This is a genomic window from Streptacidiphilus sp. EB103A, assembly GCF_041261405.1.
Taxonomy (GTDB): Bacteria; Actinomycetota; Actinomycetes; order Streptomycetales; family Streptomycetaceae; genus Streptacidiphilus.
The window spans coordinates 1-115,343 of the sequence record NZ_JBGCAQ010000022.1 but is presented as its reverse complement, the minus strand read 5'-3'; the positions used below and the strand labels follow the sequence as shown (position 1 = coordinate 115,343).

The window sequence follows — 115,343 nt, the reverse complement described above, 5'->3', positions numbered from 1 at the left end:
CTTCCAGACGATCTTCCCGGGCTGGTATTCCGGCCGCGCGCTCCACATCCACACCAAGGTGCACGTCAGCGGCAGGCACACCGCCACCGGCTACACCGGCGGGCATGTCTGCCACACGGGTCAGCTGTTCTTCGCCGAGACGACGGCCGACAAGGTGCAGGGGCTCCCGCAGTACGTCAAGAACAAGGCCACCCGTACCCTCCTTGACCAGGACCACATCTACCAGGCGGCGGGCAGCGGGACCCGGGCGGGTCTACTGGACCTGCGCCAGGTGGACGACAACGACGTCAGCAAGGGCATCGTGGCCAGCCTGTCCCTCGGCGTGGACCAGTCCAGGACCCACACCGGCGAGTGACTCCGATGTGGTCCCTGAAAGCGCACCAGATAATGTCACGCGTCACGGACCAGCGGGCGTCAGTCTCGTAGGGCAGGCCAGCCGCGACCTGCCGGGCGGGAGACCGACACCGATCGGGCCCTGCACCCGGCGCCGCCCAGCGAACGGGTCCGTGGGCGCCCAGGCGGGCCAACCGCTCCGAGGCGGCGCGCTGACACCGCTCACCCACGGACACGAACGAGTCGTGGCGCGCCCCGGCCATCACACACAGCACGGCGGCCAGCAGCGTGGACAGCTGGTTTCGATGGCCCCGGCGACGGCGCAGATCGGAACCGTCGCCAACTGGGCCAGCAGGCAAGCCTTTCACCAGTCAAGGAGAGCACGGAGGCGGTACTCGCGTCCCATCGGGGCAGCGGCGCAGAGACGGAGACAAGCATGGGAGAAGAGCGGATGCGGCCGGCCACGATGCATCCGTCCTGGTCTCCGGAAGACCGTGCCGGCGTGCCGCATGCTTACTTTTCCGGGCCGCGTCAAGGTGGGTCCAGTGAATTCTGTCCGGCAGCTCGTTTTCCGGAAGGGAACCGACTCGGCGGTGGCCCTCATGTATTCTTGATGCTTTCTTCAGTGGGCGTTGAAGCATCCGGAGGCGCTCGGCGGCAGCATTTCATAGCAGCGGCTGCGCGTCCGTGCGGCCCGGACACGCACGTGGAGATAGCCGTGAAGAAGAAAGCACATTTTCGCCGCCTGGTCGTCGGTGCCCTTTTCGTCGCTTCGATCGCGACAACGACAAGCGTTGTGGCCACCGGCTCGGCCGAAGCGAGCAGTTGCCCGGCGGTCGGATGCGAATGGGTTCTCTCCGGTGACGCCGCAGCCCCGAAAGACAGGCTTTACATCGACAACTACGGTGACAGCATCGGTGGCCAGATCACCTGGACGTGGCAGGGGCTGATCACGGGGCAGTACAAGGTCGAGGCCACCGATTACCGCAAGTCGACCCACGAGGGCGTGCCGTCCGAATACGTGGGCGGCGAGATTTACCAGGTCGTCCGGGGGCGCGAGCTGGCCCAGTCACAGGCCAACGCATACACCGGAATCTTCCAGACCCTCGCGTACGCGCATGAGATCGAGCGTGTCAACATCCTGGGCAACGGCTACGTCAACCTGGCCGAGTACCGCGAGACCGACGGTCATGTGATCCCGGAACAGTTGGTCATGCAGGTCATCGGTGCCAACGGCCTGACATACCACCAGCAGGTCGACCGCTATGTGCGCGACAGCATCCTGCAGAGTGCGATCAACGACTTCGTCACTGCGACCAACAACCTGAACCTGCAGCGCACCCAGATGCAGAACGCGCTGATGAACGCAGGACTGGGCTGGGTCCCGGGAGTCATCGCCGCGATCCTGGCGAGCTACAACCACAACTGGGACTCGGGTACGGTCGCGGCCATCGTCGGGGTATTCGCCACCTTCACACTGAGGAACTTCTTCACGGCACGCAGCCAGTGGGCCACGATGATGAACGCCTACAACACCCAGATCACCGCCTACCGCCGAGTCGCCGCGGCGGCAGGTCTCGCCAACCCTGCGATCCCGATCCACACCTTCGGCAACGCGCAGTTCACCCGGGCCACCTATCACTCCGCCTACTCGATTCCGGAAGTCTGACTCAGCCTGATCGCCCGGAGGCTTCGGACGAGCATAGGCGGTGAACCTCCGGGGATGCCGCTGACCGTGCCGATGACCACCAGCAGCCAGATGGGGCTGGAGAAGTCGAGCAGCAGGGCGGCGCAGCCGACGAGTTGGACGAGGCTGCCGTACACGAGCTTGCCGCGGGCCTCCGGGCGGCGTCCGGTGAGTGCCGTGACCAGGATCGCCGCCGCCGACACGGGCAGCAGGACGAGTCCCGCCACGAGAGGGTCAGAGAGCGGCCCTCCTCCAGCCACTGCATGAAGCCCCGTACACGAACGCGTAGGGGGTGGTGTAGGCCAGGACCTGCCGACCGTAGGTGGTCCACCGCATCGTCTACTGCCTCGCTGTTGCGGGGCTGGTGCTACGGGAGAGCCGCAAGGCGGAGATGAGGAAGAAGACGCCGCCGCCAGAACAGCAGAAGGCCTCCATGGGGGCGTGACCCGACCAGGACAAGAGCATCAGGAACGCAATGATTGACCCTGGTTGGCTCGCTGGTGGTTTCGGCGGGTGCTCCGTGGACCGTCCAGGCGACGGGAGCCGGGAGTCTGTCTCCCGGTCCCCGTCGCTCCGTCCGGATCACTGGATCGTCCAGGTCTGGTTCGGCTGGTTGAGCGCCATCCACTGGTCGATGCTGGCGCCCGCGGTGGTCGAGCCTCCGCCGACCTCCAGAACCTGCCCGCTCTCGAAGTTGCGGATGACCCATCCGCCGCTGACCGGTTCGAAGTACCAGAGCTGGTTGTTGCCGCCGTTCCAGGTCCACTGCTCCAGCGTCGTGCCCCTGGAGTGGGACCCGTTGCCGATGTCCATGGCCTTGCCGCTGTTCCGGTTGACGATCTTGTAGAGGTTGCCGCTGACCTGCACGATGTTCCACTGCTGGTTGGTGCCGCTGTCGCTCGGCCACTGAACGACGCTCGCGCCGTCTGTGGTTTTGGCCCCGTACACATCGGCCAGCATTCCGCTGCCCACGTTGGCGATCGTGTAGTACGTCGACGGGTTGACGTTCGGGGTGGCGGTCGAGCCCACCAGGGCGCCGTCCGCCTGCTGGACGTTGAAGTCCTCGATGAAGAAGTAGGCGCTGTCGGTCTTGGCGACGCGCACGTAGCGGAACTGCTGGCGTACGTCGATGTTGCCGGTGAGTGTCGATCCGTACGGCAGGGTCGCGGAGCCCTGGCGTCCCACCACGGTGTAGGTGGCGAAGGTCGGGTCGTTCGAGGCCCGGATCTCGAAGTTGCTGCGCGTCTCGGGCTGGTCGAGCTCCTGGCGGGTGGTCAGCGAGAACTGGCCCAGCTCATATGCCTGGCCCAGGTCGACCTGCCACCATGCCGAGGTGTCGGCGCCGGTGGGCGACCAGCCGGTCGTGGTGTTGTTGTCGTTGGCCTTGTCCGGGGTGAAGCCCGCGGCGTAGCTGGAGGAGGCGGAAGCCGGCTTGTTCCAGGCGAGGTCGGTCTTCGCCAGGAGCCCCTGGTACGCGGGCTCCAGGCCGGAGGCCTCCATGATGGAGGTTCCGGTGGTGGCGTTGCCGGACAGGGTGACGTTGGAGCCGTTGTGGTTCTGGACGATGAAGCTGTCGGTGTGCGACAGGACGTTGTTCGAGGCGGTCATGTTGTTCGACCCCTCGTCCAGGTAGATCCCGGCCTGCGCCGAGGTGCATGCCGCGGAGCTGCGCACCACGTCGTGGATGTAGTTGTTGTTGATCACGGTGCCGGGGTCGTTCGACAGGTGGTAGATGGCGGCGCTGTCGCACAGCCGGTTCATCACGTTGCCGATCCGGTTGTAGCTGATCGAGTTGTTGCCCTCCGCGTTGGCCGCGGACTGCCAGCCCCAGCCGAGCGTGATGCCCGCCCACGGGGAGTCGGAGATGTCGTTGTGGTTGATCGTGGTGCTGTTCACGAAGCCGGCGTTGATGCCGGCCGTGCCCAGGTAGTCCTCACCCGTGTGGGAGATGAGGTTGTCGGTGACGGTGACGTTCTTGACGACCTCGCGGGCGTCCTCACCGGCCGGTGACGTCGGCGGATTGTAGACGGTGTGGTACTCCACGGTGGGGTCGGAGAACTTGCCCAGCATGATGCCGTTGCCGGCGATGTCGCGGACGATGTTGCCGGTCGCGGTGCTGTTGTGCACGCCGTGGTCCAGGTCGAGCGCGGTGGCGCCCATCTGGGTGAAGGTGTTGCCGGTGAAGGAGATGCTGTCGGTGTCGGAGACGTGGACTCCGGCCGGGGGACGGGCGACGTACTGGTGGTTGCTGGTGTCTGCGGAGAGGTTGTAGTTGCCGCCTTGGCCGTTCAGCTCACCGTTGTTGCTGGCCTCCATCCAGGTGGTCTGGGCGAAGGTGATCCCGGAGAACCGCAGGTTGTGGGCCGGGCTGTCGAGGCTGGTGCCGTTGATGTCGAAGAGCGTCTGGAGTGCCGGGGCCTGGGCGGCCGCCGTCGACATGTCCTCCCCAGCGCGGGGCTTGTAGTAGACCGTCTGCGCGGCTGTGTCGACGTAGAACTCGCCCGGCTCGTTGAGGAACTCGTGGGCGTTCTCGAAGTGGAAGGGCGAGCCGTTGGACAGCAGCGGGTAGGGGCGCGGGAACAGGATTCCCGCCTCGTGGTCCTGGATCGAGACGGTGGCCATGCCGTTGCTGGTGGTGAACGACTTCAGGCGCAGGTAGTTCTCCGTCCACTGCAGTTCCAGATCCATCTCGACCTGACTGAAGTTGCCCCAGTTCGAGATCTGCGAGCTGAGCACGTTGAGCGTCTGGTTGGTCTTGTCGCTGCCCTGGAGCTGGAAGTCGGAGCCGATGTCGGGGTAGCGGGCGAGGGTCGCGCGGACGCCGTTGACGTACAGCTGCCGGAAGTTGAGGGCGCCGACGGGCGCCTTGTACTCACCGTTGCCGACCGCGGACCAGCCGCTGATGGTCCTGGCGCCAGTCAACACCGGCGTCTCGCCGTTGTACGCCTGGTAGACCACCGTGTGACCGTTCGTGCCCGAGTCGCCGGTCCCGAAGGTGACCGGGCTGGTGAGCGGGTAGCTGCCTCCCCTCAGGTTCACGACGATGTCGTCGGACATGTTCGTGGCGATGGTGCGGACAGCGGTCTGGGCGGCCTGGATGGTCCTGAAGGCTGCCGTCGTGCTGGTACCGGAGTTGCTGTCGCTGCCGTTGACGGGGTCGACGTAGAAGTTCGCCGCAGCGGCGTAGGCGGGCTGGGCCGGCAGCGCCGTCGTGGCCGCGGCGCCGGCGCCGAGGACGAGCACGGCGGCTGCCGCCGATCTCATCAGCCCGTAAAACCGGGCTGGCACACTGGATCTGGAGGACACGTTCTACCTTCCTGACACAAGTGGGTGGACTTGCTGTTTCTCATTCGGGCCCATGGCACCGGGCCCCGGTCCCGCCCGGTCCGGTGGCACCCGGCCGGGCGGAGTCCTGTCGTGTCTTCTCGCGGCCACTCCCCCTGCGGCCGCCTTCAACGGCCCAGCCAGCCCCCGTCGACCGGGATGAGCGCGCCGTGGACGTAGTCGGAGGCCGGCGAGGCGAGGAACACCGCGGCACCGGCGAAGTCCTCGGGCACAGCCCAGCGGCCGGCCGGGATGCGGTCCAGGATGGCGGCGCTTCGGGCCGGCTCCTCGCGCAGGGCCGCGGTGTTGTCGGTGGCGACGTAGCCGGGCACGATGGCGTTGACGTTGACCCCGCGTCCGGCCCATTCGTTGGCCAGCGCGCGGGTCAGGCCGGCGATGCCGGACTTCGCGGCGGCGTATCCGGGCACGGTGATCCCGCCCTGGAAGCTGAGCAGCGACGCAATGAAAATGATCTTCCCGCTGCCGTGTTCCAGCATCCGGCGGCCGACCTCGCGGGTGAGCACGAACTGGCTGCTCAGGTCGACGGCCAGGACGTGGTCCCAGTCGGCGTCGCAGTGATGGGCGGCCGGGGCGCGGGCGATCGTGCCGGCGTTGTTGACCAGGATGTCCACCGGGCGGTCCAGACGGCCGAGTTCGGCGGCCAGCGCGGTGACGGCGTCGCGGTCGGCGAAATCGGTCTTGAGGGCGCGGCAGTCGCGGCCTAGCTTGGTGACCCGTGCCTCGACCTCGCTGCCGGTCGGCTCCAGATTCGCGCTGACCGCGATGATGTCGGCGCCCGCCGCGGCCAAGGCTTCGGCGATGCCCAGGCCGATGCCACGGCGGCCGCCGGTGACCACGGCCAACTTGCCGGTCAGGTCGAAAGCCTGCGGATAGGTGGAGCTCATCGGGTGCTCGCCTCCTCGGCGCTGCGGCAGTCGATCAGGACCTTCATGACGCCGCCGCCCGATTCGAGTGCGGCGAATGCCTCGGCTGCCCGCTCCAGAGGGCTGATGCGCGAGATCAGTGCCCCGGCGGGGATGTCCCCGTCGGCGATCAGGCGCACGGCGGTCTCGAAGTCGTCGTGGTCGTAGAGCCGGGCGCCGATCAGGGTGAGCTCGCGCCAGAAGAAGCGGTGCAGGTTGATCTCGCGCGGTGCGGGGTGGATGGCGACCAGGACCAGGCGTCCGCGTACGGCCAGCGCGTCCACGGCGGTGGCCACCCCGGCGGCGGCCCCGGACACCTCGAAGGCCACCGACGCACCGGCCCCACCGGTCCACGCCTCGACCTCCGCGGTGACGTCCTGGCCGCGCGGGTCGAGGGTGGCCAGGCCGAGCTTCTCGGCGACCTGCCGCCGGAAGGGGTCGAGTTCGACCAGGCGCACCTCGGCCCCCGCGTGCCGGGCGACCAGCGCGATGAGCACCCCGACCGGGCCGCCGCCGACCACGACGACCTTCTCGCCCGGCTGTACGGCGCCACGCCGCACGTCGTGGACGGCAACGGCGGTCGGTTCGACCAGAGCCGCGTGATCCAGAGGGACGTGGCGCGGGAGCCGGACGAGGGTGTCGGCCGGAACGGTCCAACTGCTCTGCATGGAGCCGGTGGAGTCGATGCCGATGAAGTCGAGGCGGTGGCAGATGTGCAGGTGGCCGGCCCGGCAGGCCGGACAGTCCCCGCACCGGGCCAGGGGCATGACAGTCACCGGTTCACCGGTCTCCCAGCCTTCAACGCCCGGGGCGATTTCCGCGATCCGGCCCGACATCTCGTGTCCGATGACGCCGGGCGGGTTGACCCTGCCGTCCATCGCGCCGTGGAAGATGTGCAGGTCGGTGCCGCAGATCCCGGTGTAGGCCACGTCGATGCGGACCTGTCCGACCGCCGGAGGGACCGGAGCGGACGCCTGGACCCGCAGGGATCCAGCGCCGGCGTAGGTGACCTGACACGTCGTTGCTCGCGTGGTCATGACTGCCTCGTCTCGTTCAGGTGCCAGATCTCGGACAGCCCCGACCACTGCCGCTCGGAGTCGGACCAGGGCTCCTGGCAGGGGTCGGTCAGCTTCCACCAGTCCTGGGTTTGCGGATCGGCGTCCAGTCGGGCCATGTCCGCCTCGAAATCCTCGCCGTGGTACTCGAAGTAGCCGAACAGCGTGTCCGCGCGCAGGAAGATGCTGTAGTTGCGGATGTTGGAGGCCAGCAGGGCGGTCTCGACGGCGGGCCAGACGGCAGAGTGCAGCCTGAGGTATTCCTCCCGCTTCTCGGGCCGTAGGCGGATGGCCTGGGCCAGGCGTTTCATGCGATGTCCTTTCCGGCGGGGTCGGGGGCCAGCTGGTACACGCGGGCGGCGTTGCCGCGCAGCACCGCGTCCACTGCTTGCGTCGGCTGTCCGGTCAGGGCGTCGAGCACCAGATCGAGCCAGGCCCGGTAGCCGGTGGCCTGGGTCATCACCGGCCAGTCGCTACCGAACAGACAGCGGTCCGGGCCGAAGATCTCCAGCGCTTCCTGTAGGTAGCGGCGCAGCAGCTGCGTGGGGGCGTGCCCCGGGGCGGCCTCGGTGGCAAGGCCGGAGAGTTTGCAGACCAGGTTGGGGCGACGGGCGAGGCGCTGCAGTGCCCGCCGCCACGCTGCATCCCCGGCGCCGGCCACTGCCGGCTTGCCCAGGTGGTCCAGGACGATGGCGGTCTGCGGGCAGGCCGCGGCCAGCTCGTCGAGTGCGACGAGTTGGCCGGCCCGGACGCAGGCGTCGAAGGGCAGCCCGGCGTCGCCCAGGAGGCGCACTGCGGTGCGGAACTCCTGGTCGGCGGTGAAGCCGACCGGTTCGTCCTGGATGTTGCGGCGCACCCCGACGACGAAGGGGTCCTCGCCGTGACGCCTGATCAGGTCCGTTGCCGTGGAGCCGGTCTCCAGTGGTACGTGGGCGACGGCGCCGCGGATCCACGGGCGGGTGCGAGCCGCGTCGCGGATCCAGTCGATCTCCGCAGCCGCCTGCTGCGGGACCCGCCCGGCCTCGACGACAATGACCTCGGCGGAAGAAGGGAGCTGGGTCTCCAGGTCCTGCGGGGTGAAGGAGCGGTTGAGCACCGTGCCGGGCAGCCATGGGTAGTCGAGCCGCTTGGGATCCCACAAGTGGACGTGGGAATCGAGCACCGGTGGTTCCGGGGCGGGGAGGTCAGCGGTCATGCGTGGCCTGCCAGTTGGTGGTTCTTGAACCGTCCGTTCGTCCAGCCCTGGTCGCGTACCGGGGCGGGTCGGCGCGCGTCGGTGGGGTTGGCGCTGCCGACGGCAGTGGTGGCCCGACCGCCAGTGGTGACGGTGAACCGCAGAGGCGGTCGGGCGATGTCGCTGCCCCGGGTGCCCGCCGGGCAGCTGTCGCGGTCGATGCCGTGCAGGGCCTGGCCCAGGACGGTCTCCGCGGTAGTCGCCCCGTGGTAGCGGGAAGCGTCCAGGACGTTGAGGCCCGGGTCCAGCGCCGCGTGCACGGCGTCGATGCCGACCTGGGCGCAGGCCCGGTACGCCGAGCCCGGCACGAAGGCGCCGAAGCCCGGTTCGCAGGCCCGGAGCCCGGTGCGGCCCAGCGGTTGGTACCTCATTCGGTGCCCCCGGCGCACGCCGGGTCGAAGGGGGTGCGGTAGGAGGGGGTGCGGGTGCGCAGGTCCAGGTTCAGTTCCAGGCGGATGCGGGTGGAGGGCGGCAGTTCGACAGTGAGCCAGGGCCCGTCGACGCTCGCGGCCGCCTGGGTCACGGCGGGCTGCCCGTGGCCGTAGTCGTACATGTCGCCGACCCAGGAGGAGTCCTGGCAGGCGGTGTAGCGCACGCTGCGGATGGTGTGCTCGGCGCAGGCCCCGGCCTGCACGATCACGGTCCGTGCGGTCTGCGGGTCCAGGTTGACCAGCTCGACAGCGGTCGCTTCCGGCTCGATGCAGGTGACCAGCGCGGCCACCTGCGGGGGCAGGCCCGCACGGCCGGCGCGGGCGTCGTAGTAGCGCACCCGGGCCTGCTGTAGCCCACCGTTGTAGAGGACCTGTGGGGCGCCCCAGGTGAGTTGGACCAGGGCCTCGGTGACCACGGGGTTGGACTGCTGCCAGACGTGGATGTCGGCCTCGGGTACGTCCAGGTCGCGGTACCGGTCCATCCGCGCCAGCCGGTGGCGTATCTGGGCCTGGGCGGCGGCCAGGATGCGCTCGGGGTAGTCGGGGTTGTCCCCGGCCAGGAACGCCAGCCAGGGCTCCTCGTGCCCGGCTTCCTCCTTTGTGCGGAAGGCGCGCACGGTGCGCCAGTCGTAGCCGCTGGCGTCGCGCAGCCGCTCCAGGCGCGCGCGGTCCGCGTCCTGCATGCTGTGGTGCCACAGTGCGGTGGGCACGGCGGCGAGCAGCGGGTTGTAGTCGTGCCAGCCGCGGTCGCTGTGGCGCATCGGCACATGCAGGGTGGGGGTGTCGACGTCCTCGGCGAGCATCGCGGTCCAGCGGGAGCGCTGGCTGGTGTCCGACTCGGCGCTGGTCATGGTCTTGCCGTTGGCGATGACGGTGTCCAGGGCGGGGCGGACCAGGTCCAGGAAGCTCTCGTCGCCGGTCGCGGCTGCGGCGGCCAGCGCCGCGACGAGCGCTGCGGGGCCGATGGTGTGCCAGCCGTGGGGCCAGGACCAGCCGTAGTGCGCCCCGTACCAGCGGCCGTCCAGCTGGCTGCCGACCTGCCCGTCGGCGCCGACGTTGTCCGGGATGACCCCGCCGTTGTCGGTCGCGCGCTCGCGCCAGGCGCCGACGTACTCGGTGATCCATTCGCGGTAGCGCTCCTCGCCGGACAGGATCCAGGCGTTGAGGACCAGGCCGGCCGCGGCGAGGTTGACGGCGGTGTCTCCGGTGCCGATGCGCCGGCGCATCTCCTCGCCGAGCCGCGGGTCGTGCGCCAGGTCCGGGGCGGGTGTGCCCGGCGGCAGGAGCCAGTCCAGCGGGTATCCGTACGCCTCGGCCTCCTTGGGCAGCCAGGGGTAGGCGTCGCCGTCGAACAGCCCTTCGCGCTGCGGGTCGCTGCCGTTGTGCGGGCGACGGATGATGCGGTGCTCGGGGTCGTAGTTGCCGTGTACGGGGTCGGTGTACAGGTCTGCGAAGCGCAGGGCCCGCTGCGACCAGCGCTCGGGGGCCGCCATCGACAGGAAGTAGAGCAGCAGCAGGCTCTCGCCCTGATGGAACCAGTCGTAGCCGCGCTCGTACTCGCCCTGCAGCATGCCCAGTTCGGTCAGCTGCCGGGTGACGCCCTCCCAGTGGTGCTCGGCCGCATCCAGGAGGTCGTCGGCTCCGCCGAGCAGGTAGAGCTGGGGCCAGTTGAAGAAGACCTCGTAGAAGTCGTCGACGCCGTCGCGGGTGGTCAGCTCGCAGCGGTAGTTGAGTCGGCCGTCCTCGCCGGTGTAGTCGTGGGCGAATCGGCGCCAGGAGTGGTCGAGAAGGTCGAACAACTGCCGTTGCGCGATGGCCCAGCCCGGCGATTCCAGCAGCGGGACCGAGGCTGTGACACCCGGTGGCGACGGTGCGGTCCGGGCTGCGGCAGCGCGGTCGGCCGGGGCTCGGCCGGAGGGGCTCGGGGGCATGCGGGGGTCTCCTTGGTGCAGAGGGCATCGGCACGGCGACGCGCCGTAGGGGCTGCGCGCGGATCGGACGTGCGGTTGTTCGGTTCTCTGTGTCTGTGGTCAGTCCTTGGTGGCCCCGGCGAGCATCCCGGCGATCAGGAAGCGCTGGGAGAACACGAAGACGGCCAAGACCGGGATGATCGCCAGCAGGGTGGCGAGCGCCAGTTCGGGGCGCTGGACGGCCACTGCGCCGACGGTCGGGTTGAATGAGGGGACGCTGTCGAGCAGGGTGCCCAGGCCCACCTGCACCGGCATCTGGTTCGTCTCGGGGAGCATCACGTAGGGCAGGAAGTAGTTGGTCCAGTTGGCCACGAAGCTGAAGAAGCCGACCAGGGCCACGACCGGGGTCGCGAGCGGCAGGGCGATGTGGCGGAAGACCCCGAACTCGCTGCAGCCGTCGATCCGGGCTGCGGCCAGCAGGTCCTTGGGCAGGGTGGTGCTGAAGTAGATGTAGGTGAGGTAGACGCCGAACGGGTAGAACGAGTACGGCAGGATGATCGACCACATCGAGCCGATCAGGTGGACGGCGTTGACCTCCAGGAAGAGCGGCACCACCAGGGTGGCGTTGGGCATCAGCATCACCACGAGCGTGGCGACCAACAGGGTGTGCCGCCCGCGGAACTCGGTCATCGCCAGGGCGTATCCGGCCGGTACCGCGACGCACAGGGTGATGACCAGGGCGATGCCCGAGTAGAGGGCGGAGTTGCGCAGCCACAGCATGATCGCGTCGTTCTGGAAGCCTGTCAGCGCGTCCCAGTTGGCGCGCAGCGCGTGCCAGGAGCCGAAGGCGAGCGGGTTGCCGTGCACGAGCTGGTCGTCCGTCTTGGTCGCGGCCAGGATCAGCCAGATCACCGGCAGCACGAAGAAGACCACGAACAGGGTGAGCAGGGCACCGGTGAGCAGTCTGGGCACCGGGCGACGGGGGGCGTTGCGCAGGCGCCTGAGGGACCGGGGGGGCGTGCCCGGCCCGGCGGTGGTGGCCGGTTCACCGAACACGGTGGCGGACCGGGTGACGGGCTGCGGCCTGATGTCATTCGGCATCGAAGAATCCCGACCGTGCGACGAAGAGGGCGGCGACCAGCAGTCCGACGATCAGCAGTTCGACGGACACTGCGGCGGCCCCGTTGACGTTGTTCATCTGGAAAGCGAGGTCGTAGGACAGCTGGTTCAGTGAGTAGTCCCGGCCGGCCACCCCGACGCTGGCCTGGGAGAGCAGTTGCGGTTCGACGAACAGCTGGGCTCCTCCGGCGAAAGCGAGGATCACCATGTAGACGATCCACTTGCGCAGCAGGGGGATCTGGATGTGTCGGGCCGTCTGCCACGGTCCCGCGCCGTCGATTCGGGCGGCCTCCAGTACGTCCGGGGAGATGTTGTTCAGTGCCCCGTACATCACCACGATCCAGCCCCCCGCGCCGGTCCAGAACGCAATGAGGGTGAACAGGACCGGCAGATGACCCGGTGCGATGACGTTGCCGAAGGTGGGGAAACCCAGTGCCCGCAGCAGGGAACTGACGGGGCTGACCGTGGGGTCGAGCATGAACAGCCACACCATCACGCTCGCCGCGCCCGCCAGCGCGCCGGGGATGTAGAAGACGAAGCGCAGGGCCCGGCTCATGCCGTGCGAGGCGAGCCGGTGCAGCATCAGGGCCAGCGCGACCACCAGCACGACCAGGGAGACGAGCCAGAACACCAGGTAGAGCGCCACATGCCCAACGGCAGGCAGGAACCGGAAGTCCGCGGCCGCGGCGGTGAAGTTCCCCAGTCCGGTGAAGGCACCGTCGGCGTTGGTGAAGGCGAAGTAGATCGCGTAGACAGTGGGCACGATCCCGAAGGCGGCCAGCAGGACCACGTACCCGGCGATGAAGGCGTAGCCGACCGGGCCCCGCCGGGGCGCACGCGAGGTGCGCGACCCGGCGGTGGCGGAGGGAGCGTCGATCGATGTCACTGGGAGACCTTGTAGCCGTCGGACTGGGCGTAGTTGGTGATGGCGGTCTGCCAGGCCGGCAGCATCGAGACGATGGACTTGCCGGATGTCAGGCCCGGCTTGACGGTCGCCGCCCAGATCGCCTCCTGGCTGAACTGGCCCGCACCCCAGCCGGACCACACCTGCGTGGCCGCCGCCTGCAGTGGGCCGGAGATGTCATCGGCGTAGTAGCCGCTGGCTTTCTGAGCGGCCAGCCAGGTGGCGGCAGCGGTCGACGAGGCCGGATAGCCGGGCGCGACCTTGCCCTGGTAGTCGTCCGAGGTGGTGACCCAGGTCATGAACGCGGCTGCCGCCTTGAGATGCGCGGAGTGCGCGGACATCAGCCAGGTTCCGCCGCCCACGTTGCCGGTCGCGGGCTGGCTGTCGCCGCTCCACTGCGGTATCGGGGCCGCGGCGATCTCCTTGGCCGGGGTCTTGAAGGTGCCCTGGAACAGCGCTCCGCCATACCAGGCCGGGCCGGGCATCATCAGGACCTTGTCGGCCTTGTTCTTGTCGAAGTCGGTGCTGAACACCCCGCTGACCGACATCGAGCCCTTCTTGACCAGGTCGTCCATCAGGGCGGCCATCTTGGTGCAGTTCGCGCTACCGGTGTTCACGGTGACGGCCCTGGGACCGGTGATCTGGTTCGCGCCGCACTTGCCGGCCCACAGGTAGATCTCGGGGGTGTAGGAGTCCCCTGCATCGCCGACCAGGTAGCCGGGGTGCTGGGCGGCGACCTTCTCGCCGAGCGCCTGGTACTGCTCCCAGGTGGTGGGGACCTGGTACCCCCACGTGTCCATCAGCGGCTTGTTGTACCAGAGCACCGCCTGGGACAGGTCGTTGCGCAGGCAGTAGAGCGTGCCGTTCACCGTGCACGGGTTGTTCGCGCCGGCGGCGAAGCCGGCGAGGGCGGACGTGGGTACCAGGCCCTGGTTCAGCGGCGCGGTGAACCCGGCCTGAACGGCCCAAGTGGCCTCGTTGTTCTGCGAGCTGAAGACCACGTCGGGCCAGCCGCTGCCGGTGCGGTTGAACAGCTGGACCTTGGTCTGCAGGTAGTTCGACCCGTTGGCGTCCCCGTCATAGGTGACGATGTTCATCTTCGCCGTGGGGTTTTCCTTCTGGTACAGCTGCGCGGCGGCCAGTCGGGTCGAGTCCACCCACACCGTCAGAGCGCCGTCGGTCTGCGCGGCCTGCTTGAAGCCGCTCTTGGCGCTCGTCGCGCCACCGGTGGTGGTGGCGCTCGCGCAGGCCGAGGCGAGCGCCAGGGTCAGCACGGCACACGAGGCCAGCAGGGCGCTGCGACCCCGGCTGGGGCGGGGACTGCCAGCGGGAGTGGCGCCGGTCGTTCCAGTCATGGACTGCTCCAACTTCTTGCGGCACCCACCGATGAGTGGGCAACAGGGAAGGTCATGCTGCTGATGTGTCGTATCCATTTGGGGCCGCATCCGCGCGGCAAGTCATCCGCCTACCCGGCGTGATGGTCACCTTGCCCAGGTCAAGTCGGAGGAGGCGATCCAGTGGTGGTGAGCACCTCGGCGGCAATTAACCTCCCATCAGCAGCGGCGGTCAAGAGAATGAGCACGCCTATTTTGGGGATCCATGGCCACGATGGCCGGGCTGCTGGGGTTTTTATACTGAAATGACCACCTCTCTGCGTCGGATGCGCCGAGCATGCCAAAAATGTGTCCTACTCATCCCTCTCCGGAAGGGGGTAGGCTCGGGCCAATGTCCAGGTGACAACCGATGTTCAGTCAGGCGCATGGAGGAAGAGCGATGGAGAGCGCATCCGCGCTGACAGGGGACAGAGAATCGGAGCCGAGCGCGGCCGGGGGGCCGAAGGAGTCCGCGAGCACGTCGGCGGTCGGCGCCTATCGGCCCGGTTACGAACGTGTCGCCGGGCAGGTGCTGCAACTCATCGCCGAGTCGCAACTCCAGCCAGGCGACCGGATGCCCACCGAGAACGCCCTGGCCGAACGGCTCGGCACGAGTCGGACCGTGGTTCGCGAAGCCGTCAAGATCCTGTCCGCGCTGGGACGGGTCCGCGCCCACAAGGGCCGCGGTCTGTATGTGGCCGACGACGAAGGAATGCTCGGTCTCAGCCGCTGGGGCGGATTCTTCCTGCCCACCGACCTCGACCACATCTACATGCTCTTCGAATTCCGTCGACTCCAGGAGATGGAGGCCAGCCGGCTGGCCGCCGGACGAGCCACCCCTGCGGAACTGCGCGCCATCGAGGAGGCCGCAGAGACATGCAACCAGGGACATCTCACCGACCAGGCCCCCCTGTTCGACCAGGGCGACGACGACTTCCACATCAGCGTGGCCACGGCCTCGCACAACGGCTTCCTGGTCGCCGCCGTGCGCGAGGCCCGCCGTCTGCAGCGCCAGTCCAGCACCATCGGACTCCGCGGCGTGATCGGCGACCACGCCGCCGGGGCCATCACCGAGCACGCCGCGATCTTCCGGGCCATCCGAGACGGAAATCCGGAGGCCGCGGCCCAGGCTGCCGCGACACACCTCGACAACACCCTTGAGCAGTACCAGCGCGACATCAAGCGTCGTCTCTTCGGCTGAACCGGACGGCATTCATGGGCCGGAGTCGCCTTGGCCAGAAGCTTCCGGGCTTGCCGTTGCTGCAGTCAGCCGAGCGGGACCGCATCGCCAAGCAGGCGGCCGGCCTGGCCCGGACCCGGGAGCGTCTCGACGCTGGAGGCCGACCGATCTCGAGGCCGCCGATGCCCACCCGCTCCGCGCGGCAGCCGCCGCCCTGCGCTCGATGGCCGTCCCGCGCCCGGCCCGATGTCGAAGGGCGAGGTCAGTGCCTGCTCATGCTCGATTCGCGCACGACCAGTTCCGGTGGCACCACCACCTGGCGGTGGGTGTGCTCGCCGGGACCGGAGCCGGCCTCCTCCAGGATGAGCCGGGCGGCCAGTGCGCCCATGGCGGCGGCGGGTTGGCGGACCGAGGTGAGCGGCACCGCCGCCGCGGCGGCGAAGGAGATGTCGTCGTAGCCGACGATCGCGAGGTCCTGCGGCACGCGGAGGCCGGCGGCGTACGCGGCCTGCAGGACGCCCAGCGCGAGCAGGTCGTTCGCGCAGAAGACCGCGGTGGGACGGCGGGACAGGCCCAGCAGCCTGGCCCCCGCATCCCGGCCGCAGGCCACGTCCATACGCTCGGTCGGCAGGCAGACCAGGTTCTCCGGCGGCAGGCCGGCCTCGGCCAGCGCGGCCAGGGCTCCGGCGTGCCGGTCGCTGACCTGGGAGAGCCGAGGTTCGCTGAAGACGTAGGCGATCTCGCGGTGCCCGGTGGCGATCAGGTGCCGCACCGCCAGGGTTCCGCCGAGCAGGTAGTCCCCGGTCACGGAGCATTCGCGGCCGTCGTCGCCCTGCGGATCCACCAGTACGAAGGGAACCCGGCGGCGGCGCAGGGCCTCGAGGTTGCGTCCGGAGCTGTCGGACGGAGTGAGCAGCACCGCCCGCACCCGCTGCTCGGCGAACATGGCCAGGTACTGCGCCTCCACCTCGTCGTCGCACCGGCTGTTGCACACCATCACTCCGAACCCGGCCCCGAAGCCCTCCTGTTCGGCGCCGTACGCGACGTCCACGAAGTAGGGGTTGGTCATGTCCAGAACGAGTACCGCCATCATCCGGCTGCTGCCCGCGCTCAGGTGTCGGGCCGACTCACTGCGAACGTAGCCGAGTTGGTCGATGACGGCCTGTACATGCACGCGGGTCTTGGATGCGACCAGATCCGGGCGGTTGATGACATTGGAGACAGTAGCCTTCGACACCCCGGCCTGTTCCGCCACGTCGTTGATACTCACCGCGTCCATGGGTCCGTCCTATCACGCATTTTCGGAGTCTTCCGTCGGTATGTCGTCCGGTCCTGCGTCACGTGGCTGCAGGCAGATCCAAGGTCACCGCTGCGGGGAGGACCGCGCTGGAGCCGCCCACTGCCAGTTCGTACCGGCCGGGCAGCACGACCAGCCGTTCCTGCGCCGACGCGTAGTGGGCCAGGTTCGCGGCAGCCAGCTCGAAGGTGACGGCCCGGGTCTCGCCAGGGGCGAGCGTGACCCGGGAGAAGCCCTGGAGCTTGCGGAGCGGAGTGGGCGGTGCTTCGGGGTCGGCGTAGTGCGAGTAGAGCTGGACCACCTCCTGTCCCGGGCATCGGCCGGTGTTGGTCACGGTGGCGCGTACGGTGACGGATTCAACCGCTGCGTGCTCGCCTGCCCGGTTCGGCCTGGCTGTGAGATCCCCGTAGGCGAAGGTGGTGTAGGACAGCCCGTGACCGAAGGGGAAGAGGTGGTCACGCCGCGAGTACTGGTAGGTCCACTGCGAGCCGATGATGTCGTAGTCCTGGGGGGCGGGCAGCTGAGCGGTGGCGGCGTACCAGGTCTGGGGCAGCCTCCCGGCCGGGTTGTGGACGCCGGTGAGGCTCCGAGCCATGGCGGTGCCGAGCTCCTGGCCGCCGTGCGCGGTCCATAGGATGGCCGGGACGTGTTCGACCGCCCAGTCGATCGCATAGGGGTAACTGGCGACCAGAACGAGAACCAGGCCGGGGTGGGCGGCGGCGACCGCGCGCAGCAGTTCCTCCTGTCGCGCGGGCAGGGCGAGGCTGTCGCGATCGATGGTCTCGCGGCCGTTGATGTGCGGGTCGTTGCCCAGCACGACGATCACGTGATCCGCACCGTCCGCCGCAGCGACCGCCTCGTCGACTCCTGAGATCCGCACCTCCAGGCGGAAGCGGGTGGCCTGATCCGGGCTCTCGGCGTCGGCCAGCAGCCGACCGGTGCCCGGTTCCACCTGGAGGTAGCGGCGGCTGGTCTCGGCGTTGGAACGCACGATTATCCGCGAACCGGTTTCGTCGGCGGCCGGAGCCGGCTCGAACTCCCACAGTTCCTTGACGAACCAGCCGTCCACGCTTCCGGCCACCGCGGCGGCTTCGGTCTCCTCGGGGCCGGTCAGGCTCAGGTAGTTGCCGCTGACCACGTCCTGAAGGGTGTGCACCGGCACCGGGCATTGCACGCTGGTTCCCCAGTCCTGGTGCCGGTAGGGGCCGAACGCGTGGGTCCGGCCGCCGGTCTCAGCATGGAGCACGATCGTGTCGGCGCCGTCCACGGCGATGACCGGGCCGAGTTGCGGTGCCGCGCCGGCCAGGCCGTCGGCGATGCTGACCGCGTAGGGCAGGGCCCCGCTGTACCAGTCGGTCAGCACCCGGCTGCCCAGGTGCCCGATCACCGCGACGCCTCCCGGGCCGCCCGGTCCCGGAGCGAGCGGCAGCACGCCGTCGTTCTTGAGCAGCACGATCGACGCCTGTGCCGCCGCAAGCGCGAGTTCGCGGTGGGCCGCGCACACGACGGCGTCGGCGTCGATCATCCGGTAGGGGTCCGTGTCCGGGGCGAACTCGCCGGTGCGGGCGCGCAGCAGCAGCAGCCTGCGCACGGCGGTGTCGATGTCGGACTCGCTGACGAGGTCTTGGGCGAGGGCCTCGGTGAAGCGCTCGACGGTCGGGGCGGGATCCTCGTCGTTCTCGGTGTAGCTGTCCACCCCGGCCTTGAGCGCGGCTGCGTGGGCCTCCGCATGCGCGGGGTAGAACGCCTCGCGTTCCACCAGGTTCGAGGGGCCCCCTTGGTCCGAGCAGAGCGCGAGGTCCGGATCCCAGGAGTGCAGGCACTCGGCGAGCAGCGGGTGCACATGGTTCGGAACGCCGTTGACCAGGTTGTAGGCGGGCATCACTCCGGCGACGACGCCGGCCTCGATCGGGCCGCGGAAGGCCGGGAGTTCGTACTCGTGCAGCGTGCGTTCGGGGACGGTGATGTCGGCGGTGGCGCGGTCGGTCTCCAGGTTGTGCGCCAGGAAGTGCTTGAGCACCGGGGTGGTGCGCCATACCTGCGGGTCGTCGCCGCGCAGCCCCCGGCAGTAGGCCTCGGCCAACTGGGCGGTGGCGTAGGGGTCCTCGCTGTAGCCCTCCTCGTTGCGGCCCCAGCGCGGATCGCGCAGCGGGTTGACCACCGGGCCCCAGGCGTTGAGCGAGACGATCGGGGCCCTGCCCTGCGGTTCATTGGCGACGAGGGCTCCGGCCGGATCCTGGTGGAAGGCGCGCACTTCGGTGGAGACCGCCTCGCCGACCCGGCGCAGCAGGTCGCGGTCCCACGTGGCGCCCAGGCCGACCGCCTGCGGAAAGACCGTGGCGCGTCCAGCCCGGCAGACTCCGTGCAGCACCTCGCAACCGGTGACGAACGCGGCCAGCCCCAGGCGTGGCACAGCCGGCTGGTGCTGGTGCAGGAACGCGATCTTCTCGGCCGTGGTCAGCTGGGAGAGCAGCAGGTCGGCCTGCGCAGCGGGGGGAGGAGGCATGGAAGCGAGGGCTTTCTTCGGTGGCGGTGACGGTGAGGCATGCACAGACAATCGCCAAATTTGAATCGGTTAAACCCTTCCATGCGCCATCGTCGCCGTCAAGCCATTCGGCTCGTGGTTTGCCCAAACCCGACGGTTTGATGGCAAGTCTCGAGACCTGCGTGGTCGGGATGTTCCTGCTGGCGCCCTCTCGATTGAAGCGGTTAAGTATCAGACTCACGGCTGACGAATCGTCTTTCCGTAGGCCCTGCCGCCGAGCACCGGCCGGACCCGCTCGGCGGAGTCGTTTCGGTGCTCGAAAGCGGTTACCGCAGGACCGGGTTGGCCGGCGGCGCGGAGGCCGGTGCCGTGACGGCAGCCGGGTCCCCCGCGCACAGCCCGGTCGACCCGGTCGCCGTCCGCTACTTCGTCTGGGCGAACCGGCAGTTCGGCGCGATGCGCGTCTGGCTGCCGTCCTCCTGAGCCGCCGCCGGGCCGCCGCTCACTGTCGCGCGACGTCCGTCGCCCGGCTGCACCGGTCGAGCACCTCGGCCTCGAAGACGAGGGCCTCGCCAGGAGGCAGCGGCCGAACGCCGAGGCCGAGGCGGGCGAGTACCCGGCCCTGCGCGGTGACGGGGCTGTTCGACAGCTCGCGGCCGGACCCGGTGTACCGGGCGAGTTCCGGGGTCACCGAGATCCGGTAGACCGTGTCCGGGTCGAGGCCGGGAAGCGGCAGTCGCCGCGGCTTCCACGCGGTGGCGGGTTCGAGCTGGACGTACGTGAACACGGCGCGGCTGTGGTCCGCGGCCACGATCCCGTGCAGCAGCGCGGACTCGTCCGGCAGATCGGGGCGCACGCTGCGCCCCGTATGGATCAGGGGCCGCAGGCGCTTGTACGCGGCGACCCAGTCGGTGAGTTCCGCGAGTTCGTCCGGCGTGCACGCGCCAAGGTCCCATTCGATGCCGGCGTGCCCGAACAAGGAGGTCGCGCAGCGCAGCGAGAGGGACTGGGCGCGGCCGGTGGCGTGGGTGAAGCCCTGGCCGACATGGGTGCCGAGCAGTTCGGGCGGCAGCAGCAGGCCGGTCCAGCGCTGGATGCGCTGGCGGTCGACGGCGTCCAGGTTGTCGGAGGCCCACACCCGGTCGGTGCGCTGCACCATGCCCAGATCGGTACGGGCGCCACCGCCCGAGCAGGATTCGATCTCCAGGTGCGGATGCCGGTCCCGCACGGTGTCGATCAGCCGGTAGACGGCGAGGGTCTGCGCGTGGACGCCGGCCGCGCCCTGGTGCACCGCCGCCATCAGCGGCCTGTTGTGGTCCCATTTCACGTACCCGATCGGATACTCGGTGAGAATCGCGTCGATCCGCCCCAGGACGTAGGCGAAGGCATCGGGGTTCGCGAGGTCCAGGATGTGCTGGTTGCGGGCCTCGGACGGCAGCCGGCCGGGGGCGGCCAGCACCCAGTCCGGGTGCTGCCGGTACAGGTCGGAATCGGGGTTGACCATCTCCGGCTCGAACCAGAGCCCGAAGTCCAGGCCGAGGCCGTGCACGTGCTTGATGAGCGGATGCAGTCCGTCGGGGTAGACGGTCTCGTCGACGAACCAGTCGCCGAGACCGGCCCGGTCGTCGCGGCGGTGGCAAAACCAGCCGTCGTCCAGGACGAAGCGCTCGGCGCCGACCGCCGCCGCGAGGCCTACGAGATCCATCAGCCGGTCGAGATCGTGATCGAAGTAGGTCGCCTCCCAGTTGTTGATGTGGACCCGGCGTGGCGTCTTAGGATGCTGCGGGCGTGCCCGCAGGAGGGCGTGGAAGCGGTCGCCGATCCCGTCGAGTCCGTCCGGGGAGTAGGCGAAGTGGACCCAGGGAGTGCGGTAGCGGGAACCAGCGGAGAGGCGTACCTCACCGGGCAGCAGCCGCTCGGCCCCGCAGAGGACGGCGGTCCGCTCGGCGAAGCGCTCGGCGTAGAGCTCGGTGTCCCCGCTCCAGGCCACGTGTGCCGCCCAGACCTCGCCGTGCCGGAACCCGAAGCCCGGAGTGCCCGCGACGAGCAGGGTCGGCGCGTCGTGGCCCGGCTTGCCCTGCCAGGTCTCCCGCAGGTGGGCGCCGTCGACGAGCCTGCTGCGCTGCGGAGTGCGCTCCCGGCCCCAGCGGCCGGTGAAGTCGAGCAGTTCCTCGGCGGCGTCGGGCAACGGCAGCATGGCGCGCAGCGCCGCGAGGCTCCAGACGTCCTCGCCGGTGTTGGTGAGGGTGGAGCGCAGCTGGATCAAGCCCTGCGGGGTCAGTCGGAGTTCGACCACGATGTCCAGGCCCGCCTCCTGGTCGGCCGCGTGCACGGTGAGGTGGAAGCCTCCGTCCGGTTCCGTGCGGTGCGCGACCGGCTCGGTGAGGAGGAGCCGGGGGTGCGGCCACTGGCCGGAGCGATCGCCCTGGAGCCCTGGTCGGCCCACCCAGTCGACGGACTGCAGCGGGATCAGCGGGACGGCCGGGGACTGCGGGCTCCAGCCGAGCACCGCGTTCGAGGCGTCGACAGGCCCGGCCGGCAGGCCGAGTTCGCCGCCCCAGTACAGCACCCGGGGGAGCACGGTGCCGCCGACATCGATCACCAGGCTGACGCCGCCTGCGGAGAATGCGAGGAGCGCCGGATCGGCTGCGGTCAGCACGTGTAGTCCAGCCAGTCGAAGTGGACGGTGCCCTCGGCGGCGTACAGGCCGAGGACGCGGCCGGTGAAGCCGCCGGCGACCTCGGTGGACACGTACCGTCCGTCGAGCGTGGCGAGCGGGTGGAAGGCGCCGTCCGGCTGTTCGAAGCCGAGGGTGACCGGATTGAGTGGGATGACCCAGGGTTCGGGCGCGTGCTCCGGCGGCAGCATCCTGATGCCGAGGGCCACGGGTCCCTCGCCGACCTCTGCGACCGCGACCACGGTGCGCAGCGGGCCGATCCGGGCATGGACCCGGACTTCGCGCCCGTCGGCCTCGATCTCGTAGTGGTGGTCCTCGTCGAGGCGCACGGCCAGCCCGCCGCGCCCCTCCGCCGGATCGATCAGCGTCCGCACCGTGCAGGTGTGGTGCTGTTGACGGCGGCCGAGGAAGGTGACGTCCGGGGCGTCGAGGGAGCCGCCACGCGCGCGCAGGGTCAGCCAGCCGGGTCGCGTGCCGGTGTCGCAGGTCTCCACGTCGCGGGACCTCAGCGAGATCCAGCGAGGATGCAGCGGGCCGGGGTCGAAGTCCTCGCGGACCGGTTCTTCGGCGGCCGGCTTCAGCGGCCAGCCGGGCGCGTCCATGGCCAGGGCCAGCTCGCCGACGACCGGCCAGCCGTCCACCCAGGCGACCGGTGCCAGGAAGGTCTCCCGGCCGAGCACGTGCCAGCTCGGGCAGGCGCCCTGCGGCCGCGCCCCCAGCAGGACCATCCACCAGGAGCCGTCGGGGCCCTCTACCAGGTCGCCGTGCCCGGTGTTCTGGACCGGGCTGCCGACTCCGCGGTGGGTGAGGATCGGATTGGCCGGGCACGGCTCGAAGGGGCCGTCGGGTCGCGGACCACGCGCGATCGAGACCGAGTGCCCGCGCTCGGTGCCGCCCTCGGCGATCATCAGGTACCAGTAATCGCCTATGTGGTACAGGTGCGGGGCCTCGGGTGCCGTGGCGCCCGGCGTGCCGGACCAGGTCCTGCTGAGCTCGCTGAGCAGCTTTCCGGTGGCCAGGTCCACCCGCAGTTGGCTGACGCCTGCGATGGTGATCCAGCAGTCACCGCTCTCGTCCCAGGCCAGGTCGGGGTCGATGCCCGGCACCTCCGGCAGCGCGAGCGGCTCGGACCAAGGGCCGGCCGCGTCGGCTGCGGTGACCAGCAGGTTCCCGCCGTCGCTGACATTCGTGACGATCAGGTGGAAAGTGCCGTCGTGGTGTCGGAGCGTCGGGGCGTAGATCCCGCCGTAGGCACCCTTCTCAGGCGGCAGACGCAGCTGGCTCGGCCGGTCGAGCACGTTGCCGATCTGGGTCCAGTGCACCAGGTCGCGGCTGTGGAAGATCGGCACACCCGGGAAGTACTCGAAGCTGGAACAGGCCAGGTAGTAGTCGGAACCGACCCGACACACGCTCGGATCCGGGTGGAACCCGGGGATGACGGGGTTCCACCACGCGGGGTGGAGGGGGGAGTCGGTTTCGGATGGAGATCCAGACACGTGGGACCGTCGCAGCACTAGAAGGGAAATTGAACCGGTTCTACCCTGGCAGCGCCCCCTGGGGCCGTCAAGGTTGCGTGCATCCTGGAGATTTACAATGCACCCACCCTTGCCACGTACTTCACGCCGCTGTAACTTCCATTCGGCACTGAACCGCTTCAAGTGGCTGGATGCGCACAAAGCCAGGGACAAGGTGGCGAAATCCGAGGACGTCGTTCCTCGCTCGCCGCCGCAACGGCGATCGCCTCGAAGAAGACATCCGCGTCACCGTCCGGGTTTCGAAGAAGATCCTTAATTGGTGAAAGGTGTGACCATCATGGCTCCGCATTCCTCACCCTCCGGCCCCAGCCGCCGGACCCTCCTCCGCAACACCGCGTTCGGCGTCAGCGCCGCCGCGCTCGGCACGCCGCTGCTGTCCGCGTGCGGCGGAGGCGCCTCAGGCAGCGGCAAAGGCGGCACAAGCAGCAAGAAGGGCCTGGCCGCGGCACTGCCCGACTACGTACCCAGCACGGTAGGCACGGCCGACATCCCCTCCGTCGTATTCCCGAACGGCTCGGTCACGGAACCGGGCTACCTCGCCTATCCCTCCGAGCCCGTCACCACGGTGAAGAAGACTCCGGGGACGGGGGGTCGCTACTCGTCGAGCACACCGATATGGGGCACCATCCCGGCCGCCGACAACCAGTACTACCAGGCCATGTCCAAGGCGCTGGGCACCACGATCACCATGCAGCCCGGCAATGGAAACACCTACGCCACCGCCCTGGCCACGCTCTCCGCCGCCGACAAACTCCCGGACTGGGTACAGATCCCCAACTGGATGAACGGCCAGGTCCAGACCGGTGAGCTGGTGGGCAAGCACTTGGCCGACCTGACGCCCTACCTCTCGGGCGACAACGTCAAGGAGTACCCCAACCTGGCAGCCATCCCCAGCAGCGGCTGGATGTCCGGTGCCTGGGAGGACAAGGTCTACGGCATCCCGTGCTTCACCACCGGCACAGGCTTCGGCCAGCTCCTCTTCTACCGGCAGGACGTGTTCCAGGACCACGGCATCGCCGCCGCCGACGTCAAGTCCGCGGCCGATCTGATGAGCGTCGGCAAGGAACTCACCGACGCCAAGGCGGGGCGCTGGGCGTTCGACGACATCTGGACGTACTTCAACTGCGCGTTCGGAGTGCCGCAGAAGTACCGGGTGGACGGCGGCAAACTGGTCCACAAGTACCAGACACCGGAGATCCTCGAGGCCCTCGCCTGGCACTACAAGCTGGCGAAGTCCGGTCTCATGAACCCGGACGCGCTGGCCGGCGACGTCAATGACGGCAAGACCCGGTTCTACGCCGGCAAGACCCTCATCGCGGGCGACGGCATGGGCGCCTGGGGCGTCGGAGACGCGCAGTCGGGTCAGGCCGCGAACAAGAAGTACCAGCGCGGCCTGCTCCCGGTCTTCGCCGCGGACGGCAACTCCAAGCCGTACATCTACATCGGCTCGGGAACCCAGTTCGTGAGCTACCTCAACGCGCGCCTTAAGCCGAGCCAGATACGCGAGTTGCTCGCCGTGGCCAACTACCTCGCTGCGCCGTGGGGCTCGGCCGAGTACACGATGTCCATCTACGGTGTCAAAGGCGTGGACTACAACCTGGTCAACGGGGTTCCCACCGCGACTGCCGCCGGGCAGTCAACCGTCCAGCAGGCCACCTACCCCTTCCTGGCGGCGTGCCCGAACACCGTGAACAACCCGGGCTACCCCGAGATGACCAAAGCGATCTGCGCCTGGCTCAAGGCCACCGCGCCGTATGCGACCAAGCCGGTCTTCTGGAACCTGAACTTCACGGTCCCCAGCCGATACAGCGCCGCCGAATCGGCGCAGGCCGTCGAGGACACCATCACGTCCGTCATTCACGGCCTCAAGCCCGTCTCGGCGTTCCAGGACGCGGTCAGCACCTGGCAGCGCAACGGCGGTGACCAGCTGGTGGGCTGGTACCAGGACGACGTCCTCGCCAAGTACGGCACCGGCCAGTAGGGCGGCGCGCGGATCGGCACGCCGTGACCAGGCCGCCGGCGCGACGGAGACCGCGTCCCGGACGGATCCAGCCGACCTCAGGAGAGAGAGTGCCCACTAAAGTCGCCGAAGACAGCGCGCACAGCCCGCGTCACGAGCCACGGCGGAAATCCGCCGGACGCAAGGCGAGCCCGGCGGACGCCGGGCGGAAGCTCACCGTGCGGATACGGATACGCCGCGACAAGTCCCTGATCTTCATGACCCTGCCGGTCGTCGTCCTGCTGCTGGTCTTCAACTACGTCCCGATCCTCGGGAACATCGTCGCCTTCAAGTACTACGACCCACTCGTCGGAGTGATCAACAGCGAGTGGATCGGACTGGACAACTTCCGCCAGTTGTTCGGCGATCCTCTCTTCTGGCAGGCCCTGACGAACACCCTGGAGCTCAGCGTCGTCCAGCTGATGCTGTTCTTCCCGGTGCCGATCCTGCTCGCGCTGCTGCTCAACTCGGTGCTGAGCACCCGGATCCGCTCAGTCATCCAGTCGGTCACCCTCCTGCCCCACTTCTTCTCCTGGGTCCTGACGATCACCCTGTTCCAACAGATGCTGGGAGGAGCCGGACTCCTCAACCAGTTCCTGCGCAACCACGACATGACGCCGTGGAACATCATGACCAACCCGCACACCTTCCAACTGCTGGTGACCTCCCAGGTCGTGTGGAAGGACTCGGGCTGGGGCATCATCGTCTTCCTCGCCGCGCTCGCGGGGATCGACCAGAACCTCTACGAGGCGGCGGCCGTGGACGGCGCGAACCGCTGGCGCCGCATGTGGCACATCACGCTGCCGGGAATCCGCGCCGTCACCGTGCTGATGCTGGTACTTCGCCTCGGCAACATCCTCAGCATCGGATTCGAGCAACTACTCATCCAGCGGGCCGCGGTCGGGCACGATGCCGCCGACGTGCTCGACACCTTCTCCTTCTACTACGGCATCGCCACCAACAACTACGGCTACGGCGTGGCCGCCGGCATCTTCAAGAGCGTCATCTCGCTGCTACTGCTGTGGGGCGCCAACAAGCTCGCACACGCCCTGGGCGAGGACGGACTGTACCGCCGATGACCACGTCGATCGCAGCCACGACGGCTGCCCGCCGCCGCAACCCCAACCGCCCGGTGTGGGAGGAACCGCCTTCCGCCGCCGGCCAGGCCGGAAAGGGAGCCGTCCTCGTCGTCATCCTGCTCGTCATCCTGGTGCCGCTGTGGTCCGTGGTGATCACCAGTCTGTCCAGCCCGTCGGCGATCAACACAGCCGGGGGCATGGTCCTGATACCGAACGGCCTGAGCCTGAACGCCTACGACACCATCCTGCGGGGCGGCCCTGTCGCCCAGGCGCTCCTGGTGAGCCTCGCCATCACTGTCGTAGGCACCCTGTTCTCGATGGTGATCTCGGTGTTGTGCGCCTACGGGCTGTCCCGCACGGGCTCGCTGGGTCACCGCACGATCCTGATGCTGCTGATCGTCTCCATGTTCGTGAGCGCCGGGCTGATCCCCAGCTACCTGATGGTCGTGGGACTGGGCGGATACGACCAGTACTGGGCGCTGATCGTGCCGAGCGCGGTCAACGTGTTCAACATCATCGTGCTGCGCGCCTTCTACGCAGGCACGGCCACGGAACTGATCGACGCCGCCAGGATGGACGGCGCAAGCGAATGGCGCATCCTGTGGTCGGTGGTGCTGCCCACCTCACGCGCAGTCACCGCGGTGGTCACGCTGTTCTACGCCGTCGGCTACTGGAACTCCTTCTTCAACGTGATGCTCTACATGCCGCTCGACAGCGGGAAGTGGCCCCTCCAGTACGTGCTGTACCAGTACGTCAGTCTCGGCTTCAACATGCCCGGGCAGACCAACTCCGGTTTCGGCCACGGCCAGTCGCAGACGGCGCCGCTGTCGCTCCAGATGGCGGTGGTCGTACTGACGCTGCTCCCCGTCGTCGCCGCGTTCCCCTTCCTGCAGAAGCACCTGGCCAAAGGCATGCTCACCGGCGCGATCAAAGGCTGACGCATCATGGTTCACCGCATCACCGAACGTCTCGGCGGTCTCGCCTTCGGCGGCGACTACAACCCGGAGCAGTGGAGCGAGCAGGTCTGGAAGGAGGACGACCTGCTGATGCGCGAAGCGCAGGTCAACCTGGTCACGGTCGGCGTGTTCTCATGGGCGCTGCTCGAACCCGAGGAGGGCCGGTACGAATTCGGCTGGCTGGACACCCACCTGGACCGGCTGCATGCGGCCGGCGTCGCCGTGGACCTGGCCACACCCACCGCCTCCCCGCCGCCCTGGTTCACCCTGGCCCACCCCGAAGCCCTGACGGTCACCGCGGACGGCACCCGGCTCACCCATGGCAGCCGTGACACCTACTGCCTGGCGGCACCGGCCTACCGGCGCGCCGCCACCGCCATCGCCGACGCTCTGGCCGAGCGCTACGGGGACCATCCCGCGGTATGCATGTGGCACGTACACAACGAGTACGCGACGGTGTGCCACTGCGACCAGGCGGCGGCGGCATTCCGTGTCTGGCTGCACCGCAGGTACGGCACCCTGGACGCCCTCAACGACGCCTGGGGAACCGCGTTCTGGAGCCAGCGCTACAACACCTGGGAGCAGATCCTGCCGCCGCGCGCGACGCAGTGGCACCACAACCCGGGCCACACCCTGGACTGGCGCCGCTTCTTCTCCGACGAGACGCTGACCGCCTACCGCGAGCAGCGCGAGGCGATTCGCGCACACAGCGACCGGCCGGTGACCACCAACCTGATGCTACCCGGGTACCAGGTTCTCGACCTGTGGAAGTTCGGCCGCGAGGTCGACTTCGTCGGCATCGACCACTATCCGGTCGCGCCGGGGGTCGAGGCCGGCGCCGACACCGCCTTCGGCGCGGACCGGGCCCGCTCGTTCGGAGCGGGCAAGCCCTGGCTGCTGATCGAGCAGGGCACCAGCACCGTCCACACACCCGACGGCACGCTCGGCAAGGAGCCCGGCGACATCCTGCGGCACACCCTGGGGCACATCGCTCGCGGTTCGGAGGGCGCGCTGTTCTTCCAGTGGCGCCAGTCCAGGACGGGGGCCGAGCTGTGGCACTCGGCGATCGTCCCGCACGCCGGACCGGACACCCGCATCTTCCGCGAGGCACGCGCCACCGGTGCCGCCGTGGCACGGCTGGGCGAAGTCGCCGGCTCCATCGTGCGGGCCCGCGCGGCGGTGCTGCACGATGCGGACGTCTGGTGGGCACTGGACACCCGCGGGCTACCGCCCACCGGACCCAGCCATCACGACAGCCTCCGACGGGCCCACCGTGCACTGTGGGACGCCGGCGTCACCACGGACTTCGCACACCCGGGAGACGACCTGGTCCGCTACCCGCTCGTGGTCGCCCCCAGTCTCTACCTGCTGTCCGACGCGTCGGCCTCCGCACTGCGCCGGTACGTCGAGCAAGGCGGCACCCTCCTCGTCGAGCACTTCGCCGGAGCGGTGGACGAGCACCACCAGGCCAGGCTCGGGGGCTACCCGGCCGCCCCGCTCCGCGCGGCCCTCGGCATCCGCGTGGAGGAGTACCGGCCGCTGGCAGCCTCACAGGCACTCATGCTCTCCGACGGAACGAGGGGCATGGACTGGAGCGAGTCGCTGCGTCTGGAAGGCGCCACCTCGATCACCTCCTACGCCTCCGGCATGCTCGCGGGCCGACCGGCGGTGACACGCCATCAGTTCGGACGGGGCAGCGCCTGGTACCTGTCCACCCGGCTGGAGGACGACCACTACGCAGCATTGCTCGGCCGAGTACGCGCAGCCGCGGGGGTCGGTCCCGAGATCGCCGGTCTTCCGCCGAACGTCGAGGCCGTACGCCGCCACGCCCAGGACGGCCGCAGCTGGCTGTTCCTCCTCAACCACGGTGACACCGCAAGGCACCTCCCCGTCACCGGCCATGACCTGCTCACCGACGAGCCGGTCAGCCCGCGCGGGCTGACACTCCCCGCCCATGGCGCGGCGGTCCTGCGCCACGACTGACACCGCCCGCAGCGGGCCCCGACCCCCGTCAGCCATACCCAGAGCCGATGGCCCACTGTTCTCGTGATCAGTGCGGGCCCACACCGGAAAGGCAGGACCCCGCCATGCCCCCCACCCCGCACTTCTCCCGCCGAGCGCTGCTGGCAGCCGGCGCATCCGCAGCAGCGTTCCCCTTGCTCGGTCCCACCGCATCCGCCCGCGCCGCATCCGCCCGCACCGCCACGAGCGCGAGATGCGCGCCGTACACCTTCCGCAACGCGGAGATCGTCGGCGGCGGCTTCGTCCCCGGCATCATCTTCAACCAGAGCGAACCCGGGCTGGTGTACGCCCGCACCGACATCGGCGGCGCCTACCGCTTCGACACTGCGGCCAAGCGATGGATTCCCCTCACCGACTGGATCGGCTGGGACGAGTACGGACACACCGGCATCATCAGCATCGCCACCGACGAGGTCGATCCCGACCGGGTCTACCTGGCGGCGGGCACCTACACGAATCCCGATTGGGACCCGAACCCGGCGGCGATCCTGCGCTCGTCCGACCGGGGCCGCAGCTGGCAGACCACTCGCCTGCCGTTCCGGCTCGGCGGCAACATGCCCGGCCGCGGCATCGGCGAGCGGCTGGCCGTCGACCCCAGCGGCAACAGAATCCTCTACCTCGGAGTGCGCGGCGGCTACGGGCTGTGGCGGAGCACCGACTACGGCAAAACCCTCGCGCAGGTGACCAACTTCCCCAACGTCGGCAACTTCACTCCCGACCCAACCGACACCAGCGGGTACAGCAACGACAACCTCGGCGTGCTGCAGGTCCTCTTCGACAAGCGAACCGGCAAGGCCGGCAGGGCCACCCGAACCCTGTACGTTACCGTCGCCGACACCGACAACATCCTGTACCGGTCCACCGACGCGGGAGCGACCTGGGCGCGCGTGCCCGGACAGCCCACCGGCTACATCCCGCACAAGGCGGTCTTCGACCACGTCGGCGGCTACCTCTATCTGGCGACCAGCAACACCGCCGGCCCGTACGACGGCTCCAAGGGCGACGTATGGAAACTGGACACCGCCAACGACACCTGGACCTGCATCAGCCCGGTCCCGTCCACCAGCGACAACGACACCTTCGGCTACAGCGGCCTCACCATCGACCGGCAGAACCCGAACACCCTGATGGTGTCCACCCAGGTCGACTGGTACCCCGACTGCATCCTCTTCCGATCCACCGACGGCGGCGCGAGCTGGACCCGGGCGTGGGACTGGGGCACCTACCCCGACCGGACCCTCCGCTACGACATGGACATCTCCACCGCCCCCTGGCTGGCCTGGAACGCCTCACCGTCGCTCCCCGAGATGGCCCCCAAGCTGGGCTGGATGATGGAGTCCGTCGAGATCGACCCTTCCGACTCCGGCCACTTTCTCTACGGAACCGGCGCGACGATCTACGGAGCGGACAACCTGACCGACTGGGACAGCGGCGCCACGGTGCATCTGACCGTGCGGGCCCAGGGCCTGGAGGAGACCTCGGTCGGCTGTGTGATCAGCCCGCCGACCGGCGCGGCGCACCTCTTCTCAGGCGTCGGCGACGTCGGCGGTTTCCGGCACACGGATCTCCACAAGGCACCGAAGATGTACGACACCCCGACCTTCGGTGCCACACCGGCCCTGGACTACGCGCAGCTGGCGCCACACGTCATCGTGCGCGTCGGCAGTCCCACCAGCGGCTGGACCCAGCACTTCGCCATCTCCACGGACAGCGGCGACACCTGGACACCGTCGGGCAGTGAGCCGTCCGGCGTCACGGGGCCCGGAGTCGACGACCAGGCCGTCGCCGTCAGCGCGGACGGCAAGCGGATCGTCTGGTCTCCAGCCGGCGCACCGGTCAGCTGGTCCAGCGACAGCGGTGCCACCTGGACGGCATCGACCGGGCTGGCGAACGGAGTTCCGGTGCGCTCGGACAGGGTGAACCCGGCGAAGTTCTACGCCTACGACGCCGGCGTCTTCTACGTCAGCACGGACGGCGGCAACAGGTTCACGGCGACGGCGGCGACCGGCCTGCCCACCTCGGGCAATGTCCGGTTCAAGCCGGCGCCTGGGCACGAGGGCGACATCTGGCTCGCCGGCGGCACCAGCAAATCCACCACCCCCACGCCGTACGGGCTGTGGCGGTCGACCGACTCCGGGGCATCGTTCACCAGGTCCGACGCGGTGGACGAGGGCGACGTGGTCGGCTTCGGCAAGGCCGCGCCGGGCGCCTCCTATCCCGCTGTCTACACCAGCTCCAAGATCAACGGCGTGCGCGGCATCTTCAGGTCCGACGACGCCGGCCGGAGCTGGATTCGCATCAACGACGACCGGCACCAGTACGCCTGGACCGGTAACACCATGACTGGAGACCCGCGGGTCTACGGCCGCGTCTACTTCGGGACCAACGGACGCGGAGTCATCTACGGCGACACCAAGTGACGCCGTCCAGGTCGTCATGGCAGCGAACTGCCATGACGGCCATCTCCTCCATCGATTCATTTCTCTGTGCCACCTCACTGCAGGAGGATTGATGAAGTTCCGCATCGGCTGGGCCGCCTTGCTCGCGGCGCTGGCCCTCGTCTTCACCGTGCCGAACTCGGCTATGGCCGCCTCGGCCACGTACTACTTCAAGTACTACAACACCGGAGGCAGCGCTTCGACCTGGTACACCAACGACAACTCGTGGGGTGTGAACTCCTCGACCGGCACCGGCTTCGTCGCCATGTTCGACGGCGAGGACTGGGGCAACACCTCCCCGGTGACCACGCTCCCGAAGAAGCTCAGCGCCATCAGCTCCAGCAACACGACCTGGTTCTCCCAGACGTCGTCCCCGGCCTCGGGCTCGTACTACGACGCCACGTACGACATCTTCATCGACCCGACCGCCGGGCCCACCAACCGCAACTCCCGCAACGAGCTGATGATCTGGCTCAACTGGTCGAACACCCAGCCGCTGGCCAGCTCCTACGACGCCAACGGCAACGCGGTCCCGACCGCGACCAATGTCAGCCTCGGCGGCCGCACCTGGAACATCTACGAGTACAACTGGCCGGACGGCGTCAGCCACACCATCAGCTACCTGGACACCAGCAAGTCGGGCTGGTGGTCCGGCAGCCTCACCCCGTTCTTCAACTGGGGAATCAACGGCGGCTATTTCACCAGCGCGCAGTACCTCAACAGCATCATGGCCGGCTGGGAGTTCGGGCCGGGCAGCTACACCGCCACGTCCTGGGGCGTCGCGGGCTTCTGACCTCGCGAGAACCCAAGGCGGCCATCCCATCCGAAAGACAGCCACTCATCCAGGGGGCCGGGGCGACACCGTCCCGGCCCCCTGCATTCGGCACAGGGACCCTCCCCCGGCGGGCGGCCCGCCGGGGGGATGTTCGCCGACTGCGGGTCTACTGGGCCGTGATGGCGAAGCCGTTGAACTGCGCGTGGTCGAGCGAGGCGAAGGCATTGAGCATGATCTGGCCACTGGCGTTCGCGGTGGCCGTGAACGTCTCGTCGACAGCGGCGTTCTCGCCGCCGGCCGCGGCGACTATGTCGAAGTTCGTCAGCGCGGGCACGTTGTTGATGTCCACGGTGAAGACTCGCTTGCCAGTCGCGTTGTAGTAGTTGTCCGCGAAGTTCAGCCGCACTGTGTACGAGGCACCCGACTTGAATCCGGACACCAGGTAGGCGACCGTCGTGCCGTAGCGGTTGCTCTGGTAGACGGCCTGCGGCGCCGGACTGGTGACCCCGGTGGTGGTGACCGTGCTGGTCGTGGAAGCTGCTGCGGTGGTGTTGCTGGACATGTACGACATGTCCGCCTGGTACGAGCCGGTCGCGCTGCCGCCGGCGTTCACGGAGAGGCTCTGCGGGACGATCTCTATCCCGTCGACCTTTGCGTTGTCCGTCACCGAGGTGAAGGTCACGACTATCGCCTTGTCGGCGTTGGGCACAGCGGTGAACTGCTGGACGACAGCCTTGTACTCGGCGCCCGTGGTGGCGTAGATGTCGAAGTTCGTGAGCACCTGTGTGCCGTTGATGCTCACGTTGAAGCTGCGCTTTCCTGCGGCGTTGAAGTAGTTCTCGGAGAAGTGCAGCCGGACCGTGTAGTTCATTCCCGCGACCAGATTGGGAACGGTGTAGGTGGAGTTGCCGTAGCGCTCGTGCTGGTAGACCGACTGCGGCGCGGGGTTGGTGACAGCGCTGGTGTCGACGGCATGCGATGTCGAGTTGGTGCCTCCGCCGGAAGCGTAGTCGGTGTCGGCCACGTACGCGCCCGAGGCGCCTCCGCCCGCGCTGATCGCCGTGTAGGTCGAGGTCGAGAGCCTCGTGACGCAGCCGATGAGGCTGCACCCCGGTGACCAGTCGGTCCCGCCGTACTCGTAGGCCCCCAGGTCGGGCGCGGAGCCCACGTAGCCGTCGGTGATCCCGGGGATGACCTGACCCTTGTCGATGGCCGCTGACGCGGTCGAGAGCGGGTGGAAGTCACCGTTGACCGGGTCGGTGAAGAGCGTGCCGGGCTGTGTGGTGACCGCAAGGTTGTCGGTCATGGTCGCGTGCGAGGCGGAGGTGTCCGCGGCGATCGAGCTGTAGCCGAGGATGTTGTTCTCGATCACCGTGCCGGTGGAGCTGCTGGACAGCCCCCCGATGCTGTGCCACGGCACCGGCCCGATTGTGTTGTTGTAGATGAGGTTGTTGCGTGATGTCTGGTCGCCACCGCTGCCGTTGATGGTGATGCCGGTGCCGACGTTCCAGACCACGTTGTGGTGGACGGTGTATCCGTTGGCCGAGTTGTCGACGTAGACACCGGCGGCGTAGTTGGAGCTGATCACCGTCGTGGCGTCGTGGACCCAGTTGTGGTCGATGCTGGTCCCGTTGCCGTTGTTGCTGGCGTTGACCGTGTAGATTCCGCCCAGATCCGCGGTCTGCAGACCGAAGTCGAAGACGTTGTTGTACGAGATCTGCGAGGTGCTGTCCGCTGCCGTCACCAGTGACGAGTCGATCCCGTCCCGACCGGTGTTGTAGATCGTGTTGTGCGAGATTGTGAAGCTGTCGACGTCGCTGGTGTTGTACGCCAGCCATTTGACGGCCGCGTTGTAGGTACCGCTGGTGTCCGTGTCGTGGATCAGGTTGTTCGTCACCGTCATGTTGGCGCCTCTGATCAGGACTCCGTTGCCCGCGGTGTAGGCGATCGTGCTGTTCTCCAACGTCTCGTACGATCCCTGCAGCAGGATGCCGGTGTACGACGCGTGCGTGCAGTAGATGCCGCACCCGCCGCTGGTCTCGTTCGGGTCGTTGGTCGAGGTGTAGAACTGGTTGAGGTACTGCGCGGTGATGCCATCGAGTGTGTTGTGGCTGCTCGTGCTCGACGTCAGGACGGTCGACGAGAGCAGGTTCAGGCCCGTGACATTGACGTACGACCGACCGCTGAGGTCGAAACCGTTCTTGCGCTGCCGGGCTTCGACGGTGTAGTTCGACGGGCTGTCGCCCTTGGGCGTCCAGACGTAGAGCTTGGAGTTGGCCCAGTCGTACCACCACTGTCCGGCGCTGGTCAGCGCGGCCAGGCCGTTGTTGCCGCCGGTGAGGTAGTAGTGGGCACCGGAGCCCGCGGTGTCGCCGCTGTTGCTCCGGCTGAAGGTGATCGTCGGCTCGGTGGTGTCGGCGTAGGAGGTGACCACACCCGACTGGTCCGACCATGCCTTGGCGTTGTACCAGTGGACGATCGCGCCGGTCCAGTTGATGTTCGGCATCTTCGCGTCGCCGATAACGCCCGTCGACGAGGTGGCGTCGGCGACCGACGTCGCAGGATGCGACGGATCGGCGCCGGCGACCGCCGGCCAGTGCACCTCCGGCAGCATCGTGCCGTTGACGAAGACCTGGTTCGCTTCCAGGCCGGTTGCGCTGACTGCGGCTTCGTTGCTCACCGGGAGGTGCGCACTGGCGACGTAGACGTTGGTCGAATACTGCGTCCAACCGGAAACGGCGTCGGCGCCGTCGACGGTGACCGCGGCTCCGTTGTAGGGGGCAAAGGTGATGGGCGCGGAACTGGTGCCCGAGTTGGCCGGGGTGATCGTCTCGTGGTAGGCACCGGCCATGACCAGGCAGCTGTCGCCGGCTACCGCGATATCGGCGCACTTCTGAATTGTCCGCAACGGCGTGCTGGTTGACGTTCCGCTGTTGCTGTCGCTGCCGCTGGTGGAAACGTAGTACGTCGTACCGGCCGCCGCGGCGAGCGGGAGGCCGGCGATTTGTACGACGCCGTTGGCAGCTGTCAGCGTGATGACCGCCAGGACGATGCGCAGTACCAGGCGTCTCATAGGGGTGGCGAGAGGCACGATTCCTCCATTGGAATGCTGGATCTCGTGGGTGGGTCAGCCCTTCTCCGCGCCGGCCAGGCGGGCGGAGGTCAGGTAGCGCTGGGCGAAGACGAACATGAGCAGGATCGGGATGACGGTGAGCAGTCCGGCCAGCGCGACATCGGGCAGAGTGAGCGTCACCTGCGAGAAGTTGGGATTGCCCGAGACCACATCGGCCAGCGGCAGGACGCCCAGCCCCACCGGGAGGGGGTAGGAACTGGTGTCGTTGAGCATGAGATAAGGCAGCATGTAGTTGGTCCACGCGCCGACGAAGCCGAAGAAGCCGATGAGCGCGGCGAGCGGTTTGGCCAGCGGCAGGGCGATCGAGAGGAAGATCCGCAGTTCGCTCGCCCCGTCCATGCGTGCCGCCTCCAGGAGTTGGTCGGGCAGCCCGCCGGAGAAGAACGTGTAGGCCAGGTACACGCCCCACGGGTAGAACGCCATCGGCAGGATCACCGACCAGACGGTGCCGGTCAGATGGACGGCGCTGAGCTCCACGTACAGCGGCAGGATCGTGGCCGCGGCCGGCACGATCATCGCGATCAGCGTGGTGAGCAGCAGGGCCTTGCGGCCCACGAAGGTGTACTTCGCCAGGCCGTAGCCGGCCGTGATGCACAGCAACAGGCTGAGCGCGACGCTGGAGACCGCGTAGACAAGGGAGTTCTCGATCCAGCGCACGATGACGCCGTCGTCGAAGCGGTACAGGTCGTTCCAGGCTCTGATGATGTTGCCGGGGTTGCCGATCCCGAACGGGGAGCCGTGCTTGATCTGGTCCCCGGTCCTGGTCGGGGCGAGCAGCAGCCACAGGACCGGGGTCGCGAAGGCCACGGCGGCCGCCAGCAGGAGCAGGTCCCTGGCCAGCGCGCTGACAGACAGTCCACGGCTGCCGGAGGATTTGTTCTCCATATCGTTCCCCGCTCTAGTCGGCCTGGTAGAACTTGGTGCGGTAGATCACGTAGAGCGCCGCGGCCAGGCCCATCGCCATCAGCAGCAGGGAGAGCACTGAGGCTCTGCCGAAGGAGAGTTCGTCGGTCGCGTAGGCGTAGGACAGCTGGTTCGGCGACCAGGTCTTGGGCATCGCGGCGTTGGACACCGTGTAGAGCAGCTGCGGTTCGACGAACAACTGGCTGCCGCCGGCGAAGGACGTGATGACGATGAAGGCCAGGTACTTGCGCACCATGGGCAGTTTGATGTGCAGTGCCTGCTGCCAGCCGTTGGCGCCGTCGATCCGCGCGGCCTCCAGCACCTCGTCGGGGATCGACTGCAGGGCGCCGTAGAGGATGACGATCCAACCGCCCGCACCGGCCTCGACGGCCATGGCGGTCAGCAGCAGCGGCAACCATCCACTGCCGATGATGTCGCTGTCGGCGTGCACCCCGATCGCCGTCAGCACACCCCGGAAGGGTCCGTAGGTGGGCGAGATCATGAAGATCCACATCAGCACGGACGCCGAGCCGGTGACCGCGCCGGGCAGGTAGTAGACGAAGCGCATGACCGCACCGAACCTGCCCCTGCGGGCATGGACCAGCAGCGCGAGGGAAACCACGGTCAGGAGCAGCAGCGGCAGGAACACGACGAGGTACACCACGATGTGCTCCATCGCGGGCGCCAGCCGGTAGTCGCTCACGACGTTGGTCCAGTTGTCCAAGCCCATGCTGTCGCCGCCGAACGGGCTGGTGACCACGAAGCTCTCGTAGACGCCGTAGACCAACGGGACGATGCCGAAGACCAGCAGAAAGGCCGCGTAGGGCAGCACGAACGCGGTTCCGGCCCGGCGGGCCGTACGCTTCCGCGAGCGGCGCGGCGCCCCGTTGGCAGAGGCAGCGGCCCGAGGTGCCGCTGGACGGTCGACCACGGTCATTGCTGCACCTGGTAGCCGGCATTGGAGGCGGCCTGGTCCAGGTCGCTCTGCCAGGTGGTGAGCGACGCGGTCAGGTCGGACTTGGCGTTCGCGGCCTTGATGAAGGTCTGCGCGTAGGAGTCGTCGAACTGCGCCTCGAACCTGATGTAGTTGAAGGTCGGCGAGATCAGCCCCGCCTCCTTGACCTCCGCGGGGCACGGGTCGGCAGAGTAGAAGGCGTCGGAGGCGCGGGCCGCGCACCAGACCTTGGCCGCGGGGGTGTAGGCCGGCAGGGTCGAGGAGGCGACGATCCCCTTCGCGTCCGTGCTCTGGGTGAGCCAGGAGACCATGTCGGCGGCGCCCTTCATGTTCTTGCTGTGCGAGGAGACCATCCACAGCCCGCCGCCCTCGGCACCGGCCACCTGCGTGCTCGAGCCGGGCCAGGTCGGCATGGTGTAGGCGGCCAGTTCCCCGTTGGGGATCTTGTACGTGCCCTTGAAGGCGTACTCACCGAACCAGGCGGCTGCCGGGTACATCAGGAGCTTGTCCTTGCTGCCGTAGTTCGCGACGAAGGACGTGTCCCAGGGGCTGGCGGTGGTCACCGATCCGTTCGCGACCAGCGGTTGGAGCAGCTTCGCGACGCGGGTGCAGTTCTCCGTCGACAGGTTGATCTTCACATGGGTGGGGTCGGTCACCTGTCGGTTCTCACAGCCGCTGGAGGCGAAGAAGACACCGTAGCCGTCGCGGTCGTTGACGCCGCCGATCAGGTAGCCCGGGTGCTCGGCGGCCAGGCGCCGGCCCAGCGCCTGGTAGGCCGCCCAGGTGGTGGGCACCGTGTACCCGAACTGCTTCATCAGCTTCGTATTCACCCACAGCACCGTCGGCGCAACGTCATTGGGCAGGCAGAAAACCTTGCCGCCATAGGTGCAGTTGGCCAGCGTTCCATCCGCGTACTGGGCACGCGTGGAAGCCGGGACGAGGTCCCCGAGCGGTTCAGCGAAGTTCAGCGGGGCGGCGGCGAGCGAGGCGACGTCGGAGGGCTGGCCGGTGAAGACCACGTCCGGCCAGCCGGACCCTGCCTTGTCGTCCAGCGCGATCTTCTGGGCGACCGTGCTGGTCGAGTCCTCAAGCACGATCTTCACTTTCACCGCGGGGTGCGTCGCGGCGTACTGCTCGACAGCCGGCTGGCGGGTGTCGTCCGTCAGTACGGTCAGCGTCGCCGTGCTGTCAGAGGTGTAGCTCGCGGCGCTGCTCGGGCCGCTGCTGCCGGCGCAGGCGCTGCTCACCAGCAGCAGGGAGGCTGCTGCAGCGGCTGCGGCAGCGGCACGCACAGCGGATCTGGCTGCGTGGTCGTGGGGCATCGTGAAGGAATCCTTTCGGGAGATACCGGCCGGAGGCATCGGCCTGATGACGGCACGGTGCGCGGGGAGACGTGTCGACTCCAGGTCGACCGGTGCCGCCGAGTGTTACCGCGACCACTTGTGGTGTCAATACCTCTCGCAGCAACACTCAGGCAATGGAACCGTCATCGGCCGATCATGCGGAACCGGTCAGGCCGGACAGCTTCGCACACCTGTGGAATCTGCGGGAACGGAGCAAAGAAACAGCTCACACGCCATGTTCCGGCCAGCATGAGCCTTGCCGCCATCGCCAGCGGGCCCCACGCCCACTGCGCCGTGACCGCCTCCATCCGCAAGCTCCATTGACGCGAGGAATGTTCTCGGTAACACTCTTCTTCAAGCAGTAGCAGTACCTGACAGACTCGAAGCCGCCAGCAGAGGAAGGACGCCCCGCGATGACGGACGCCGACACAGGCGCCCCCGAGGCCGGGGGGCGGGCCGGCGCGGTCATGATGGATGTGGCCCGGCTCGCCGGGGTCTCCAAGCAGACCGTCTCCCGTGTCTTCAACGACCAGCCGAAGGTCCGCGCGGAGACCCGGGAGCGGGTTCTGGCGGCGGCGCGGCAGCTCGGCTTCCGGCCCAACCCGACCGCGCGAGCCTTGGTGACCGGCCGCACCCGGACTCTCGGGGTGATCACCTCGGATGCCACCAGCTACGGTCCGGCAGCGACCCTGCAGGGCATCTGCGCGGCGGCACGAGACGCCGGTTACTTCGTCAGCGCGGCCCCCCTGCGAAGTCCGGACCGTCCTTCCGTGCTGGAGACCGTGGATCGTCTCGTGGGCCAGTCGGTCGACGGGATCATCGTGATCGCGTCGCAGAAGTCGGTCGCCCGCGCCCTGGCCGACGCTCCGCACAAGGTCCCGATGGTCACCCTGGACCACAGCTTCGAAGAGGGCACCCCCGTCGTCACAGTCGGCGAGGAACAAGCGGCGCACCAGGCCACGCGGCACCTGCTCCAGCTCGGCCACCGCACCGTCTGGCACATCGCCGGCCCGCCGGACTCCATCGCCGCCGAGGGGCGCATCCGCGGCTGGCAGGCCGCACTGCGCGACGCCGGCGCTCCCGTACCCGCTCCCCTGGTCGGAGACTGGACCGCCGGCTCGGGCTACGCGCTGGGGCTGGCGATCACCAGACATCCCGAGGTCACAGCCGTGCTCGCGGCAAACGACCAGATGGCCATGGGACTGCTCCGCGCGCTGAACGAGGCCGGCCGCCGGGTCCCCGCGCAAGTGAGCGTCATCGGATTCGACGACATCCCCGAAGCCGCGTACATGATTCCTCCGCTGACCACGGTCCGGCACAACTTCGCCGAAGTCGGACGAAGCTGCCTCGCCCTGATGATCGACCAGTTGGAGAACCCACCGCGCTCCTGGGTACGGTCCGTGATCGCCAGTGATCTCATCGTCCGCACGAGCAGCGGACCGCCACCCCACTGAACGCCGCTCAACCCCGTTCCCCCGCCGCCGATGGCTCCCGACATGCGGCCGGTCAATGCTGCCCCGGCGGGCCGATCCAGCGCTCCCGCACCGGCATCACTGCCGTCGTCCAAGAGACGTCGACCAAGAGACCAGGAAGCGATGAACACCACGCACAGCAGACTCACCACCCTCGGGCGCAGCCAGGTCCACGTCAGCAGGACCGGTCTTGGCACCGCCCCGCTCGCCGGCCTGTACCGGCCGGTCCCCGCCCCGGAGGCCACCGCCGTGGTGCACGACGCGCTCGCGGCGGGCATGACGTACCTGGACGCCGCTCCCCTCTACGGCCTCGGGTTGGCCGAACGACGTCTGGGCGATGCGCTGGCCTGCTACGAAGGCCTGCGCCCGGTCGTGTCCACCAAGGCGGGACGCCTGCTGCGCGAGGGCACGGCGGTGTTCGACTTCTCACGTGAGGGGATCCTGCGTTCCCTGGAGGAGAGCCTCGCCAGGCTGCGCTTGGACCGGGTGGACATCGTCTACCTGCACGACCCGGACGACCACCTGGACCAAGCGCTCGACGTAGCCTATCCAGTCCTGCACGAACTACGCGCCCAGGGTGTGGTGGGGGCGATCGGGGCGGGGATGAACCAGAGCGCCGCGCTCACCCGTTTCGTGCGCGATACGGACGTCGACGCAGTCCTGCTGGCAGGCCGCTACACCCTGCTGGACACTTCGGCGGCCCAGGACCTGCTGCCCATGGCGGCGGACCGCGGCGTGTCGGTGGTGGTCGGCGGCGTGTTCAACTCCGGCGTGCTGGCCGATCCCCGGGGCGCGGCCATGTTCGACTACGCCCCGGCCCCGGCCCACCTCCTCCGGCGCGCCCTGGAGTTGGAGCAGGTCTGCCTGCGCCACGGCGTACCCCTGTTGGCGGCTGCTGCCCAGTTCCCGCTCGGCCACCCGGCCACCGGATGCGTGCTGGTCGGCGCCACCGACACCCGTGAGCTGGCTCAGGACCTGGCCGCCTTCCAGCACCCGATTCCCGCAGATCTCTGGACCGAACTCCAGGAGACGGGACTGCTCCCTGACCACGTCCCCGTACCCGCCACTCGCCATTGCGCCTGAGCGACTCCGTACAACGATCTGGAGACCCCGATGCCCGTTGACCCCCCTCGCAGCGCCTCCGGCTGGGGTCGGATACCCCGGCTCACCTTCGGTGGTGACTACAACCCGGAGCAGTGGGATCCCCAGGTGTGGAAGGAGGACGTCCGCCTGATGCAGGAAGCCGGAGTCAATCTGGTCACCCTCGGGGTGTTCGCCTGGTCGTGGATAGAACCCGAGCAGGACCGCTTCGACTTCTCCGGAATGGACCAGGTCGTCGAACTCCTGCACAGCGGCGGGATCCGGATCGATCTGGCGACGCCGTCCGCCTCTCCCCCACCGTGGTTCTCGGAGAACTTCCCCGAAGCGCTGCCGATGGACCAGTACGGCCGCCGGCTGCGGCACGGTTCACGGCAGGCCTTCTGCGCCTCCTCGGGCGCGTACCGCGAACGCACTGCCATGGTCGTGGAGCAACTCGCCCAGCGCTATGCGCACCACCCGGCCGTTGTGATGTGGCACGTGGGCAACGAGTTCGGCGGCTACAACATCCACTGCTACTGCCCGAGCAGCGCTGCCGCCTTCCGCTCCTGGCTGATGCACCGCCACGGCAGCCTGGAGGACCTCAACCAGGCATGGGGGACGTCCTTCTGGAGCCAGCGCTACAGCGCTTGGAGCCAGGTGTATCCGCCGGGCAGTACGCCGGGGCGGGTGAATCCGGCCCAGCAGCTCGACTTCTACCGCTTCAGCTCCGACGCACAGCTGGAGTGCTACCGGGCGGAGCGCGATCTGATCAGCCGCTACGCCCCCCAGACGCCGGTCACCACCAACTTCATGGCCGGCACCTTCAAGTGGGTCGACTACTTCCGCTGGGCCCCCGAGGTGGACCTGGTCTCCAACGACCACTACCTGGTCGCCGCCGACCCCGACAACCACATCGGCCTGGCCCTGTCCGCCGACCTCTCCCGCGGCCTGGCGGCCGGACGCCCCTGGCTGCTGATGGAGCACTCCACCTCGGCCGTCCAGTGGCAGCCGCGCAACGTGGCCAAACGGCCGGGCGAGCTGCTGCGCAACAGCCTCGCGCACGTCGCGCGCGGTTCGGACGGCGCCTGCTTCTTCCAGTGGCGCCAGTCGGACTCGGGTGTGGAGAAGTGGCACTCGGCGATGCTGCCGCACGGGGGGACCGCGACCAGGAACTGGCGCGAGGTCAAGCAGCTCGGCGCGGTCCTCAACGCCGCCGCGGAGGTCGCGGGCAGCACCGTGGAACGCGAGGTGGCCCTGCTGTGGGACTACGAGTCTTTCTGGGCGCTGGAGATGGACGCCCGGCCCAGCGTCGACATGCGCTACGCCTCGGAGGTCTCGGCCTGGCACCGGGCGCTGTGGAAGCAGGGAGTGACCTGCGACATCGTCTCCGCGAACATGACGGCCGCAGACCTGTCCTCCTACCGCCTGGTACTCGTCCCCTCGCTCTACCTGATGCGGCAGTCCACCGCGGACGCGCTGACCGCCTACACACAGGCCGGGGGCCACGTCGTGGTGGGCCCCTTCTCCGGGGTGGTGGACGCCCAGGACAGGGTTCTTCCCGGCAGCTATCCCGGGATGCTTCGGGATCTGCTCGGGCTGCGGATCGACGAGTTCCTCCCGCTCGCCGAGAACGCCGCGGTAGCCCTGGACGATGGATCCGTGGGCCATTTCTGGACCGAGCGGGTCGAAGCGCGCGGCGCGACGGTGGAGGTGACCTTCACCAACGGCCCCGCTGCCGGCGGTCCTGCCGTGCTGCACCACCGCGTGGGCAGGGGCCTGGTCCGATATGCAGCGACCCGCTTCGAGGCCGCCGCTCTCGATGGCCTGCTCACCAGGGCGTTGGACGAGGCCGGGTGCGCGCCCTGCGTGCCCGGAGCGGGCGAAGGGGTGGAGGCGGTGCGCCGACTCAACGGGGAGCGCAGCTGGCTATTCGTACTCAACCACACCGACCGACCGGCGCGGATCGACTGCCATGGAGTCGATCTGCTCAGCGGCGGCGAGGCCGACGGCAGCTTCTCGCTCGCCCCCGGCGGGGCCGCCGTCATCCGCGAGCAATCCGCCGGCTGAAAACCGAACACCTCCGCCGAAACGAGAAACGGACGCAGCGATGACGCCCACGCCCTCACAGGAACCCCTCCACGACACGAAGCCGGAGACCGTCGTCCTCCGCACCAGACTGCGCGAAGGAATGGAGGAGGCATACGAGGATTTCCACCGAACCGTGCCTCCCGCCGTCGCCAAGGACCTCAGCGACCGCGGTGTGACCGAGTGGCGCATCTGGCGCAGCGGCCACGACCTCTTCCACCTGGTCGAGGTGGCCGACTACGCGGCCTTCGTCGCAGGCGACACCGACAACCCGGTCTCCATCGCATGGCAGGCGAGCGTCGCCCCCTACCTTGAGATGACGAACACGCCGCAGGATCCCGAAGGCAACACTCTGCGCCTGGTTTGGGATCTCTCTTCGAACACCGCGAGGTCAAGGGAAACGTAAGGTCACCGGAGACCGAAGTTCCCGCCTCTGAAGCGAGGCAGGCATCGGCTGCGGCACCGGCGTCTTCGCACTCCTGCTGGCTGATCACGGCTTCAAGGTCGTCGGTGTCGATCCCGCCCGAGTCTCCACCGAGGTGGCCCGGAGCAAGCCGGGCGCGATCGGTTTCGCTGAGTCTGCGGCGACGCAACGGCCCTACCGCCGCTGCAGGTGGACCTCGTCACCATGACTGCCGCATGACGGCAAACCGCGCCCAGGAGATCGTCGCTCCGCGCACGTGGCAGCGAACGCTGAAGGGAGCTTACGAAGCCCTGCGACCCGGCGGGCATCTGGTGTTCGAAACCCAAGATCCCGCCAAGTGCGCCTGGGAGACTCCATCCGATCCAACGACCTGCGAAGTACGGGACGAGCTAGCCCTGGAAGCGGTGTAGCAGAAGGTAACCGGAACGGTCGGCGGCAGTGGTGTAGCCGTGCGCGAGGGCCTGGTCGACGAGTTGGGCCTGGTGCCGGGTGGAGACGGGCCAGCCGCCGTCGTCCACCGTGTCGACCACGATCCACTGGGGATCGGTGGCGGCGGCTGCGACCCCGAAGATGCTGACCTGGTCGCGGTTGGTGAGCTGGGGGGCGAGCCGGTTGCCGGCGGCGACGGTGGCCCCGTCGGGGATCAGGTCCAGGACGCGGTGGGCCGCCGCGATGCGCGGGTCGGTGCGCCAGGTGTCGGCCCGGGCGAGCTGGACGAAGGGGTGCTGCGGCAACAGCGCTGCGGTGACCACTGCGCTGACGGCCAGTGCGTGTCGCCTGGCTCGCCGGTCCATGCGCTGCAGGGTGTCGACGAAGGCGGCGAAGACGATCGGCATCAGTACGGCGCTGTAGTGGAAGCCGGTTCCCCAGTAGAAGGAGTTGTTTGAGGTCAGGCGCCAGGCGAGCGTTGGTACGGCGGCCCACAGCAGGGGGGAGCGCAGGGCGAGGAAGGCGGTCGGTGCCAGGAGGGTCAGCAGCATGCCGGTCTTCACGCCCGGGGTGACCAGACCGACGGTGAGGAGGTGGAGCAGCCCGGATCCGCCGGGGGCCGCCGTGGGCAGGGTTCCGAAGTATCCGTAGGTGCCGGAGGGGTTGAATGCCGGGATGAGGACCAGCATCTCCAGTGCGCTGCCCAGCAGGCCCGCCGCTGCGAGCGCCGCCCCTAGGCGGCGGGCCCCGCGCCAGGCGATGATGCCCCCGATGGCGGTGGCGGTCAGCCCCAGGTCCTCCTTCACCGTCAGCAGCGGCAGTGCCCAGGCCGCCGCCGCGCGCATCCGGCCCTCGCCGAGCGCGGCCAGGGAGAATGCCAGCAGGGGGACGGCGAAGGCCACCTCGTGGAAGTCGAAGCCGAGGGTCTCGGCGATTCCCCAGGACGCGCCGTACCCGAAGGCCACCACCGTCGCCGCGCCCCGGCCCGTGGTGCGCTGGGCCCAGCGGGCGAGGGGGACCACGGCCACTGCCAGCAGAGCGGCCTGGGCGACCAGCAGCAGGACGGCCGAGGGCCACAGCAGGTAGAACGGTGCCAGCAGGGCGAGGACGGGGGAGAAGTGGTCGCCGAGCAGCGGGAATCCGGGCCCCTTCAGCGCGGAGACCGGCAGGTGGCCGTGGGCGTAGGAGCGCACTGCCTGCTCGAAGATCCCCAGGTCGTAGCCGCTGGTCAGCAGCAGCTGGTGGCGGCGTACGGACAGCGCCGCGTACGCGGCGAACAGGACCAGTGCCGCACACCAGATCCAGGTGGTCTCGCGGAAGCGCCCGCGCGGGCCAGGAGCGGTGGCGTGGGCGGCCGGCGGTGCTGGGGGTTCGATGGCGAGGAGGAGGGTCATCGGCGAGGGGCCTTCCGGTCGGGGTCGATGCCCGACAACGGTTGCTCTGACCTGCTGACTACTTGCTGACCCGACCTGATCGCGCGGTCAGGAACGGTGCGCGGCGCTGTGTCACCCTGGTCGCATGCGGATCCTGCTGGTGGAGGACGAGAGGGAGCTCGCGGAGACCCTGCAGCGGGGGCTGTCCGCCGAGGGCTACACCGTCGATCTCGCCCACGACGGCCGACAGGGGCTGTGGATGGCCCGCACCTGCGAGTACGCGCTGATCGTCCTGGACCTGATGCTGCCCGGCCTGAACGGCTACCGGGTCTGCGCTGAGCTGCGCCGCGAGGGGATCTCCACCCCGGTCCTGGTGCTCACCGCGAAGGACGGCGAGTACGACCAGGCCGAGGCCCTGGACACTGGGGCGGACGACTACCTCACCAAGCCGTTCTCCTACCTGGTGCTGGTGGCCCGGCTGCGGGCGCTGCTGCGCCGCGCGCCCGGGGCGGCGCTACCGGTGCTGGCAGTGGGCGACCTGACGGTGGACCTGGCCTCCCGCACCTGCCGCCGGGGCGGGGCCCGGGTGGAGCTGACGCCGCGTGAGTTCGCCGTACTGGAAGTGCTCGCTCGCCGCCCGGGCGAGGCGGTCTCCAAACACGAGCTGCTGCACCACGCCTGGCCCGACGAGGCGTGGGATCCCAACCTTGTGGAGGTGCGCGTCAGCTCACTGCGCAGGAAGATCGATGTCCCGTTCCGGCGCCGGTCCCTGCAGACCGTCCGCGGCACCGGGTACCGTCTGCTGGACGACCGTGAGCAGCGTCCCTAGCCCCCGCCCGGGTCGGCGGCCCAGGTGGTGGCCGCGCTCGGTGCGAGCCCGCTCGGCCCTGGCCGCTGCCCTGGCCACCGCGGTGATCCTCGCGGGCCTGGGCTGGTGGGCCCGGTACGAGCTCTACCACCAGCGGATCAACGCCATCCGCGCCCAGGCCCAGGACGAGATGAACACCCTCCAGGGTGTCCTCAGCGCAGGCTCCCTGCCCAGCGAATACGGCCCTCTGCCGTACGAGATCACCGCCTCGGGCAGCAACGCCACCTTCGGATCGAGCCAGGACCTGGAGCCGTTCGAAAACGGCAACCGCAGCCGCGCCCTGCCCGCGCCTGGCACGCTCTGGCAGGCGCGGGGCGTACGCACCGTACGGTTCGGACGGCCGCCGGGCAGCGGAGGCGACCGGCTCGCCGGAGGCACCTTCCCTGCCCTGACTTCCGACCTGCCCGCCTCGAGCATCAGCGGCAAAGGGGTGGCGGCGGTCGATCTCCCGCCCGGCGCGAACATGCGCATCTACGTGATCATGATCCCGTTCGACGCGCAGGCCACAGTCGCGGCGGCAGACCGGTTCCTGCTGCCCGCCGGGCTCGTCGGCGTCCTGCTGGTCGCCGCCGTGGCCTACGCCGCGACCCGCCGCGCGCTGCACCCGGTCGAGGCGATCCGTGTCCGTACCGCCTCGGTCACCGCCACCGACCCGCGCGAGCGCGTCGAGGTCCCGGACACCGGCGACGAGATCGCCGCCCTGGCCACCACCATCAACGCCACCCTGCAGCGCCTGGACGACGCCGCGGCACTGCAGCGCCGCTTCGTCGCGGACGCCGCCCACGAACTGCGCAGCCCCCTCGCCACCCTCCTCACCAGCCTGGAGGTCGCCCTCGTCTACCCCGACCGCACCGACTGGAAGGCCACTGTCGCCACCGCCGCCCGGCAGACCCACCGCCTGCAGGCCCTCACCGAGGATCTGCTCCTCCTCGCCCGCATCGACGCCGGACCACCACCGCACACCACCACCGTCACCGATCTCGCCGCACTCGCCGGCGAACTCGCCCACGAATACCGGACGGCGCCGCCCGCCCTGCGGCAGTGTGCCGCCGGCGCCCTGACCATCGACTGCGACGCCCCACCCCCCGCCCCGGTGCGCGCGGAGCGCGGCGAACTCGAACGGATACTGCGCAACCTGCTGGACAATGCCGTCCGGCACGCCGCACACCGCATCGAACTCACCATCCGTACCGAGGGCGCCGACGTTGTGGCCGAAGTCCGCGACGACGGACCCGGCATCCCGGCCGCCGATATCGAGCGGGTCTTCGACCGCTTCACACGCCTGGACGACGCCCGCGCCCGCGACTACGGTGGCGCCGGCCTCGGACTGGCCATCGCCCGCGACCTCGCCCACCGCAGACAGGGCACCCTGACCCTCACCCCGCCCACCGGCCCGACCACCACCGGCGCCCGCTTCGTCCTCCTACTCCCGCACGCGGAAGGCCCGCAGACCCCGGCTACGCCCTGCCCCGTGTCCTGACCTTGCCGTAGCGTCCTGTCTCTGCCTCGAAATCACCGATAATCCGTGCGGGAAATGTGCACGCATTGAAAGGGGGACGAAGAATTTACCGACACCAGCCCGGAATCTCCGCCCAAGCCATTCCGGATCCGGAACCACCGTATTTGACGGTCCCTGACTCGCCAGGCCGGGTAATGCGAATCCCGGCCCAGAAGCGGTGGTCGGATCGATGGCGAAGATGCCCATTCTGAAGGTGTCGGCCGTAGCAAGCAGATCCGACGCGAAACGGCGCCCCTGCCGGGATCCAGCGGGGCGCCGCTGATTTCATACTCCGTCACCAGCGCAGGCAGGCACGCTGAATTGGGAGGCTATCTCGGTCTTGTGCCAGGTGCCGGCGGAGTCCTGGTGGATGTGGAAGGGGCGGGCGTAGGCGGTGCGGGCGGTGACGTAATCGGAGACGCACTGGGTGAAGCGGCCGGGGACGTAGGAGATCAGGGCGTGCGGGCGGTTGGCGGAGTCGATTGCCTGGCTCTCCTGGTTCATCAGCGCGTGGTCGGCGATGAGGGGGTCCACGACGAGGCCGGGCGTCGCGGTGGAGACCAGCGTGGAGCCGCCGGTGACGCCCACCTCGGCGCCTGCGGCGTTGTGCCAGGTGCGCCCGGCATCGCTGCTGGACATGTAGACGGTGTCGTGATTGGTGAGGCCGTCGGCGGTGCACATGACGGCTCCGGCGTTCTCGCGCCAGGTGCCGAAGACGTGCAGCCTGCCGTCGGTGCCGAAGTCCAGGCCGTGGACGTAGAGGCTGCGGGCGAAGCTGGAGCCGTGGGTGTCTGTGTAGGTGCCGGTGTTGCTGCTCCAGATGCCCAGGTCGGTCCAGGAAGTGCCGTTGTACTCGGCAAGCTTGGCCTGCCCGTTCCCGGAGACTCCGGTGCGGTAGCTCAGCTGCAGCCGCCCGGCGGGGCTGACGATGAACTGGGAGTATGTGAAGGTTGAGGTGAGCGGCACGCCGTCGAGGCTGGTCTGCACCGCGCCCAACTGCGTGGCCGTCCAGGCGTGCGACCCGGGGCTGCTCATCAGCCCGGCGACCGACTTGACGTAGAAGTAGCCGCTGCTGTGGGCGTCCATGGCCACGTGCAGTCGGCCGTCGGCGGGTGAGACGCCCATCGAGATGACGTTGTGCGAGTCGTCCTTGGTGAGCTGATGCGGCAGTTTGACGGTCTGCCACTGCGTGCCGCTCACCGGCCTGCGTGCGACGGTGGCGCTGCGGTCTGCGGCACACCAGACGGCGTACTGTTAACCGCCGAGCGTCAGCAGCCCGTTCTTCTGGAACGAGTTGTTGTTCACCAGGCCGTTGTAGGAGACGAAGAACAGCGCAGTGGTGTCGAGGGTGCTGCCGCCGAGCAGCTTAGAGCGTCCGCCAGTAGGCCCCGAGCAGGGTGCAGGTGCGGTGCAGGCACGGTTCACCTGACCATGGAGTTCTCTACGCTTCATGATCACCGGGGGATCCGTGCCTGCCGTCCCATCATGCATTCTCGACCCGATCCGCGACCAGTTCCTCGCGCTGCTCCCCGCGCGTGAGGACTCGCATCCGTGGGGCTGCCACAACCCGCGCATCAGCGACGCTGTGGTCTTCGATCGATTGGTGCAGGTCCTGGTCTTCGGCTGTGGATACGAGCGGGCGGCCGACAGCTCCTGTTCCGCCACGACCCTGCGTCGACGCCGGGACGAATGGATCGCGGCCGGAGTGATGGAGACCCTGAGGCTGACCGTGCTGGCGGCCTACGACCAGATGATCGGCCTCGAACTCGACCAGCTGTCCGCCGACGGCTGCATCACCAAGGCGCCCTCCGGTGGCGAGTGCGCCGGCAAAAGCCCAGTCGATCGGGCCAAACTCGGCCTGAAACGCTCCCAGTTGACGGACGGCCACGGGATACCGCTGGTTACCGATCCGGCCCCGGCCAACACTCGTGACCACACACTGCTGCCCGCCACACTCGACCGCTTCGCCGAACTCGCAGCAGCCCTCGGACCGCTGCCGCAGAATCCGAGCCTGAGCCTGGACGCCGGCTACGACTACAGCATGGTCCACCAGGACCTGACGGCCAGGGGGATCACCGGTCAGATCGCAGAACGCGGCACGAAGACCCCGATCCAGACCGGCGGACGCTGGGTCGTAGAACGGACAAACTCCTGGATGAACAACTTCGGCAAGCTCCCCCGCTGCACCGAGCGACGGAGGGCTCCCGTCGAATTCTTCATCGCTCTGGCCAGCACCATCATCACCGTCCGCTGCCTGATCCGACGTGCCTGGACGCTCTACCGCTGGGACACCCGCCCTCGCAGCCCACGAATCCGGTGATCTACTGGCGGACCCTCTTAACCAACGGGGAGACGGTCGCGGCGCCGACGGCGGCGCAGAGCAGGTCCCTGCGGTGCGGCTTGGGGGTCACGGAACGGGGCTCCTTCAACAGACGGGTTTCTTGGCCTGCGGCAGTTGGGTTGACGACCGGTCACCCTCCTGCGGGGAGGTGGAGCCAGAGGTTGACGGTCGTCGTCGGCAGGACTTCGTAGGAGACGCGCGCACTGGTGATCGCGCCCGTGCAGGACGAACTCTGGTAGCCGACGACGTCGAGGATGTCGTAGTTGTAGACCGCGATGTGGGTGTTGAGCCAGATCGCCGCACCACTCGTCGTGAAGTGACGGGTGGCCGGGTGGCTGAAGTCCTGGACCGTGACGCAGTGCGTGCCTGCCAACGGGAGGACCTTCAGGTTGTAGTGCCCGGAGGTGTTCGCGGCGGCAGCCGGGCCGGCGGCTGCGGTGAGAAGGGCCAGGGCCGGAGCGGCAACCGACGCACAACGTCGGATCCAGCGGGAGGGACGGGACACGGGGACTCCTCGTTCGCGGGCCGCGGAGGGACCGCGACTCAGGTGGTGGGCAGTTCGGTGGCCAGGCGCTGGGCGAGGGCAACGGTCTGTGCGGTGCGGTCCGGGCCCTGGGCGGTGGAACTGAGCGTCAGCACCCAGGATTTGGCTCCGGTGTGCCAGACCACGAAGACGACCGCCTGTGTGCCGTCCTGGGTCAGATCCCGCTCGCTGAACGCCGCGTCGCCGAGCGCGCCCACGGGACGGACCGTCACGCTGGTCATCTGGGCCGTGGACGGATTGGTGGACGCCTGCCGGGCCACGGCGGCCTCGGTGGCGTAGGGGCGGGAGGTCGGCATCAGGCTGAGTAGGAGGTTATGCCTGGCGTTGCCGTAGAGGCAGATGTTGGGCGCCTGGCCCTTGACCGGTGCGGTGACGGCTTGGTTGGTCATGTCCGCCGCGATGGTGCGGGCCGCAGTGGGCGTCAGAACCTGACAGAGTGCCGAGGTCGGGGCGACATCCTGCTTCAGCGACGGCGACGGTGCGGGTGGCAAGGCTACCGGAGAGCCGGTGGACGTGGCGGACGGCACCCCCCTGGCAGCCGGGGTGCCGCCAGACGCGAACGCGACGGCGCCGCCGGTTGCGAGGGTGAGGGTTGCCGCTGCAGCGGCGACGGCCGGGCGTATACGCAGGGACATGTCTCTTCTCCGCGGTACGGGATGGCGGCCCGCCCCGTTCGAGGAGGGGACGGGCCGCCGATCTTGGTGCTGAGTCAGGAGTGGACGTAGTACGTGGCGTAGTTGTTCACCGCGACGTACTGGTGCCAGCTGCCCCACGCGTAGGAGGGACGCCAGTCGGCGACGGTGCCGACGTCCAGGCTCGGCAGGATGCAGTTCTGGTAGTGGTTGACCCAGGCCCCCTCGAAGTAGCCGTCGCGCCAGCGCCGGTCAACGACCTGGATCGGCTGCGCGTATTGCCCGGGGAGCATGGTGATCGACCAGGTGAAGGACGTGGTGATCTCCGACGTGTACTGGTATTCCGGCGTGAGGCTGGGCAGGCCTTCCTCCGAACCGGGCGTGACGCTGAGGCCGATGCTGATGGAGTAGCCGGTGGACTTGGCCGATCCCCAGGCGTAGGTGCAGGACGGGACGCTCGTCGGGCACTTGTACGTGGGTCCGCGCCAGATCCAGTCCTGGTAGGTGCTGGTGGCCTGCGACTTGTTGACGGAGTAGGTGTAGCTCCCCTTGATGAGGCTGTCGTGGACGTTGTAGTAAAGGCGGTCGAGGCATCCCAGGGTCTGGGCCGTGGCCGGGGTGGCGGCGAAAGTAGCCGCCGCCATGGCGCCGGCGAATGCCGCCGTGAGGACAGAGCCCCTCAATCGGCGGGTGCGACGGGATGCTTCAGTCGCGGTGTCTGCGTTCTTTCGACGTCTGAACGGGTGCAACACGGATTCACTCTCCGGTGCCGGGACGGGGGTTTTGGATGTGCTGAGTCGGCCGACACAGGGTCCGCCGGGTGCCACGAATGGTTTCGACGGAATTTCTTCCCAGTCGGGGATCTTCGTGGCCGACACAGGGAACTATCGGGGCTTGGGCGGCAAGCCGGCAAGAGTCTCCAGGTATCGCTCGATGAATTCTGCATGAACTGCCGCGGAGTCGTACGGGAAAATAGGAATAGCACAGCGCGGGCAACCGACTGGTTCGGTGGGAACTTGGAGAAATGCCGAAAGCGCCGTGCGGCGCCCAGAATTCGTGAAATGCACGACGTCTTTCCGGTACTTCTCGGATCCGGGGAAAGCGCTCGGCGGCGGAGAGCCGAACAGGAACAGCTCAGGATCCTGCCATCGACTCGCATGCGGAATCAACGCCTTCTGGGACATTCTGACAAATCTCTGACGGAACTCGCGCGGCACTGCAATCGCCGACCACTGCAGCGGTGGCGATCACTCTGGGACCGGAGTGACGCTGCTTTGTTCCCCGGAGTTCACCGTGGAGTTCAGGGGCGGCGGGGAGTGATGGCCGCCGTCGCGCGAAGCGCGCGGTCGCGCGGCGGACTGGTGATCGGCGTCCGCCCGGACCGGGGCCGCGCCACCGCCTCGCCGGACCTGTCGGCCGTGGTGCTGACCGGGATGGGCGAGGCGCGCAACGCGGTCATCGTGGCGAGCGCGGACGCGGTGATCTCGGTGGGGGGCTCCTGGGGAACGCTCAGCGAGATCGCGCTGGCCGAATGGCGCGGCGGAATCCCGATCGTCTACCTGGACGGCTAGCGCCTGACCGACCATTAGGTAACGGGGGCAACACACATGCGGGTGCAGCCGCCGCCCGGCTGGATCGAGGTGTCGGTCCGCGCGCGGCACGGTCACGGCCCAGGGAGGACGACCGGGTACGGGAGGGCGGGGTCAACGGCCGACTCCGCGAACTGCTCGGGATCGCCACCGTCCACGAGTGGTGGCCGTTGAACTAGGCCGGCACCGTCCGATGCGCGGCCGCGCCTGGCAGTCCGCTGCTCTCCTTCGACGGCAGCCTCTGGTCAGAGGAACTCGAGACGTCCACCGCCGAGGTCCTGGCCACCTACCAAGGCGGCGAACTGGACGGCGGCCCGGCCGTCACCCGCAACGGCCGCGCCTGGTACGTCCCCACTCCCGGTCGCCGTCGGCCTGCCCGTCGAGGTCGAGGCGGTGCGTCGCGGCGACCTGCTCTTCCTACTCAACCACGGGTCGAGGAGACGGCCGTCCCACTCGAGGAACCGCATCTCGATCTGCTCACCGGGACCACGGACGCGGAGAAGCTGACGCTGGGTCGCTATGGCGCCGCAGTGCTCCGCCCGAGCCTGAGTTGAGAATACGTCAACCCGACAGAGTCCTCTTCGGAGCCGCGTACTCCCCAGGTTCAACCAGCCGTTGCAACAGCGCCCTAGACAAGCCACGACAGGGCGCCTATCGAGTCCTCACAAAGGCGCCGTCGGCGCACTGCCACCGAGCGGGGCAGGCCGGGATACCGGACCGCCTGCTTGCGACCGGTGCTCTTCCGAACGTGCTGGACCCCTATCCTGATCCACCTCTACCAGCGAGGTTACCGGGGTTGCAGCCAACGGAGGTCATCAGAAGGACGCGATCCGATGACCCAGCCGGGCCAGCTCGCCCTGCATCCTGCGATGCGCCCACCGCGGGTTCTCCTTCGCCATGCACAGTACGAACTTCTTGAGTGCGGCCGCGGCGTGCGGTCTCCCGGTACGCCGGCGCGGTGCCAGGCCAGCAGCAGGTCGCAACGGTGGAAAAAGATCCGCGGGGCAACCTTTCGGCGCGCAGAAGCCACTAAGAGGCGGAGCGGGTGGCCATGCGCGGCCTGCTCACCTTCCCGCATCACGCCGCCAGGGCGTCCACTGGCATCGCCTCAGGTGTCGGCCAGGCGTCGTGCCGCCGGTTGCCGACGCAAGCAAGGAGAACTGAACGATGAACGACAGCGGGACACGCGGTTCCCGGGGCCACCGGAAGAGCGGCGCACGCGGGCGGGGCCGTGCCCGGCACCGCAGGCGCTGGACGGCGACCGGACTGGCGCTGGGCGTGCCGGCCGTGCTGGCACCGTATCTGCTGCTGGCCCAGCCCAACTCCGAGGCCGCGACGGTGGACAGCACTGCCTACTACCGCCTGGTGTCCGTGAACAGCGGCAAGGCGCTGGACGTGGACGGCTTCTCGACGGCGGACGGCGCCAAGGTCGAGCAGTGGACCGACCAGGGGACCGTCAACCAGCAGTGGCAGCTGAAGTCCACCGGCAGCGGCTACTACGAATTGCTGAACCGCAACAGCGGCAAGGCGCTGGACGTTGCCGGCGGCTCGACCGCGAACGGCGCCTCCGTGCTGCAGCGGGCCGAGACGGGAGCCGCCAACCAGCAGTGGAAGATGACCGATGTGAGCTCCGGCGTGGTCGCGTTCACCTCGCGGGTGAGCGGAAAGGTTCTGGACGTCGAGGGCCACTCCACCGCTGATGGTGCGCCGGTCATCCAGTACACCGACCACAAGGGCAGCAACCAGGAGTGGAAGCTGGTGGAGGTGCCGGGCACCGGGACGGCGTCCACGAGTCCCTCGGCTTCGGCCAGCGCCTCTCCAGGCTCGTACGCCTGGCACAATGCCGAGATCAACGGTGGCGGGTTCGTGGACGGGTTGGTCTTCAACCCGAGCCGTAAGGATCTGCTGTACGCGCGTACCGATATGGGCGGCGCCTACCGCTGGGACGCGGCGGGCAAGACCTGGATACCGCTCACCGACTGGGTGAGCAGCAAGGACGCGAACCTGCTGGGCATCGAGAGCCTGGCCACCGACCCCGTCGACCCCGACCGCCTCTACCTGGCAGCCGGGACGTACACCAGCAGCTGGGCGGGCAACGCCGCGATCCTGCGCTCCACCGACGCGGGCAAGACCTTCCAGCGCACCGACCTGCCCTTCAAGTTGGGCTCGAACGAGGACGGCCGCTCGATGGGCGAGCGCCTGGCGATCGACCCGAACAACCACGGCACGCTCTACCTCGGCACGCGCAAGAACGGCCTGTGGCGCAGCACGGACTACGGCGTGACGTGGGGCCAGGTCAGCACCTTCCCGGTCACCGGCGGCGCGAGCAGCGGGGTCGGCCTGTCCTTTGTCACCTTCGACGCGACCCACAGCGGGACCATCTACGTCGGGGTCGCGGACAGCGGAACCTCGCTGTACCGCAGCACCGACGGGGGAAGTAGCTGGCAGGCCGTGCCGGGCCAGCCCACCGGCCAACTGCCGCAGCACGGCGTGCTCTCCGGCGACGGCTCCCTGTATCTGACGTACACCAACGCGGTGGGACCGAACGGAGTGACGGCCGGATCGGTGTGGAAGTACACGCCGAACAGCGGAGGTTGGAAGGACATCGCACCTTCGAGCGGAAACTACGGCTTCGCGGGACTCGCGGTGGACGCGCAGCATCCGTCCACCGTCATGGTCACCACCCTCGATCGCTGGTGGCCGTCGGACGAGATCTACCGCAGCACCGACGGCGGCTCCTCCTGGAAAGCGCTGGGCGCCACCTCGGTGCGCGACGACTCGGCCGCTCCGTACGAGGGAACCGGGATCGGCCACTGGATGGGCGCCCTGGCGATCGACCCCTTCGACTCCGGCCACGTCCTGTACGGCACCGGCTCGGGCATCTGGACCAGCGCTGACGTGACCGCCTCCGACAGCGGCGGCAGCACCCACTGGACAGTGGGCGCCCACGGGCTGGAGGAGACCGCAGTGCTCGGCCTGATCGCCCCGCCCGGCGGCGCCTCGGTCATCAGCGCGCTCGGCGACGTCAGCGGGTTCCGCCACGTCGACGTGACGAAGGAACCCGGCAGCGCTCTGTCCGGACCGCTGTTCAACAACACCACCGGCATCGACTTCGCCCAGTCCTCGCCCGCCTTCATCGTCCGCGTCGGCTACGGCAACGCGCAGCACGGCGCGTACTCCTCCGACGGTGGCAGCACCTGGGCCCCCTTCACCGGCATTCCGGTCACCGGCGCCGGAGGCGGCACGGTCGCCGTGTCCGCGGACGGCACCACCGTCGTATGGACCCCGTCAGGCCAGAGTCCGTACCGCTCCACTGACAAGGGCGCGTCCTGGAGTGCCGTGGCCGGCCTGCCGGCCGACGCGCTGGTGACGGCGGACCGCTCGACCGCCGGAGTGTTCTACTCCCTCAGCGGCGGCACCCTCTACGCCAGCACCGACAGCGGCAGGAGCTTCACCGCCCGCGCCACCGGGCTCGGCAGCGGACAGCTCAAGGCCGTGCCGGGCATAGCCGGGGACCTGTGGATCGCCGTCGGCAGCGGACTGCTGCACTCCACCAACGGCGGCGCGAGCTTCGCCAAGGCCGCCGCCGACGCCGTGCAGTCGGCCATCGGAATCGGCTTCGGCAAGGCGGCCCCGGGCGCGAGCTACCAGGCCCTCTACCTCACCGGAACGGTGAGCGGCGTCACCGGGGTCTTCCGCTCGACCGACGCCGGCGCGACCTGGACCCGGATCAACGACGACCAGCACCAGTTCGGCGGCCTCGGCGGCTTCATCACCGGTGACCCCGACGTCTACGGCCGGGTCTACCTCGGCACCAACGGACGCGGCGTGCTCTACGCCGACCCGTCCTGACCCAACCCGCAGGCGGCGGGGCGGCCATGAGCCGTCCCGCCACGCCGCGTTGTCTGAGGGCGGTCTGGGCGCACTCCTGCGGGATGAGCCACGACATCCGCGCTGCCGCCCGACGCACCGGCCGCACCGAAGGGGAATTGCCCGTCGCCGCACGCGCGGCCAACTACCTGGAGGCCAAGCTGATCTACCTGGCCTACCCGGCCTGCCTGGGAGGAAGCTGCTGCGCGGCTCTGTCAGATGTTTGTCAGAATCGGCCCTGAAGGCTTTAAATCATTGCATAACAATGCCAAGATCCTGACCTGTGCTTGTTCGGACAAATCACATCGTCCGTTAAGCGCTGTTTCCGGCAAGGTGATCCTTCCGGGAGGACTTCGGAATGCAACGAGAGGAAAAAGCCTCCATGTCATCTGGGCAGACTCCAGATTCTCGACCGCGCCTGCGCCACCGGCTGCGGATGCGGCTGGCCGCCGTGGTGATGGCCGCGGTAGCGGTGCTCGGGTTCGCGGCCCTCGGTCCGCTGACTGCTACCGCCAGCGCGACGGTGTACAACCACGCATGCGGCTCCAACGGCACCTGCCCCGCCGGTGAGAACAGCGCCGTCGCAGCCGCCAATTTCTGGAACCAGGCGCCGCACGGTCACTGGCCCACGGCCCGCGCTTGGGAGTACACGGGCCATACGTGGATATATCACGGCGGGCGGTACAATGACTACGACCACCAGCTCCGCAACTTTGAGCAGAACTATTACGGCGCGGGGGACCCCAACCTCTACAACGGCCCTTACTACGAATACGATGTCTACGGGCACGCCAGCTACCACGCTGCCCGCGGCGCCGCACGTATCGTACGGAACTCCGTCACCGGCGACGTGTTCTACTCGCCCGACCATTACAGCAATTTCTGGTATATCGGCACGTGGAATTAGACTGGGTCCCCCAGTTACACCGGTCCGGCGCGTCATTCCCCGCGTTCCCAGGCGCGTATGACCTCGACCACGGGCCGGGGGCCAGGCGCGATACGCCCGGCCCCCGGCCCGCTCCACGAGACACCCGCGAAAGTGAGCAGGCAAGCATGACCACCCCCGCCGACTGGGACGCGTACCTGCGCCAGGTTCTGCCGCGGTTGCCCGCGAACCTGGCCCCGGGCCTCAACGCCGCGCAACTCGCCGCGCTTGAAGACGCGGCCGGCGCAGTCCTGCCCGGCGAGCTGCGCATCCTGCTCAGTCTGGCCGTGCCGGTCGGGGCACCCCAATGGCCTAATTGGCACATCGACCCCGGCGGCATCCTCACAAACTGGACCGCCGAGGTGCGCCGAGGCCTGCTGTTCGACATCGAATACAACGGCGCCTGGTTCGAGGCATGGGGTACGCCGCCCGCCGATCCCGCCACCCGCCTCCGCGCCGCCCGGGAACGCCTGGACACCCTGCCCCGGCTCCTGCCGCTGTACGCCCACCGGGCCATCGCCCTCGACCCGGCCCCCGGGTACGCCGACGCCGACGGGAACCCCGTCTTCTCCGTCCATCAGAGCGACGTCGTCTACTACGGCAACGACCTCGCCGGCTGGCTGCACCGCGAGTTCGCGGTAGCCCGTCCGTCCTGGTCTGCCGCCCGACCCCGCTGGATCCCCTTCTGGTCTCCTATCGCCGACCCCGCCCAGCCTCCTCCCGCCTCCTAGATCGAAGACGAGATGCTCCGGCCCGAGCGGACGCTATACGCGCCACGACCGGACAGACCGTCGCGTCCACGACGACCTTGCGCAGCTCCCGCCAGAACACCTCTTCGTGACCGACGGGAACCGTCGGCTTCGCAGTGGCCTCGAGCAGCCACTGCAGCGGCGCGCCGCCCAACCGGGCCCGGGAGATCGCCCCGCCGGTCGGTACGACGTAACCGTCCCAGCCGTCCCGCGCCCACCGCAGCCCGCGCAGCAGATTCCGCAGGACCCGCGCGTAACCCTTGCCGAAGTCCAGCCACAACGCCATCGACGGGTACCGGTAGGCCGCTGGCGAGCCTGTTCATCGATGCCAGGCGTTCAACGGGGGTACGGTCGTGCGCCGTGGGTTCTGGACCTGGTCGCACCCTAGAGGCCCAGGGGTCCGGTGGCGCGGGTCGGCCGGTGGGCAACTGCCGGTCGGCCCGTTTCCTGCGCGTGCGGGCTCGGATGCTGATCGTGCTGAGACGGAAGTGACTCCTCTTGTATGCGGGTAGTTCACCTGGATGCCATGATCGCTGCTTCTACTGGGTGAAATGTCCGTATGCCCGCTGGAGGCGCACATGACCCAATCGGCGCAGGGGTTCGTTCGAGCAGATCCGCGGGACCCGGCCCGCAGGCCGCGCGTGCTGGTGGTGGAGGACGAGGCGGACATCGCCGCGCCGCTGACCATGGCGCTGAGGTTCCTGGGTCTGGACGCCGTCACCGCCGAGAGCGGTCGGGAGGCCCTGGCGTCGGTTGCGGCGCGTACCCCCGATGTGATCCTGCTCGATGTGGCACTGCCCGACCTGGACGGCTTCGAGGTGTGCCGGCGCCTGCGCGAGGCGGGGGCGGGGGTGCCGGTGCTCTTTCTGACCGCCCGGGACGCGGTGGAGGACAAGATCCAGGGTCTGACCTTGGGCGGGGACGACTATGTGACCAAACCGTTCGACCTGAACGAAGTGGCCGCCAGGATCCAGGCACTGCTGCGGCGTGGTCGCGAACCGCGGCTTTCGGCAGACAGGCGCCTGCGGGCCGGTTGGGTGGAGCTGAATCCGGAGACCCACGAGGTGTGCAGGCACGGGCAGCCGGTGGAGCTGGCGACCACGGAGTTCGCGCTGCTGCGCTATCTGCTGGAGAACACCGGCCGGGTCATCTCGAAGGCGGAGATCCTGCAGGAGGTGTGGGGCTACGACTTCCAGGGCGAGTCCCGCGTGGTGGACACCTATGTCTACTACCTGCGCCGCAAGTTGGGGGACACCGAGCAGTCGTTGATCCGCACCGTGCGCGGCGCCGGGTACTTGGTGGCCGGGTCACCGGCCGGGCATCCCGGACGGGGGTGACGCGTGCGGTTGGCAAGGCGACCGCGCGTCTGGCCGCGCGGGTCGATGTACTGGCGGCTGCTCCTGGGTTTCCTAGCCATCACCACGGTGGGCGTCACAGCCTCGGACGTCCTGTCCCTCGTTACGATGACTCACCGCCTGAATGCCCGTACCGACCAGCAACTTGACGTCGCTCGCACGTACCTGCTGTCCGGTGTCTCGGCCGGTCGCCGGTTCGACGACCGCTCGATGCCGCCCAACGGCCTGGTCCAGGTGGTCGACGCGGAGGGGCGGGTGATCCAGCGGGGGGCGGGGGCGACGGTCAGAGAGGCTCGTCTCGTGCTTTCCCTCGCCCAACTGCGGGCCGACGCGGTAGCCGGGCGACCGGTCACTGTCGGCCCGTCGGCCATGCGGACCCTGGTGACCCCGCTTCCCGCAGGCCGCTACCTGGTGACCGCCCAGTCCACGGCCGATACGGCGGCGGCCGTGCAGAGCCTGGTGACGAGCGATGCTGTCACCGACGTGCCGATGATCGTCATCGTGGTCGTCGGGACGGTGTGGTTCTCCCGCCGGACGCTGGAGCCGATGGGCGCGATGACCCGCACGGCCCGGCGGATCACGGAGGGGCACCTCTCCCACCGTGTGGAGGTGGCGCGGTCGCCGCTGGAGGCGGCCCGCCTGGCCGAGGCGTTCAACACCATGCTGCAGCGTATCGAGGAGGAGCTCACCCGCAGGAAGCAGGCGGAGGAGCAGCTGCGCGACTTCGTCAATGTAGCCGGCCATGAGCTGCGCACCCCCCTCACATCCATTGCCGCGTACACCCAACTGATGCGCTTCGGTGCCATCGAGGACCCGCGCAAGCTGGACGGGGCCCTGGTCCGTGTGCAGCACGAGACCCGACGGATGACCTCCCTCGTCGATGAACTGCTACTACTGGCCCGCCTGGACCAGCACCGGCCGCTGGAGCGGCGGCGGGTGGACCTCGCCCAGCTGTGCTCCGAAGCAGTGGCCGACGCCCGGGTACGCGCCCCCGACCGGGAGCTGCGCTGCGAGGTCGATCCCGGGGGGCATGTAGTGGAGGGCGATCCCTACCGGCTTCGGCAGGTCGTCACCAACCTGCTGGCCAACATCGCCGCCCACACACCGCCAGGCGTCGCGGCCCGGGTGCACGTGCGCCGGGACGGTGACACCTGCCTCGTCGACGTCGTGGACCAGGGCCCTGGGATCCCCGAGCAACTGCGGGAGCGGGTCTTCGAGCGGTTCTTCCGTGCCCGCCCGATGGGCGGCCAGGCGGCAGATTCCGGGTCCGGAGCCACGGGCAGTGGCCTGGGGTTGAGCATCGTGGCCGCCGTGGTCACCGCCCACGACGGCACGGTCCGCATCGTCCCCACCGACCAAGGAACCTGGTTCCAGGTGCGCCTCCCGGTTGGGCAATCGGCCCCGGATCCATCAGGCGACCGTGGCGCTTTGATGAGCTGACGTCGACTTGGGTGCGCTTCGCGGCTATACATTGGGACGGATGTTGAGCTGCACTGATCTTCATGGAGTCCCTGAAGCCTGGTTACGATTCCAGGCGTTAGGAGAACCACGAGCAGTGCCAGCACCCCGTAAGTACCCCGATGAACTCCGCGAGCGCGCGGTCCGCGAGGTCCGCTCGACCGTGTGAGTGCCGAATTCCTCATCCGCGCTGATCAGCGGTGCGATGGCCGCCCTCACTGGCGCTGCTCCTCCGTCATATGCGGAACATGTTCAGGCCAGGCCCGTCTCCCGTGTTGAATGCGTTCAAAAGCTGTGGTGGCACGGGGATGGAAACCGGAGCAGGGTGTGCACCGCATGCCAGACCCGGCCAATACGCGGCACCTCCCCGATAGCGCAGTCAGCTGTTGCCATGTGTGGCGGGAGTCAAACCAGCGTGCAGGCGCAACGAGAGTCACACTCAGCCGCAAGGCTCCGGTGTGCACCGCTTCGCGCTCCTGTGATGCTCCGCACGCCGATCCCCAGGATCCCTTGCCGCAGGTACGGGTGGGCACTTATCCCTCCAGTCACACCTGACCGAGGGGAATCATGATGACCACCAGTCCCAGCCGTGGCCGTATCTACCGCCGTTGCGGCTGCCGCGACGCCGCGAGGCGTCAGATCGGTGCTACCTGCCCGCTCTTGGCTGCCGATGAGGAGCACGGTGGCTGGGCGTACGCCGTCGACCTCCCTGCGGTCGACGGCGGCCGCAAGACCCGGCGCCGCAGCGGCTACCGCACGCAGGAGGACGCCCTGTACGCCCTGGAGCAGGTGCTGAGCGCGGAACGCACAGGGGTCTTCGAGGACCCCAAGGTCACGGTCGGAGCCTACCTGCTGGAATGGCTCGCGCTGAAAGAACGCACCCTCAAAGCATCCACCGTCGCCAACTACTACGACGTCGTCCACAAGGACCTGCTGCCCGTGTTCGGGGCGATGCGGCTGAGCGACCTGCGCAGCCACCACATCGAGGAATGGTCCGCCGGCCAACTCCTGAAGGGGCGCGGCAGGGTGGCGGTCTACCGGGCCGCTGCGACCCTGCGCAGTGCGCTGGGGGCGGCTGTGCGCAGCCGCCGCCTGGTCTACAACCCGGCCCGGTTCGCGATCATGGCGCGCCCTTCCTCCCCGGAGCGGACGTGCTGGACCCAGCAGCAAGCCGCAGCGTTCCTGCGGCACAACGCCGACTGCTACGCCGACCAGCTGCGCGACTTCTTCGAGCTGCTCATCGGCACCGGGCTGCGGCGAGGCGAGGCGCTCGGGCTGCACTGGGCGGATGTGCACCTGGTGGAGCGCAAGCTGTTCGTGCGCTGGACGTTGGCGACCGTCAACAACAACGAGCTGCACCTGGGGCCGCCGAAGACGAAGGCCAGCCGCAACTGGGTCAGCTTGTCCCCACGGGTGGTCGAGGCCCTGCGCCGGCAAGCCGCCCAGCAGCAGGCCCTGCTGCCGCCCGGCGCACCGCTTGAGGGTCTGGTGTTCGCCATGGTCGACGGGGCGCCGCTGCGGCCCCAGTGGGTCCTGGACCAACTGCGCAAGCGCTCCGCCGAGGTCGGTGTGCCGAGGATCGGGCTTCACGACCTTCGCCATACCGCCGCCACCATCATGATCAGCGAAGGCGTGTCCATCGCCGTGGTGTCCAAGACCCTGCGGCACTCCACCCTGTCCACCACCATCAACATCTACGGCCACCTCCTCAAGCACGCCGCCGATGACGCCGTCAACGCCCTGTCCGGAGCCCTCGACCTCGCCGACATCGACGACACCGACAGGCCACCGACGGAGCTGGGCAACGCCGCATAGCGGTCCGACCCGGATCTCACCCAAGGACCGGCCCGGCATGCAGTTCCCTAAGCTGCCGGACCGGGCCCTGGTCCGAGCCGATCCCCCGAGGCGCTCCCCGCCCTGCGGCAGCAGTACCAGGCATGGCAGGGCGTTCTGTTGACCCAGCGGGCTCCGCACAACCGAGCAGGTGCTCGGCGACAGGCTCGGGAAGCATCAGTTCGACGCTTCCCTGCGGCCACTGGGCCGAGACCTGATGAGTGGCAAGAATGCCGGCGTCCCAGCAGCTGAGCGGGTCCTGCTCCGCGCCGGTCAGCGAGTCGCGGGTGACCGGCGGGATCTGGACGGTGACCAACCAACCAGGAGCCCTCTCGCACTCGGCGGCCTGCGCACGCGCCCGCGCGCTCCAGTCGGCGACCAGCACGTCGAGCGCTTGAAGGGCTTCCGTGCGACCCATTCGGCGGCGCCCGAAAGCCTCGAACACCACGGTTGAGGCCGCTGACCGGCTCTCCTCCAGCGCACCCCAGCTGGACCCGACCGCGCCCTGCCACTGGCACCACGCTCGCTGCAGCACCCGCAGAGCCTCGCCGCCCAGGAATGCGAACACCGGCCCGGCCTGCAGCGCCGGTTCCGGGAGCGCGGCCGCGCAGGCCCCCTGCACCAGGTCCGCCACAGGCAACAGGGCAGCCAGCTCCCGCCGTCGATACTCGATCACCTCGGCCAGCTCCGCATGGAGCGGCTGCGCCCACACCCCCAGGCAGGGGTAGGCGGTCGTGGCAGCGTAGCTGGCGAGCATGCACGTGTGCAGGCGACGCCAATGCCGACAGCACCGCTCCCGCACCTCCCGCAGTTGCGCGGAGCTGACCTGAGCCCCCAACTGCCCGTCCGGGGACTCATCGACGTTCAGCACGGCCTGCGCTTCGCTATCCCCCACCACCTCGGGGTCCGGCCCGGGGGGACTTCCGGTCCAGGTCCGCAGGCCAGTGACTGCCGTGACCGCCCCGATGAAATCGACGACCGGATGGCCCTGCGGCACGGTCCACGCGCAGTGCCCGCACAAGTTGCCGACAGCGAGCTTCAGTTGCCCCTCCCGGGAAGTGACGGCACGGCCTGATCGGAGCATGCGGCACTGCGGGTCCCCATGGGTCCTGCCCGTGCCGGACGCCGACTCGTGGAAAGTGAGGAGCAGGTCCCCGAACGGCCCCAGGGGAATCGTGGGATCCAGGATCTGACCCAGCCGAATACGCGAATCGGAATGCATCGAGGACATGGCGGCAGATTACTGAGCACTACCGGCCCATGGGCCCTGCACAGCAAGGCATCACGCATCCGTGTGCATTATCCAAACCCAACCCGACCCCAGACCGAGCGTCAACACAGCACAGGAAGTCAGCCGAAGGAGTGAGACAGCACCTTGCGCATCCCCAAGGGGTCAGCCCAGCTCAACGCCCCGATGCCGCTCCAGGTGGTCGCACGGTGGTCGCATCAAAATGATCACCACTCGGGCCGGGCGACCGCGAATTCGGCCCAAAAATCCGGACAAAGGCCACACAAAGCCCCATCGCCGCCAGCTGGGCGGTCAATCGAGCGTTCCAGCATCACCCGATCGTGGAGGACACCACCATCCTCCGACGGGCCATCAGCGATGATGAAAGCCAACCGCCCCAGCATTCCCAAGGGACTGACCGATCCGGACCATGCCATTCCGCCTGTGGCGACGCGACCACCCTGCGACCATCACCCCACGACACGCACAAAAAGGCCGCCCCCGCCTTCCGGCGGAAACGGCCTCCCACCTGCAAAAACCCTCTGTCGGGACGACAGGATTTGAACCTGCGACCCCCTGACCCCCAGTCAGGTGCGCTACCAAGCTGCGCCACGTCCCGAGGCTGCGGTGCCTTGCGGCTTTGCGGCCTGTTCCCGGTCTCCCGGGTACAGGAAGAACAATACAGCACGGCGGCCCGTGCTCGCGCACGCCTTTCGGATCGGGTTCGGGGGGCGGATGCGCTGGTCAGAGGGGCGACGGGTCGCGGAGCCCGGCCCGGGGTCGGCGGCTCACGGGGTTGGGTGGCGGGAGTCGTAGCGGGCGAAGGAGGGGTAGCGGGCGGTGAGCAGGAGCATGACGGCGACGCAGGCGAGGCCGCCGCTCACCGCGGAGAACGTGGGCGAGGTGAGCTGGGCCACCGTGCCGGACTCGAAGTCGCCCAGGCGCGGACCGCCGGCCACGACGACCACGAAGACGCCCTGGAGCCGGCCCCGCATGTCGTCCGGGGCCGCCGCCTGCATGATCGTATTGCGGAAGATCATGCTGACGGTGTCCGCCGCGCCTGCGACCGCGAGGAGCAGCAGGCCCAGCCAGAGCCGGCCGGACAGCCCGAATCCGGCGATCGACAGCCCCCAGGCGAGTACCGCGCAGACGACCGCGAGGCCGTGGCGGTGCACCCGGCTGACCCAGCCGGAGAAGAGCGCGCCCAGCAGCGCGCCGACCGCCGGGGCGGCGGCAAGCAGGCCGACGGTGCGTGCGTCGCCGTGGAAGAGGAGTACTGCGAGGGCCGGGAAGAGCGCGCGCGGCATGCCGAAGACCATGGCCGCCAGGTCGGCCATGAAGCTCATCCGGAGGTTGGGACGGTCCTTCAGGAAGCGCAGCCCGTCCAGGACGGAGGCGCGGGGGCGGCTGCCCTGTCCCTTGCCCCCGCCGCCCCCGCTGCGCTCCGGGCGCATCGACGGCAGCCGCCACATCGCGTAGAGCGAGGCGCTGAACGCGAGCGCGTCGACCAGGTAGGCCGCCTGGTAGCTCCACACCCCGATCAGCAGGCCACCCAGCATCGGCCCGACCGTCAGCCCCAGGTTCATGCTCACGGTGGACAGCGCGTTCGCCGCCGGCAACTGCTCGGCCGGGACGAGCCTGGGCACCATGGACGCCCGCGCCGGTGCGTTCAGCGCGAAGCACACCGCCTGCAGCGCCACCACCAGGTACAGCACCCAGACCTGCCGCACGCCCAGGAAGGCCTGGACCGCCAGCGCCGTCGACAGCACCGCCAGCCCCGACGCGCCGTAGAGGCCGAGTCTGCGCCGGTCCATGGTGTCGGCGATCGCCCCGCCGTAGAGCCCGAAGGCGACCAGCGGCACCAGCGAGCAGAGCCCGACGAGCCCGGTCGCGAAGGGCGATCCCGTCAGCGCGTACACCTGGACCGAGATGGCCAGGGCGGTCATCTGCTGTCCGACGGAGGAGACGCTCTGGCCGAACCACAGCCGCCGGAAGTGGGCGCTGGTCCGGAGCGGGGTGACGTCCGCGAGCGCTGAACGTGCCAGGCGCCGCAGCCGCCCCGGGGGAAGATCCCGAGCGGCCTCAGCAATCGGGACGGCCCCGGCCGGGGCTATGGACTCGGTCGACGGGGGCTTCGCGGCGCTGCTGGTCTGTTCCTTGGGCACGTGTCATCTTCTCGCGGCCCCCATCTCCACCCCACCCCGCCCCAGGTCCGGGCTATTCCGCGATCCGCCGGAACAGCCCCTCCTGCATCACCGACACCACCAGCCGTCCCTGTCGGTCGAACAGTTGACCGCGCGCCAGCCCGCGTCCGCCGACCGCCACCGGCGACTCCTGCTGGTAGAGCAGCCAGTCGTCGGCCCGGAACGGCCGGTGGAACCACATCGCGTGGTCGAGCGAGGCCATGTCGAAGTGGCGCTTGCCCCACAGCGGCTCCACCGGGACCCGGACCGTGTCCAGCAGGGTGATGTCGCTGGCGTAGGTCACCGCGCACGCGTGCACCAGCGGATCGTCCGAGAGCCCGCCATTGGTCCGCAGCCAGACCGCGCTGCGCGGCTCGACGCCCTCCAGCTCCTCCTCGTTCCACCGCAGCCGCTCCACATAGCGGATGTCGAAGGGCTGGCGGCGGCTGATGAAGGGCGGCAGCTCGCCCAGCACCGCGCCGACCTCCTCCAGCGCGGTCGGCAGCGACTCCGGGTCGGGCACCGACGGCATGGCCAGCTGGTGCTCGAACGGCGACTCCTCGGGCACGTGGAAGTCGGCCGTCAGCGCGAAGATGGTGCGTCCCTGCTGGACGCCGAGCACCCGCCGGGTGGTGAACGAGCGGCCGTCCCTGATCCGGTCGACCTGGTAGACGATCGGCACCCCCGGAATCCCCGGCCGCAGGAAGTAGGCGTGCAGCGAGTGCACCGGACGGTCGGCCGCCACCGTGCGTCCCGCCGCGATCAGCGCCTGCCCGGCCACCTGGCCGCCGAAGACCCGTTGCAACGACTCCTCCGGGCTGCGCCCCCGGAAGATGTTGAGCTCGATCTGCTCCAGGTCCAGCAGATCGACCAGCTTGTCGACGGGGTTGCCCATGGGGTGTACGTCCTCTCGGTGCCCACGCACATGTACGTTCTCGTGCGCTCTCGCGCCATTCTCCCCTGTGCCCGCCGCACCGCTCACCCGCAGCCGGCACACAGCATGATCACTGCTCGGTCACTGTCCGCCCACTGCCGGCTCACCGGCGACCCGCGCACCCCGCCTCCCCTCGCCGCGAGCGTGCCCGGTATTGTGCGCGCCCCCCGTCCGGGTGATTCCGCCCAAGGAGGTGACGTACGCCATCTGCGCAGGTCACAAGCATAAGAATGTGGAATGAACACCTTCCGTTCCGGGCAGGAGCACCCATTTCGCATGCCATGATGCGGCCGTGCCTCTTGTCTCCCCTGTCAGCTCCACCGGTGCGGGTTCGCCCCAGCCGGACGGGGCCGGGACCCAGCCCGCCCAGGGCTCGTCCTCCTCCCGGTTCCGCACCGACTTCCGCATCCCCGGCTGGCTGGGATCCAGCGCCGGCACCCTGCACCGGCCCCCGGAGCAGGTCAACCGGATGCTCACGGTGCTCGCCTGCTCCAGCATGCTGATCGGCGCCAGGGACGTCTGGAACCGCACGATCATCAACCAGCAGGTCCACGCCCTGGCGGTGATCCTCTACTTCGGCGCAATCGTGGTGCTCGGCGTACTGGCGCTGTCGGTGCGCACCCGCCGCGCGATGATCCTGGTGGACTGCGCCGCGCTGCTGGTGGCCGCGATGGAGTGCCTCAACCGCTTCTTCACCGTCACCGCGGCCAAGCCGACCACGGGCCCTTCCAGCCATGTCTACTACGGCACCGACGAGGGCTCACTCGTCGACATGGCGGCCAGGACCCTGCTGCACGGCGGCCACATCTACGGCACCCAGTGGCCGCAGATCTTCTCGCTGTTCCATGTGGGCACCACCCCGCTGATGAACGGCGGAGCCGCGACCGGGCTGGACTACCCCCCGCTCGGGCCGGTCTTCACCGCCATCCCCATGTACCTGGGCCTCAGCCACCCCCCGGCCGGTCTCGCCGCCACCGCCATGCTGCTGCTGGCCTCCGTGGTGATGTTCCTGCTGCTGCCCGCGCCCTGGCGGTCGGTCTCCGTGATCGTCTGCTACGGATTCGGCTGGCTGCCCGCCTATGCCCAGATGGGCTACCCCGGGTGCATGGAACTCCCGTTCCTGATGATCACCGTCGCCTACTGGCAGCGGACCGGACGCGGCGGGAAGCTCGGCCGCTGGGGCGTGCTCCGGGCGGTCTGTCTGGGCATCGCCATCTGCCTGCACCAACTCACCTGGTTCCTGGCACCGTTCCTGGTGGTCGGCCTCTATCTGATCCGGCGCGGCGAGATGCCGGCCCGCGACGCCCTCCGACTGGTGGGCCGGTACGTCGGGATCGCCCTGGGCGTCGCCGCCCTGATCAACCTCCCGTTCATCATCCAGGGCCCCTACGCCTGGCTGCAGGGGGTGTTCACCCCGCTGTTCCAGAAGGCCATCCCCAGCGGCCAGGGCCTGGTCGGGATCTCGTACTACTTCCGCGACGGCAGCGGCAACATCCACCTCTACAGCGAGGCAGGACTGCTGCTGGGCATGGCCATGCTGGTGCTGCTGGTGATCTTCCCGCGCCGGCTCGGCCTCGCCGTCACCGTGATGCCCTGGCTGGTCTTCTACCTGTCGGCGCGCTCCCAGGAGGACTACTTCGACCTGACGGTGCCGCTGTGGGTGCTCGCCGCCGCGACCGTCAGCTCCACCGACTTCGACCGCGCCTGGCACCCGCGGCCGGCGCTGCTGCGGACCCGCACCGCCCGCGCGCTGCTGGTGCCGGTGCTGCTGCTGCCCGCCGCGGCCGCGCTGCTCGGCGCGATCCTGACGCCCCCTCCGCTGTCCATGACGGTCACCGCGGTCAGGTCAACGGACGGCCTGACCGGCATCCAGGCGCTGGCGGGCACGGTGAAGCAGCTGCGGGTCAGCGTGGACAACGTCACCGGGAGCACCCTCACCCCGCACTTCGCCACCAGCACCGGGGCCAACATCTCCGACTACTGGAAGGTGCTCTCCGGACCCGCCTCGCTGGCCCCGCACACCAAGGCGGTGTATCTGCTGGCCGCTCCGCACGGCGGCGTGGGCGGCCCGGGCGTACGCGGAAAGTTCCTGCTCCGGGCGGTCACGCCGCAGCCGATGAGCCTGTCGACCGCGCTGATCGGCGTCGGGCCGCCGCTGACGGCCAAGGCGTTGAAGCAGTTCACCTCGCAGAACCCCTGACCCCCCACCGGCCGTGACCCCCTGACGCCGGGTCACGGCCGGTAGGGCAGCGCCGGCACCTCGAAGCAGTCGGTGTCCATGTCCGGCACCTGGGTGACCCACCCGCCCCGCTCCCACCGCGCCACGTCGAGGCAGGCCCGCTGCGACCCGGTCGGCGGGGTGCGCTGCGGTGCGAACGAGGTGGGGACGAGCAGCCCGTGCGCCTGGTACGGCTGCGGCCGCTGCAGGTACCGGTCCAGGCAGCCGCGGTCGATCTGGGCCCCGCAGGACAGGGCCGCGTCGGCGAACCACTGCGCCGCGGCCCACCCCTCCAGCTCCCACTGCGACAACTGCCCCTCCCGGGAAGGGAAGTAGCGCTTCATCGCGGCACGGAACGCGGCCACGGCCGGGTACTGGACGTCCGCGTAGGAACGGCTGGTCGCCGTCGCCCAGAGCGCGTTCAGGCAGCCGGGCACGGCCTGGTAGTCGGCGCCGGCCTGAGCACCCCAGTTGAGCCCGGTCGTCACCTTCGCCGCGACGGTCACCCCGGCCGCCGCCATCGCCTGGCACAGCGCGACATTGCCCCGGGTGTCCATGGCGTCGAGCAGCAGCTGGCTTCCGTCGGCTTTCATCGCGGCGGCGACGGCGGCGAAGCCGGGCAGCGCGAAGTCCACGGTCTCGTTGAGCACGTGGTAGCCCTCCGCCTTGAGCCCCTGCGTCACCTGGGCGGCATACCGGGACGAGTCGGCCTGGTCGTAGTTGACGACGACGGCCCGGCTGAGGCCGATCTTCTGTTTGAAGTAGCGGTAGACCTCGGTGGTGAGGTACTCGGTGCCGTTCCAGCCGACGGCCCTGCCGTCGCGCGGCTCGGAACTCCCGTCGATCGAGTAGAGGTGCGGATAGCGGTCGTAGGCGGTGCCGATCGGCTCGCCGCCGATGTCCGGCACGCCCTGCGCGCTGACATAGGGGGCGCCCGCGTAGTCGAGTGCGCTGGTGGCGACGAGCGCGACCACATGGTCCTGGTCGACGAGCTTGTGGACGCAGCTCTGGTTGCCGCTGCCGGTGCCGCCGTCGTCGCAGGTCACCACGTTGACCTGGCGGCCGCCCCGCCCTCCCACGGCACCGAGCCCACCGGCCGCGTCCAGGGCGCGGAAGAACGCCTGGGCGCCGTAGAGCGGCCCGCTGAAGGTCCCGGTGCCGAGCAGGCTGGTGACGGAGGTGACGATGCCGACGGTGACCGGCGGTCCGGAGGCGGCCCCGGACCCGGTCACCCCCGGGCCACCGGTAGCTCCCGGCGCGACGAAGTCACGCTCCGGCAGCCGGCTCCCGCAGGCCGACAGGCACAGCGCGAGAGCGGCGGCGAACACCGCCGCCGCCCTCGTTCCCGCACGACGCCGACTCACACGACGCCGCCCCGCAGAACGCACCCCCGCCCCCGGCACGGCCGCGGCGCCGCTCAGGGGCAACCCGGTACCGCCGCGCCGCCGCTGTTCAGCTTGACCAGTCCGCACAGGGTCGCGTCCGCGATCTTCCAGACCCCACCCTGCTGCACCGCCTTGCCCGCCGAGTTCGGCAGCACCGGCTGCCCGCTCTCGCACAGGGTGAAGGTCACATCGGCCGCGGCGGCGCTGGTGAACGCCACCTTCTGCACGCTCACCGCGGCCTGCGCCGCCAACGGGTTGCTGGCGAAGCCGGCCACCACCGGGGCGAAGGTCGTCCCGTTCTGCAGCAGTCCGAGCTTGGTGGCCGAGGGCGTGGCCGGGTCGAAGAACTTCTGGTATGCGGTGGCGACCTGAGTGCCGGCCGCCGCGGTGTCGGCGGGACCGCTGCCGCTGACTGCCGGGGTGGTGGTGGCCGCGCACGCCCCGGTCGCGGTGCCGCCGCTCGGGGCCGCGCTGCTGGACGAGGCGCTCGTGGCGCTGGGCGCCGCTGCGGTGGTGGCCGCGCCCGTGGTGACGGACGCGCCGGGTGAAGCCGTGCCGCCTCCGCTGCTGCTGCAGGCGCCGGCGAGGAGCAGGACCGCAGCGGCGACGCCGACGCGTGGAGCGAACCTCTGAAGGCCTGTGGAACCGTCGATCATGGAACCCTCACCGTCCGACTGAGTATCCGATCTGACTACGCGTCAGCTATCTTCCACGCTAGCGGTTACGGCGCATGATGGTCCTGCTGCTGCACGCAGTCGGCGAAATCGATGAGGGAACGTGACCGTCCATCCGGCCGTCCCTCAAGCCCACATGGGGGGACGATGCCAGAACCGCGGGAACCCGTACCGGAACCGCAGCGAACTGCGAGGACCGCCCTGCAGGCACTGCGGACCCACATCGGCTGGGTCTGCTGTGCGGGCGGCGCGCTGCTCTGCGCCCTCGGCTGGTACGGCGTGTCCGGCGAACGCTACACCGCGCGGCAGATCCCCTATCTGGCCTCCGCGACGGCCCCCGGAGCCGCCCTGATCATCGGCGGCACGGTGCTGCTCGCCGCCCGCCGCCGCGACCTGCCGGCCTCACCCGAACAGCAGCGCGACCAGGAGCAGATGCAGCGTCAACTGGCAGTGCTGTACCAGCTTCTGACGGACGCCGTGGAGACCGCCGAAACCCCCTCCCCAGGGGAGGACGCCGCCAGGGCCGGGGCCGACAGCTCCGCCGCCCTCCTCCTCGCCGTCCCCGGCGGCCGGACCTACCACCGGACCGGCTGCCTGCTGGTCCAGGGCCGTCAGGACCCGGAGCGGCTGCTCGACGGCGCCGCTTCCGAACGCGGGCTGCGCCCCTGCCCGTTGTGCGACCCGCCGGAGGTGTGAGCGCACGATGGCCGCTCCGCTCGCACTCCAACTCGCCGTGGCCGGACTCTCCGTGGGCAGCGCGGCCGCGATCACCGGCATCGGCCTGGTCGTCTGCCACCGCGCCACCGGCGTGCTCAACCTGGCCCAGGGCGCCGTCGCCATGGCCACCGCGTTCGCGCTGCGCCAGTGCGTGGTGGTGTGGCACTGGCCGCGGACGCTCGCGGTGGCCTGCTGCGTCCTGCTGCTGGCGCCCGGACTGGGCTACCTGATGGACCTGCTGGTGTTCCGCCGGCTGCAACGACGCCACGCGGGCACCGCCGAGACCTTGGTCGCCGGGCTCGGCGTGTTCGTCCTGCTCGTCGGCGCCGCCGCGCTGCTCTGGGGCACCACGCCCCATCCGGACGCGCCGGTGGTCGTCCCCGCCACGCCGCTGGTCGCCCCCGGCGGACTGCTGATCACCCTGGACACGGCGGTGGAGCTCGGTCTGGTGGTCCTGCTGGCGGTCGCCGTCGGCGCGTTGAGCCGCTGGACCGCGTTCGGGACGGCTCTGCGCGCCGTGGTGGACAACCGGCGGCTGGCCGAGCTCTCCGGCATCGACGCCGATGCGGTGGCGTCCACCGGCTGGGCCTTCGGCGCCTTCACCGCCGGCCTGACCGGAGTCCTGCTGGCGCCGGCCCTGCGCCTGGACCCGTACGGGCTGCCGCTGCTGGTGATGGAGACCCTGGCGGTGGCGGTGGCCGCCGGACTGCGCAGCCTGCCGCTGGCGATCGGCGCAGCACTGCTGCTCGGCATCGGCCAGAGCGAACTGACGATGCTTCACTTCTCGGGTACGGCACAACCCCTGCTCCAGGCCCTGAGTTCGGGACTGTTCGTCGTCGCCCTGCTCGCGGTGGCGCTGCTCCCCGGCCGCCTCGCGTCCGGGCTCAGCGCGCTCCCGCCGGCTCCGGCCGTCGCCGCGGTCGCCTCCGCCGCCGCCGCCGGAGTGGCCCGGGGCCTGCGGCTCGGACGGCGCTGGGCCGCCGGGCTGCTGCTGCTCGTGCCGCTGGCCCTGCGCGGCGGTGACGTTCGCTCGCTGCTGCCCGGTCCCGGGCTGGCCCTGGTCCTGGTCTCGATCGTCGTCGTCACCGGCTACGGCGGGCAGATCTCGCTCGGCCAGGCCGGATACGCGGGCCTCGGCGCCCTGCTCACCGGAGCGCTGGCGGGCGGCGCCGTCCCCGGGCTCCCCGCGTTGCCGGCACCCGTCGCACTGCTGCTGGCCACCGCGGTGGCTGCGCCCTTCGGCCTGCTCGTCGGCTGGCCGGCCATCCGGCGCCGGGGCCTGGCCCTGGCGCTGACCACCTTCGCAGTCGGTACGGCCATGAGTCGATTTGTCTTCCAACAGCCCCTTCTCACCAGCGGGCTGCGCCTGGACCGCACCGGCGCCTGGGCCGACGACCGGCTCTTCTACGCCATCGAACTCGCCGTCCTCGGCGTCGCCCTGCTGGCCGTGCGCGCCCTGCGCCGAGGAGCGACCGGCCGGGCGCTCGGAGCCATGCGCGACCACGAGCCCGCCGCCTGCGCCTCCGGCGTCGACGTCCCCCGGCTGAAGCTGCTGGCCTTCACCGCGGGAGCGGCCCTGGCGGCGCTCGGCGGAGGACTGCTGGGGCTCGGCGCCCAGGCTTTTGACCCCAACGCCTTCGACCCGGTGCTCGGCCTGCTCTGGTTCGCCGCCGCGGTCGCCTTCGGCGCGGACAGCGCCTCGGCGGCCGTCCTGGGAGCCATGGTGCTCACCGCGCTGGACGCCTCCACCACCGCGGGGGTGTCGGCCGCCGCGATCGGTCTGCTGGCGCTGCTGCGCGGACGGCTCGCCGGGGCCGCGCCGCTCGCTCCGCTCGCAGCGCTGACGGCGGACGAGGAGCAGCCGTCCGCCCCGGAAGTACGGCTCAGTTCGTTCGGTGAACAGCTGGTCAAGCGGCTCAAAGGAGTCCCCCGGTGAACCCGGCCCCGCGCCTGTCCGCCTGCGGCCTGGTCCGCCGATTCGGCGGGGTGACCGCCCTGGACCAGGTCTCGCTCGACCTGCCGCCCGGCCGGATCACCGCCCTGACCGGCCACAACGGAGCCGGGAAGAGCACCCTGTTCCGCTGTCTCAGCGGTGCCGACCGCCCCGACAGCGGCCAGGTGCTGCTGGAAGGACGCGACATCACCCACCTCCCCGAGTACACCCGCGCCCGGCTCGGCCTGGCCAGGACGTTTCAGCAGATCGCCGTCTTCCCCGGCCTGAGCGTCGCCGACAATCTGCGCGTCGGCGCCGAGCAGGCGGGCCGCCGGGGAGGGCTGGAAGCCGACTTCGCGGTCGCCCGCACCCTGCGGCTGCTCAGGCTGGAGCACCTCGCCGACCGGCACGCCTCCGGCCTGCCCACCGACACCCTGCGGCTGGTCGAGCTGGGCCGCGCGCTCAGCGCCGAACCGGGCGTCCTGCTGCTGGACGAGCCGGGGGCCGGCCTGGACCGGGCCGAGTCCGAGCGGCTGGCCGAGCTGCTCACCGCGCTGGCGGCGGACGGCCTGGCGGTCCTCCTGGTGGAGCACGACCGCGAGCTGGTCGACCGGATCGCCGACCGGGTCCTCACCATGTCCGCCGGGCGGATCTTCCCAGCGCCTTCGAACGGGGCGGCCGATGACGCTTGAGATCGCACTCCTCGGCGCCCGGGTCCGCTACGGCCCGCTGGAAGCCCTGCACGGGATCGACCTGCCGGTCCCCGACGGCCGGCTGACCGTCCTGCTCGGCCGCAACGGCGCCGGACGCAGCACCGCGCTGCACGCCCTCGCCGGCGCGACCCCGCTCGCAGCCGGCCGGGTGCGCTGGTACGGGGGCGCGTCCGGCGGGGCGGGCGCAGCCGTCGACATCACCGCGCTGGGCGCCTACGCGCGCGCCCGCCTGGGCCTGACCCTGGTGCCCGCCGAAGGAGCGGTGTTCCCGTCGCTCACCGTCGACGACCATCTCTCCCGGCTTTCGGCGCGGGGGCGTGCCGCGGCGCTCGACCTCTTCCCCGAGCTGGGCCGGCTGCTCCCCCGCAGCGCGGGCACCCTCTCCGGCGGGGAGCAGCAGATGCTGGCGCTGGGCGCGGCGCTGGCCCGCCCGTACCGGCTGCTGATGCTGGACGAACCTGGGCGGGGGCTGGCCCCGGCCGTCCTGGAACGTCTGCACTCCGCGCTCGCCTCGGCGGTCGCGTCCGGCCGCACCGTCGTCCTCGCCGAGCAGTCGCTGCCGGTGGCGGCGACGGCGGCGGTCGACCTGGTGCATGTGCTGCACCGGGGCTCGGTCGTCTTCTCCGGCGAACCGGGGGAACCGGGACTGGCCGGGATCACCGCAACCGCAGCACCGTCCCCGCGTTCAGCCGGTTCGGATCGGGGCCGATGACGCTGCGGTTGAGCTGGTACAGCGCGGGCCAGCCGCCTGCGACACCGTAGCGGGTGGCGATCCCCGCCAGGCTGTCACCGGCCTTGACGGTGTATCGGGCGGGACCGGGCTTGGGCGCGGGGGTGGGAGTGGGGGTGGGCGTCGGCCCGGGCTTCGGCGTCAGCGTCGGCCCCGGCGTTGGCTTGGGTTGCGGCCCGGGCTTAAGCGTCGGCTTCGGCGTCGGCGTTGGCCTAGGCGTCTGCGTTGGCTTAGGCGTCGGTTTAGGTGTCGGTTTCGGTGTCGGCCTGGGCTTAGGCGTCGGCCGGGGCGTCGGCACAGGCACGGGGCTCGGCCCCGGTGTGGGCTTCAGCAGCCCCAACTCCCGGGCGCACGAGGGCCATGCCTCCCAGCCCTGCCAGCTGAGGATCTTCTCGGCCACCCGGATCTGCTGCCGCTTGGTCGCCTGGTCCGGCCGGGCCGCATAGGCCCGGCCGCCGGCCTCGCGCCAGGTCTCCAGCGAGATCTGCACACCGCCGTAGTAGCCGTTCCCGGTGTTGATGTGCCAGTTCCCGCTGCTCTCGCAGGCGGCGAGCGAATCCCAGACGGCTGTGGTCACCCGTGCCGGCGCAGGCCCGATCGCCGCGCCGCTCCCGTCCGGTCTGGGCAGCGCCCAGAGCAGCAGCGTCGCGGTCGCCACCGTCAGCACCTGTCTGCGTATGCCCACGGCGGATGACGCTACGTCCGATCAACACACCATCTGATGACCCAACAGCTCGGCGCGCCGTAGCCTCACCCGGTCGGCGGCAGGAGACGCCGAAGGCGTGGCACCCCGTGCGGGGGCCACGCCGTTCGGTTCGAGCAGGGGCTGACGTCAGCCGATGGTCAGCGTCTGGCCCACGAGGATCAGGTTCGGGTTGGAACCCACGGTGCTCTTGTTCTCCTGGTACAGCTTCTGCCAGGAGGTGCCGTTCGCAGCGGCGATGGAGCTCAGGGTGTCACCGGACTTGACGGTGTAGGACGCGCCCGAGGCAACGGAGCCGGTGGAGGCGCTGCTGCTCGTGGTGGACGAGGAGGCGCTGTCCGAGGAGCTGGTGCTCGCGCTGCTGCCGGTCGAGCTGCTGGAGCTGCTGGACGAGCTCGCGGCAGACGAGTTGCTGCTGCTGGACGAGGTGTCCACCGAGGCGGCCGCGCCGCCCTGGGTGAGACCGGCCTGCGGGCCGCAGACGGGCCAGGCGCCGGGACCCTGCGAGGCCAGGACCTTCTCGGCCACGGCGATCTGCTGGCCCTCGGTGGCCTGGTCGGCCGAGGAGGCGTACGCGGTACCGCCGTAGGCGGCCCAGGTGGAGGCGGAGAACTGCAGGCCACCGTAGTAGCCGTTGCCGGTGTTGATGCTCCAGTTACCGGTGCTCTCGCACTGCGCGACCGCTTCCCAGGTGGAAGTGGAGGCGGCAGAGGCGCTGGTGGCAGTAACCAGACCGGCCACGGGGGCGGCGACGACCACACCGGCAAGTACGGCGGCCCGGAGGCGGCTCTTCTTGCGGCCACCCTCGGTCTCGGTGGCGGTGGTGCGGGCAGCGTCGGTCTCGCGGCGGAAGATCATGAAGTCCCTCTCGACAGCCCCGGCCGCGTCCACGGGCAGCGCTTTGCAAGCGCTGCTGCGTCCATGGACCCGGTTCTGCGGGACGGCCGGCGACACGGGGTGTCCTCCTGGCCGTCCCGGCGCCTGCCACTCGCCGCCGACCTGTCCTTGCGGCGGCGGGCGCGCTTCCACGGGGTGAGCCGAGAAGGCGAACAGAGGCGGGCGAACCCGGGTGGTGCTCGTTGCACCGGAGTCCGAACGTAGGCAACTCCTGCCGAGCATCCAAATAATTTGGTTTAAATGCAGGTCAACCGGGCGTTACCGGAAGTATCGATCATCGAAAGCCAGGCGATTGGCGTCGATTGGGTAGATATGCGCAAGATCGACAAAGTATTCCGTGGGGTGCGCCACACAGCCGACCGAGTGAACTGACCCACATTGTCGACCGAGGGTCACCGCTGACCTGCAGGGAGTGAAATTTCGACCGGCCGTTCCCGTGCCCGAGCACCCTCAACCGTGACCTGGCGCACACCCGGTCCGTTTGTCATCACGGCTGGGGCAGCACCGCGCCGCCCCCGTGACCCAAGGAGTGTTCGTGCCGCGTTTGATCGACGTCAGCGACGAGGTCCGTGCCGAAATCGGCGACGACGAGGCGGACCGCCTGCTCACCGGAGTCACCGCCCCGGACCGATACGACTGCACCTCATGCCGGGCTCCGGGCGATGTCACGGTGGAGCCGACGGCGACCGTGCTCTTCGTCGGCGAGGAGACCGCCGTCCTCGCCTTCGCCCATTCCCGCTGCATCCCCTCCCAGGTGGTACCGGTCGCCGAGGAGCAGTTGCTCGGCGCGGTCCGCAGCATCGGCCAGGCGGCCGGCGGCGCGGCCCCCGGGACGCCCGGACAGTCCCCGTACCCCTACCCGGCAGAGTTCCAGCCGGCGTTCCAGCCGGAGTTCCAGAGCGAGTTCCAGCCCCCGTACCCGACCGCGGCACAGGCGCAGCAGCCCCAGGCCGCCGCGCCCCTCCCGACCGGCGTCCCCGCGCCCCGGCAGCAGGACGCCGCCGTCCTCGGCGTCACCTGCGGGCTGGTCCTCAGCCAGGAGGGCCCGTACGCCGGGGTCCCCCGGGCCGCGCTGGTGGTGGAGCCCACCGGACCGGTCGGCCGTCCCGGCGACGAGTCGGGTGTGGACCATTTCGCCGAGATGCTGCTCGACCACGGCTTCGGACCCGTCGCCGACGTCGAGCGGGGACCGGTGTCGCTGCCGGGCTGGTCGGTGCTGATGGCGATGGGACAGCTGCACGCGATCCTGCAGCCGGCCCCCCAGGGCGGCGGCACCATCGCCTGGTGGCAGGCGCATGTGCCGCTCCAGGTCACCGAGGCCTGGCGGACCGCGGCCACCCAGCAGGGCGAGGTGCTGATGTACGCGGCCCCGGCCGGGAGCGTGGGCCGGCAGCCCCGGGAGGACCTGCTGCGGCAGGCGATGGACGAGGCGGCCCGGCGCGGACTGCTGATCGGCGCCGTGCTGCCGCTGGCCGGGACCTGAGCCCCGCTGGTCCAGCTGTCGGCCGCCGCCCCGCATCCCACGGGGCGTCCGGTCGTTGGCCATGACGTGCAGACTTCTCGCTCCTTCCCTCCGCCGCGCTGGGCCACCGGCCATGTGCCGCCGAGCGCCCCGCTGATGCCCTCCCCGCGTTCGCACGAGGCCGAACCGGCCTCCAGCACGCCCATCTACGACGCGCTGTACTCGGAGTTCCGGCGGCTCTTCCGGGCCCTGCCGGGGGACCGCTCCGGGGAGGAGGAGCTGCGTTTCACCGGCTTCGGCCACTACTACGCGGGCAGCCACGAGTACGCGACGCAGGGCGGGATGGGCCGCCACCGCAGCTACCTCTCGCTGCCGCCGGGCCGCGGCTGACAGGACCGCGCCTGACCGGACCGCCGGCTGACCGGACCTGAATGCGAAGGGGCCCCGTGCGGCAAGCGCACAGGGCCCCTCGGTGACATCCCTACTTCTTGCGCCCGCGCTTCTCGCGCACCCGCACGCTGATCGAGATCGGCGTGCCGACGAAGCCGAACTCCTCACGCAGCCGGCGCTCGACGAAGCGCCGGTAGCCGGCCTCGATGAAGCCCGAGGCGAAGAGCACGAACCGCGGCGGCTTGGCGCCGGCCTGGGTGCCGAACAGGATGCGGGGCTGCTTGCCCCCGCGCACCGGGTGCGGATGCGCGGCGACGAGCTCGCCCAGGAAGGCGTTGAGCCGCGCCGTGGGGATCCGGGTCTCCCAGCCCTCCAGCGCCGTCTCGATGGCCGGGACCAGCTTCTCCATGTGCCGACCGGTCAGTGCGGAGACGTTCACCCGGGGCGCCCACTGGACCTGGACCAGGTCCTGCTCGATCTCCCGCTCCAGGTAGTAGCGGCGCTCCTCGTCGAGCTGGTCCCACTTGTTGTAGGCGACGACGACCGCGCGGCCCGACTCCACGGCCATCGAGATGATCCGGGTGTCCTGCTCGGCCAGGGTCTCGCTGGCGTCGATGAGGACGACCGCGACCTCGGCCTTCTCCAGCGCGGCCGAGGTGCGCAGCGAGGCGTAGAAGTCGGCGCCGGCCGTCTGGTGCACCCGGCGGCGGATACCGGCGGTGTCGATGAACTTCCAGGTCTTGCCGCCGAGTTCGATCAGCTCGTCGACCGGGTCGCGGGTGGTGCCGGCCACCTCGTTGACGACGACCCGGTCCTCCTTGGCGACTTTGTTCAGCAGGCTGGACTTGCCCACGTTGGGCCGGCCGATCAGCGCGACCCGGCGCGGGCCGCCGAGCGGCTCGCCGCCGAAGGTCTGCTCCGGCGCGGGCGGCAGCTTGTCCAGGATGGCGTCCAGCAGGTCGCCGGAGCCGCGGCCGTGCAGCGCCGAGACCGCGTACGGCTCGCCGAGGCCGAGCGACCACAGCATCGCGGCGTCGGCCTCGCCGGAGAGCCCGTCCACCTTGTTGGCGCACAGCACCACCGGCTTGCCGGACCGGCGGATCAGCTTGACCAGCGCCTCGTCGGTGTCGGTCGCGCCGACGGTGGCGTCCACCACGAACAGCACCGCGTCGGAGTTCTCGATCCCCAGCTCGGCCTGCGCGGCGACCATCGCGTCCAGGCCGAAGACGTCGATCTCCCAGCCGCCGGTGTCGACCAGCCGGAAGCGGCGGCCGTTCCAGGTCGCCTCGTAGTGGACCCGGTCCCGGGTGACGCCCGGCTTGTCCTCGACGACCGCCTCGCGGCGGCCGATGATGCGGTTGACCAGGGTCGACTTGCCGACGTTGGGGCGGCCGACGACGGCCAGCACCGGCAGCGGGCCGGCCTGTGCCAGGTCGCCGATCTCCTCGGCGTCGAAGCCCTCTTCTGCGGCGAGTGCCATGAACTCGGCGTAGTCCGCCGGATCCAGCTCGCCGTTGCCGGCGTTGCTGCCGACGATCTCGTTGCTCATGGTGCGGTGCCAACTCTCGTTCGTCAGACGCCCGGGAGGGGCGCGCAGTACTTCGGGACGGTGCGGGGCCGGGCCGGGCGGGGGCTAGGCCTGGACGGTTCGGGCGCGCTGGGCCACCAGACCCAAGATGTGGCTGATGACCTCTTCGGGGTCCATCTCGCTGGTGTCGACCTCGATCGCGTCGTCGGCCTTGGCCAGCGGCGAGGTGGCCCGCCCGGAGTCGGCGGCGTCGCGGCGCTCGATGTCCGCGAGGATCTCCGCCACACCGGCCGGGTCGGCCACCCCCAGCTGCGCGGCCCTGCGGGTGGCGCGGGTGGTGGCGGAGGCGGTGAGGAAGACCTTGAGGTCCGCCGCGGGGAAGACCACGGTGCCCATGTCGCGGCCCTCGGCGACGATCCCGCGCGGGGCGGCGGCGGCCGAGCCGCGCTGCAGGTCGACCAGCCGGGTGCGCACCTCGGGGACGGCCGAGACGGCCGAGACCGCGGCGGTGACCTCGGGGCCGCGGATCGGCCCGGAGACGTCCACCCCGTCGACGGTGATCGTCGGCCCGTCGGCGTCCGTGCCGGAGAGGATCACCGGCTTGGCCGAGGCGTTCGCCACCGCCTCGGCGTCGTCGACGTCCACGCCGTTCTGCAGCAGCCAGTAGGTCATCGCCCGGTACATCGCGCCGGTGTCGAGGAAGCTGAGGCCGAGCCGGCCGGCGATCTCGCGGGAGACGGTGGACTTACCGGTGCCGGCCGGGCCGTCGAGGACGACGATCACCGGGGCGCCCGAACGGTCGGCGCCGCTCGGCGCAGTGTGGTGGGCCACGGTGAAAGGTCCTCATTCTTCTCGATGCCGCCGGGGGTCTCCCTCAAGGTTACCGGTCCGCGCGCACCTGCCAGCCCCGCTCCTGCAGCGCCTCGGTCAACCTGCTCACCGCGGAGGGCGCGACCATCAGCTGCACCAGCCCGACCTGCCGTCCGGTGGAGTGCTCGATCAGCACGTCCTCGATGTTGACCCCGACCCGCCCGGCCTCGGCGAACAGTCGCGCCAGCTCGCCCGGCTGGTCGCCGATCGCGACGACGACCGTCTCGTACCGGGTGGGCGGCGCGCCGTGCTTGCCCGGGATCCGGGCCCGCCCCGCGTTGCCCCGGCGCAGCACGTCCTCGACGGCGCTCGCGCCCTCCTCACGCTTGGCCTCGTCCGAGGCCTGCAGCGCCCGCAGCCCGGCGACCGCTCCGCCGAGGTCGGCAGCCAGCTCCTCCAGGATGTCGGCGACCATCCCGGCGTTGGCGCTGAGGATCTCCACCCACATCAGCGGATTGGATCCGGCGATCCGGGTGGTGTCCCTGATCCCGGGGCCGGCGAGCCGGACGGCGTTCTCCTCGGCGTGCTCCAGCCGCGCCGCCACCAGGCTGGCCAGCAGCTGCGGGGTGTGCGAGACCAGGGCGACGGCGCGGTCGTGCGCGGCGGCGTCCATCACCACCGGGACGGCCCCGCACAGCGCCACCAGCTCCAGCGCCGCGTTGAGGGTGTCGGTGTCGGTCTCCGGGGTCGGGGTCAGCACCCAGGTCCGGCCCTCGAACAGATCGGCCCGCGCGGCCAGCGGCCCGGTCCGCTCGGCCCCGGCCATCGGGTGGCTGCCGATGTAGTGGACGGTGTCGCAGCCCAGCGCGGCGATGTCCCGGCGCGGGCCCGCCTTCACACTGGCGACGTCGGTGTACCAACGGGCCAGATTCTGCCGCTGGCAGTCGGCCAGCACCGGGGCGATCATCGCCGGCGGCACCGCGATGATCGCCAGGTCCACCGGCCCGTCCGGCTCCTCCACCGTCCCCGCCCCCAGCGACGCCGCGGTACGGGCGGCATCGGGGTCGGCGTCCCGCAGGTGCACCGTTATCCCGCGGGCGCTCAGCGCGAGCGCGGCGGAGGTACCGATCAGTCCGGTGCCGATCACGGCGGCGGTGCGCATGGCGGGGTACGTCCTCGGGTCGTGGAAAAGGTGAGGCCCATGATTCCGCATGGCCGGGCCACCCAGCGACTCCGTTCCGGCGCGTGCGGCCCGGGTCGGAGGCGCAGACCGACCCAGGCCGCCGGGCCGAGGGGACACAACAGGACGGTACGGGCGCTCCCGGCGCAGTGCCCCGGCACCACGTCCTGCGCGGTCAGCCTAGTACGGCCGCCCGGCACCCCGTGCTCACAGCAGGCGCAGCTCACGTGATGTCAGATTGAGGCGCTCGCCCCCGGTCTCCGTGCAGACCGCGATGTCCTCGATCCGGGCGCCGTGCAACCCCGGGAGGTAGATGCCGGGTTCGACGGAGAAGGTCATCCCCGGCTCCAGCGGCCGGGCCGAGCCGGAGACGATGTAGGGCTCCTCGTGGGTCTCCAGGCCGATTCCGTGGCCGGTGCGGTGGATGAACCGCTCCCCGTACCCGGCTTCGGCGATGATCTCCCGGCCCACCGCGTCCAACCGCTCTGCGGTGATCCCGGGACGGATCGACTCGCACTGCGCGGTCTGCGCCGCCAGCAGCACTTCGAAGGCCCGGAGGTAGTCCGCGGGCGCCTGGCCGACGCAGTAGTTGCGGGTCGAGTCGGAGCAGTAGCCCGACGGCATGGTGCCGCCGATGTCGACCACCACCGGCTCCCCGGCCCGGATCACCCGGTCGGACAGCTCATGGTGCGGGCTGGCGCCGTTCGGTCCCGAGGCGACGATCACGAAGTCGACCGTCTCGTGGCCGGCCGCGATGATGGCGTCGGCGATGTCCCTGCCGACCTCGCGCTCGGTCCGTCCGGGGCGCAGCCAGTCCCCCACCGCCCGGTGTACCGCGTCGATCGCCGCACCCGCCGCCCGCAGCGCCCGGATCTCGGCGTCGGACTTCCGCATCCGCAGCGCCCCGAGCACCTCACCGGCCAGCGCCTGCTCCGCGCCGGGCAGCGCGGCCCGGAGAGCCAGGACCTTCTCGGCCCACATGTGGTTGTCGACGCCGACCTTGCGCGAAGACCCGCCGATCCGCTTCGCGATCCGCTCATAGGGGTCCTCGGTCTCGCGCCAGCCGACGATCTCCAGGTCCAGGGCCCCGGCCGGCGAGGCCTCGGCGGCGGGCTGCTCCAGCAGCGGCACGACCAGGAACGGCTCCCCGCTCGCCGGCGCCACCAGGCAGGTCAGCCGTTCCAGCGGCAGTGCCTGGTACCCGGTCAGATACCGCAGGTCGGGTCCGGGCGAGACCAGTAGGGCGTCCAGACCGGCCTCGGCGGCGGCCTTCTGCGCGCGGACGATCCTGTCAACGGGGTAAAGCTCAGCGTCATGGGCCATGCGGCCCAGTCCACCATGCGGTCGAGTCCACTGCCAGTCTGCGCAAGGGGTGATCCGGAGCGCCAGGGATCGGGTAGAAAGAGGAGATGATTCTGCACCTGACGACGCTCGACGGCTGGCTGGCGCACCCCGACCGCCCCTACGCCACGGCCTCGCTGGCGTTGGAGGGCTTCATCCACTGCTCGCCCGACGAGAAGTCGGTGCTGGCGGTGGCCAACGACCGCTTCGCCCGAACCCAGGGACCGCTGATGGTCCTGTTGATCGACGAGGACGCCCTGGACGCCCCCGTCCGCTGGGAGGCCGCTTCCCCCGCGCCGCCGCCCGGCACCCCGGGCGCCACGCTCTTCCCCCACATCTACGGTACGGTGAACCGCTCGGCGGTGGCCGGGATGCTGGAGGTCGAACGCGACGCCACGGGGCGCTGGGCGACCCTCGCCGCCTGGAGTTAGGCCGCTTCGGGTTCGAAGATGTGGATCGCCTCCGTCTCCCGCCCATAGAGGACGACGCGGGCCGGCGGCAGCTTCCCCTCCCGTACGAAGTGGGCGTGGATCTCGGCGAAGGCCCCGGAGAGCCCCGTCACCATCTCGGCGCTCGGCGGAGCGGTGGGAAGCCAGTGCACGGACAACTGCCACCGGCGACCGGTGTCGTTGTCGCGCGGCGCCGTCGGCTCGGCCTCCAGACCCACCGCGTCCAGGATGTTCAGCAGTGCGTTCATGTCGGCTCCGTCGATGCGGACGAAGTTCTCTTCCACCAAGATCTCTGCCATGCCCGCTGCATACCCGTTGCCCAGATGGCGAATCCGCTTGCGGATTGATGGCTCGTCACATGTGCACGGCGGCCGGCGCATCCGGGTCCACCGAGATCCGGCCGCGGCGGTAGAGCGCTCCGGTGAGGACCAGGCCGACCACGAAGAACCCGGCCGACCACCAGTAGGCGGTGCTGTAGCTGTGCAGTTGGGCCTGGGCCAGCACGGCCGGGCTCGCGGTCTTCCCCACCATGTAGCTGGTGGCGGCGCTGGAGGCCAGGGTGTTGAGCAGTGCGGTGCCGATGGAGCCGCCGATCTGCTGCATGGTGTTGACGGTCGCCGAGGCGACGCCCGCGTCCGCCGGGTCGATCCGGTCGGTGGCCAGGCTCATCGCCGGGGGCATCACCAGGCCGATGCCCAACCCGGTGATCACCAGCGCCGGGAGCACCGCGGTGACGTAGCCGCTGTTCATGCCGAGGCCGGTGAGCAGCACCATGCCGGCGGCCGCCAGGCCCATGCCCAGCGGGACCACCGGCTTGGGGCCGATCCTGGGGATCAGCACATTGGTCGCGATCTGCGCGGTGACGATCAGCGCGCCGATCATCGGCAGGAACGCCAGACCGGTGCTGACCGGGGTGTAGTGCCGGGAGACCTGGAGGTAGTAGGTCAGGAACAGGAACACGCCGAACATGCCCGCGCCGGAGATGCCGACGGCCAGGAACGAGGCGCCGCGGTTGCGGTCGAACAGGACCCGTAGCGGCAGCAGCGGGTGCTGGGCGCGCGTCTGCCACCAGCCGAACGCGGCGATCAGCAGCCCGCCCGCGACCAGGAAGCCCCAGGTCATCGGGGAGGACCAGTGGTGCGTCTCGGCGTTGGAGAAGCCGTAGACCAGGCCGAAGAGGCCGGCGGTGACCAGCAGCGTGCCGGGGATGTCCAGCTTGGGGCGGTCGGCCGGGGCGCCGGGCTTGAGCAGGATCAGGCCGCCGACGAGGGCGAGCACCGCGAAGAACAGGTTGATGTAGAGGGTCCAGCGCCAGCTGAGGTGCTCGGTGAGGAGCCCGCCGAGCAGCAGTCCCAGTCCGCCGCCGGCCCCGGCGATGGCTCCGTAGATCCCGAACGCCTTGGCGCGCTCCCGTGCGTCGGTGAAGGTGGTGTTGAGCAGGGAGAGGGCGGCGGGTGCGAGCAGGGCGCCGAACATGCCCTGCAGGGCCCGTCCGATGACCAGGACCTCGAAGTTGCCGGCCGCACCGGCCAGGGCCGAGGCGACGGCGAAGCCGACCACCCCGACCAGGAACACGGTCTTCCGGCCGATCAGGTCGGCCAGGCGTCCGCCGATCAGCAGCAGGCTGCCGAAGGCCAGCGAGTAGGCGGTGATGACCCACTGCCGGTCGCTGTCGTTGAAGCCCAGCGCGTGCTGGGCCGAGGGCAGCGCGATGTTCATGACGGTCGCGTCGAGCACGACCATCAGCTGGGCGAGGGCGATGACAGCCAGCACCCACCAGCGGTGCGTGGAGGCCGATCCCACGCGGGACGGGGTGTCGGTGCGGGTGCCGACGGAGGTCTGGGTCATGGTCTCTCTCCGAACGAAACGGTTTCGTACTCGACACCACCATAGAATGCGGCTTATCGAAACTCAAGCGTTTCGATAAGCCGCAGGTGTGACTCAGACGACACCGAGCGCGGGCAGGACCACCGCGTCGACATAACGGGACAGGTACTCGCCGTCGGCGAACTTGCCCTCCAGGAACTTCCGGGCGATCACCGCCCCCAGCACCATGTGGGCGAAGAACTCCACGGCCGCGGCGTCGGCCGCGATCTCCCCCCGGTCCACCGCCCGCCGGACCATGGCGTCCAGCTTCGCCCGCTCCGGGTCGATCAGCATCTCCTGCAGGGCGGCGGCCAGGTCCGGGTTGCTGCTCACGGCATGGCCGATGGCGCCCATGAACGAGGTGTCGTGCTCGGCCGCGTCGCCGACCTCGTCGGCCAGCCGGTGCAGGTCGCCGCGCAGACTGCCGGTGTCCACGTCCAGGGTCTTCACCGGCCGGTTGTGCCGCATGGCGGCGGCCACCAGCTGCGGCTTGCCCTGCCACTGCCGGTACAGGGTGGCCTTGCTGGACCGGCTGCGGGCCGCGACGGCGTCCATGGTCATGGCCTCGTAGCCGACCTCGCGCACCAGCTCGATCACGGCCTGGTAGAGCTCGGCCTCCCGCTCACTGCTGAGCCGGGAACGGCGCACCGTCGCGGTCATCCCTACTCCCCGATCCCTACAGTCCGATCCCTACAGCCCGACGGCCTTCATCAGCTGGCCGACCTCGGGGTTGGTGAGGCGGCGCAGCCAACCGGACTTCTGGTCGCCCAGGGCGATCGGGCCGAACTGCACCCGGACCAGCTTCTCGACCGGGTAGCCGGCCTCGGCCAGCAGCCGGCGCACGATGTGCTTGCGGCCCTCGTGCAGGCTCACCTCGACCAGGTAGTTCTTGCCGACGTTCTGGACCACCTTGAAGCTGTCGGCGCGGGCCCAGCCGTCCTCCAGCTCGACGCCCTTGGCCAGCTGCTTGCCCAGGTCGCGCGGGATCGGGCCCTGGATCGCGGCCAGATAGGTCTTGGTGACGCCGTACTTGGGGTGGGTCAGCCGGTGCGCCAGCTCGCCGTGGTTGGTGAGCAGGATGATGCCCTCGGTCTCGGTGTCCAGCCGGCCCACGTGGAACAGCCGGGTCTCCCGGTTGTTCACGTAGTCGCCCAGGCACTGGCGGCCGTCGGGGTCCTCCATGGTGGCCACCACGCCGGCCGGCTTGTTGAGCGCGAAGAACAGGTACGACTGGGTGGCGACGGTCAGGCCGTCCACCTTGATCTCGTCATGGGCGGCGTCGACCCGCTTGCCCTGCTCACGCACCCGCTCGCCGTTGACCTCGACGCGGCCCTGCTCGATCAGCTCCTCGCAGGCGCGACGGCTGCCCATGCCGGCCCTCGCCAGCACCTTCTGCAGCCGCTCGCCCTCGGGCTCGCCGTGCGTCTTCGGCAGCTTCACGGCCGGCTTGTCGTGCCGGGCCCGCACCGCGTCCTCGACCTTGGCCTGCAGCTCGCGCGAGCGCACCGGCTTGGCCGGGCCGCGCTTGGCGCCCGCGCCGCCGCCCAGACCGCCGGGGCGGATCTGGCCGACCGAACGGCCCGCGCCGGGCGCCTTGGCGCCGTACTCGGGACGGTCGTAGGAGCGCTGCTCGGGACGCGGCGACTCCTTCTCCCAGCCGCTGCCGCTGCGGCGCTTGCCGGCGTTGGTGGAGCCGCCGCGCTGTCCGCCACGGCCGCCGCCGGCACCGCGCGGGGTGCCGCCCCCACTGCGGCCGCCGCCACCGCCGCCACTGCTGTTCCTACCGTTGTTGTTACTACCGCTACGCATCAAGAAGTCCGTTGTCGAATCCGTCGTCGGGGCCGCGTCCCAGGGCGGGTGTCACTGCCTGTCACCTGCTCGTGGCGACCGCCTCGGCGATCGCTGAGCCCTCCTGCGAGTCCGCTTCCACGTCGTCGGCCTCAGGCAGGAAGGGGGCCAGCTCCGGCAGCTCGTCAAGGCCGCGCAGCCCCATCCGTTCCAAAAATGTTTGCGTCGTCCGGTACAGGATGGCTCCTGTTTCCGGTTCGGACCCGGTCTCCTCGACCAGACCCCTCTGCACAAGGGTACGCATGACGCCGTCACAGTTCACACCACGAACGGCGGACACCCGCGATCTGGACACCGGCTGACGGTAGGCGATGACCGCCAGGGTCTCCAGCGCGGCCTGCGTCAACCGGGCGTGCTGGCCGTCCAGGACGAAGCGGTCGACCGCCGGTGAGCACTCCGCACGGCTGTAGTAGCGCCAGCCCCCGGCCACGAAGCGCAGCTCGAAACCGCGCCCCTGCTCGGTGTACTCGGCGGCCAGCTCCCGCAGCGCGCGCTCGACGACCCGCTTGGGCCGCTCCAGCACCTCGGCGAGATGGGCGCTGGTCGTAGGCTCGACGACCACCATCAGGATCGCCTCCAGGGCCGGCTTCAGGTCCACCGCGGACGCGCCCGGGTCGGGCAGCGGCAACGGCTGGGGATCGGGCAGCGGCGGAGCGGGCGGCAGCGGTGGGGCCGGCGGCGACGGCAGCGGATCCGGGACCGGCTCGGGCCCGGGCACCGGAGGCTCCGGGACCGGCCTGGGGATCGGGTCGGGCTCCGGGGCCGGCCTCGGAAAGGGCTCGGGGACGGGATCGGGGACGGGATCGGGCTGGACCGGCTCCGGTTCGACCCAGGTCTCGTCCTCGATCCAGGCGTTCTCCAGGTACTCCCCGGGGCGCGGCCGGCCGGGCATCCCCAGCTGCCGCCGTCCACCGGGCCGGCTTCCGTCGTCGCTGCCGCTCATCGCTTGTCGCCTTCCTCGGTCCCGGAGCCCTCGGTGTCGAACTCCTCGCTCACCTCGATCTGGGCCCCTTCCTCCCCGATCCACTGCACCAGCAGTTCCCCCAGCGCCTCCGGCTGGTCGAACAGCAGCACCCGCTCGCGGTAGAGCTCCAGCAGCGCCAGGAACCTGGCCACCACCGTCAGCACGTCCGGGGCGTCCTCGGTCAGGGTGCGGAAGCTGGCCTGCCCCAGCTGCTGCAGCCGCTCCAGCAGCAGCGCGGCCTGCTCGCGCACGCTCACCTTCGGCGTGTGGATGTGGTCGACGTAGACCACCGGCTTGGGCTTGGGCTCCATCGCCCTCACGGCCAGCCGGGCGAAGGCCTCGGGGGTGAGGCTGATGACCACCTCGGGCAGCAGCGCGGCATGGTGCGGCTCCAGCCCGGCGGTCCGCGGGCGGCGCTTCTGCTCCTCCGCCCAGCGCTGCTCGAACAGCGCGGCGATCTGCTTGTAGGCCCGGTACTGGAGCAGCCGCGCGAACAGCAGGTCACGCGCCTCCAGCAGGGCCAGGTCCTCCTCGTCCTCCAGCTCGGCCACCGGGAGCAGCCGCGCCGCCTTGAGGTCCAGCAGGGTCGCCGCGACCACCAGGAACTCGCTGGCCAGGTCCAGGTCCCAGTCCGGGCCCATGGCCCTGATGTGGGCGATGAAGTCGTCGGTGACCTGGGACAGTGAGACCTCGGTGACGTCCAGCTTGTGCTTGGCGATCAGGCTGAGCAGCAGGTCGAACGGGCCCTCGAAGTTGTCGAGGTGCACCAGGAACCCGCCGGACGGCTCCGCCTCCACCTCGGGAGGCGCGTCGGGGGGTACGGGGACGGCTGGTGCGCTCACCCGGCTCAGCGTAGAGCCCCGCGCGGGCTGTGCGTGGCTGGGCGCGCAGTTCCCCGCGCCCCTGGGGGGTGCAACTTGCCCACCGCGGTTCAGTTGCAGCTACTTAGGGGCGCGGGGAACTGCGCGACAAGCCATGCACAGCCCGCACCCAAAGAACGGAGCTAGCGCCCCCGCAGCCGCCGCACCAGAATGCTGGCCTCGCCCCGCTGCTCCAGGTCCGCCAGCACCACCGCCACGGCCTCCCGCACTATCCGCCCGCGGTCCACCGCGAGCCCGTGCTCGCCCCGCAGCACCAGCCGGGCGTGCTCCAGGTCGATCAGCTCCTCGGCGGAGACATAGACCGTGATCTTCTCCTCGTGCCGCTCCCGCCCGGTAGGGCGGGACCGCCCGCCTCCCCGGGGCTTGCGCCGGGCCGCGGCGTCCGCCGCAGGGGCGGGGGTGCCGTTGTGCTGCGGGGCCGGCTGCCCGGCCGCCGCGCCGGGGGCCGCCCCGGTGGACAGCGGTCGGCGCTGGGGCGCCACCGGCGCCGGCGCCGCGGCCTGGGCGGCCTTCTCGCCGGAGGCGTGCTCACCCTCCGGCTCCGCGGCTCCGGCCTCCGCCGGCCGACTCTGGGCCGGTTCGGAGGAGCGGGGCGCGGGCGTGAGCGACATCCCCCCGGTGGTCCGGAACAGTTCGTCCGCTCCCGGGAGGCTCACTCGACGGGGCACCGGGCGAGCACCTCCCTGGCGAGCTGGCGGTAGGCGGCGGCGCCGACCGAGTTGGAGGCGTAGGTGGTGATCGGCTCGCCGGCCACCGTGGTCTCCGGGAAGCGCACCGTGCGGCCGATGACGGTGTGGAAGACGTGCTCACCGAAGGCCTCGGTGACCCGGGCCAGCACCTCACGGCTGTGCACCGTGCGGGAGTCGTACATGGTCGCCAGGATGCCGTCCAGGCGCAGGTCGGGGTTGAGCCGCTCGCAGACCTTCTCGATGGTCTCGGTGAGCAGCGCGACCCCGCGCAGCGCGAAGAACTCGCACTCCAGCGGCACGATGACGCTGTTGGCCGCGGTCAGCGCGTTGACCGTGAGCAGGCCCAGCGACGGCTGGCAGTCGATGATGACGTAGTCGTAGTCCGGCAGCAGCGGCTTGAGCGCCCGCGCCAGCGCGGACTCCCGGGCCACCTCGCTGACCAGCTGCACCTCGGCGGCCGACAGGTCGATGTTGGACGGCAGCAGGTCCATGCCGGGGACGGCGGTCTTCAGCAGCACCTCGTCGGCCGTCAGGCCCCGCTCCATGAGCAGGTTGTAGACCGTCAGGTCCAGTTCCATCGGGTTGACGCCGAGGCCGACCGAGAGCGCGCCCTGCGGGTCGAAGTCGACCAGCAGCACCCGCCGGCCGTACTCGGCCAGCGCCGCGCCCAGGTTGATGGTCGAGGTGGTCTTGCCGACCCCGCCCTTCTGGTTGCACATCGCCACGATCTTGGCCGGACCGTGCTCGGTGAGCGGTGAGGGGATCGGGAAGTACGGCAGCGGGCGGCCGGTGGGGCCGACCCGCTCACGGCGCTGCCGGGCCGCGTCGGGCGCCAGGGTGGCGGCGTACTCCGGGTCGGGCTCGTACTCGGCGTCGGGGTCGTAGAACTGACCGTCCGGCAGTTCGGCGTAGACCAGGCCCGGCTCCACGGCGTCGTAGGCCGTGGCGTTGTAGACGACCGGCTCGGGCACCTCGGAGTGGCGCGCGGCGGCCTGGTAGGGATCGGCCTGACCGGGGTAGTGGTGGGTGTCGTACTCGGGCGTCGCCTGGCGGGCGTCAAAGGTGCGCACGTCCATCGACTCCTCCCCGGAGGGACCGGCGACGTCCTGCACCAGTCCTGGCTGACCACCCCCGGGAGCAAATGTCGACTCATTCACAAGTCGTCTTACCTCCTTGGCGACCGCCGTTGACACCGGAATCGTTTGGTGGGGCTTTGGGGCTTGCCCCCTCCAATGGGCGGCATGTGCCGTGCCGCAGCCTAGCAACGACACAGTAGCGCCAACCACCACACCAGTGATGCACGAACCAACATGTCGATATGACTAGATCACCGCGCGATGGCCGACGTTAGCGCCGCACCCCGCCACGATGCCAGAGATCAGGCGGCAGTACAGCCTTTCGGGCCACTGTCACCACATCCGCACGGGAGTGAGATCAGACGTCAGAAAGTTGACGATCTGTCGACATTGAGACCATTCGCACCCGCAGCACGCCCGCCCGGCACGCCGACGGGCGGAGCACCGAAGTGCTCCGCCCGTCGTTTTGGACTATGCCTCAGGCCAGAGCCACTTCAGGCCAGCACGTCGGCCAGGTCGACCGAGCTGAGGCCGTGCGCCTCGGCCACCTCGCGGTAGGTCAGCTGTCCCTCGTGCGCATTGAGGCCCTTGGCGAGCGCGGCGTCACGGTTGCAGGCTTCCTTCCAGCCGCGGTTGGCCAGCTCGACGATGTACGGCATCGTCGCGTTGGTCAGCGCGTAGGTGGAGGTGTTGGGCACCGCGCCCGGCATGTTGGCGACGCAGTAGAAGACCGAGTTGTGGACCGGGAAGGTCGGCTCGGCGTGCGTGGTGGGCCGGGAGTCCTCGAAGCAGCCGCCCTGGTCGATGGCGATGTCGACGAGCACGGAGCCCGGCTTCATCCGCGAGACCAGCTCGTTGGTGACCAGCTTGGGGGCCTTGGCACCGGGGATCAGCACCGCGCCGATGACCAGGTCGGCCTCCAGCACGGCCTTCTCCAGCTCGAAGGCGTTGGAGGCGATGGCCTTGATCCGGTTGCCGAAGATCCTGTCGGCCTCGCGGAGCTTGTTGATGTCACGGTCCAGCAGGGTCACGTCGTAGCCCATGCCGATGGCGATGGTCGCCGCGTGCCAGCCGGAGACGCCGCCACCGATGACCACAGCCTTGGCCGCGTGGGTCCCGGGCACGCCGCCCGGCAGGGTGCCGCGGCCGCCGGCCGGGCGCATCAGGTGGTACGAGCCGACCTGCGGGGCCAGCCGGCCCGCGACCTCGGACATCGGCGCGAGCAGCGGCAGGGCGCCGTTGGCCAGTTGCACGGTCTCGTAGGCGATGGCGGTGGTGCCGGAGGCGAGGAGGGCGTCGGTGCACTCCCGCGAGGCGGCCAGGTGAAGGTAGGTGAACAGGGTCTGGCCCTTGCGGAGGCGGTGGTACTCCTCGGCGATGGGCTCCTTGACCTTGAGCAGCAGGTCGGCCGCGGCCCAGACCTCGTCAGCGGTGGGGAGGATCTCGGCGCCGGCGGAGACGAACTCCTCGTCGGTGATGGAGGAGCCGACACCGGCGTTCTGCTCCACCACGACCTGGTGCCCGTTGCGGACCAGCTCGTGCACGCCGGCGGGCGTGATGGCCACGCGGTACTCGTGGTTCTTGACCTCGCGGGGGATGCCGACCTTCACGGCTAAACACGTCCCTTGCACATCGGGGGTCCGCCGGCGGGTACGCCGACGGTGGCCGCGCACTGGTTGCGGCACTTCCGAGTGTAATGAAGCCGGAGGAATGCAACAGCCTTACAATCTGACCAAAAGAATACGATCGGTTGGCAGTTTCGTAGGCTTGTGCGGTTGCGCGCGTTAACAAGTGCTACCAAAAGCACTAAATCGCTCACACAACCGCAATCACTCCGTAACCGCCGGGTGCGTCGCCGCCCCGTCCTCGCTCCGCCGACCCTGCGGCAGCCCGAGCGCCGCCGCCTGCTCGCGCCGGGCCCGGCCGCCCGCTGCGTCCCCGGCCCGCTCCAGCGCCTCGGCCGACCGCAGCAGCACCTGGGTCTGCAGCCGGACGCCCGACGGCCCGGCCACCCCCCTCGCCTCCTCCAGCGCGTCCCGCAGCGTGCGCACCGCCTGGTCCGGGCTGCCGGCCAGCTCCTGCACCCGGGCCGCGCCCAGCGTCGCGCCCACCGCGCCGGCCGGATCTCCGAGCTTGCGGTGCAGTGCGGCGGCGGCCCGGTAGTCCTTCAGCGCGTCCCCCATCCGTCCCTGCGCGGTGTGCGCGGCGGCGAGCCGGCCCAGCAGCCGCACCTCGTCGGCCTGCTCGCCGCGCCTGCGGCGCAGGCCCAGCGCCCTGCCGTACCAGTCCGCGGCCCGGACCAGGTCCCCCGAGGCCCGGAAGGCGCCGGCGACGGCCTCCAGGATCCGGCACACCGCCACATGGTCGTCGGCGGCCCGGGCCGGACCCAGCGCCGAGCGGTAGCGCTCCAGCGCCCGGCGGTGCTGGCCCGCCGTCGCGCGCAGGTCCCCCAGGTTGACCAGTGCGGCCGCCTGCTGCCGGTGCAGCCCGCCGCGCAGGGCGAGGTCGAGCACCGTGCCGTGCAGGGCGTAGAGGTCGGCGGCGACCGGCTCAGGGCCCCCGGCCCACAGCGGCAGCGCCCGTACCAGCGCCGTGGCCAGCCGCATCGCCAGTCCGTCCAGCGCGCCGTCGGCGACGGCGGTGTCCAGGGCCGCGCGCAGCACCGGCAGCTCGGTGTCCAGCCACTGCCAGGCCTCGGCCGACCCGGAGAAGCGCAGCGGACCCGGCAGCGGGTCGGGGGCGGGCCCCCCGGTCGGCGCGAGCTGGTGGCAGCAGGCGGTGAGCAGCCGGGTGAGCCGCTCCAGCAGCCGGGCCCGGGCCAGCTCGGTCTCGGCCGGCCGGTCCCCGGCGAGCAGCGCGGCCAGCGGCTCGCGCAGGCAGCCGGGCAGCTCATGGCGCCCGCGGGGTCCGACCGGACGCAGCAGCTGCTGCTCGGCCAGCGTCGCGAGGTGCACCGCGGCGGCGTCCACCGGGCAGCCCAGCAGCGCGGAGGCGGTACGGGGGTCGGCCACCCCGCCGGGGGCCAGCGTCAGCAGCCGCAGCAGCCGTGCGGCCGGGGCCGGGAGCCCGTCGTGGACCAGGTCGAAGGCGCGCAGCAGCGGCTCGACGCCGGGTTCGGCCGCGCCGGGCCGCTTGGCCAGCAGCACCCGGGGCGGCTCCGGGGTGTGGTCGGCCAGCAGCCGCAGCACATCGGTGACCGAGGCCCTGGGCCTGGCCCTGAGCCAGCCGCCGACCAGGCAGAGCGCCATCGGGTGGCAGGCCAGCGTCTCGGCCAGGGTCCGCGCCGCCACCGGGTCGCAGACGATCCGGGTGTCCCCGGCCTGTCCCACCAGCACGGCGGTGGCAGCGGAGGCCCCGAGGCCGCCGATCACCACCGGACGGGCGTCGGCCAGGCCGGTCAGCGGACCGGAGGTCACCGCCACCACCAGGCAGCCGTCGGTCGGCGGCAGCAGCGCCTCGACCTGCTCCACCTGCTGCACGTCGTCCAGCACCAGCAGCACCTGACGCCCCGCCAGCGCCTCGCGCAGCGCGGCCGGGCCTGATGCGCTCTCCTGCTCGGAGTCCGGGTCGGGCAGCGGCGCCGGCGGCCGCGGCTCACCGAGTGCCTCCAGCAGCACCTCGGCCGCCCGCTCGGCCGCGACCGGCCTGCCGCCGGGCTCGCTCATCCGGACGAAGAACTGCCCGTCCGGGTAGTCCGCGGCGACGGTGCGGGCGAAGCGGACCGCCAGCGCGGTGCGCCCCGAACCGCGGCGCCCGGCGACGATCAGGACCCGGCAGCGCGGGATTTCCTCGTCCGCTCCCAGGCCGGGCCGGCCCACCTCGTCGCGCAGCTGGGCGAGCTCCGCCTGGCGCCCGGCGAAGACCGCCGGATCCTCGGGCAGCTCAGCGGGCGGCACCGCGCCGCGCCGCTGGTTCTGACGTACCGTCCGCGCCTCTGCCGCATTAGCTTCCGCCACTCGCGCAGCGTAGTTCACCGGCGGGGCGCTGCTCCGCAGCTGCGCCCCGCCGTCAACAACTCGACCCGCCGATCACTCGAACGGTCGCGCCGGCCAGGGGGCTTCGGCCGCGCGCAGGCCGTTCAGACCGGCCTCCCCGAACACACCGCCGTCCAGCGCGACCTTGGCCGCGAGCACCGAGGACACCAGCGCGCCGTTGTGCAGTTCGCCCGCGAGGACCAGCCGCACCAACTCGTCCAGGTCGACCCGGTCGACCTCCAGGTCCAGCTCCTCGTGCTCGGCCTGGAAGCGCTCGCCGTCCGCCTCGGCCAGGTCCTGGGCCAGGAAGATCCTCAGCGCCTCCGAGGAGCCGCCGGGCGAGCTGTAGAAGTCGATCAGCGTCCGCCAGTCGCCGGCCTTGGTGTGGGCCTCCTCGTACAGCTCGCGCTGCGCGGCGTGCAGCGGGTTCTCCCCCGGCACGTCCAGCAGGCCGGCCGGCAGCTCCCAGAGGCGGTGCCGCACGGGATGCCGGTACTGCCGCACCAGGAGGACGCTGCGCTGCGCATCGATGGCCAGTACACCGACCGCGCCGGGGTGCTGCTGGTAGTCCCGTGCGGCGGTGGCGCCGTCGGGCATCACGACCTCATCGGTCCTGATGTCCCAGACCTTCCCGTGGAACGACAACCGCGAGGCCGTAACCGGCCACTCCTCCGGACTGTCCACAACCGGCTCCCGCCGCATACCCGCACCTCCTGCTAGACGCCAGCCATGCAACCACAAAAGGGGCGCGGGGAACTGCGCGACCAACCATGCACCTCCGTAGAGGGTTGGTCGCGCAGTTCCCCGCGCCCCTGACGATGGTTACTCGCCGTTCTGACGCTTTACCGCTGCGGCGATGAGCCCTGCGAACAGCGGGTGCGGACGCGTCGGGCGGGACTTGAGCTCCGGGTGGGCCTGAGTGGCGACCAGGTACGGATGCACCTCGCGCGGGTACTCCACGTACTCCACCAGATCGCCCTTGGGCGAGAGCCCCGAGAAGACCAGTCCGGCCTTCTCCAGTTCGCCGCGGTACGAGTTGTTGACCTCATAGCGGTGGCGGTGCCGCTCCTCGACGTACGGCTCGTCCCCGTACACCTCGCGGACGATGGACCCCTCGGCGAGCTTCGCCGGGTAGAGGCCGAGCCGCATGGTGCCGCCCAGGTCCCCCTTGCCGTCGACGATCTCCAACTGCTCGGCCATGGTGGAGATCACCGGGTTCTGCGCCGCCGGGTCGAACTCGGTCGAGTTGGCGTCGGCCAGCCCGGCCAGGTTCCGCGCCGCCTCGATGACCACGCACTGCAGCCCCAGGCACAGCCCCAGCAGCGGGATCTGCTTCTCACGGCCGTAGGTGATCGCGGCGACCTTGCCGTCCACCCCGCGGTCCCCGAAGCCGCCCGGGATGCAGATCGCGTCCACGTCGCCGAGCTGCTCCTCCGCGCCCTCGGGCGTCTTGCAGTCGTCCGAGGTGACCCACTTGATCTCGACCTTGGCGTTGTTGGCGAACCCGCCGGCCCGCAGCGCCTCGGTCACCGACAGGTAGGCGTCCGGCAGGTCGATGTACTTGCCGACCAGCGCGACCTTCACCACGTGCTCGGGCTCGTGCACCCGGCGCAGCAGGTCGTCCCAGACGGTCCAGTCGACATCGCGGAAGGCCAGGTCGAGACGGCGGACGACATACGCGTCCAGGCCCTCGCTGTGCAGCACCTTGGGGATGTCGTAGATCGATTTTGCGTCGATCGCCGCGACCACGGCCTCCTCGTCCACGTCGCACATCAGCGAGATCTTGCGCTTGATGGCCTGCGGCACCTCGCGGTCGGCGCGCAGCACGATCGCGTCGGGCTGGATGCCGATGTTGCGGAGCGCGGCGACGGAGTGCTGGGTCGGCTTGGTCTTGAGCTCGCCGGAGGGGCCGATGTAGGGGAGCAGCGAGACGTGCACGAAGAAGACGTTGTCCCGGCCGACCTCGTGGCGGACCTGGCGGACGGCCTCCAGGAACGGCAGCGACTCGATGTCGCCGACGGTGCCGCCGACCTCGGTGATCACGACGTCGACGTCGTCGGTCGCCATCCGGCGGATCCGGGACTTGATCTCGTTGGTGATGTGCGGGATGACCTGGACGGTGTCGCCGAGGTACTCGCCGCGGCGCTCCTTGGCGATCACGGTGGAGTACACCTGCCCGGTGGTGACGTTCGCCGAGCCGTGCAGGTTGGTGTCCAGGAAGCGCTCGTAGTGGCCGATGTCCAGGTCCGTCTCGGCGCCGTCGTCCGTGACGAAGACCTCACCGTGCTGGAACGGGTTCATGGTGCCGGGGTCGACGTTGAGGTACGGGTCCAGCTTCTGCATGGTGACCCGCAGTCCGCGCGCCTTCAGCAGAGCCCCGAGGCTGGAGGCGGTGAGCCCCTTGCCGAGCGAGGAGGCGACGCCCCCGGTGACGAAGAGGTGCTTGGTCGTCGTGTTGTTCCGGCCGGAACTGGCCGAATGGGGCTGTGCCAAGAGGGGGCTCCCGTGGTTGCGTCTTCGCAGGTGTCGACCGGACCCTGCGTACCGCCTCCAGCGATGCCGAGGGGGCGGGTTGGCGGTGGTGTCTAGCACCAGTCCACGGAGTACCAGCCTATCAGCGCCGTGGCTTGATCGCGTCCTTCGACCCCTTTTGGCGGCGCGCCGTGATCACGGTGTTCACACCCACCCCTTTCGGCGACGTATCCTGCACGGACGCGTTCCTCCAGCAGGAACCCCACAGATCCCAGGAGCACCACAGCACCTGACGGATCGACGGCAGATCCGGGCGCTTCCACCCCTTGAGCCTCCCTTTCCCCCGCAACAGCGCTGCCGAGTTCATCTCGCGAACTGGAGATCCACGTGGCCGCTCGTATCGAGGACTACGCCCTCATCGGCGACATGCAGACCGCCGCCCTGGTCAGCCGGGACGGCTCGGTCGACTGGCTGTGCCTGCCCCGCTTCGACTCCCCCGCCGTCTTCGCCGGACTGCTCGGCACCGACGAGCACGGCTTCTGGCGGATCGGCCCGGCCGACCCGATCGGAAAGCCGCAGACGGCCGCGCCCAAGGGCCTGCCCGACTTCACCGAGAGCGGCGAGTTCCGGGTCCTGCCGCCGACCGCGGCCGCCCCCGCCGCGCCGGCCACCCGCCGCCGCTACCGCGGCGACTCGCTGGTGCTGGAGCAGGAGTGGGACACCCCGCGCGGCATCGTGCGGGTGATCGACTTCATGCCGCCGCGCGGTCTCCCGGAGCGCGGCGCGGTCCCGCAGATGATCCGCATCGTCGAGGGCGTCACCGGCCGGGTGCGGATGCGCTCGGCGCTGCGGATGCGCTTCTCCTACGGCCGGGTCGTCCCCTGGGTGCACAAGGTGGAGGACGGGGACACCGTCCGGACCGTCGCCGTCGCCGGACCCGACTCGGTCTGGCTGGACGGCGAGGCCGAGACCTACGGCCGCGACCTCACCACCTATGCCGACTTCACCGTCGCCGCGGGCCAGCGCATCGCCTTCGCGCTCACCTGGCAGCCCTCCCACCTGGGCGCACCCGACCAGCCCGACGCCGAGGAGGCGCTGGCCACCACCGAGGAGTTCTGGCAGGACTGGGCCTCCCAGTGCACCTACCAGGGCCCCTACCGCGAGGCCGTGATCCGCTCGCTGCTCACGCTCAAGGCGCTCACCTACGCGCCCACCGGCGGCATCGTGGCCGCCCCCACCACCTCGCTCCCGGAGGACATCGGCGGCGTCCGCAACTGGGACTACCGCTACACCTGGCTGCGCGACGCCACCATCACGCTCTCCTCGCTGCTGCGCACCGGCTACCGCGACGAGGCCCGCGCCTGGCGCGAGTGGCTGCTCAGGGCGGTCGCCGGCGACCCGGAGAACCTGCAGATCATGTACGGGATCGCGGGCGAGCGGGAGCTCACCGAGACCTCGCTGGACTGGCTGCCCGGCTACGAGAACTCCACCCCGGTCCGGATCGGCAACACCGCCGCCGAACAGCTCCAGCTGGACGTCTACGGCGAGGTCGTCGAGGCGCTGCACCTGGCCCATATGACCGGACTGGTCCGCAACGACCACGCCCATCTGCTGCAGCTGCGCCTGATCAGCTACCTGGAGCAGCACTGGAACGAGCCCGACGAGGGCATCTGGGAGGTGCGCGGCCCGCGCCGGCACTTCGTCCACTCCAAGGTGATGGCCTGGGTCGCCGTGGACCGCACCATCCGGATGCTGGAGGAGACTCCGCACGAGGGCCCGCTGGAGCGCTGGCGCGAGCTGCGCGACGACATCCACTTCGACGTCTGCGAGAACGGCTTCGACCGGGAGCGCAACACCTTCACCCAGTCCTACGGCTCCAAGGAACTGGACGCCTCACTGCTGCTGATCCCGCAGGTCGGCTTCCTGCCGCCGGACGACAAGCGGGTCATCGGCACCATCGAGGCGATCCAGCGCGAGCTGCTCACCCCCGACGGCTTCGTGCTGCGCTACCCGACCAGCGGCGGCGAGGAGGGCGTGGACGGCCTGCCGGGCGACGAGGGCGCCTTCCTGGCCTGCTCGTTCTGGCTGGCCGACGACCTGGCGATGATCGGCAGGGTGGGCGAGGCCCGCGACCTGTTCGAACGGCTGCTGGCGATCCGCAACGACGTGGGCCTGCTCGCCGAGGAGTGGGACCCGCGCCTGAAGCGCCAGGTCGGCAACTTCCCCCAGGCCTTCAGCCACGTCCCGCTGATCGACACCGCCCTGCGCCTGAACGCCGTCGGCGGGCTGCCCGCAAGGTGAGCCACTCTCCTTTGTACACTTGAGGAACAAAGTCGGTTCCGCAAAGGAGTCCCATGCCTGCCAGCACCGCCGAGACCGTGATTCTGACCGCCCGCGCGCTGCTGCTCGACATGGACGGGACCCTGGTCGACTCCGGAGCGGCGGTGGAGCGGGTGTGGCGGGCCTGGGCCGCCGAGCAGGGCCTGGACGGCGACCGGGTGCTGGAGGTCGTCCACGGGCGGCAGGGCTTCGCCAGCATGGCGATCCTGCTGCCCGACCGGCCGATGGAGATCAACCACGCCGAGAACGCCCGGATGCTGGCCCAGGAGACCGCCGACACCGAGGGCGTCGTCCCGATCGGCGGCGCCCCGACCTTCCTCGCCTCGCTGGCCGGCCTTCCGCACGCCCTGGTGACCTCGGCCGACGACGCCCTGGCCCGTGCCCGCATGGGCGCCGCGGGGCTGCCCGTCCCGGCCGTGGCGGTCACCGCCGAACACGTCACCCGCAGCAAGCCCGACCCCGAGGGCTTCCTCCTCGGCGCGAAGCTGCTCGGCATTGACCCCGCCGACTGCATCGTCCTCGAGGACTCCGAAGCCGGCACCCGGGCCGGCCTCGCCGCCGGCATGCAGGTCATCGGCATAGGCCCCGCCACCACCAGCTACGGCGCGACCGTCTCCGTCAGAGACCTGACCCAGCTCCAGGTAACCACCAGCGATTCCGGCACCATCACGCTGACAGTCGCCCCCTGAAACCTAGGGGCGCGGGGAACTGCGCTGCCAACCACCCACCGCGGAAACCCGTGCACCTACCGCTCCCCCGTCAATTCGTCGTACACGCTCAACACCTGAGCCACCGTAGCCGCCTCATCCGGCCACGTCTCCGCCTGAACGGGCCCCGCCGCAGCCAGCTCCGCCCGCCGCCCCTCATCCGCGAGCACCGCAGACACCGCTGCCGCCAAAGCCGTCGGATCCCCCGGAGGGACCAGCACCGCCGCGTCCCCCACCAACTCCGGCAACCCCCCGACCGCCGTCGCGACGAGCGGCACCCCGGCCCGCAGGGCTTCCTGCGCCACCAGCGACCGCGCCTCCCAGCGCGAGGAGATCACCACCAGGTCCGCCGCCAGCAGCAGCTCCCGCACGTCGGAGCGCCGACCCAGCAGCCTGGCCCGCAGCTTCTCGGACTTGATCCGCCCCCGCAGCGCCCCCTGCTCGGGCCCTTCCCCCGCGATCAGAACCAACGGCTCCTCGCCGCCGCGCCATCCGGAGGCCGCGTCCAGCAGCAGATGGAAGTTCTTCTGCGGAACCAGCCGCCCCACCGCCAGCACCACCGGACGGTCGGCCCGCTCCTTGCTGCCCAGCAGCTCCTTCCGGACCGCCTCCCTGCTGCGCTCAGCAGTTGCCGCCGGCAGCGGCGGCGCGGCGACCGGCCCGAGCCTCGCGTCGGCCGCGCCGAGACTGCGGGCCCGGGCCACCAGATCGGAGGAGGCGCCGAGGATCAGGTCCGCGTTCTTGGCGACCCGACGCTCCATCAGCCGCAGCAGCCTGCGCTCCACCCCGGTGGCGAGGTTGGCGTGGTGCGAGGTGACCACCAGCGGGGTCCCGGCCCGCGCCGTCCGCAGCGCCAGGTCGGACAGCAGCGCGGCCCGCAGCCCGTGCGCATGCACCAGCGAGGCGCGGGCGAAGGCCCGCCGCAGCTCGCCGACCGCGGCCGCGTCGGTACGGGGGCCGGGGGTGGGTGTGATCTCCACCGGCTGGAACCGGGCCCCGGAGCCGGAGAAGCCGTAGAGCTCGTCGGTCTCGGCCGGGCCGCACACGGTGACCTCCAGGCCGTGTGCGCTGAGCCCCTGGGCCAGGGAGCGCACATGCGTGCCGATGCCGCCAGAACTGCCCGCCAGTACCAGGACGGCGTGCAGTTGGCCGGTGGGGGCTGCAGGGGTGTGCTCCACGGTCAGCGTCGTCTCCAGCTCGGTCGGATGTAGTGGTGAGCGCGGGACCACGATGCCAGCTCGGAAGGGGTCTTGGACAGTCGGCGGCGGCGCTGCCGCCGTGGTCACGGCCCGTTGCTCACCCGTTCGGCGGCGTGTCGCCGAACGGTCCCGTCCTAGTCGGCCGCCGCGGTGCGGGCGGCCGCCAGCAGCTCTTCCGCGTGCGCACGGCCCAGCTCGGAGTCCTCAAGACCGGCCAGCATCCGGGACAGCTCCCTGACCCGTTCCACATCGCTCAGCGTGGTCACCCCGGAGCGGGTGACCGTGCCGTCGACGGTCTTCTCCACCACCAGGTGCCGGTCCGCGAACGCGGCCACCTGCGGCAGATGGGTCACCACGATGACCTGCGAGGTCCGCGCCAGCCTGGCCAGCCGCCGGCCCACCTCGACCGCGGCCTTGCCGCCGACGCCGGCGTCGACCTCGTCGAAGAGATAGGTCGGCACCGGGTCCGCGCCGGCGAAGACCACCTCGACCGCCAGCATCACCCGGGACAGCTCACCGCCGGACGCGCCCTTGGCGATCGGACGCGGCGGGGCGCCGGGGTGCGGCGCGAGCAGCACCTCCACCTCGTCCACGCCGTAGGGGCCGAAGTCGGCGGCGGGGGTGATCCCGAAGCTGACCCTGGCGTGCGGCATCGCCAGCTCGGTCAGTTCGGCGGTGACGGCCTTGGCGAAGTCCTCCGCCGCGGCCCTGCGGGCGGTGGTGAGCTGCGCGGCGAGCTCGGAGACGGTGCCGCTGAGCTTCTCCTGCTCCTCCTCCAGTGCGCCGATGGTGTCGTCGTCGCCGTCGAGCTCGGTGAGCCGCTCTGCGGCCGCCTCGGCCCACTCCAGCACCTCGGCGAGGCCGCCCTCGGGGCCTCCCCCGGCTCCGGCGTTCGCATACTTGCGCACCAGGTGCGCCAGCACCGCGCGGCGCTCCTCGACGGCGGCCAGCCGGGCCGGGTCGGCGTCCAGGTCGTCCGCGTAGCCGGCCAGGTCGCCGGCGATGTCGCCGAGCAGGTAGCCGACCTCGCTGAGCCGGTCGGCCAGCGCCGCCAGCCTGGGGTCGTGGTGGCGGACCGACTCCATCGCCCGCCGGGCCTGCGCCAGCAGCGTCCCGGCGTCCACGGCGTCGGGGTCGGCGGGCTCGCCGGCCAGGGCGGCGTGCGCCTGGTTGGCGGCGGAGGACAGCGCGTCGGCGTGGCCGAGCCGCTCGGACTCCGCCGCCAGCTCCAGGTCCTCGCCGGCCAGCGGCTCCGCGGCGGCGACCTCGTCCAGGCCGAAGCGCAGCAGGTCGGCCTCCTGGGCCCGTTCCCTGGCCCGGGTGGTCAGCTCTTCCAGCCGGGCGGTCACCTCGCGCAGCCTGCGGAAGGCGGTCTGGTACTCGACCAGCGGCAGCGCCACCGGGTCGCCGGCGTAGCGGTCCAGCGCGCCGCGCTGCCGGGCCGGCTGCAGCAGCCGCTGCTGGTCGGTCTGACCGTGCACCGCGATCAGGTCCTCGCCCAGGGAGGCGAGCAGGCTCAGCGGGACCGAACGGCCGCCGACATGCGCCCGGGAGCGGCCCTCGGCGGAGACGGTACGGCTGATCAGCAGGGCGCCGTCGTCCAGCTCGGCGCCCGCCTCGACCGCGCGCTGCGCGGCCGGCGAACCGTCCGCGTCCGCGACGCGCCCCTCCACCACGGCCCGCTCGGCGCCGTTGCGGACCAGGGCCGGGTCGGCCTTGCCGCCGAGCAGCAGCCCGAGGCTGGTGACCACCATGGTCTTGCCCGCCCCGGTCTCGCCGGTGACCACGGTGAATCCGGGCGACAGCTCCACCACGGCGTCCTCGATCACGCCCAGTGCCCGTATCCGCATCTCTTCCAGACGGGGGCGGTCCATGCCGTTGACCTGCACCTTGTCCTCTCGGTGAGCGCTCACTGGCCCCTCTGGGGAAACTCCTGGGGAGCCCGCGCTCCCGTCCACGTCCGTACACCGACCCCATGACGGGCTGCCCTGAGCCTAGTGGCCTGACCCGTCCGGGCGAAGCGGGGACCGGCACGTTCCCCCGGCCCGCCTCCTCAGCGCGGTGCCGCGCCGCGCCAACCCGTCACCGGCAGTGCGAACTTGGCGACCAGCCGGTCGGTGAAGGGGGCACGGTGCAGCCGGGCCAGCCGTACCGGGATCGCGCCCCGGCGGACCTCCACCCGGGCCCCGGCCGGGAGCTCCACCGTGCGCCGCCCGTCGCACCAGAGCACCCCGTTGGGCGTCTTCGCCTGCACCTCGACGGCCAGCACCGAGTGCGGCGAGGTCACCAGCGGCTTGGCGAACAGCGCGTGGGCGCTGATCGGGACCATCAGCAGCGCCTCGACCTCGGGCCACACCACCGGGCCGCCCGCCGAGAAGGCGTAGGCGGTCGATCCGGTGGGCGTCGCGCAGACCACCCCGTCGCAGCCGAAGGTGGACACCGGGCGTCCGTCCACCTCCGTCACCACCTCGATCATGCGTTCGCGGGATGCCTTCTCGACGGAGGCCTCGTTGAGCGCCCAGTCGGTGTGCACCACCCGGCCGTCCGTTCGAACGACCACGTCCAGCGTCATCCGCTCCTCGACCTCGTAGTCGCTGTCCACCACCCGTTCGACCACCTTCTGCAGGTCGTCGCGTTCGGCCTCGGCCAGGAAGCCGACCCGCCCGAGGTTCACCCCGAGCATCGGCACCCCGGACTCGCGGGACAACTCGGCGCCGCGCAGCAGCGTGCCGTCACCGCCCAGGACCAGCACCAGTTCGCAGCCCCTGGCCGCGCCCGGACCGCCGGCCACCGCCTCCACCTGGGCCGGATAGCCCATGACGGGAGCCTCCTCGGCCAGCACCCGCAGCTTGATCCCGGCCTTGGACAGCCCCTCCACCAGGCTCTCGACGCTCTGCAGCGCCTCCTCCCGGCCGGTGTGCGCAAGCAGGAAGACGGTACGGTCACTCATCTGAACCTCCGGCGCCGGGACGGGACGTCCTCGGCCCGGTCGGCGCTCCCCCTCGAATACGGGCAAGTCGCGGTCAAGTGCAGTGCTCCGACCTTACCCGGTGTCCCGCACCCCTCCAGGAAGACCAGCCCCGCCAGCCCCTCCGATCGACCGTCGTCCACCCGTGCGAAGACAGCTGTAACCCGCGGGTTAATTCGGGGAGTATTTAAGTCGCACGGTCGCGCCCGGTCAATTCCGCTAGCCTAGGCTTCCCATGGGAACCGAGGGGGATCCCATTTCCAGGCCCGGGGGGGTTGCATGGCCGATTTTCGTCGCCATTGCCGTTCTCTATTACCGAGGACAGCACGCCTGCGCGAAGCCCTGGCCCTCTCCACTGCCTGCACACTGCTGAGCGCCTGCGCGGCCACCGGCACCGGCGCACCGACGGCGGCCGGGGACGGGTCCGGGGACAGTCCGATCGCGGTCGCGACCGCGCCGGCCGCACCCTCCGGCGCCTGGCCCTACTACGGAACCCGGATCGAACCCGCCGTCGCGCTGCCCTCCTTCGAGCTCATCGACACCGGCGGCGCGGCCTACCAGCCGAGCACCCGAGCGGCCGGACGGATCGTCACCCTCTTCTTCGGCTACACCGACTGCCCCGACGAGTGCCCCACCACGATGGCCGACATCGCCGCCGCCCTGCAGGAACTCCCCCCGTCCGTCCGCGCCCAGGTCACCACGGTCTTCGTGACCCTGGACCCGGCCCATGACACCGCCACGGTGCTGCGGAAGTGGCTCGACAACTTCAGCACCCGCTTCGTCGGCCTGAGCGGACCGGTCGCCGTGGTCGACCGGGACGCCCTCTCGCTGGGCGTGCCGGCCCAACCACCGACCACCGACGCGACCGGGACCCGGACCGTCGAGCACGGCACCCAGACCCTGGTCTTCGGCCGGGACGGCACCGCCCGCTTCGTCTGGAGCCCGGAGACGACCGTCGCCGACATCGCCCACGACCTGCTCCGACTCTCCGCAGCGCCGTTGGCCGGATGAGCTGAAGGTCGTCGGTTCGTAAAAGCATTGAATTCACCATCCGCCGATGATCCGATTGCGCGCCACCGGCTGTTCCGGGAATTCGGAATTCAATATTCTGTACTGCCGCATTGCCACCCCCGGGGCCTACTGCGGGCCCTGCTCCACGGCCCGGCGGGCGTCCGCCGGGTCCAGCGGCGGGGCGTCCCGGCGGAACCACAGGAAGTACTCGACATTGCCGGAGGGCCCGGGCAGCGGGCTCGCGGTCACCCCGCGCACACCGAGCCCCAGCTCCGCCCCCTGTCCGGCCACCTTCTCGATCATCTCCTGGCGCAGCTGCGCGCTGCGGACCACGCCGCCGCTGCCGAGCCGCTCCTTGCCGACCTCGAACTGCGGCTTCACCATCAGCACCAGATCGCCCTCCGGCGCGGTGCACCGCGCCAGCGCGGGCAGCACCAGGCCCAGCGGGATGAACGACAGATCGCTCACCACCAGGTCCACCGGCACTCCGTCGAGCTGCTCCAGGGTGAGCTCCCGGACGTTCGTCCGGTCCATCACCGTAACCCGGTCGTCGCTCTGCAGCGACCAGGCCAGCTGGCCGTAGCCGACGTCGACCGCGAGCACCCGGTCCACCCCGGCCCGCAGCAGCACGTCGGTGAACCCACCGGTGGACGCCCCGGCGTCCAGGCAGCGGCGGCCCTCGACGGCCAGCCCCTCGGGCAGGAACACCGCCAGCGCCCCGGCCAGCTTGTGGCCGCCCCGGGAGACGTAGTCGGGGTCGTTGTCGTCCTTGGCCACCACCACCGCCGCCGCGGTCTCCACCTGCGTGGCCGGCTTGGTCGCCGTCGTCCCGCCCACGGAGACCCGCCCCGCGGCGATCAGCTCACTGGCGTGCTCCCGCGACCGGGCCAGCTTCCGGCGGACCAGCTCTGCGTCCAGACGGCGTCGTGCGACTGCCACGTGCGGTTCAGCTCCTGCGATTCGAATCGGTGTCGAGCGGGTGGTCGTCGTCGAGCGCGTTCAGGGTGTCACGGAGGGCCTGGTGCACGGTCTCGTAGACCCCGGCGTGCGCCTCCGTCGGCACCCCGTCCAGCTCCCCCAGCCGGGCCAGCGCGGAGTCGACGGCGTCGTGCCCGGTCTCCAGCACCGGCTGCCGCGGCTCACTCATCGCCCGCACCCGTACCCGCCTTCGGCACGACCCGCTTCCCGGACGAGGACGCCGCACCGCCAGCGGGCTTCTTCGCACCAGGTTTCCTCGCCGCGGCCTTCTTCGCCGGGGTCTGCTCCGGTGCGGCCTGTCCGGCCGTGGATTTCTGCGCCGCAGCCCGCTTGGCCGTGGCCTTCTTCGCGACAGCCTTCTTCGCGGGCGCGGCCTCCGCCGCTGCCTTCTTCGCCGGTGCCCGCTTCGTTGCCGCCTTCTTCGCGGGCGCCTTCTCCGCGGGCGCCTTCTCCGCCGGTGCCGGTTCCGTCACCGGTGCCGGCTTCCGTGCGGGGGCCTTCCGCGCTGCGGGGGCCCGGGCCGGTGTCGGCGCTGCCGCCGCCTCCGCGGCGACCGCCGCCTTCCGCGCGGCCGTCTTCTTCATCCCCGGCACGGCCGCGCGTCGGCGCGCCGCCGCAGCGGCCTCGTCGTCCCCCGGGAGGTCCTCGTCGACGACCACCCGCACCGGCCGCGCCGCGGCCGACTTCCGCCGGGGCGCCGGGAACGCGTGCTCGGCGCGCGGTTGGGCGACCCGCCCCTCCCCGGGCTGCGCCGCAGGCGCGTCCTCCCCGCCCTGGAGGTGCCTGACCTGCTGTTCCAGGAACTCCAGGACCACGCCCACTTGGACCACCCCGTCGCCGAGGCGGCTCCACACCTTGTCCGCCTCCGAGCGCACCACGCCGACCACCAGCTGCACCGGCTCCGGCGCCCGCTCCAGCAGCTCGTTAGGATGCACCCCGCTCAGCTCCAGCAGGTCCCGGGCGGCCCCCTCGGCCCGACGCCGGGCCTCCTCGGCCACGCCGACGACCCCGTTGGCAGCCCCCGCCGCAGCTTTCAGGCAGTCACGCACCACGTCACGCATTCCGGCACTCCTCCTCCACGCCCAAGCACTCGACAGGCCCTGCACCGACGCTACCGCCTGGCCGCCTCCGGTCGCGCACTCAGCGCGTCCCCGGCTGCGGTAGCGTCGGTGCAACCAGCACGTATCCCGCACCTCAGGAGCACAGCGCACCATGGCCACCACCGCCGAGTGCCGCGCGGCACTGGAACAGCTCAGCCGGAACCTCGGCAAGGCCGAAGGCGACGTCCGTACCGCCGCCTCCCTGGACCGCTCGCTGACCTGCTGGATCACCGACCTGGACGTCACCTTCTCGGGGCGGCTGCGCGACGGCAGCATCACCGAGGTGACGGAGGCTCCGGGCCGCCCGACCGAACGGGCCCAGATCCGGCTGTCGATGACCGGCGACGACCTGGTCGCCCTGGTCGGCGGCCGGCTGAACTTCGCCTCCGCCTGGGCGACCGGCCGGGTCAAGCTGGAGGCAGGCATCCGCGACCTGCTCCAGCTCCGCAAGCTGCTCTAGCTACTGGGCGGCCCGGCTTCAGAGATCCAGCGAGGCCAGCGCCTCGCGCCACTTGGGCGTCGACCCGCCAGGCGCGTCCGCCGCCGCCCAGGCCGCCGCGCAGAGCGCCCGCAGCCCGTCGTAGCGGTCCTCCCCGCGCTCGGCGATCTCCAGCCCGCCGTCCCGCGGCTCCACCGTCCAGCCGCCGCAGCGGTAGGAGCCGCCGTCCCCGGCGCCGAGCTCGGGCTGCACCCGCAGCAGCCCGCGCAGGTCGGCCGCCAGGTACGTCGGCCGGTACTTCGCCGGGGCCTCGGGCAGCTCCTCGGGCCTGCTGACGCCGGTGAACACCAGCAGGCTGTCGACACCGCCGTTGAAGGCCCCCTCGATGTCGGTGTCCAGCCGGTCCCCCACCACCAGCGGCCGCTTCGCCCCGGTGCGGATCACCGTCTCCCGGTGCATCGGCGGCAGCGGCTTCCCGGCCACCTCCGGGTCCACCCCGGTCGCCGTCCGCACCGCCGCGACCAGCGTGCCGTTCCCCGGCGCGGTGCCGCGCGCTGTCGGAATGGTCAGGTCGGTGTTGGAGGCCACCCACGGGAGGCCCTTCGCGACGGCGTAGGAGGCCTCGGCGAGCTGCGTCCAGCCCACCGACGCGTCATAGCCCTGCACCACCGCGGCCGGGTCGTCGTCCAACGAGCGCACCGGACGCAGCCCGCGCTCCCGTACCGCCTCCAGCAGGCCCTCGCCGCCGATGACCAGCACCGCCGCGCCCGCCGGCACCTTCCCCGCCACGACCCTGGCCGCCGCCTGCGCCGAGGTGATCACATCGTCCGGCTCGGCGGCGATGCCCAGCTCGGTCAGGTGCTCGGCGACGGCCTTCGGCGTGCGCGAGGCGTTGTTGGTCACATAGGCCAGCCGCATCCCGGCCGTGCGGGCCTGCGCGAGCGAATCGACCGCGTGGTCGATCGCCCGGGGCCCGGCGTAGACGACTCCGTCCAGGTCCAGCAGGGCCGTGTCATAGGCCCGGTACAGCGGCTGGTCTGCGTGCTCAGACATGGATCGGTGTCTTCCTACTCGTCCTGATGATGCTTTTCGTCCTGCTGGTCCTGCTTCTGCTCTGCCCCGACCGTACCGAACCCCCCGGCCCGTGCCTTCAGGGTCGCCCGGGTCTGGCGCAGCGCGGCCCGGTAGTGGGCGGCGTCCGGACGCATCGCCACCGCGAGCGCCAGATGCACCGCCGACTCCTCGAAGTCCCCGGTCCGCGCCGCCGCGAGCCCCCAGCCGAACTGGGCGTAGTCGTCGGACGGGTCGGCCAGCGCCACCTCCCGAAAGCTCTCCAGCGCCGCGGCGTACGACCCGGCGTCGAACTGCGCCCTGGCCAGCGACTCCCTGATCGCCGCCGAACCGGGCTCGGCCGCGGCGGCCCGGCTGAGCAGCTGCTGGGCCGCCCCCGGATGGCCCCCGGCCAGCAGGGCGCTTCCGCGCCTGAACCACTCGTACACATCCCCGCTCGGTGCACCTTCGTCGCTGCGTGCACGCTTCCTCATCGCACCCTCCGATGATCAGGCAACCAGGCATACCCGATTAACATGCCCAGAGTGAGAGCAGTCAGTGCAGACGACTCAGGAGATTTCCGCCCCGGCGACGACGACCGTGGCTGGGGTGATGCCGGACGGGTGGCCGCAGCCGGGTTGTCGCTGACCCCGTTCCGCGGTCTGCGCTACGACCCGGCGAAGGTCAGCTCCCTCGCCGCCGTCACCTCGCCGCCCTACGACGTGGTGGATCCCGACGGACGCCTGCGCCTGGAGACCGGCGACCCGCACAACATCGTCCGGCTGATCCTGCCCCGCCCGCAACCGACCGCCGAGAGCGGCTACCGCCAGGCCGCCCGGCTGCTCGCGGAGTGGCAGCGCGCGGGCGTACTCGTCGCCGACCCGGCGGCCGCCCTCTACGTCTACGAGCAGCGGACGCCCCCCGAGGACGGCGCCCCGGGCAGCGGCACCCTGCAGCGCGGCCTGATCGGCGCCCTGGCGCTGAGCGAACCGGGCGCCGGGGTGGTGCTCCCGCACGAGGACGTGATGCCGCAGCCGGTCGCCGACCGGGTCGGCCTGATGCGCACCACCAAGGCCAACCTGGAGCCGCTGCTACTCACCTACCGCGGCGACGGCGGAGCTGCCGGGGTGGTGGAACGCGCCGCGGCCGGCCCCCCGCTGCTCACCACCACGACCCTGGACGGCACCACCCACCGGCTCTGGTCCGTCACCGCCGCTGCCGACCTGGCCGCCGTCAGCACCGACCTGGCCACCTGCCGGGCCCTGATCGCCGACGGCCACCACCGCTGGGCCATGTACCTGCGCCTCCAGGGCGAGTACCGGCACCTGGCCAACAGCCCCTGGGACCGCGGCCTGGTGCTGCTCGTCGACACCGCCCGCTACCCGCTCCGCGTCCGCGCCATCCACCGCGTGCTGCGTCAGCTCCCGGTGGACAAGGCCCTCTCCGCGCTGGACGGGTCCTGGTCGGTCTCGCCGGTGGAGGACAGCACCCAGCAGGGCGCCCTGACCGCCCTCGCGGAGGCCAAGGCCGCCGGGCTGAACGCCTTCGTCCTCGCCGGCGACGGCGGCTTCCACCTCGTCACCGGGCCGGACGAGCAGACCCTGCGCGCCGCCGTCCCCGACGACCGACCCGAGGAGTACCGCCGGCTGGACGCCACGGTGCTGCACTCGGTGCTCCTCGACCGGGTCTGGCACGTGCCGGATGCCCCCGAGCACATCGGCTACCTGCACGACACCGCAGCCGCCGTCCGCGAGGCGGAGCGCGGCGGCGGCACGGCGGTGCTGCTCCACCCGGTCGACGAGGGGGTCGTCCGTCGGCTCGCCGAACAGGGCGTGACCATGCCGCGGAAGTCCACCTCCTTCGGGCCCAAGCCCGCCACCGGACTGGTCCTGCGCAGCCTGCTGGTCCGCTGAGCATTCGTCATCCGGACATGACTGTGGCCCGGGACCAGAGACCTCCTGGTTCCGAGCCACAGCCGGTGCATCAGTTGCGATCGCCCTCGGGCTCCAGGAAGGGACGCTCGGCGGACGGGCTGTCGAAGCCCTCCTCCTCGTCCTCTTCCTCGTCGTCCTCGTAGTAGTCCTCGCCGTCGCCCTGGGCGAACTCGGCGTCGCTCTCGTCGTCGCCCTCGTCGTCCACCGCGACCACGATGCCGGACTCGTCCTCGTCGTCCTCGTCGTCGTCCAGCTCGACCTCGGGGTCGAGCGCGTCGACGAACTCGATGCCGTCCAGCTGCGCCAGGCGCTCCGCCGCGCCGGTGCTGCCGTCCTGGTCGGCCTCGACCGCCTTGGCGAACCAGTCGCGGGCCTCGTCCTCACGCCCGGCGCCGATCAGCGCCTCCGCGTAGGCGTACCGCAGCCGGGCCGTCCACGGCTGCACCGAGTGCGAGCCCAGCTCGGGGCACTCCAGCGTCACCACGGCCGCGTCGAACTGCTCCATGTCGCTGCGGGCTCCCGCCGCGACCAGGCGCATCTCGATCTGTCCGGCCTTGTCCAGCTGCTTCACCTCGGGAGCGCCGGCCATCTCCAGCGCCCGCTCCGGACGGCCCAGCCCGCGCTCGCAGTCGGCCATGACCGGCCACAGCTCCGCCGACCCGGTCATCCGCCGCGAAGCACGGAACTCCGTCAGCGCCTCCGAGTACCGCTCGGTGACGTAGGAGGCGAACCCGGCCGCCTCTCGCACCGCAGCGACCCGCGAGGCCAGCCGCAGGGCGACGCGCGAGTACGCGTACGCCTCTTCCGGCTCGCTGTCGAGCAGCCTGGCCACCATGACGAGGTTCTTGGCCACGTCCTCGGCAAGCGTCTTCGGAAGGCTCATCAGCTCCTGGCGGACATCCCCGTCGATCTCCTGCCCGGTGACGTCCTCATCGATCGGCAGACGCCGAACCGGCTCACTCCGCCGCTCGTCCCCCTGCCCCCGGTTCTCGAATCGCCCACCACCGGAGGACGACCCACGGTCATCCCGGCGCGGGCCACGGTCGTCCCGGTTGAAGCTACGCGGGCGGTCATCCCGGCTGAACCCACCACCGGAGGACGGACGGTCATCACGACGGGGACCACGGTCATCGCGGTTGAAGCTACGCGGGCGATCGTCCCGGTTGTAACCGCCGCCGGAGGACGGACGGTCATCACGACGGGGACCACGGTCATCGCGGTTGAAGCTACGCGGACGGTCATCCCGGTTGAACCCACCACCGGAGGACGGACGGTCATCACGACGCGGACCACGGTCATCGCGGTTGAAGCTACGCGGACGGTCATCCCGGTTGAACCCACCACCGGAGGACGGACGGTCATCACGACGCGGGCCGCGGTCATCGCGGTTGAAGCTACGCGGACGGTCATCCCGGTTGAACCCACCGCCAGAGGACGGACGGTCATCACGACGCGGGCCGCGATCGTCGCGGTTGAACCCACCACCACGGGGACGGTCATCCCGGTTGAAGCCACCGCCCGAGGGGCGATCGTCACGACGGAACCCACCACCGGACGAGGGCCGGTCGTCGCGGCGCGGGCCACGGTCGTCCCGGTTGAAGCTGCGCGGACGGTCATCCCGGCTGAACCCACCGCCAGAGGACGGACGGTCATCTCGACGCGGGCCACGGTCATCGCGGTTGAAGCTACGGGGACGGTCGTCACGGTTGTAACCGCCGCCCGAGGGCCGGTCGTCGCGGCGCGGGCCACGGTCGTCACGGTTGAAGCCTCCGCCACGGGGGCGGTCATCCCGGTTGAAGCCACCACCCGAGGGACGGTCATCACGACGGAACCCACCACCGGAAGGACGGTCATCGCGACGGAACCCACCACCCGAAGACGGACGGTCATCGCGGTTGTAGCCACCGCCACGGGGGCGGTCGTCACGGTTGAAGCCACCGCCCGAGGGGCGGTCGTCCCGACGGAACCCGCCACCGCTCGACGAGGGACGGTCGTCCCGACGCGGCGCGCGGTCGTCACGGCTGTCGCGGTTGTAGCCGCCACTGGTGGGGCGGTCGTCACGACGGGGACCACGGTCGTCGCGGTTGAAGCCACCGCCACGGGGGCGATCGTCACGGTTGAAGCCACCGCCCGAGGGGCGGTCGTCACGACGCGGCGCGCGATCATCGCGGCTGTCGCGGTTGTAGCCGCCGCCACGGGAGTCACGCCGGCCGCCCGCACCCGCGGCGCCCTGCGATCCGTCACCCGAACGGCGCTCCGGGCGTCCCTGAGGGGGGTTCGACATTGACCTGACTCCTTCTGACTGATCTACCAGCAACATCCCGGTGGCCACCGTCGAGGCACCCCACCGACTCTCATTGTCCCGCACTCAGCAGGCGCCCGCTCACGGGCTACCGGCCAGTTCAATTCCATCCTGCAAAAACACAAAAAGCCGCGGCCCCAGCGAATCGCTGGGGCCGCGGCTCTGAATAATTGTTCGGCGGCGTCCTACTCTCCCACAGGGTCCCCCCTGCAGTACCATCGGCGCTATGAGGCTTAGCTTCCGGGTTCGGGATGTTACCGGGCGTTTCCCTCACGCTATGACCACCGAAACCCTATCGGGTGTTCAGCGAACACTCTCTTCAATTGTGATGTGCCATCGAAATGGCACGTTCACCGGGGCTGTTCGCAACCCGGGAACTGCACAGTGGACGCGTAGCAGCTATGGTCAAGCCCTCGGCCTATTAGTACCGGTCAGCTCCACCCCTTGCGGGGCTTCCACATCCGGCCTATCAACC

At 70.3% G+C, this 115,343-nt stretch carries 94 protein-coding genes, 1 tRNA gene, 2 rRNA genes and 4 pseudogenes (1 of these 101 running past the window's edge); 41 read left to right on the top strand and 60 right to left on the bottom strand.

Annotated elements, in window-relative coordinates:
- On the top strand, positions 1–355 hold the final stretch of the coding sequence (locus tag ABH941_RS32040; protein ID WP_370133080.1) for an intradiol ring-cleavage dioxygenase. Its footprint begins 575 nt before the window's first position; only the last 355 of its 930 coding nucleotides appear in the window; the start codon falls outside the window, past its left edge; the stop codon is at positions 353–355.
- A 696-nt stretch (positions 356–1,051) separates the two neighbouring features.
- Positions 1,052–2,002, top strand: a complete 951-nt coding sequence (locus ABH941_RS32035) for a hypothetical protein (protein WP_370133079.1) — start codon at positions 1,052–1,054, stop codon at positions 2,000–2,002.
- Here the strand turns inward: ABH941_RS32035 and ABH941_RS32030 are convergent.
- The 11 genes from ABH941_RS32030 to ABH941_RS31980 form a co-directional block, all read right to left on the bottom strand.
- Positions 1,981–2,247: a hypothetical protein gene (locus ABH941_RS32030; protein WP_370133078.1), complete on the bottom strand. Its 267-nt coding sequence runs from the start codon at positions 2,245–2,247 to the stop codon at positions 1,981–1,983. The genes ABH941_RS32035 and ABH941_RS32030 overlap by 22 nt on opposite strands.
- Positions 2,248–2,602: 355 nt before the next feature.
- On the bottom strand, positions 2,603–5,284 hold the full coding sequence (locus ABH941_RS32025) for an RICIN domain-containing protein (protein WP_370133077.1): 2,682 nt from the start codon (positions 5,282–5,284) through the stop codon (positions 2,603–2,605).
- Between the two features lie 188 nt (positions 5,285–5,472).
- Positions 5,473–6,249 (bottom strand): SDR family oxidoreductase, encoded by a 777-nt coding sequence (locus ABH941_RS32020; RefSeq protein ID WP_370133076.1) that lies wholly within the window; start codon positions 6,247–6,249, stop codon positions 5,473–5,475.
- Positions 6,246–7,304 (bottom strand): zinc-binding dehydrogenase, encoded by a 1,059-nt coding sequence (locus ABH941_RS32015; RefSeq protein WP_370133075.1) that lies wholly within the window; start codon positions 7,302–7,304, stop codon positions 6,246–6,248. Before ABH941_RS32015 ends, ABH941_RS32020 begins: the two co-directional genes overlap by 4 nt.
- Positions 7,301–7,633: an L-rhamnose mutarotase gene (locus tag ABH941_RS32010; protein WP_370133074.1), complete on the bottom strand. Its 333-nt coding sequence runs from the start codon at positions 7,631–7,633 to the stop codon at positions 7,301–7,303. The genes ABH941_RS32015 and ABH941_RS32010 overlap by 4 nt, the downstream gene beginning before the upstream one ends.
- Complete coding sequence (locus ABH941_RS32005) at positions 7,630–8,517, bottom strand: amidohydrolase (protein WP_370133073.1); 888 nt, start codon at positions 8,515–8,517, stop codon at positions 7,630–7,632. Before ABH941_RS32005 ends, ABH941_RS32010 begins: the two co-directional genes overlap by 4 nt.
- The gene (locus tag ABH941_RS32000) at positions 8,514–8,927 is read right to left on the bottom strand and encodes a hypothetical protein (RefSeq protein WP_370133072.1); all 414 of its coding nucleotides are present in this window, start codon (positions 8,925–8,927) and stop codon (positions 8,514–8,516) included. Before ABH941_RS32000 ends, ABH941_RS32005 begins: the two co-directional genes overlap by 4 nt.
- Entirely contained in the window at positions 8,924–10,918 is a 1,995-nt protein-coding gene (locus ABH941_RS31995; protein ID WP_370133071.1) for a hypothetical protein, read from the bottom strand. The genes ABH941_RS32000 and ABH941_RS31995 overlap by 4 nt, the downstream gene beginning before the upstream one ends.
- 99 nt (positions 10,919–11,017) lie before the next feature.
- Entirely contained in the window at positions 11,018–11,998 is a 981-nt protein-coding gene (locus tag ABH941_RS31990) for a carbohydrate ABC transporter permease (protein ID WP_370133070.1), read from the bottom strand.
- On the bottom strand, positions 11,988–12,902 hold the full coding sequence (locus ABH941_RS31985) for a carbohydrate ABC transporter permease (RefSeq protein WP_370133069.1): 915 nt from the start codon (positions 12,900–12,902) through the stop codon (positions 11,988–11,990). Before ABH941_RS31985 ends, ABH941_RS31990 begins: the two co-directional genes overlap by 11 nt.
- Positions 12,899–14,275 (bottom strand): ABC transporter substrate-binding protein, encoded by a 1,377-nt coding sequence (locus tag ABH941_RS31980; RefSeq protein WP_370133068.1) that lies wholly within the window; start codon positions 14,273–14,275, stop codon positions 12,899–12,901. The genes ABH941_RS31985 and ABH941_RS31980 overlap by 4 nt, the downstream gene beginning before the upstream one ends.
- A 418-nt stretch (positions 14,276–14,693) precedes the next feature.
- On the opposite strand from ABH941_RS31980, the gene ABH941_RS31975 reads away from it, so the two are divergent.
- Complete coding sequence (locus ABH941_RS31975; RefSeq protein ID WP_370133067.1) at positions 14,694–15,494, top strand: FadR/GntR family transcriptional regulator; 801 nt, start codon at positions 14,694–14,696, stop codon at positions 15,492–15,494.
- A gap of 241 nt (positions 15,495–15,735) precedes the next feature.
- Here the strand turns inward: ABH941_RS31975 and ABH941_RS31970 are convergent, their stop codons facing one another.
- Both ABH941_RS31970 and ABH941_RS31965 read right to left on the bottom strand, forming a co-directional pair.
- Complete coding sequence (locus ABH941_RS31970) at positions 15,736–16,752, bottom strand: LacI family DNA-binding transcriptional regulator (protein WP_370133066.1); 1,017 nt, start codon at positions 16,750–16,752, stop codon at positions 15,736–15,738.
- 58 nt (positions 16,753–16,810) lie between these two features.
- A complete protein-coding gene (locus tag ABH941_RS31965; protein WP_370133065.1) occupies positions 16,811–19,276 on the bottom strand; it encodes a glycoside hydrolase family 3 C-terminal domain-containing protein in 2,466 nt (821 codons plus the stop codon).
- 291 nt (positions 19,277–19,567) lie between these two features.
- On the opposite strand from ABH941_RS31965, the gene ABH941_RS31960 reads away from it, so the two are divergent.
- Positions 19,568–19,738, top strand: a complete 171-nt coding sequence (locus tag ABH941_RS31960; RefSeq protein WP_370133064.1) for a hypothetical protein — start codon at positions 19,568–19,570, stop codon at positions 19,736–19,738.
- Positions 19,739–19,757: 19 nt separating this feature from the next.
- On the opposite strand, the gene ABH941_RS31955 is transcribed toward ABH941_RS31960, so the two are convergent.
- On the bottom strand, positions 19,758–21,914 hold the full coding sequence (locus tag ABH941_RS31955; protein ID WP_370133063.1) for an alpha-galactosidase: 2,157 nt from the start codon (positions 21,912–21,914) through the stop codon (positions 19,758–19,760).
- Positions 21,908–23,341, bottom strand: a complete 1,434-nt coding sequence (locus ABH941_RS31950; RefSeq protein ID WP_370133062.1) for a glycoside hydrolase family 43 protein — start codon at positions 23,339–23,341, stop codon at positions 21,908–21,910. The genes ABH941_RS31955 and ABH941_RS31950 overlap by 7 nt, the downstream gene beginning before the upstream one ends.
- 403 nt (positions 23,342–23,744) lie before the next feature.
- Here ABH941_RS31950 and ABH941_RS31945 point away from each other — a divergent pair, with 403 nt between their 5' ends.
- The 6 genes from ABH941_RS31945 (at position 23,745) to ABH941_RS31920 (ending at position 32,754) form a co-directional block, all read left to right on the top strand.
- Complete coding sequence (locus ABH941_RS31945) at positions 23,745–25,448, top strand: ABC transporter substrate-binding protein (protein WP_370133061.1); 1,704 nt, start codon at positions 23,745–23,747, stop codon at positions 25,446–25,448.
- Positions 25,449–25,537: 89 nt separating this feature from the next.
- Positions 25,538–26,545 (top strand): ABC transporter permease, encoded by a 1,008-nt coding sequence (locus tag ABH941_RS31940; protein WP_370133060.1) that lies wholly within the window; start codon positions 25,538–25,540, stop codon positions 26,543–26,545.
- On the top strand, positions 26,542–27,483 hold the full coding sequence (locus tag ABH941_RS31935; RefSeq protein ID WP_370133059.1) for a carbohydrate ABC transporter permease: 942 nt from the start codon (positions 26,542–26,544) through the stop codon (positions 27,481–27,483). The genes ABH941_RS31940 and ABH941_RS31935 overlap by 4 nt, the downstream gene beginning before the upstream one ends.
- 6 nt (positions 27,484–27,489) lie before the next feature.
- Positions 27,490–29,484 carry a beta-galactosidase gene (locus ABH941_RS31930; protein ID WP_370133058.1) on the top strand — a complete coding sequence of 665 codons (1,995 nt, stop codon included), beginning with the start codon at positions 27,490–27,492 and terminating at the stop codon, positions 29,482–29,484.
- Positions 29,485–29,588: 104 nt separating this feature from the next.
- On the top strand, positions 29,589–31,943 hold the full coding sequence (locus ABH941_RS31925) for a xyloglucanase (RefSeq protein ID WP_370133057.1): 2,355 nt from the start codon (positions 29,589–29,591) through the stop codon (positions 31,941–31,943).
- Positions 31,944–32,034: 91 nt separating this feature from the next.
- Positions 32,035–32,754, top strand: coding sequence for a cellulase B precursor (locus ABH941_RS31920; protein ID WP_370133056.1), 720 nt, complete (start codon positions 32,035–32,037; stop codon positions 32,752–32,754).
- Between the two features lie 148 nt (positions 32,755–32,902).
- Here ABH941_RS31920 and ABH941_RS31915 read toward each other — a convergent pair whose 3' ends face one another.
- From ABH941_RS31915 to ABH941_RS31900, 4 genes are read right to left on the bottom strand one after another with little or no spacing between them, the layout of a single operon-like run.
- A complete protein-coding gene (locus ABH941_RS31915) occupies positions 32,903–35,827 on the bottom strand; it encodes a malectin domain-containing carbohydrate-binding protein (RefSeq protein ID WP_370133055.1) in 2,925 nt (974 codons plus the stop codon).
- A 36-nt stretch (positions 35,828–35,863) separates the two neighbouring features.
- Positions 35,864–36,754 carry a carbohydrate ABC transporter permease gene (locus ABH941_RS31910; RefSeq protein WP_370133054.1) on the bottom strand — a complete coding sequence of 297 codons (891 nt, stop codon included), beginning with the start codon at positions 36,752–36,754 and terminating at the stop codon, positions 35,864–35,866.
- Between the two features lie 13 nt (positions 36,755–36,767).
- Positions 36,768–37,709 (bottom strand): carbohydrate ABC transporter permease, encoded by a 942-nt coding sequence (locus ABH941_RS31905; protein WP_370133053.1) that lies wholly within the window; start codon positions 37,707–37,709, stop codon positions 36,768–36,770.
- On the bottom strand, positions 37,706–39,049 hold the full coding sequence (locus ABH941_RS31900) for an ABC transporter substrate-binding protein (RefSeq protein WP_370133052.1): 1,344 nt from the start codon (positions 39,047–39,049) through the stop codon (positions 37,706–37,708). Before ABH941_RS31900 ends, ABH941_RS31905 begins: the two co-directional genes overlap by 4 nt.
- A gap of 434 nt (positions 39,050–39,483) precedes the next feature.
- Here ABH941_RS31900 and ABH941_RS31895 point away from each other — a divergent pair, with 434 nt between their 5' ends.
- The 5 genes and pseudogenes from ABH941_RS31895 to ABH941_RS31875 form a co-directional block, all read left to right on the top strand.
- Entirely contained in the window at positions 39,484–40,524 is a 1,041-nt protein-coding gene (locus tag ABH941_RS31895) for a LacI family DNA-binding transcriptional regulator (protein WP_370133051.1), read from the top strand.
- 141 nt (positions 40,525–40,665) lie between these two features.
- Complete coding sequence (locus tag ABH941_RS31890) at positions 40,666–41,625, top strand: aldo/keto reductase (protein ID WP_370133050.1); 960 nt, start codon at positions 40,666–40,668, stop codon at positions 41,623–41,625.
- A 30-nt stretch (positions 41,626–41,655) separates the two neighbouring features.
- A complete protein-coding gene (locus tag ABH941_RS31885) occupies positions 41,656–43,689 on the top strand; it encodes a beta-galactosidase (protein WP_370133049.1) in 2,034 nt (677 codons plus the stop codon).
- A gap of 40 nt (positions 43,690–43,729) precedes the next feature.
- Positions 43,730–44,113, top strand: a complete 384-nt coding sequence (locus ABH941_RS31880; RefSeq protein ID WP_370133048.1) for an L-rhamnose mutarotase — start codon at positions 43,730–43,732, stop codon at positions 44,111–44,113.
- Between the two features lie 43 nt (positions 44,114–44,156).
- Positions 44,157–44,481: pseudogene (locus tag ABH941_RS31875) on the top strand (class I SAM-dependent methyltransferase); the annotation flags it as partial.
- Positions 44,482–44,520: 39 nt separating this feature from the next.
- Here the strand turns inward: ABH941_RS31875 and ABH941_RS31870 are convergent.
- A complete protein-coding gene (locus ABH941_RS31870; RefSeq protein WP_370133047.1) occupies positions 44,521–45,954 on the bottom strand; it encodes a DUF2079 domain-containing protein in 1,434 nt (477 codons plus the stop codon).
- A 124-nt stretch (positions 45,955–46,078) separates the two neighbouring features.
- On the opposite strand from ABH941_RS31870, the gene ABH941_RS31865 reads away from it, so the two are divergent.
- Together ABH941_RS31865 and ABH941_RS31860 are read left to right on the top strand one after the other, a co-directional pair.
- Positions 46,079–46,762, top strand: coding sequence for a response regulator transcription factor (locus tag ABH941_RS31865; protein ID WP_370133046.1), 684 nt, complete (start codon positions 46,079–46,081; stop codon positions 46,760–46,762).
- Positions 46,763–46,802: 40 nt separating this feature from the next.
- Positions 46,803–48,281 carry a sensor histidine kinase gene (locus ABH941_RS31860; RefSeq protein ID WP_370133045.1) on the top strand — a complete coding sequence of 493 codons (1,479 nt, stop codon included), beginning with the start codon at positions 46,803–46,805 and terminating at the stop codon, positions 48,279–48,281.
- A 348-nt stretch (positions 48,282–48,629) separates the two neighbouring features.
- Here ABH941_RS31860 and ABH941_RS31855 read toward each other — a convergent pair.
- Positions 48,630–49,751 (bottom strand): annotated as a pseudogene (locus ABH941_RS31855) (BNR repeat-containing protein); the annotation flags it as partial.
- Positions 49,752–49,767: 16 nt separating this feature from the next.
- Between ABH941_RS31855 and ABH941_RS31850 the strand changes: the two are divergent.
- Positions 49,768–50,619 carry an IS5 family transposase gene (locus ABH941_RS31850; protein ID WP_370133044.1) on the top strand — a complete coding sequence of 284 codons (852 nt, stop codon included), beginning with the start codon at positions 49,768–49,770 and terminating at the stop codon, positions 50,617–50,619.
- Between the two features lie 151 nt (positions 50,620–50,770).
- Here the strand turns inward: ABH941_RS31850 and ABH941_RS31845 are convergent, their stop codons facing one another.
- The 3 genes from ABH941_RS31845 to ABH941_RS31835 form a co-directional block, all read right to left on the bottom strand.
- Positions 50,771–51,145 (bottom strand): hypothetical protein, encoded by a 375-nt coding sequence (locus ABH941_RS31845; RefSeq protein ID WP_370133043.1) that lies wholly within the window; start codon positions 51,143–51,145, stop codon positions 50,771–50,773.
- 38 nt (positions 51,146–51,183) lie between these two features.
- Positions 51,184–51,573 carry a hypothetical protein gene (locus tag ABH941_RS31840; protein ID WP_370133042.1) on the bottom strand — a complete coding sequence of 130 codons (390 nt, stop codon included), beginning with the start codon at positions 51,571–51,573 and terminating at the stop codon, positions 51,184–51,186.
- A gap of 320 nt (positions 51,574–51,893) precedes the next feature.
- Positions 51,894–52,460, bottom strand: a complete 567-nt coding sequence (locus ABH941_RS31835; protein ID WP_370133041.1) for a hypothetical protein — start codon at positions 52,458–52,460, stop codon at positions 51,894–51,896.
- 300 nt (positions 52,461–52,760) lie between these two features.
- Here ABH941_RS31835 and ABH941_RS31830 point away from each other — a divergent pair, with 300 nt between their 5' ends.
- The 9 genes and pseudogenes from ABH941_RS31830 (at position 52,761) to ABH941_RS31790 (ending at position 63,577) form a co-directional block, all read left to right on the top strand.
- Positions 52,761–53,387 (top strand): hypothetical protein, encoded by a 627-nt coding sequence (locus ABH941_RS31830; protein WP_370133040.1) that lies wholly within the window; start codon positions 52,761–52,763, stop codon positions 53,385–53,387.
- A 104-nt stretch (positions 53,388–53,491) separates the two neighbouring features.
- Positions 53,492–53,959: pseudogene (locus ABH941_RS31825) on the top strand (beta-galactosidase trimerization domain-containing protein); the annotation flags it as partial.
- Between the two features lie 613 nt (positions 53,960–54,572).
- Entirely contained in the window at positions 54,573–57,257 is a 2,685-nt protein-coding gene (locus tag ABH941_RS31820; RefSeq protein ID WP_370133039.1) for an RICIN domain-containing protein, read from the top strand.
- 83 nt (positions 57,258–57,340) lie between these two features.
- On the top strand, positions 57,341–57,517 hold the full coding sequence (locus tag ABH941_RS31815; protein ID WP_370133038.1) for a hypothetical protein: 177 nt from the start codon (positions 57,341–57,343) through the stop codon (positions 57,515–57,517).
- 116 nt (positions 57,518–57,633) lie between these two features.
- On the top strand, positions 57,634–58,182 hold the full coding sequence (locus tag ABH941_RS31810; protein ID WP_370133037.1) for a hypothetical protein: 549 nt from the start codon (positions 57,634–57,636) through the stop codon (positions 58,180–58,182).
- 146 nt (positions 58,183–58,328) lie between these two features.
- Positions 58,329–58,931 carry a hypothetical protein gene (locus ABH941_RS31805; RefSeq protein WP_370133036.1) on the top strand — a complete coding sequence of 201 codons (603 nt, stop codon included), beginning with the start codon at positions 58,329–58,331 and terminating at the stop codon, positions 58,929–58,931.
- Positions 58,932–59,527: 596 nt separating this feature from the next.
- Complete coding sequence (locus ABH941_RS31800; RefSeq protein ID WP_370133035.1) at positions 59,528–60,286, top strand: response regulator transcription factor; 759 nt, start codon at positions 59,528–59,530, stop codon at positions 60,284–60,286.
- Between the two features lie 126 nt (positions 60,287–60,412).
- Entirely contained in the window at positions 60,413–61,744 is a 1,332-nt protein-coding gene (locus ABH941_RS31795; RefSeq protein WP_370133034.1) for a sensor histidine kinase, read from the top strand.
- A 678-nt stretch (positions 61,745–62,422) separates the two neighbouring features.
- Positions 62,423–63,577, top strand: a complete 1,155-nt coding sequence (locus ABH941_RS31790) for a tyrosine-type recombinase/integrase (protein ID WP_370133033.1) — start codon at positions 62,423–62,425, stop codon at positions 63,575–63,577.
- A gap of 16 nt (positions 63,578–63,593) precedes the next feature.
- On the opposite strand, the gene ABH941_RS31785 is transcribed toward ABH941_RS31790, so the two are convergent.
- From ABH941_RS31785 to ABH941_RS31770, 4 genes are all read right to left on the bottom strand, one after another.
- The gene (locus ABH941_RS31785; RefSeq protein WP_370133032.1) at positions 63,594–64,826 is read right to left on the bottom strand and encodes a hypothetical protein; all 1,233 of its coding nucleotides are present in this window, start codon (positions 64,824–64,826) and stop codon (positions 63,594–63,596) included.
- 542 nt (positions 64,827–65,368) lie between these two features.
- A tRNA-Pro gene (locus ABH941_RS31780) sits at positions 65,369–65,442 on the bottom strand.
- A gap of 169 nt (positions 65,443–65,611) precedes the next feature.
- The gene (locus tag ABH941_RS31775) at positions 65,612–66,988 is read right to left on the bottom strand and encodes an MFS transporter (protein ID WP_370133031.1); all 1,377 of its coding nucleotides are present in this window, start codon (positions 66,986–66,988) and stop codon (positions 65,612–65,614) included.
- Positions 66,989–67,040: 52 nt separating this feature from the next.
- Positions 67,041–67,901, bottom strand: a complete 861-nt coding sequence (locus ABH941_RS31770; protein ID WP_370133030.1) for an acyl-CoA thioesterase — start codon at positions 67,899–67,901, stop codon at positions 67,041–67,043.
- Positions 67,902–68,232: 331 nt separating this feature from the next.
- Between ABH941_RS31770 and ABH941_RS31765 the strand changes: the two genes are divergently transcribed.
- Positions 68,233–70,140, top strand: a complete 1,908-nt coding sequence (locus tag ABH941_RS31765) for a hypothetical protein (RefSeq protein ID WP_370133029.1) — start codon at positions 68,233–68,235, stop codon at positions 70,138–70,140.
- A gap of 32 nt (positions 70,141–70,172) precedes the next feature.
- Here the strand turns inward: ABH941_RS31765 and ABH941_RS31760 are convergent, their stop codons facing one another.
- Positions 70,173–71,522: an ABC transporter substrate-binding protein gene (locus tag ABH941_RS31760; RefSeq protein ID WP_370133028.1), complete on the bottom strand. Its 1,350-nt coding sequence runs from the start codon at positions 71,520–71,522 to the stop codon at positions 70,173–70,175.
- Between the two features lie 53 nt (positions 71,523–71,575).
- Positions 71,576–72,199, bottom strand: a complete 624-nt coding sequence (locus ABH941_RS31755; protein WP_370133027.1) for a hypothetical protein — start codon at positions 72,197–72,199, stop codon at positions 71,576–71,578.
- Positions 72,200–72,364: 165 nt separating this feature from the next.
- Here ABH941_RS31755 and ABH941_RS31750 point away from each other — a divergent pair, with 165 nt between their 5' ends.
- Genes ABH941_RS31750 through ABH941_RS31735 form a run of 4 tightly spaced genes read left to right on the top strand, consistent with a single transcriptional unit; the run spans position 72,365 to position 76,292 of the window.
- Positions 72,365–72,913 (top strand): hypothetical protein, encoded by a 549-nt coding sequence (locus ABH941_RS31750; RefSeq protein WP_370133026.1) that lies wholly within the window; start codon positions 72,365–72,367, stop codon positions 72,911–72,913.
- A 7-nt stretch (positions 72,914–72,920) separates the two neighbouring features.
- The gene (locus ABH941_RS31745) at positions 72,921–74,870 is read left to right on the top strand and encodes a hypothetical protein (protein ID WP_370133025.1); all 1,950 of its coding nucleotides are present in this window, start codon (positions 72,921–72,923) and stop codon (positions 74,868–74,870) included.
- Positions 74,867–75,559, top strand: coding sequence for an ABC transporter ATP-binding protein (locus tag ABH941_RS31740; RefSeq protein ID WP_370133024.1), 693 nt, complete (start codon positions 74,867–74,869; stop codon positions 75,557–75,559). The genes ABH941_RS31745 and ABH941_RS31740 overlap by 4 nt, the downstream gene beginning before the upstream one ends.
- The gene (locus tag ABH941_RS31735; RefSeq protein WP_370133023.1) at positions 75,549–76,292 is read left to right on the top strand and encodes an ABC transporter ATP-binding protein; all 744 of its coding nucleotides are present in this window, start codon (positions 75,549–75,551) and stop codon (positions 76,290–76,292) included. Before ABH941_RS31740 ends, ABH941_RS31735 begins: the two co-directional genes overlap by 11 nt.
- On the opposite strand, the gene ABH941_RS31730 is transcribed toward ABH941_RS31735, so the two are convergent.
- A complete protein-coding gene (locus ABH941_RS31730) occupies positions 76,237–76,995 on the bottom strand; it encodes a transglycosylase family protein (RefSeq protein WP_370133022.1) in 759 nt (252 codons plus the stop codon). The genes ABH941_RS31735 and ABH941_RS31730 overlap by 56 nt on opposite strands.
- 147 nt (positions 76,996–77,142) lie before the next feature.
- Positions 77,143–77,871 carry a transglycosylase family protein gene (locus ABH941_RS31725; protein WP_370133154.1) on the bottom strand — a complete coding sequence of 243 codons (729 nt, stop codon included), beginning with the start codon at positions 77,869–77,871 and terminating at the stop codon, positions 77,143–77,145.
- A gap of 279 nt (positions 77,872–78,150) precedes the next feature.
- On the opposite strand from ABH941_RS31725, the gene ABH941_RS31720 reads away from it, so the two are divergent.
- The 3 genes from ABH941_RS31720 (at position 78,151) to ABH941_RS31710 (ending at position 79,762) form a co-directional block, all read left to right on the top strand.
- Positions 78,151–78,282, top strand: coding sequence for a hypothetical protein (locus tag ABH941_RS31720; protein ID WP_370133021.1), 132 nt, complete (start codon positions 78,151–78,153; stop codon positions 78,280–78,282).
- 163 nt (positions 78,283–78,445) lie between these two features.
- Complete coding sequence (locus ABH941_RS31715; RefSeq protein ID WP_370133019.1) at positions 78,446–79,393, top strand: hypothetical protein; 948 nt, start codon at positions 78,446–78,448, stop codon at positions 79,391–79,393.
- 66 nt (positions 79,394–79,459) lie between these two features.
- The gene (locus ABH941_RS31710; RefSeq protein WP_370133018.1) at positions 79,460–79,762 is read left to right on the top strand and encodes a hypothetical protein; all 303 of its coding nucleotides are present in this window, start codon (positions 79,460–79,462) and stop codon (positions 79,760–79,762) included.
- 91 nt (positions 79,763–79,853) lie between these two features.
- Here the strand turns inward: ABH941_RS31710 and der are convergent, their stop codons facing one another.
- The 4 genes from der to ABH941_RS31690 all read right to left on the bottom strand — a co-directional run bounded on the left by der (position 79,854) and on the right by ABH941_RS31690 (position 84,603).
- Complete coding sequence (der, locus tag ABH941_RS31705) at positions 79,854–81,311, bottom strand: ribosome biogenesis GTPase Der (RefSeq protein WP_133999269.1); 1,458 nt, start codon at positions 81,309–81,311, stop codon at positions 79,854–79,856.
- 84 nt (positions 81,312–81,395) lie between these two features.
- Positions 81,396–82,121, bottom strand: a complete 726-nt coding sequence (gene cmk / locus ABH941_RS31700; protein ID WP_370133017.1) for a (d)CMP kinase — start codon at positions 82,119–82,121, stop codon at positions 81,396–81,398.
- A gap of 49 nt (positions 82,122–82,170) precedes the next feature.
- Positions 82,171–83,262 (bottom strand): prephenate dehydrogenase, encoded by a 1,092-nt coding sequence (locus ABH941_RS31695; protein WP_370133016.1) that lies wholly within the window; start codon positions 83,260–83,262, stop codon positions 82,171–82,173.
- A gap of 225 nt (positions 83,263–83,487) precedes the next feature.
- Entirely contained in the window at positions 83,488–84,603 is a 1,116-nt protein-coding gene (locus ABH941_RS31690; RefSeq protein WP_370133015.1) for a M24 family metallopeptidase, read from the bottom strand.
- A gap of 86 nt (positions 84,604–84,689) precedes the next feature.
- Between ABH941_RS31690 and ABH941_RS31685 the strand changes: the two genes are divergently transcribed.
- The gene (locus tag ABH941_RS31685; RefSeq protein WP_370133014.1) at positions 84,690–85,052 is read left to right on the top strand and encodes a DUF952 domain-containing protein; all 363 of its coding nucleotides are present in this window, start codon (positions 84,690–84,692) and stop codon (positions 85,050–85,052) included.
- Here the strand turns inward: ABH941_RS31685 and ABH941_RS31680 are convergent.
- From ABH941_RS31680 to ABH941_RS31625, 12 genes are all read right to left on the bottom strand, one after another.
- The gene (locus ABH941_RS31680) at positions 85,049–85,369 is read right to left on the bottom strand and encodes a hypothetical protein (RefSeq protein ID WP_370133013.1); all 321 of its coding nucleotides are present in this window, start codon (positions 85,367–85,369) and stop codon (positions 85,049–85,051) included. The two genes, ABH941_RS31685 and ABH941_RS31680, sit on opposite strands and share 4 nt — an antisense overlap.
- 55 nt (positions 85,370–85,424) lie before the next feature.
- Positions 85,425–86,918, bottom strand: a complete 1,494-nt coding sequence (locus tag ABH941_RS31675; RefSeq protein WP_370133012.1) for an MFS transporter — start codon at positions 86,916–86,918, stop codon at positions 85,425–85,427.
- A gap of 93 nt (positions 86,919–87,011) precedes the next feature.
- Positions 87,012–87,596 carry a TetR/AcrR family transcriptional regulator gene (locus tag ABH941_RS31670; RefSeq protein ID WP_133999287.1) on the bottom strand — a complete coding sequence of 195 codons (585 nt, stop codon included), beginning with the start codon at positions 87,594–87,596 and terminating at the stop codon, positions 87,012–87,014.
- A 30-nt stretch (positions 87,597–87,626) separates the two neighbouring features.
- A complete protein-coding gene (locus ABH941_RS31665; RefSeq protein WP_370133011.1) occupies positions 87,627–88,745 on the bottom strand; it encodes a pseudouridine synthase in 1,119 nt (372 codons plus the stop codon).
- Between the two features lie 61 nt (positions 88,746–88,806).
- The gene (scpB, locus tag ABH941_RS31660; RefSeq protein WP_370133153.1) at positions 88,807–89,349 is read right to left on the bottom strand and encodes an SMC-Scp complex subunit ScpB; all 543 of its coding nucleotides are present in this window, start codon (positions 89,347–89,349) and stop codon (positions 88,807–88,809) included.
- Positions 89,350–89,723: 374 nt separating this feature from the next.
- Entirely contained in the window at positions 89,724–90,689 is a 966-nt protein-coding gene (locus tag ABH941_RS31655; RefSeq protein WP_370133152.1) for a ScpA family protein, read from the bottom strand.
- A gap of 62 nt (positions 90,690–90,751) precedes the next feature.
- On the bottom strand, positions 90,752–91,285 hold the full coding sequence (locus ABH941_RS31650) for a hypothetical protein (protein WP_370133151.1): 534 nt from the start codon (positions 91,283–91,285) through the stop codon (positions 90,752–90,754).
- Positions 91,282–92,475 (bottom strand): ParA family protein, encoded by a 1,194-nt coding sequence (locus ABH941_RS31645; RefSeq protein ID WP_370133010.1) that lies wholly within the window; start codon positions 92,473–92,475, stop codon positions 91,282–91,284. The genes ABH941_RS31650 and ABH941_RS31645 overlap by 4 nt, the downstream gene beginning before the upstream one ends.
- Positions 92,476–92,888: 413 nt before the next feature.
- A complete protein-coding gene (gene ald / locus ABH941_RS31640; RefSeq protein ID WP_370133009.1) occupies positions 92,889–94,004 on the bottom strand; it encodes an alanine dehydrogenase in 1,116 nt (371 codons plus the stop codon).
- A gap of 219 nt (positions 94,005–94,223) precedes the next feature.
- Entirely contained in the window at positions 94,224–96,350 is a 2,127-nt protein-coding gene (locus ABH941_RS31635; RefSeq protein WP_370133008.1) for an AAA family ATPase, read from the bottom strand.
- A gap of 72 nt (positions 96,351–96,422) precedes the next feature.
- Positions 96,423–97,070, bottom strand: coding sequence for an NUDIX domain-containing protein (locus tag ABH941_RS31630; RefSeq protein ID WP_370133007.1), 648 nt, complete (start codon positions 97,068–97,070; stop codon positions 96,423–96,425).
- Positions 97,071–97,190: 120 nt separating this feature from the next.
- Positions 97,191–98,861 carry a CTP synthase gene (locus ABH941_RS31625; protein WP_370133006.1) on the bottom strand — a complete coding sequence of 557 codons (1,671 nt, stop codon included), beginning with the start codon at positions 98,859–98,861 and terminating at the stop codon, positions 97,191–97,193.
- Positions 98,862–99,227: 366 nt separating this feature from the next.
- Here ABH941_RS31625 and ABH941_RS31620 point away from each other — a divergent pair, with 366 nt between their 5' ends.
- Positions 99,228–101,141, top strand: a complete 1,914-nt coding sequence (locus ABH941_RS31620; RefSeq protein ID WP_370133005.1) for a glycoside hydrolase family 15 protein — start codon at positions 99,228–99,230, stop codon at positions 101,139–101,141.
- A gap of 53 nt (positions 101,142–101,194) precedes the next feature.
- Positions 101,195–101,869, top strand: a complete 675-nt coding sequence (locus ABH941_RS31615) for an HAD-IA family hydrolase (RefSeq protein WP_370133004.1) — start codon at positions 101,195–101,197, stop codon at positions 101,867–101,869.
- A 56-nt stretch (positions 101,870–101,925) separates the two neighbouring features.
- Here ABH941_RS31615 and ABH941_RS31610 read toward each other — a convergent pair whose 3' ends face one another.
- The 3 genes from ABH941_RS31610 to ABH941_RS31600 all read right to left on the bottom strand — a co-directional run bounded on the left by ABH941_RS31610 (position 101,926) and on the right by ABH941_RS31600 (position 106,036).
- The gene (locus tag ABH941_RS31610) at positions 101,926–103,065 is read right to left on the bottom strand and encodes a glycosyltransferase family 4 protein (RefSeq protein ID WP_370133003.1); all 1,140 of its coding nucleotides are present in this window, start codon (positions 103,063–103,065) and stop codon (positions 101,926–101,928) included.
- 155 nt (positions 103,066–103,220) lie between these two features.
- Positions 103,221–104,936: a DNA repair protein RecN gene (gene recN, locus ABH941_RS31605; protein WP_370133150.1), complete on the bottom strand. Its 1,716-nt coding sequence runs from the start codon at positions 104,934–104,936 to the stop codon at positions 103,221–103,223.
- A gap of 203 nt (positions 104,937–105,139) precedes the next feature.
- Positions 105,140–106,036, bottom strand: coding sequence for an NAD kinase (locus ABH941_RS31600; RefSeq protein ID WP_370133002.1), 897 nt, complete (start codon positions 106,034–106,036; stop codon positions 105,140–105,142).
- 297 nt (positions 106,037–106,333) lie between these two features.
- Between ABH941_RS31600 and ABH941_RS31595 the strand changes: the two genes are divergently transcribed.
- The gene (locus ABH941_RS31595) at positions 106,334–107,065 is read left to right on the top strand and encodes an SCO family protein (protein ID WP_370133001.1); all 732 of its coding nucleotides are present in this window, start codon (positions 106,334–106,336) and stop codon (positions 107,063–107,065) included.
- 126 nt (positions 107,066–107,191) lie between these two features.
- Here ABH941_RS31595 and ABH941_RS31590 read toward each other — a convergent pair whose 3' ends face one another.
- The 3 genes from ABH941_RS31590 to ABH941_RS31580 are packed head-to-tail and all read right to left on the bottom strand — an operon-like array spanning position 107,192 to position 109,104.
- On the bottom strand, positions 107,192–108,004 hold the full coding sequence (locus ABH941_RS31590) for a TlyA family RNA methyltransferase (RefSeq protein WP_133999324.1): 813 nt from the start codon (positions 108,002–108,004) through the stop codon (positions 107,192–107,194).
- 7 nt (positions 108,005–108,011) lie between these two features.
- Positions 108,012–108,212: a hypothetical protein gene (locus tag ABH941_RS31585; RefSeq protein WP_370133000.1), complete on the bottom strand. Its 201-nt coding sequence runs from the start codon at positions 108,210–108,212 to the stop codon at positions 108,012–108,014.
- Positions 108,205–109,104 (bottom strand): hypothetical protein, encoded by a 900-nt coding sequence (locus ABH941_RS31580; protein WP_370132999.1) that lies wholly within the window; start codon positions 109,102–109,104, stop codon positions 108,205–108,207. Before ABH941_RS31580 ends, ABH941_RS31585 begins: the two co-directional genes overlap by 8 nt.
- A 151-nt stretch (positions 109,105–109,255) precedes the next feature.
- Between ABH941_RS31580 and ABH941_RS31575 the strand changes: the two genes are divergently transcribed.
- On the top strand, positions 109,256–109,603 hold the full coding sequence (locus ABH941_RS31575; RefSeq protein ID WP_370132998.1) for a sterol-binding protein: 348 nt from the start codon (positions 109,256–109,258) through the stop codon (positions 109,601–109,603).
- Positions 109,604–109,621: 18 nt separating this feature from the next.
- Here the strand turns inward: ABH941_RS31575 and ABH941_RS31570 are convergent, their stop codons facing one another.
- Positions 109,622–110,635, bottom strand: a complete 1,014-nt coding sequence (locus ABH941_RS31570; RefSeq protein WP_370132996.1) for an HAD-IIA family hydrolase — start codon at positions 110,633–110,635, stop codon at positions 109,622–109,624.
- A 14-nt stretch (positions 110,636–110,649) separates the two neighbouring features.
- Positions 110,650–111,126 (bottom strand): tetratricopeptide repeat protein, encoded by a 477-nt coding sequence (locus tag ABH941_RS31565; RefSeq protein WP_370132995.1) that lies wholly within the window; start codon positions 111,124–111,126, stop codon positions 110,650–110,652.
- A 129-nt stretch (positions 111,127–111,255) separates the two neighbouring features.
- Between ABH941_RS31565 and ABH941_RS31560 the strand changes: the two genes are divergently transcribed.
- On the top strand, positions 111,256–112,545 hold the full coding sequence (locus tag ABH941_RS31560) for a DUF1015 family protein (protein ID WP_370133149.1): 1,290 nt from the start codon (positions 111,256–111,258) through the stop codon (positions 112,543–112,545).
- Positions 112,546–112,615: 70 nt separating this feature from the next.
- Here ABH941_RS31560 and ABH941_RS31555 read toward each other — a convergent pair whose 3' ends face one another.
- The 4 genes and pseudogenes from ABH941_RS31555 to ABH941_RS31540 all read right to left on the bottom strand — a co-directional run.
- Positions 112,616–113,449 carry a hypothetical protein gene (locus tag ABH941_RS31555; protein WP_370133148.1) on the bottom strand — a complete coding sequence of 278 codons (834 nt, stop codon included), beginning with the start codon at positions 113,447–113,449 and terminating at the stop codon, positions 112,616–112,618.
- Between the two features lie 345 nt (positions 113,450–113,794).
- Positions 113,795–114,772, bottom strand: a pseudogene (locus ABH941_RS31550) (hypothetical protein); the annotation flags it as partial.
- 268 nt (positions 114,773–115,040) lie between these two features.
- Positions 115,041–115,157, bottom strand: a 5S ribosomal RNA gene (gene rrf, locus ABH941_RS31545).
- Positions 115,158–115,269: 112 nt separating this feature from the next.
- A 23S ribosomal RNA gene (locus ABH941_RS31540) occupies positions 115,270–115,343 on the bottom strand; the annotation flags it as partial.

Excerpts from the sequence above, each read along its gene's own strand:
- ABH941_RS31735 (WP_370133023.1), top strand. The coding sequence starts at position 75,549 with ATGACGCTTGAGATCGCACTCCTCGGCGCCCGGGTCCGCTACGGCCCG.
- ABH941_RS31665 (WP_370133011.1), bottom strand. The coding sequence starts at position 88,745 with ATGCGTAGCGGTAGTAACAACAACGGTAGGAACAGCAGTGGCGGCGGT.
- ABH941_RS32020 (WP_370133076.1), bottom strand. The coding sequence starts at position 6,249 with ATGAGCTCCACCTATCCGCAGGCTTTCGACCTGACCGGCAAGTTGGCC.
- ABH941_RS31805 (WP_370133036.1), top strand. The coding sequence starts at position 58,329 with ATGACCACCCCCGCCGACTGGGACGCGTACCTGCGCCAGGTTCTGCCG.
- ABH941_RS31970 (WP_370133066.1), bottom strand. The coding sequence starts at position 16,752 with ATGGACGCGGTGAGTATCAACGACGTGGCGGAACAGGCCGGGGTGTCG.
- ABH941_RS31830 (WP_370133040.1), top strand. The coding sequence starts at position 52,761 with ATGAACTGCCGCGGAGTCGTACGGGAAAATAGGAATAGCACAGCGCGG.
- ABH941_RS31750 (WP_370133026.1), top strand. The coding sequence starts at position 72,365 with ATGCCAGAACCGCGGGAACCCGTACCGGAACCGCAGCGAACTGCGAGG.
- ABH941_RS31925 (WP_370133057.1), top strand. The coding sequence starts at position 29,589 with ATGCCCCCCACCCCGCACTTCTCCCGCCGAGCGCTGCTGGCAGCCGGC.
- ABH941_RS31810 (WP_370133037.1), top strand. The coding sequence starts at position 57,634 with ATGCAACGAGAGGAAAAAGCCTCCATGTCATCTGGGCAGACTCCAGAT.
- ABH941_RS31885 (WP_370133049.1), top strand. The coding sequence starts at position 41,656 with ATGCCCGTTGACCCCCCTCGCAGCGCCTCCGGCTGGGGTCGGATACCC.
- ABH941_RS32000 (WP_370133072.1), bottom strand. The coding sequence starts at position 8,927 with ATGAGGTACCAACCGCTGGGCCGCACCGGGCTCCGGGCCTGCGAACCG.
- ABH941_RS31975 (WP_370133067.1), top strand. The coding sequence starts at position 14,694 with ATGGAGAGCGCATCCGCGCTGACAGGGGACAGAGAATCGGAGCCGAGC.
- ABH941_RS31695 (WP_370133016.1), bottom strand. The coding sequence starts at position 83,262 with ATGCGCACCGCCGCCGTGATCGGCACCGGACTGATCGGTACCTCCGCC.
- ABH941_RS31615 (WP_370133004.1), top strand. The coding sequence starts at position 101,195 with ATGCCTGCCAGCACCGCCGAGACCGTGATTCTGACCGCCCGCGCGCTG.
- ABH941_RS31795 (WP_370133034.1), top strand. The coding sequence starts at position 60,413 with ATGACTCACCGCCTGAATGCCCGTACCGACCAGCAACTTGACGTCGCT.
- ABH941_RS31555 (WP_370133148.1), bottom strand. The coding sequence starts at position 113,449 with ATGAGCCTTCCGAAGACGCTTGCCGAGGACGTGGCCAAGAACCTCGTC.
- ABH941_RS31755 (WP_370133027.1), bottom strand. The coding sequence starts at position 72,199 with ATGATCGACGGTTCCACAGGCCTTCAGAGGTTCGCTCCACGCGTCGGC.
- ABH941_RS31835 (WP_370133041.1), bottom strand. The coding sequence starts at position 52,460 with ATGGCGGCGGCTACTTTCGCCGCCACCCCGGCCACGGCCCAGACCCTG.
- ABH941_RS31945 (WP_370133061.1), top strand. The coding sequence starts at position 23,745 with ATGGCTCCGCATTCCTCACCCTCCGGCCCCAGCCGCCGGACCCTCCTC.
- ABH941_RS31880 (WP_370133048.1), top strand. The coding sequence starts at position 43,730 with ATGACGCCCACGCCCTCACAGGAACCCCTCCACGACACGAAGCCGGAG.
- ABH941_RS32015 (WP_370133075.1), bottom strand. The coding sequence starts at position 7,304 with ATGACCACGCGAGCAACGACGTGTCAGGTCACCTACGCCGGCGCTGGA.
- ABH941_RS31675 (WP_370133012.1), bottom strand. The coding sequence starts at position 86,918 with ATGACCCAGACCTCCGTCGGCACCCGCACCGACACCCCGTCCCGCGTG.
- ABH941_RS31910 (WP_370133054.1), bottom strand. The coding sequence starts at position 36,754 with ATGGAGAACAAATCCTCCGGCAGCCGTGGACTGTCTGTCAGCGCGCTG.
- ABH941_RS31895 (WP_370133051.1), top strand. The coding sequence starts at position 39,484 with ATGACGGACGCCGACACAGGCGCCCCCGAGGCCGGGGGGCGGGCCGGC.
- ABH941_RS31865 (WP_370133046.1), top strand. The coding sequence starts at position 46,079 with ATGCGGATCCTGCTGGTGGAGGACGAGAGGGAGCTCGCGGAGACCCTG.
- ABH941_RS31685 (WP_370133014.1), top strand. The coding sequence starts at position 84,690 with ATGATTCTGCACCTGACGACGCTCGACGGCTGGCTGGCGCACCCCGAC.
- ABH941_RS31890 (WP_370133050.1), top strand. The coding sequence starts at position 40,666 with ATGAACACCACGCACAGCAGACTCACCACCCTCGGGCGCAGCCAGGTC.
- ABH941_RS31815 (WP_370133038.1), top strand. The coding sequence starts at position 57,341 with ATGAGCCACGACATCCGCGCTGCCGCCCGACGCACCGGCCGCACCGAA.
- ABH941_RS31930 (WP_370133058.1), top strand. The coding sequence starts at position 27,490 with ATGGTTCACCGCATCACCGAACGTCTCGGCGGTCTCGCCTTCGGCGGC.
- ABH941_RS31785 (WP_370133032.1), bottom strand. The coding sequence starts at position 64,826 with ATGTCCTCGATGCATTCCGATTCGCGTATTCGGCTGGGTCAGATCCTG.
- der (WP_133999269.1), bottom strand. The coding sequence starts at position 81,311 with ATGAGCAACGAGATCGTCGGCAGCAACGCCGGCAACGGCGAGCTGGAT.
- ABH941_RS31670 (WP_133999287.1), bottom strand. The coding sequence starts at position 87,596 with ATGACCGCGACGGTGCGCCGTTCCCGGCTCAGCAGTGAGCGGGAGGCC.
- ABH941_RS31595 (WP_370133001.1), top strand. The coding sequence starts at position 106,334 with ATGGCCGATTTTCGTCGCCATTGCCGTTCTCTATTACCGAGGACAGCA.
- ABH941_RS31565 (WP_370132995.1), bottom strand. The coding sequence starts at position 111,126 with ATGAGGAAGCGTGCACGCAGCGACGAAGGTGCACCGAGCGGGGATGTG.
- ABH941_RS31770 (WP_370133030.1), bottom strand. The coding sequence starts at position 67,901 with ATGGGCAACCCCGTCGACAAGCTGGTCGATCTGCTGGACCTGGAGCAG.
- ABH941_RS31800 (WP_370133035.1), top strand. The coding sequence starts at position 59,528 with ATGACCCAATCGGCGCAGGGGTTCGTTCGAGCAGATCCGCGGGACCCG.
- ABH941_RS31935 (WP_370133059.1), top strand. The coding sequence starts at position 26,542 with ATGACCACGTCGATCGCAGCCACGACGGCTGCCCGCCGCCGCAACCCC.
- ABH941_RS31870 (WP_370133047.1), bottom strand. The coding sequence starts at position 45,954 with ATGACCCTCCTCCTCGCCATCGAACCCCCAGCACCGCCGGCCGCCCAC.
- ABH941_RS31580 (WP_370132999.1), bottom strand. The coding sequence starts at position 109,104 with ATGCGTGACGTGGTGCGTGACTGCCTGAAAGCTGCGGCGGGGGCTGCC.
- ABH941_RS31720 (WP_370133021.1), top strand. The coding sequence starts at position 78,151 with ATGCAGGTCAACCGGGCGTTACCGGAAGTATCGATCATCGAAAGCCAG.
- scpB (WP_370133153.1), bottom strand. The coding sequence starts at position 89,349 with ATGGTGGTCGTCGAGCCTACGACCAGCGCCCATCTCGCCGAGGTGCTG.
- ABH941_RS31820 (WP_370133039.1), top strand. The coding sequence starts at position 54,573 with ATGAACGACAGCGGGACACGCGGTTCCCGGGGCCACCGGAAGAGCGGC.
- ABH941_RS31570 (WP_370132996.1), bottom strand. The coding sequence starts at position 110,635 with ATGTCTGAGCACGCAGACCAGCCGCTGTACCGGGCCTATGACACGGCC.
- ABH941_RS31745 (WP_370133025.1), top strand. The coding sequence starts at position 72,921 with ATGGCCGCTCCGCTCGCACTCCAACTCGCCGTGGCCGGACTCTCCGTG.
- ABH941_RS31575 (WP_370132998.1), top strand. The coding sequence starts at position 109,256 with ATGGCCACCACCGCCGAGTGCCGCGCGGCACTGGAACAGCTCAGCCGG.
- ABH941_RS31690 (WP_370133015.1), bottom strand. The coding sequence starts at position 84,603 with ATGGCCCATGACGCTGAGCTTTACCCCGTTGACAGGATCGTCCGCGCG.
- ABH941_RS31600 (WP_370133002.1), bottom strand. The coding sequence starts at position 106,036 with ATGAGTGACCGTACCGTCTTCCTGCTTGCGCACACCGGCCGGGAGGAG.
- ABH941_RS31725 (WP_370133154.1), bottom strand. The coding sequence starts at position 77,871 with ATGATCTTCCGCCGCGAGACCGACGCTGCCCGCACCACCGCCACCGAG.
- ABH941_RS31900 (WP_370133052.1), bottom strand. The coding sequence starts at position 39,049 with ATGCCCCACGACCACGCAGCCAGATCCGCTGTGCGTGCCGCTGCCGCA.
- ABH941_RS31980 (WP_370133068.1), bottom strand. The coding sequence starts at position 14,275 with ATGACTGGAACGACCGGCGCCACTCCCGCTGGCAGTCCCCGCCCCAGC.
- ABH941_RS31680 (WP_370133013.1), bottom strand. The coding sequence starts at position 85,369 with ATGGCAGAGATCTTGGTGGAAGAGAACTTCGTCCGCATCGACGGAGCC.
- ABH941_RS31905 (WP_370133053.1), bottom strand. The coding sequence starts at position 37,709 with ATGACCGTGGTCGACCGTCCAGCGGCACCTCGGGCCGCTGCCTCTGCC.
- ABH941_RS32005 (WP_370133073.1), bottom strand. The coding sequence starts at position 8,517 with ATGACCGCTGACCTCCCCGCCCCGGAACCACCGGTGCTCGATTCCCAC.
- ABH941_RS31965 (WP_370133065.1), bottom strand. The coding sequence starts at position 19,276 with ATGCCTCCTCCCCCCGCTGCGCAGGCCGACCTGCTGCTCTCCCAGCTG.
- ABH941_RS32025 (WP_370133077.1), bottom strand. The coding sequence starts at position 5,284 with ATGAGATCGGCGGCAGCCGCCGTGCTCGTCCTCGGCGCCGGCGCCGCG.
- ABH941_RS31920 (WP_370133056.1), top strand. The coding sequence starts at position 32,035 with ATGAAGTTCCGCATCGGCTGGGCCGCCTTGCTCGCGGCGCTGGCCCTC.
- ABH941_RS31990 (WP_370133070.1), bottom strand. The coding sequence starts at position 11,998 with ATGCCGAATGACATCAGGCCGCAGCCCGTCACCCGGTCCGCCACCGTG.
- ABH941_RS31840 (WP_370133042.1), bottom strand. The coding sequence starts at position 51,573 with ATGACCAACCAAGCCGTCACCGCACCGGTCAAGGGCCAGGCGCCCAAC.
- ABH941_RS31585 (WP_370133000.1), bottom strand. The coding sequence starts at position 108,212 with ATGAGTGAGCCGCGGCAGCCGGTGCTGGAGACCGGGCACGACGCCGTC.
- recN (WP_370133150.1), bottom strand. The coding sequence starts at position 104,936 with ATGCGGATACGGGCACTGGGCGTGATCGAGGACGCCGTGGTGGAGCTG.
- ABH941_RS31630 (WP_370133007.1), bottom strand. The coding sequence starts at position 97,070 with ATGCGGCGGGAGCCGGTTGTGGACAGTCCGGAGGAGTGGCCGGTTACG.
- ABH941_RS31995 (WP_370133071.1), bottom strand. The coding sequence starts at position 10,918 with ATGCCCCCGAGCCCCTCCGGCCGAGCCCCGGCCGACCGCGCTGCCGCA.
- ABH941_RS32010 (WP_370133074.1), bottom strand. The coding sequence starts at position 7,633 with ATGAAACGCCTGGCCCAGGCCATCCGCCTACGGCCCGAGAAGCGGGAG.